Raw genomic sequence first — 115,343 nt, forward strand, 5'->3', positions numbered from 1 at the left:
GCGGGGATGCTGCCCTCTCCTCCACCCGGCACGACATCGTCATCGGCCGCTGGCAGGGTCTTCGCGACCTGCTGCGCGCCACCGGCCCCGACTGGCTCGCCCGTGGTCACCGGGTGCGCCTGCTCGCGCAGGCCTGCGTGGGCAGTTCGACGGTGGAGACCTGGCTGGCCGCCGAGCCGCGCAGCGCCGACGCGCTGGTGCTGCGGGCTGCCACGGAGACGGCCCGGGCGTTCGACATGGCGATCACCGCGGGCCGGGGTGCGCCGATCGACCAGACCCGGGTGGACGGGGCGGTGGTGGCGTGTCTGTCCGCCGCCGAGGCGTACCCGGACGACCCGACACCGTGGACCTCGCTGATCTCGGTGGCGCGTCTCTATCCGGCCGGGGTGCGCCGGCAGGAACTGGCCCGCTGGTGGGACGAGTTGCACCGCCGCGACCCCTACAGCATGGAGGGCCATCTCCAGGTCCTGCACTACTACTCGGCCCGCTGGCACGGCTCGCACGGGCTGATGTACGACTTCGCCCGTGACGCCGCCGGCGTGGCCCCGCCCGGTTGTCCGCTGCCGGTGCTGGTGCAGTACGCGCGGGTGGAGGAGTTCCGCCACTCCCTGGACAGCAAGCAGGACCGCGCCACCGCGGTGGGCCTCGGCCAGCACTGGAACAACGACGGCGCCGTCAGCGACGTCCGCCGCACCTGGGAGCGCTGGATCATGGGCCGGATGGACGACGCCGTCGCCCCGGGCGAGCTGAGGGACTTCCACTACCTGACGCACGCCGCGTGCTCCGCGGGCACCGCGGACGTGGCGGCGCCGCTGCTGCGGATGCTCGGCGACCGGGCGACCCGCACACCCTGGTCGTACACCGGTGATCCGGCCCAGCAGCTGACCCGGCGGCGCAAGGAGTGGGGGGTACGCGACTGACGCCGGGTCTCCTCAGCCGGTGGCGGGCGGGCCGTCCGGTCTGCCGCGGCGCTGCTCGACCATCTCGTGGCTGAGCGCCTCCGTCTCGGGCTCGGGCAGCCGCTCGAAGCCCTCCTCGGTGATCACCGAGACGATGGGGAAGATGCGGCGGCCGAGGTCGGGGCCGCCGGTGGCCGAGTCGTCGTCGGCGGCGTCGTACAGCGCCTGGAGCGCGGCCAGGGCCGCCTCGCGCCGGGTCATGTCCGGGTGGTACAGCTTCTTCAGCGCCCCCCGGGCGTACGGGGAGCCGGAGCCCTCGGCGTGGAAGGGCGCCTTCTCGTACAGGCCGCCCGCCACGTCGAAGCTGAAGATACGGCCCCGGGCGCCCGCGCCGGCGGCCGTGTCGTAGCCCGCGAGGAGCGGGACGACGGCGAGGCCCTGCATGGCCTGGCCGAGGTTCTGCCGGATCATCGTGGCCAGCCTGCGCGCCTTGGCGCCGAGGGTCATGGGCACACCCTCGACCTTCTCGAAGTGCGTGAGCTCGACCTGGTACAGCTTCACCATGTCCAGGGCGAGTCCGACCGTACCGGCGAAGGCGACGGCGGTGTGGTCGTCCGCCGGGTGGACCTTCTCCAGGTCGCGCTGCGCGATGAGGTTGCCCATCGTGGCACGGCGGTCGCCGGCGATCAGCACACCGTCGCGGTAGGCGAGGGCCAGCACGGTGGTCCCGTGCGGGAAGCTGTCCGGGGCGGCCCGGACACCGTCGGCGAACGGGCGCCGGGTCGGCAGCAGATCGGGCCGGTGCGCAGCCAGGAAGTCGCTGAAGGACGAGCCGCCCGCCGTGAAGAACTCGTCCGCGAGCCGTCCGTCGTGTCCGCCGTCCGTCATGCCGCTCCCCCTCGCCGCCCGGAACACCCCCCACTACCTACCAGTGCCCGGCGGCCGGGAAACACACCGCCGGACGCCGGCTCCGGCCTCAGCGGGTGTTCGGCCCCCGGTGCGGAGGCTGGCGCGGCACCGGTCGCGCCGGGGCGGGCGGTACCGGGCGCACGACGGGGCCGTCACCGTTGACCAGTACCTCGTCACCATGGTGACGGATCGTCAGGGGCGAGCCCGACAACAGGGTGTAGGCGGCCTTGTCCGGGCCTATCTCCACGCGCAGCCGACGGCCGAGGAGCTGGACGCTGAAGGCGAGCCTGCTGAACCTCTCGGGCAGCCGGGGCGCGAAGCGCAGGCCCTCGGCGTCGCCGCGCAGTCCGCCGAACCCGGCGACCAGCGCCATCCAGGTGCCCGCCAGGGACGCGATGTGCAGCCCGTCGCGGGTGTTGTGCTCCAGGTCGGCCAGGTCCATCAGCGCGGCCTCGGTCGTGTAGTCGTAGGCCAGCCCCAGATGGCCGGCCTGCGCGGCGATCACCGCCTGGCAGCAGGCGGAGAGGGAGGAGTCGCGCACGGTCAGCGGCTCGTAGTAGGCGAAGTTGCGGGCGATCTGCTCCTCGTCGAAGTGGCCCGCGCAGGTGTACATCGCCAGCACCAGGTCGGCCTGTTTGACGACCTGTTTGCGGTAGAGGTCGAAGTACGGGAAGTTGAGCAGCAGGGGGTACTGGTCGGGGCGGGTGCCGGCGAAGTCCCAGTGCTGGTAGCGGGTGAAGCCCGCGTGCTGTTCGTGCACACCGAGTTCGTGGTTGTAGGGCACGTACACCGCTTCGGCGGCGTCCCGCCAGGCCGCGCTCTCCTCCTCGTCCACGCCGAGCCGGGTGGCCTGGCCCGGATACCGCTCCACGGCGTCGGCGGCGGCGAGGAGGTTCGCCCGGGCCATCAGGTTGGTGTACGTGTTGTCGTCGGCGACCGCGCTGTACTCGTCGGGTCCTGTGACGCCGTCGATGTGGAAGGCGCCGTGCGCGTCGTGGTGCCCGAGCGAGCGCCACAGCCGGGCGGTCTCCACCAGCAGTTCGACGCCGGTGTCCGCTTCGAAGCGGGTGTCCCCGGTGGCCGTGACGTACCGGACCACGGCGTCGGCGATGTCGGCGTTGACGTGGAAGGCGGCGGTACCCGCCGGCCAGTACGCCGAGCCCTCCGACCCCTCGATCGTCCGCCAGGGGAACGCGGCGCCGTCCAGCCCGAGTTGGGCGGCCCTCTCCCGGGCGGCGGGCAGGGTGTTCTGCCGCCAGCGCAGCGCCTCGGCGACGGCCTGGGGCGCGGTGTAGGTGAGCAGGGGCAGCACGAAGGTCTCGGTGTCCCAGAAGGCGTGGCCGTCGTAGCCGGAGCCGGTCAGCCCCTTGGCGGGTATGGCGCGCTGTTCGGCGCGGGCGCCGGCCTGGAGGACGTGGAAGAGGGCGAAGCGGACGGCCTGCTGGATCTCCTCGTCGCCGTCGACCTCGACGTCCGCGCGGGACCAGAAGTCGTCGAGGTAGGCCCGCTGTTCGTCGAGGAGTCCTGCCCAGCCGCTGTGTCCGGCGGCCGCGAGGGCCGCCTCCACCTGGTCGCTCATCGCGGGCCGGGAGCGGGCGCCGGACCAGCCGTGGGCGACGAGCTTCTCCACGCGCAGCCGCTCGCCGGGTTCCAGCACGGAGGTGACGGTGAGCCGGGCGACGTCGACGTTGCTCTCGCTGCTGATGACGGTCCGGTCGGGGCCGGTGACCTCGTGGTCGGCGGCCACGGCCACCCGCAGCCCGCTGCGTTTCGTGCGGTGGACGAGCCGCAGTCGCCGGCCGACGGCCACGTCCTCCTCCGGCTCCAGCGGCGACTTCAGGGCGCGGGCCGCGCGCGGGTCGCCGTTCGGGTCGGGCAGGCTCTCGTTGGTGACCAGCTCGGACTGGATCACCACCCGGGAGCGGCTGCCGACGGCCTCCACCTCGTAGGCGACGGCGGCCACGGCCCGCTGGGTGAGCGAGACCAGCCGGGTCGAGCGCACCCGGACCGTGGACCCGGCGGGCGAGGTCCACTCGCAGGTCCGCTCCAGGACGCCCCGGCGCAGGTCGAGCACCCGCTCATGGGTGACGAGCCGCCCGTAGCGCAGGTCGAACGGCTCGTCGTCGACCAGCAGCCGCAGGATCTTGCCGTTGGTGACGTTGATGACGGTCTGCCCGGACTCCGGATAGCCGTAGCCCGCCTCGGCGTAGGGCAGCGGGTGCAGTTCGTGGACGCCGTTGAGGTAGGCGCCGGGCAGGCCGTGCGGTTCTCCCTCGTCCAGGTTGCCGCGCCAGCCGACGTGCCCGTTGGAGAGCGCGAAGACGGACTCGCTCTGCGCCAGCACGTCGAGGTCGAGTTCCGTCTCACGGACGTACCACGGCTCGACGGCGTAGGACCGGTCCGTGATCACTCGCGTCCTCCCGCTTCGCCGCGACCCGCGGTGTCCGCGAGGTCTGCGAGGTCCTTCACGACGACGTCCGCGCCGTGCGCGTACAGGGCGTCGGTCTGTCCGACCCGGTCAACTCCGACCACATAGCCGAAGTTCCCGGCGCGGCCCGCGTCCATCCCGGCCAGCGCGTCCTCGAAGACGGCCGCTGACGACGGCTCGACGCCGAGATCGCGGGCGGCGGCCAGGAAGGTGTCGGGGCGGGGCTTGCCGGGCAGCTTCCGCTCGGCCGCCACGACGCCGTCGATCCGTACCTCGAAGAGGTGCTCGGCGTCGATCGAGCGCAGTACGTCACGGGTGTTGGCGCTGGAGGAGACGATCGCCGTGCGCAGGCCGTGCGCGCGTGCCGCCTCGATGTAGCGCAGGGTGCCGTCGTAGGCCTCCACGCCCTGGGTGCGGATCTTCTCCAGGAGGAGCTCGTTCTTGCGGTTGCCGAGGCCGTGGACGGTCTGCGCGTCGGGTGGGTCACCGGGTTCGCCCTCGGGCAGTTCGATGTCCCGGGAGGCGAGGAAGGTGCGTACGCCGTCGGCGCGGGGGCGGCCGTCGACGTACTCGTCGTAGTCGTGTCCCTCGTCGAACGGCCGGAAGTCCTCGTCGCCGCGCGCGTACAGGAAGGCGTCGAAGGTCTCCTTCCAGGCGGCCGCGTGCACCACGGCCGTCCGGGTGACCACCCCGTCGAGGTCGAAGAGACAGGCCTGGATCGTTCCGGGGAGACCTAGCGTCGTCGTCATACAGGCTCCGGTTCCCCGGTATCGGCCCCCTCAACTGTGTGGGCCCGGCCACATCTTCGTGCTCTCACTCGTGCGGGAACGAGTGGTGCTCGTGCGCGATCAGCCAGCGGCCTCCCTCCTTGCGCAGACCGAAGGTCAGGCGCAGCCGCAGGGCGGGGTTCTCGGCCAGCTCCCGGGGCGTGCCGCACCGCAGCAGCGCGTGGGCGTAGGCGACGTCCTGGCCGGCGGTGACGTGCAGGGTGTCGATGTCGAAGCGCGCGCCCTGGGCCTGCCAGGCGAAGAAGGGCGGCCACAGCGCGCGGTAGGCCGCGAGGCCCCGGATGCCCTCGTGCGGGGGCGGGACGTAGTACAGCACGAGGTCGTCCGCGTGGTCGGCCAGGACGGTGTCGAGGTCCCCGCGGTGGACGGCGTCGGCCCAGCGGGTGATCAGGGTACGGATCTGCGTCTCGTCGTCGGACAAAGGTCGTCCTCCTCTCGCTGCGGGTCTCCCTTCCAGGAGACTGCGACACTCTGCTGTGTGCTCACTTTCGATGATCTGCTGCTGCGGGCCCGTTCCCTCGCCGGGGACGGCGGGCGCGCCCTCCTCGGCATCGCCGGCAGTCCCGGCGCGGGCAAGACGACCCTCGCACGTCGCCTGGTGCGGGAGCTGAACGGCACGGGCGAGCCGTGGGCGGCGCACGTCCCGATGGACGGCTTCCACCTGGCCGACGCCGAGCTCGACCGGCTCGGCCGCCGGGACCGCAAGGGGGCGCCGGACACCTTCGACGCGGCCGGGTACGCGGCGCTGCTGCGGCGGCTGCGGGAGGAAAGCGACAGCGAGGACATCGTGTACGCGCCCGGTTTCGAGCGGGTGCTCGAGCAGCCGCTCGCGGGGGCCGTGCCGGTCCCGCCGACGGCCAGGCTGGTCGTCACGGAGGGCAACTACCTCCTCCTCGGCACGGGCGCGTGGTCGCGGGTGCGGGCCGCGCTCGACGAGGTGTGGTTCTGCGAGAGCGACGAGGACGAGCGCGTGCGCCGACTGGTCGCCCGGCACGAGGAGTTCGGCAAGGGGCACGCGCAAGCGGTGGCCTGGGTGCACAGGTCCGACGAGCGCAACGCCGCGCTGGTGGCGTCGACGAGGGACCGGGCCGACCTGGTGGTGGCCCTGCCCCTCTGAGGTGGGGGCCGTTGTCGGTGCGCCGCGTTAGCTTCGGGTTATGAGCGACGGAATCGTGTGGCTGGTGGATCTGGACGGCTGGATGTCCAGTGTCGTGTTCGCGCGCGGGATATCGCCCGAGGAGCTGGCCCTGCGCATGGGAGCCGACCCGGGCGGGGCGACCGCGCCGATCACCGACGCCGAGGTGTCCCGGCTGGGGATGGAGGTGTGGCGGCCGGCCGCCGACGGCGACGGCGTGGTGCGCGTGGGCAGCTCCGGGGAGTGGGCCTTCGCCCTGGAGTACGGGGACTCGACCGGCGGGGACCTGCTCGCGCAGATCTCGCGGGACGGCGTGGAGGTCGTGCGCTATGTGCCGCCGCAGGAACATCCGCCCGCCGATTTCCACTACGCCCGCGACGGCGTCTTCGTGTGCGGGTACGGGCTGGACGAGGAGGTGTGGCGCTGGGGCGCGGAGCCGGACCTGCTGCTGCCGGACCTGATCGCCGCGGGCGTCCTCTCCCCCGACGGAAGCACGTATGTGCCGCCGGAGGACGAGGACTGGAGGGCGGGCCGCCGCCGCAGCCTGGGTGTCGTGGAGCGGCGGTTCGGCCTGTCCCTCTCCCCCGCCTTCCTCGACGGGGTCCGGCTGCCCGCCTACGCGGTGCGGGGCACGCCGCGGATGACGCTCAGCGACTGAAGGCGCGCAGCGCCAGCGTCGGCTCGCCCTGCTCGTCGTCCGGTCCGAGGACGGCCGTGAAGGCGTCGGTCCGTACGGTCAGACCGTCCTCGCCCCGCCGGGCGGACGCCGTGAGCGGCTCCGACGAGCCGTAGCGCACCGCGAAGACGTGCAGGTCGTCCGGTGCGTCCGCGATCGGGCCCGCCTCCAGTGCCGTCGAGCCGACCAGGTGGCGCCAGCCCTCGTCGGGGTTGCCGTAGCCGCGCGGGTCGGCGGCGAGCGCGAACGCGGCCTGCTCCTGGGTGAGGCCGGCGCGCGCGTCGAAGTGCTCGGCGCCCTGCGCGTCGGGGTGCGCGAGGCCCAGGACGCCCGCCGAGGAGACGGCTCCGTGAGCCGTGCGCCGGACCCGGTCGCCGTCGTCCTCGGCGTACGGGAGGCCGGCCAGCAGGTAGGGCGCCCCGTCGAGGCGCTCCACGGCGACCGTCGTCCACAGGGTCGTGCCGTCGGTGACGTACAGGGAGCGCACGTACCGCAGGACGTGGTCACGGCCGACGACCGGCTTGGTGACGAGTTTGGCGGTCAGGCCGTCGGCGCGGGTGTCGCGGACCCGGACCGCGCCCATGGGGCGGCTCAGCAGGAAGCCGCCGGTGACGGGTCCGAACCCGTGCTGGCGGTTGACGGCGGCGGCCAGGTAGTAGGTCCCGGCGGCCTCGACGACCGCCGGGGTCATCCGGTCGTCGAAGGCCACCGAGACCGTGCCGGCGCGCAGTTGGTGCCGGGCGGGTCCGGTGGACGGCGCGCGGTGCCAGCGTGAGGTGTCCTGGATCTGCCAGACCAGCATCCACGCGAAGTGCCCGTCGACCCCGCCGTCCTCCTTCGCCGCGTACCGTGCCCAGCGGCTGTCGCCCCGGTAGCGGCCCAGGTCGGCGCCGATGCGGGCGCCGAAGTAGCGCAGCCCGAGGACCGACTCGAAGGCGGAGTGCTGCTCGCTGTAGCGCGGGCCGCCGTTGTCGAAGCCGCCGCCGGTGAGGCGGGCGTCGAGGTAGCGGGCCAGTGCCTCGCCGTCCTCGGCGAACACCTGCTCGCCGCTGATCCGGTGGGCCTGGGCGAGGAAGGAGAGGGAGATCGGGCCGTAGTTGTTGTCGTAGGCGCCGCCGTGCTCGGGTGGCAGCAGGGCGCCCCGGTCGCGGACCCGGTGGGCGCGGATCTCGTCGGCGTACAGCGCGAGTGCCCTGGCCCGGACCCGCTCGCCCTCTTCCCGGGAGAGATGGCGGGCCAGCATCAGACCGCCGACCACGCAGCCGATGGCCTGGTTGCCGGCCTCCTGCGGGTTGAAGAAGGTCGCCTCGGTCAGCCACTTCCAGTAGCCGCGCGCCACCTCCAGGAGTTCGGCCCGCTGGTCGTCCGGCACCGTGCTGTCGGCGGCGTCGAGGACGTTCACGGCCTGGAGCAGCGCCCACACCGTGCTCGGCCAGTCGCCGATGGGGTGCGCGCCGGGCGCGAGGGTGTAGCGGGCGTACGGGAGTCCGGAGCCGCGCACCCTCAGGTTGGGGTAGCCCGGGTTGTCGTCGCGGTAGACCCGCTCGCGCAGATGGAAGGCGAGGCTCTGGCGCACCGCCTCGGGCAGCCGCGGGTCCTTGGTGCGCTGCCAGGCCAGTGCCAGCAGCGAGGTGATGCCGAGCGAGGTGTCGCCGATGTCGTCGACGCAGTCCGGGTGCTCCAGGCTGCCCCGGGGCGTCAGACGGCTCAGGGCCTGCTCGGTGACGTCGGCGAGGACGGCGTCGTACGCCTGCGGGGTGTCGGGCAGGTCGTGGAGGGGGCCGCGCTGGTGGGGAAGGTGCACGGGAGGGGACGCGAGGTGCACGGGGAGTAGCCCTTCATACCTGGGATGGCCATGGCGTGGGTCGTCGGAGTCACACGGGGGGTGCGGGCCGGCGGGCGCGCAGCGCGACGGTCAGTGTGTGCGGGCCGTGACCGCCGATGTAGACGCGGTTCCCGGTCGTCGCGTCGGTGCCGCCGACCACGGTGTGGTCCTGCCCCGGGTCGTACCGCAGTACGTCGCTGCGGTCCGGCCCGGCCGGCGGTTCGCCGGCCTCGACGTCGGCCTCGATCCGGATCTCGTCGGCACCGGCCCGGTAGGTCATCGGCCCGGTCGTCAGGCACCAGCGACCGTCGCCGAGCGGTACGCCGCCTTCCACCGTGCCACCCGGCCGGAAGGTGATTTCGAGGGCCCAGGGCACCGGTGGTCCGCCGATGTCGATCCGCAGGTCCGCCCCGTCCTCCCTCAGGTCCACGTCGACGCGGGTCGTGTGCGAGACCTCGTCCCGAGGCCGGTCCGCGAAGGCCATCGCGGCCGAGAAGCGTCCCTCGTCCGCCGTGCGGTAGGCGCCGTCGCCGCGTCGCCGGTCCGGCGGCAGCGGCTGGTAGTAGGCGGCCGTGAGGGTTTCGGTGAGCCGGTAGCGGTGGCCGGCGAGCCGTTGCATGTCGGCGGCGCGGAACGGGCCCAGGTCGAAGAACCCCCGCGAGAGACGGACCGCGTCGAGGACGGCGTCGCCGGCGAACAGACGCAGGAAGGTGGGATTGCAGGCGAGGCCGGAGCGGATGCGCCGGTGTCCGGGCACGTCGGAGCCGCCGTACACCACGGTGTGCGCGGTGGCCGAGGCGCGTGCGGCGAGGCGCGCGGTGGTGAGGTACCGGTCACGCGGCAGTGTCTCCCCGGCCGGTGCCGGCAGGACGCGGCACAGGTCCGGGGTGAGGAGGGTCTGGGCGAGCAGGTCGGGGTCGTCGATGCCGCCGGCGGCCGCCAGCCGTGCCACCCGGCTGAAGTCGCCCCGGCCGGTGCGGACGGCGAACAGCCGGTAGTGCGGCAGGTAGGACGCCAGCGGGAAGAGGAGGTTCTGGTCCTGCCGTCGCGAGTGGACGGTCTCCACCGTGCCGTCCGGCCTGATGAGGTCCAGGGTGGTGGTCAGGTTGCGTTCGACGGCGTCCAGCAGGTCGGCACGGCCGAGGACGCCGGCCAGCAGCAGGAGCGAAGGATTGGAGACGTGGGCCGCGTAGAGGGCGCTGCGTTCCGAGTACAGGCCGTCCGCGTCGATGTCGACGCCCTCGGAGAGCCACTCCCCGACGCGGTCGAGCAGCCGGTCGTCGGGGAACGACCGGTGCAGCCGGGCGAGCGCCGCGCACAGCTCCCAGCGGTGGTTCGGGGTGTGCACCCCACCGGTCAGGAGGCTGCCGGAGGCGGCGCCGGCGATCTCGGCGAGCGCGTCCGTGACCTCGCGCAGTTCCGGCCCCGCGCCGGCGGCGAGGACGTGCGCGTCGCACACGTCGTTGACGGTGAAGGCGGAGTCCGGCGGCGACTGCACGTTGTCGCCGCCGGCGAAGAGGCCGGTGGGGGTCTGTGCGGCCCGCAGGGCGCGCAGGTGCGTCATCGCGGCGGCGACGGCCCGCCTGCTGCCGTGGAGTGCCGAGTCCGGGGAACGGTAGGCCGCGACGAGGGTCTTCACCCGGCGCGCCAGACCACGGTGCGGCACACCGGCGGGCTCCTCGTCGGGGCCCGCCGCGAGCGGAGTGGCCGTCCGGTCGGCGGCGAGCGCCGCCGACCGGACGAACTCGTGGTCGAGCGGGGTGGGCAAGGTCAGTCCTTCAGTCCGGCGTTGATGTCGGCGCCCATGACGTAGCGCTGGAAGACCAGGAAGACGAGGATCAGCGGGATCATGGAGATGACCGAGGCGCCGAGCAGCACCGACCAGTTGATGTTCTGTGCGCCGACGATGCTCTGGATGCCGATCTGCACGGTGAACTTGTTGGGGTCGTTGAGCATCAGCAGCGGCCAGATGTAGTCGTTCCACCGCCACTGGAAGGACAGGATGGCCAGCGTCAGCATGATGGGCCGGGACAGCGGCACCATGATCCGCGCGAAGATCGCCAGCTCACGCGCGCCGTCGATGCGTGCGGCTTCCACGAGTTCGTCGGGAACCGTCAGGAAGAACTGGCGGAACATGAAGCAGCCGGTCGCGGTGAGCACGGCCGGGAGGATGATGCCGGCGAACGAGTTGTAGAGGCCGAGGTTGCGGACCACCAGGAACTCGGGGGCGAGCATGACCTCGCCCGGCAGCATCGTGGTGGCCAGGATGCAGATGAAGAAGGCCTTGAGCCACTTGTTGTCGTACTTGGCCAGCGCGTAGCCGGTGCAGCAGCTGACGCCCACCGTGAGGATCGTGGTGATCACACACACGAGGGCCGTGTTGATGAAGTACTGGGAGAAGTTGGCGCTGTCCCACGCCGCCTTGAACCCCGACAGGGTGGGGTTGCGCGGTACCAGCGTCAGCGGATACGAGAACAGGTCGCTGGACGGCTTGAAGGAGCTGAGGACGAACCACAGCACCGGAAACCCGTACAGGCACGCCATGATCCACAGCAGTGTCGTCGGGGCGATCGCCCGCCGGAGCCCGCCGGTGGCCGCCCCGCGGGGCCGCTTCTTGGCGGCGGGCCGTTTGGCATCGGCGTCGAGCGGACGTGGCATGTCTGTGGTTGTCATCGGTTCTCCACCCGTCGGTTGACGATCAGCTGGATGATCGCGACGGCCATCAGGATGAGCATGAGCACGAACGACGCGGCGCTCGCGTAGCCGATCTGGCCCCGTTTGAAGCCGGTCTCGTAGATGTACTGGACGAGCAGGTTGTTCGATGTGCCGGGTCCGCCGTTGTTGAGGGCGACGAACACCGGGTATTCCTTCATCGCGTTGATCGTGTTGAGCAGGATGACGATGAACGAGGTGGGCGCGATGCTCGGCAGCGTGATGCTGAAGAACTGGCGCCAGGGGCCGGCGCCGTCGAGCGAGGCCGCCTCGTAGTAGGACACCGGTACGTTCTTGATCGCCGCGATGAACAGCAGCATCGAGAAGCCCGTCCAGGCCCAGGACGCCGCCATCACCACCACCAGCAGCGACAGGTCCGCGTTCGACTGCCACGGAACGGCGCTGCCGCCGAACCTCTCGATGACGTAGTTGACCAGTCCGAAGTTCTCACCGAACATCCACCGCCACAGGACACCCACGACGATGGGCGACAGCAGCCACGGAATGAAGAAGAGGACGCGGGCGACCGACCCGCCCTTGGCGTTCTTGCTCACCAGCAGATTGGCGGCAAGCAGCGAGACCGCGAAGTTCAGCGGCACGAAGAGCACGGCGTACAGCAGCGTCCGGCTCAGCGCGTCGTAGAACGTGGAGTCCCCGAACAGGTTGTGGTAGTTGTCCAGTCCGATGAACTGGAACGCCCCCACGCCCGTGTAGTTCGTGAAGCTGTAGACGAGCCCGATCACCGCCGGCCAGACGAAGAACAACGCGAAGAGCACGACATTGGCCGCGATGAGGACGAGCGGCGCAAGGGTGTACTTGTTGCGTCTCCTGGACGGGCTCGGCGGGCTCGCTGACACGGCCGAGGCGCGTTTTGTCATCTTCCTGACTCCGTGCTGGTGGAATGGATTCCTGAAGGCTCACGCCATGAGCCCGGCCTTGGCTGAGCGGCCGGGCCGGGCGGCGGATTCGAGACCCCGCCGCCCGGCCCGTAGGCCTACGATCAGCCGCCGACCTGCTGGTTGTAGCCGGCCACGATGTTCTCCAGGGCCTTGTCGGCCGACTGCTGGCCGTTGATCGCCTTGCCGAGTTCCGTCTTGGTCGGGTCCTCGGTGAGGCTCTTGCCCTTCAGCACCCAGTTCGTCTGCGCGCCGTTGAAGTAGCCGGAGATCGGGGCGTACAGCGGGATCGACTCGTTGTAGAGCTTGAACGCCGCCTGCGCCGCCTCGGACGTGAAGGGGTACTTCGGGTTCAGACCGCTCTCGACCGGCAGGAAGCCGGACGCCTCGCACAGCGCCTGGTAGTGGGCGGGCTCGTACAGCCAGGACAGGAACTTCTTCGCGGCGGCGGACGCGTCGGCGTTGTTGTTGAAGCCCACAACGTTGCCGCCGCTGTTCACGTCACTGGCCTGCACCGGCTGGGCCGGAGTCGGGACGCTCGCCCACTCGAACTTCTTGATGCTCTCCGCGAAGGCGGGAACCTGCCACACACCGGACCAGTAGGCGACGACGTCACCGCTCTGGAACATGGCGGACGGGTCGGCGCCGCTGGTCCACACCGACTTCGGCATGGTCTTGTCGTCGTTCCATCCGACGAAGGTGTTCACGGCCTTCTTGGTCGCCTCGTCCACCGAGAACTTGCCGGAGGAGTCCGCGTGGACGTACTGGCCGCCCATCTCGTACACCATGGCACGCAGCCGGGACGGCGACTGGTCGAACGTGAGGGAGTACTTGGCCTTGGTCTTCTCGCGGACCTTGTTCGCCGCGGCGATGAAGTCGGTCCACGTCCAGGTCTTGTCGGGCGAGGCCGGGAAGGCGACACCGGCCTTCTCGAACAGGCTCTTGTTGATGTACAGGCCGGACGCGGTGACGTCCGAGGGGATGGCCAGCACCTTCCCGGACGAGTCCTTCGCCAGGAAGTTGGCGTTGATCTTGTTGGCCTTGTTGTTGGCGATGGAGGCGAGGTCGATCAGCTTGCTCGACCAGATCGGGTCCAGCGCCGGGACGGCCGCGACGTCGGGCAGGGAGTTCGCCTGCGCGGCGTTGTGCAGCTTCGTCGTGTAGCCGTCGTAGGGGATGTTGACGAGCTTGACGGAGACGCCGGCGTCCTTCTTGTAGTCCGCCACCACCTTCTTCCAGCCCGCGTCCTGCCCCGGAACCGTGGAGATCCAGAACGTCAGCGACTTGGAGGTCCCGCCCGAGTCGGAACCCGACCCGCAGGCGGAGAGAAGCAGGGCACCTGCCGCGGCCCCGGCAGCGAGGGGAACCAGGCGGCGTATGCCGCCGCGGCCGAGTCGGCGGGAGCGCCGCACACCCACAGTGGTCATCTTCGATCCCTTTTTTTCGTCGTAGGGGACGGAGCACGGCGCCGACCGAGGCGGCACGGGTGCATTTTGCAGGAAGGTTGCTTTCCGGTGGCGTCGGCCTCGCCCGGCCGCGTCGCCTCGACGGGTGGGATCCCCGGCCCTGAGGGCCGTCGTCGCACAAGCGCGCCCTCGTGCGGCTGCCGTACTTCGCGTACCGGCGGGATGCTCCACCCAAGCCGGCGTCCCGACCGACTTAGAAAGCGCTTGTCCGGACATTGGCAGACCGAGTCGCGGGCCGTCAATCCTTGGCCCGCGCCGCCTCGGTCACGGTTTGGACTCCCCGGGCGACCGCGAGCCGCGCGGCACCCGCGACGGTGCCGGTGTCCCCGACCGTGCTGCTCACCACCTCGGTGGGCCAGCTCAGCCGCGCCAGCTCGGCCCGTACACCGGGCAGGAGCTGTGGATCCGCGCCCGTACTGCCCCCCAGCACGATCAGACCCGGGTCCAGCACGGCGGTCACGGCGGCGGCCAGCCGGCCCACGTCGGCGGCATGGCGGCCTACGACCTCGACCGCCGGGGCACGGCCCTCCCCCGCCAGGGCGAAAAGCCGCTCGGTGGTGCGCGGACAGGGGCCGTCGGCGCCCTGCCAGGCCGCCGCGGCGCGGCGCAGCAGGGACCGTGCGCCGATGTACTCCTCCAGGGCCTCCTGGCGCGGCTCACGGCCGTCGTCCCAGGGGTAGGGCAGCCGGGCCAGCTCACCGGCGGCGCCGTTCGAGCCGCGCAGCACCGAGCCGCCGACGACGATGCCGAGACCGATGCCCACGCCGATCCGCAGATAGCCGAAGGTGTGCCGGCCGCGCGCGGCGCCCTCGTGCAGCTCCGCGAGCGCGGCGCAGTTGACGTTGTTCTCGAGGTGGACGGGCACCCCGGGGGGCAGCGCGACGGCCACGGCGTCGAAGACGGGGCCGGCCTTGGCGGTCGCGGGGCGCATGCCGCTGCCCTGCCGGTCGCGGGCCGCGACGTCACCGACGGCGACGACGATGGCGCGCAGCGGGATGCCGCCGGGCAGCGCCGCGAGCGCCTCGCGCACGGCGTCGGCGGCGTCCGTCCGGGAGGCGGTGGCCTCGGCGAGCAGGGAGCCGTCCAGGGCGCAGCCCCGGACCCGGGTGAGGGCGGGGCCGAGGTCGACGGCCAGCACGGCTCCGGCGGCCGGCCCCAGGCAGTAGACGGCGGCCGAGCGGCCGGTGCCGCTCGAGGTGGTGCCGGAGTGCGCGGCCAGCCGGGCGCTCTCCAGTTCCGCCACGGCGGAGGACACGGTCGGCTTGGACAGGCCCGCCAGGCTCGCGAGCTGCGGCCGGGTCGCGCTGCCCGCCCGGGCCAGCACGGCGAACACCGCACTCGCACTGTCGGTCAGGCGGGGGGCTTCCGCCACGTCGAGTTCCACAGTTTCCCCCACACGGGTACAGGGCCGCGCTCCCGCGCCGATCGTCTCGGCGGGCTGCGGCGAAGGGATGCACCGACGTCGCGCGTTTCCGCCCCGCGGCGGCCCTGACGGGCCCCTGGACGGTCGAGTGCGCGATTCCTCTTGACGCACTGTACTTCGTTAGTTAACTTCCTAACGAACTTCACGGTACTCGCCTGCCGTGGCTCGTCAGAGGCCCGTCCCGGGGCTTCCCTAGTTCACCTCCGATCAGCAACCTCTCGGTCACGGTTCGCCCGCCGTCGCAGCTCGCAGCAACGACGAAAGAGGATCCGTGCAGGACTCTCCCCCTTCGCGCCCCCTCGTGGTCGGCGTCGACGTGGGCGGCACCAAGACACATCTGCGCGCCCTCGCGGGCGACGCCGTCGTGGCCGACCACATCAGCGCCAGCACCGGATGGCGGCCGCACGACCCGGCGGACGCCGCGCGGCGGCTGACCGGTCTCGTCCGCGCGGCGCTGCCCGCGGGCGCACGCCCGTCGGCGCTCGCCGTGGGCGCGCACGCCTGTGAGACACCACGCCAGTGCGCGCAGATCCGTGACGCCGTACAGCTCTCCCTCGGTGTGCCCGTGCTCGTCGTGGGCGACGCCGAGCTGCTCGTCCCCGCCGCCGGCCTGGACAAGGGCGTCGGCCTCGTGGCCGGCACCGGGTCCGTGGCGGTGGGCCGGCTGCCGGGCGGCGATCCCGTCCAGGTGGGCGGCTGGGGCGCGGTCCTCGGCGACGAGGGCGGCGCCGCCGGTCTGGTCCGCGAGGCGGCCCGCGCCGTGTGGGCGGCCCACGACCGCGGTGAGGAACCCGGGGCCCTGGCCCTCGGTCTCCTCGCCGCCTTCGGTGTGTCCGAGGTCCCGGCGCTCGGCGCGGCGCTGGAGGGCGCCGCGGACGTGTCCGCCGAGTGGGGTCGCCACGCCCCGGTCGTCTTCGCCGCCGCGGCCGGCGGCTGCGGGCTCGCCCGGTCCGTGATCGCCGACGCCGGTACGGCCCTCGCCACGCTGGTCGCCCGACTCGCCGCACGCGGGGTCGCGGTCGGCGACGTGGTCGTGGCCGGCGGCACGGTGCTCGGCCAGCCGACGCTCTACGACGCCTTCGCCGCCGCGCTCCTCGAAGCGGTGCCCGGTGCCCGGTCGCAGCCGCTCACCGTGCCGCCTGTCGAGGGTGCGGTGGCGTTGGCGCGCTCGCTCCTGTGAGGCGCCGGCCTCGCGTTCACCCGCAGGACACGCCCCGGTCGCCGGGCCATCGCGGAAGCGACACGACCCGCCCGTAGATCTTCGCTCGTAGGCGTCGTCCGGCTCACACGTCGTCAGGAAGCCTGCGCGCCGCGCCCGATCGCACGTACCCCGTCACGTACACCGCACGTATCCCGCACCTCCTCCCCGGCCGCACGGCCGACGAAGTCCAGAGAGGCACACTCATGCCGTCACCCGCCGGGCAGCCCACCCCCTCGGCCGTGAACAGAAGGCACTTCCTGAAGGTCTCCTTCGGTGGCTCGGCGGCCCTGGTGGCCGCTCCCACGCTCGTCTCCTGGCTGGGCGCCGCCGACGCCAAGGCCGCCACGGCCCCGCTGCCGTTCGTCGACGACTACAGGACGAACGTCCCGGCGAACCTGACGCCCGAGACCAACGCCGTGGTGCGGATCCTCGGCGGCTTCGCCCAGATCTGGAAGACCGGGGCCGCCTGGAACACCGGCACAGCGCTGCGCCCCGAGATACTGCGCGCCAACGTGCGCTACTCCATCGCGATCACCGGCGCCCGCACGGAGGCCGAGGGCAAGGAGGCGTTCGTCTACGACCGCCAGCACCAGAGCTACGCGATGATCGCCGGACTCGGTCCGCTGTCGGATCTCTACAGAACGGGCGCCAAGGCAGTCACGTCGATCACCGCCGCGCCGGACACCACCCCCGCCACCAAGATCGACGACGCCGTGCCCGCGGGCGCGCCCGCCGGTTCCGCGCTCGGCGCCGGCTCCTACACCTCCGACCTCGGCCAGGTCGCCCGGCTCGTCGACACCGTGCGCGGCCCGTTCGCCTCCGGCAACCAGGGCAAGTACGCCTACCAGTACCCCCGTCCGTGGCGCATGAACGAGAACAGCGAGGTCGTCGACACCGGCAGGACCGACGCCCTCGGCTATCCCGTGTACGACTCCGAGGTGGTCGTCGTTCCCCAGCTGCTGCGTCAGCGCAGCACCTCCCCGACCGACGACGGCGGCTTCCCCAGCGGGCACACCAACGCCTTCCACCTGGCGTCGCTGGCCTACGCCTACGCCGTCCCCGAGCGGTTCCAGGAGCTGGTGACCCGCGCCCTCGCGCTCAGCCACACCCGGATCGTCTCCGGCATGCACTCCACCGTCGACGTCCTGGGCGGCCGCATCATGGCCACCGCCCTCGCCGCCGCCACGCTCGCCGACCCGGCCAACGCCGAGCTGAAGGCGGCCGCCCGCGCCCAGGCCCTTGCCTACTTCACCGAGAAGACCGGCACCACGGCCGACACCCTGTTCGCCTACGCGCACTCCGACGCCTCGGACGCGTACGCCGACCGCGAGGCCAACGCCCGCGCCAACGGGCCCCGCCTGACCTATGTCCTCGAACGCCAGGGCCCCCGGACGCCCCTCACCGTGCCCAAGGGCGCCGAGGTGCTGCTGGAGACCCGGCTTCCGTACCTCAGCGCCGCCCAGCGCCGCGAGGTGCTGCGCACGACCGCGCTGCCCTCCGGGTACGTCCTGCTGGACGGCTTCGAGCAGTGGGGCCGGCTCGACCTGTTCGCCGCGGCGGACGGTTACGGCTCCTTCGACTCCGACGTCACGGTCACGCTCGACGCGTCGAAGGGCGGCTTCGACGCGGCCGACGCGTGGCGCAACGACATCGGGGGCGACGGCGGCCTGACCAAGCGCGGGTCGGGCACGCTCACCCTGACCGGGCGCAACCGCTACGAGGGCGGCACCGTGCTGGAGGCGGGCGTGCTCGTCGCCGGCAACGAGCGCGCCCTCGGCCGCGGCGACGTCCGGCTGACCGGCGGTACGCTGCGCGCGGGCGAGCCGGTGCGGGTGCGCGGCGCGTGGGCCCAGGAGGGCGGCGCGGTGCTCGACCTGACGCTCGACAGGTATCGCGGCCCCGCCCTGCGGGTGTCCGGGCGGGTCCGGCTCGACCGGGGCTCGGTGCTGTCGCTGCGTCCGGACGCCGAGCGGCCGCCGGTCGCGGGGACCACCGTGCCGGTGATCGAGGCGTCGGCGCTGCGCGGTCAGTTCGACCGCGTCGAACTGAACTCCGACCACCTGCGGGCCGTACCGGTGTACACGGCAGACGGTCTGTCGGTACGACTCCTGAAGCGGTAACACCCTCGCGGCGGGAGCCGGTGGGTGCGGGCCACAGGCCGCACCCACCAGCTCCGGCCACCGCCCGGCAGGGGTCTCACCGCAGGGCGGACGATGGCACCCCGAGCACACCCGGTCCCGGACACCACCCCCGACGCGGCGCCGACGCGGCCCCGGCAGCCGGCCCGCCGGCGCCTGCTCGTCCCGCTCCTGGTGGTCCTCCTGCTCGCCCAGATGGCCGTCGCGATGGTCACCGCGGCCGTGCGGCAGACCCCGACCATCGACGAACCGGTGTACGTCGCCACGGCGGCCTCCTACCTCCACGAGCACCGGGTGCGTCTCAACCCGGAGCACCCGCCGCTCGGCAAGCTCGTCATCGCCGCCGGCGTGGCCCTCGCCCGTCCGCACGTGGACCCCTCGTCCACCGGCACCCAGGAGGAGGCGGGCCGGCATCTGCTGTACGAGTCCGGCAACGACCCCGGGCAGCTGATGCTGTGGGCCCGCCTGCCGGTGATCGCGCTGACACTGCTGTTCGGTCTGGTGGTGTTCGCCTTCACCCGTGATCTCGCGGGCCCCTTCCCCGCGGTGGCGGCGCTCGCCCTGTACGCCCTCTCCCCCGACGTCGTCGCGCACGGTTCGCTGGCGACGCTGGACGTCCCGGCGGCGGGCTTCGTCCTGACGTCGGTGTGGCTGCTGTGGCGGTCCCGGCACGGCAGGGCGCGCCGGTGTCTGCCCCTCGCGGGAGCCGCCCTCGGCGCGGCCCTCGCCACGAAGATGAGCTCGCTGCCCGCGGTCCCCGTGCTGGTGGCCCTGGCGGCGCTGTCGGTGTGCGCCCGGCGGCCCCGCGACGTCCGCAGGGCGCTGCTCGGCTCGGCCGTGGTGACGGTGACCGCCGTCGCCGTCGTCTGGGCCGCGTACCTCGTGGTCGATCCACGGCTGCGCTGGGCTCCGGGGACGACCCATGTGCCCGTCGTGCACGGCCGGCGCGGACTCCTGCTGCGGCTGCTGCCCTTCCCCGAGGCGTACCGGGACGGCATGCGGATCCAGTTCGGTCTGGAGAACCGGTCGTGGACGGGCTTCCTGTTCGGGCACGTGTACACCGGCGCCCGCTGGTACTACCTCCCGGTGGCCCTGGTGGTGAAGACACCGCTCGGGATGCTCGTCCTGTGGGCGGCCGGGGCGGCCGCCCTGCTCCTGGTGCGACGGCTGCGGCCCGCCGCGCCGTACGTGCTGGTCCCGGCCGCCGTGCTGCTGGTCTCGGCCATGACCGGAGCGCGGGATCTCGGCACCCGGTACGCGGTCTTCCTGCCGATGTTCCTCGCGGTGGCCGCCGGGTGTGTCCTCGCGGTGCGCCGGCGGTGGGCTCCGGTGGCGGTGGGGGCGCTGGTGGCGTTCGTCGCCGTCAGCTCGCTGCGGACGTTCCCCTTCTACCTGCCGTACTCCAACGAGGCGTTCGGCGGACCGGCGAAGACGCATCTGCGGCTGCACGACTCCAACGTGGACTGGGGCCAGGACCTGGGGCGGCTGGCGGACCGGCTGCACGGTCGCTACCGGGGCGAGCGGGTGTGGCTCGTGTACAAGGGCAGCGGGGTGCCCGCCTACTACGGCATCGACGCCTCGGACCCCCGGCGGGTGCCGGTGGCGAAGGTGCACGGGCTGCTGGCCGTCTCGGACTCCGCCGTGGCCCTGGCGCGGGGCCGGCTGGCGGTGCTGCTGCGCTCCAGCCGGCCGGTCGACGAGGTGGGCCACTCGATCACGCTGTACCGGCGGTAATCCGCGATCACCCGGTGTGCGAGGGGCTGCTTCGGCCTCCCTGCCCGGCACGGTCCCTGAAGTATGTTGAGCCTCGTGGAAGACAAAGGAGGCGCACCGGTGCCATCGCCGCAACAGGCACGCGCACAGGCATCCGCGATCACCTCGGGCCGAACCGGACCGGAGACGGAGGTGTCCCCGACCTCCCGGCTCAGGGCCCTCTTCGACGGGTCCCATCTGTCCCCGGGGCAACGGCGCATCGCCCAGTATCTGATCGAGCACATCACCGAGGCGGCGTTCCTGTCGATCACCGACCTCGCGGACCGCGTCGGGGTGAGCCAGCCCTCGGTGACCCGGTTCGCCGCGGCGGTCGGCTTCAGCGGGTACCCCGCGCTGCGCGAGCGGCTCCAGTCGATCGCGCTCGGCGCCCTGGCCGGCGGTCCGGCGGCGGCCGAGGTGAACCGGAGCAACGAACTCCAGGCGGCGGTCGAGGCGGAGATCGAGAACCTGGAGAACCTCCGCCGCGACTTCGCCGACCCGGACCGGGTCATCGACGTGGGCCGCAAGCTGTCGCAGTCGACGCCGCTGACCATCCTGGGGCTGCGGATCTCCGTCTCGCTCGCCGAGTACTTCGCCTACGCCGCCCGCCGGGTCCACCCGGACGTGCGGCTGGTGACGCGGGGCGGCAGCGTCGCCTACGACGCTCTCCTTCAGTCCCGGGAGGCGGGCGGGACCTGGGTGCTGGCGTTCTCGATGCCCCGGCACGCGCAGGAGACGCTCACCGCCGTCCGGGTCGCGCGCAGCGCCGGTCTCAAGGTGGCGCTGATCACCGACCTGGCGCTGGGGCCGGTGGCCGACGAGGCGGACGCCACCTTCGCCACCGGCACCGGCTCCCGCCTGGTCTTCGACTCCTACGCCGCCCCCGGCGTGATGGCCGCGGCGCTGCTCCAGGCCATGACCGACGCGGGCCCCGAGCGCACCCAGGCGCGGCTCGAGGAGTACGAGCAGATCGCCGAGCAGCACCAGTTCTTCCTGCGTGAGTGACCGGCCTTCCGAAGGACACCCCCTCCCCCGGAAAGACACAGAGGGATCATTACGGGCATTTCCCGCATGAATGTTTTCATACGTCTTGCAAAGCGGTCGGCATATATAAATACTGCTCACGGCCGCATTCGCCCGCAAGGGCTCATGAGCGGGCACCCGAAGCCGCCGTCCCCTACCCGCGTCGGCGCTCAGGGCGTCCGGGGCATCGCTTGCGCGAGCGCCCGTGGCGGCCCCGGTCTTCCCCTGGGCCGGGGCCGCCCCGAACCGTCGGACCACCGTCACGACGCCACACACCGGGAGCGATGATCATGACCCTGACGACGACACGCATCAGCTCGGACTGGCCATGCCAGGTCAAGACTCCCGGCAGCTACGACTGGGAGCGCTCGGCGGCCAAGTGGCTGCGCGAGCTGGTGCCCGCGCGCTACGCGAGCTACCCGGCGCTGCTGCGCCACCCCGTGCTGCTCGCCCGCCATGCGCAGATCCAGGTCCAGAACGAGGTCCGGGTGGCCCGCACCGCCCTCCAGACCGCCCGCGCCGACCTTCCCCGGCTCGGAATGCCCGAGTCGGTCATCGAGCACACGATCAAGCTGTACGCCGCCGAGGTCATGCAGTTGCAGCACATCGCCCGCAGCGTCCGCGCGGTCACCCAGGCTTTGGTGGAGCAGAACTCCGGACGCTGAACGGGACGCTCCGTTCCGAGGACGCGGGCGGGCGTCTCGGCTGGCGGGAGCCTTGCCGAAAGACCCGGAACGAAATCACCCCGGTGTGCAATGCTCGACACGTGACGAGCGAACCCGCCCCGCCCGCGGAGCCCGGTGGCGTGCCCGACATGGCAGCACTGACCCGGGTCGTGGCTCGTCAGCGCGCGGAGATGGACCGGTTGCAGGAACTGGCGGCCACCTCGGCCGTGCTGGAACGCGCCAAGGGCGCGGTGATGGCGCAACTCGGCTGCTCCCCGGACGCCGCGCAGGAGGAGTTGCAGCGACGGGCCGAGGCCGGACGGCGCACGCTCCTCGAGGAGTGCTGGATCAGCCTGGGCGCCCTCTCACCGCAGCCCCGCGACACCTCGGAGCCGGCTCCGGCCGAGGCGCCCGCACGGGAACCCGCTGCCCGGCCGGCGCCCGACGAGATCGATCCCGCCGCACTCGGCCGGCTGAGCCGGGCCCTCCTGCGCGTCGGCACCCCGCACGATCTCGCCCGGTGCCTGCTGGACCTGCTCGCCCCGGACGTGGGCGCCGACGCCCTGATGATCTTCGCGCGGCTGCCCGGCGGCGGGCTCGAACTGACCGGGCACGCCGGTATCGGGGAGGCGCTGGCCGACCAGTGGACCCGGGTGCCGCCGCTCAGCGGGATCGCCGCCCTGGACGCCCTGGACGCCGGGCAGCCGCGCTGGCTGGAGGACCTCCGGGAGGACGGCAAGCGGTACCAGCTGATCGGCGACCCGCCCGAGCGCTGGCCGTCACGGGCCTGGCTGCCGGTGGTGACCGGTGAGTCGGCCGACGTGGCGCTCGGGATCCTGCGCTGCCGCGAGGGCGCCTTCACGTCCCGGGTACGGGAACACCTGACGGCCGTGGCCCAGTTGTGCGCGGGCCCGCTGCGCACCTTCGGCTCCCGGCCGGGCCCCACCGCCTCCGCTGCCGCGGACGCCGTGCAGACCGTGCTCGACCGGCTGCCCGTCGCCGCGGTGCTCCTCGCCCCGCTGCGCTCCGCGTCGGGGCAGGTCGAGGACTTCCGCGTCGATGCCGCGACCAGCGTGACCTCCGACGCCGTGGGCCGCAGCGGGCGCGAGCTGGTCGGCCTGCGCTTCCTGGAGTGCTGGCCCGAAGTCGCCCACGACCCGCTGTGGGACGGGTGTCTGGCGGTGCTGGCCGGTCAGGCGTCGTACGACAGCGAGCCGTTCGCCCGGCAGCAGATGGTGGCCGGGGTCAGTGAACTGGCCACGTACTCGGCGCGCGTGGTGCGGCTGGACGACGGGCTGGTCCTCAGCTGGGTCCGCCACGACCCCTCCGACCGGCAGGAACAGCGGCTCGCCGATGTGCAGCGGCTCGGCAATCTCGGCTGGGCCACCTGGAACCTGGACACGGGTGAGGGGAACTGGTCCACCCAGGTCTTCACCATCCTGGAGCGCGATCCGGCGCGCGGGGTCGTCCCGTTGCCCGAGCTGCCCCCTCTCGCCCTGCCCGATGACGTGCCGGCGCTGGCCCGGGCCATCGGGGAGCTGGTGCGGCACGGGCGGGCCTGTGACGTGCCGTTCCGGATCGTCACCCGGCAGGGCCTCCGGCATCTGCGGATGGTCTCCGAGGCGGTGACCGACTCCCGGGGCACGCCCGTCGAGGTGCACGGCTTCGTGCAGGACCTCACCGCGCAGCGCAGCGCCGAACTCGCCCTCGTTGCGAGCGAGCGGGCGATGCTCACCCAGCACGGTGTGCTCGAGGCCGAGCGCCTGGTGGCCGCCCGGTTGCAGGAAGCGCTGCTGCCGCTGCCGAAGCAGCCCGTACAGCTGGCCGGGCTGCGCGTCGACATCGCCTACCTGCCCGCGCAGTCGGGCCTCAGCGTCGGCGGCGACTGGTTCAGCGCCATCGAACTGCCCGACGGCGACGCCCTGTTCGTGGTGGGCGACGCGGCCGGGCACGGGATGGGCGCGGTGGCCTCGATGGCCCTGCTCCGGTTCACCGCCAAGGGCATGGTCATCACGGGTTCGTCGCTGACCGGGGCGCTCAGCCGCCTCAACGCCCTGCTGCTGCACTCCCGCGACCCGCACGGCTCGGCGACCATGGTGCTGGCCCGCTACACGGCGCGCGAACGGCGGATGGAGTGGGCGCAGGCCGGTCACCCACCACCGTTGCTGGTGCGTGACGGCGAGGCGCGGTACCTGGAGCGTCCCTTCGGGATGCTGCTCGGCGCGAGGGACTCGCCCAGCTACCAGGCGGCACAGTGCCGCCTGGAACCCGGCGACCGGCTTCTGTTCTACACCGACGGCCTGGTCGAACGGCCCGCGGAGAGCATCGACCGCGGTCTGGAACGGCTCGCCGGGTCGCCGCCCACGAGGCGACCACCGAACCGGCACCGCTCGACCGGCTGCTCAGCACGATGCTCGGCCGCGAGGGACGCGACGACGTGTGTGTGCTCGACATCCAGGTGCCGGTGGACCTCGGGCGGTAGGAACCGGTTCGGTCCCTCGTGGTGCCGCCGGTATCCCGGCGTTCCGCCGACGACGGCCGGCGGGAAGACGGCGGGCTGCACCGGACCCGGGGGGCAGGAGACGTTCACGCGGACGCGTGGACGGCCACGGTCCGGCGGGGCGAGCCGCCCGACGCGCGCCGGCCCGCCGTTCCGTGGTGACGCCCGACGCGCTGCCGGCGCGGCCCGTTTCCGGTGCGTCACCCGGTCGTCAGCCGCCCGTGGCGGTACGGGACTCCAGATCGCGGCGTGTGTCGTCGCCGTAGACGCCGGACTCGTCGCCGCGGATGCCGTACCAGAGCTGGAACCGCGCCACGGCCTCGGTGAGAACGGTGCCGTAACGGCCATCGGTGGGCCCGTGGGCGTACACGTCGGGGATGCGCAGCAGGCGCCGCTGGAGATCGGCCACCTCGGAGCCGCTGTCCCCTTCGCGCAGGGTGCCCGCGCCGTCGGGGTCGGCGGACGCGGACGCCGGGGCGCTCGGGGCGGGGGCGGTCGTCGGCGGGGGTGTCCGTGCGGCGGCCTCGACACCGCGGCCCGGCAGCAGGAGCGCGCAGGCGAAACCGACGAGGGCCGCCGCGCACACGCCGACCGTGATGGCACCGCGCCGCAGGCCCGCACCGGAGTCGGAACGCTCGCGCATCCGCCCGCCGCCCGCCGCCGGAGCGGCCCCCGACCGGCCCCGTACCGGCCCCGTACCTCTGACGCTGCCGCTGCCGCTGCCGATGCGCCTGCCGCTGCCGGGCACGGGCCGGGGGCCGCCGCTCTCACTCGTCCAGTCCCGGCCGCCGCGCGGCGCCGTCTCGGCCGTCGTGTCCGCCGCGGGGAAGCCGAGCGGCGCGAGCTCCTCGGTCTCCGCCTCGCCGGCGGCCGGCCCCGGCGGCAGGGGGATCGACTCGTAACCGTCGGTGACGTCCGGGTCCCGGGTCAGTTCGGTCATCTCGCGGAACAGCTCCGCCAGGGCATCGGTGTTGCGCGGTCGCAGAACCCGGATGGGTTCCAGCACCGGGCGTTCGTGCGGCTGCCCGGGTTCGTCCGGTGTCGGCACGCTCGTCTCCCTCCCGTGGTTCCCCCAGGAGAGATACGGGCGCGCGGGCGGCCGGGTTCAGCCGGACAGGAAGCGGTGCAGGGACCGGGTCGTCGCGGTGACGAAGGCGTCCCGTCCGGCCTCGTCGAGGGCGTCCAGGGACAGGTAGGGGTTGAGGTCCTCCAGCTCGACCAGCAGCAGTTCGCCGTCCGGGGCGCGGCAGGCGTCGACGCGCTGGATGCCGTGCGCGAGGCCGTTCCAGTCCACGAAGCGCCGGGCGAACTCCAGGTCCCGCACGGTGGGCCGGTAGGGCCGCACCTGCCAGCGGCGGTCGGGATCGGGTGCGTACAGCGCGTACTGGAAGTCGTGGTCGACGTAGACGAAGGACACCTCGTAGGAGAAGTCGACGCACGGCTGCACCAGGACCGAGCCGTCGGCCAGGCCGGGGAGCTCGTCGGGCGGCACGATCCGCAGGCCGATGGAGTCGGCCCCGAGCCTGGGCTTGACGACGTACCGGTCGGCCTCGGGCAGCCGGTGCAGATCCCCGGGCCGGTCGACGGTGGGGATCACGGGGAAACCCGCGGCGCTCAGGTCGACGAGGTACTGCTTGCCGGCCATGTCGGCGCGGCCCGTGAGCGGGTTGTAGACGCGTGTGCCGCCCCGGAGCGCGCGTTCCCGGAAGTCCTCGTACTCCTTCGGGTAGCCGAGGACCGGGCCGCTGTTGCGGACGACGACGCCGTCGAAGGAGTCCATCAGGGCGGCCGCGTCCAGCGGGTGGCACAGGGCCAGGTCGAAGTCCGCCCGCAGCCGGGAGGTGAGGAAGACGTCCTCGTCGCCGTAGCGCCGCCCGCGCGCCGGGTAAGCAAGGTCGGTGACATAGAGGAGACGGGGGCGGACGGCGGACATGCGGTCTCCTGGTGGCGGTCGGTCTGCGGTGCGCAAAGGTTACGTCAGGGGGTGCCGGGCGAGCCGCGAGCCCGGGCGGGCCCGAAGCGGAAGGGCGCCGGCCGGCGGGACTCCCGGGGAGCCGCGGAACCCCGGCGCGTCATGGGGCTCCCGGCGGGCCGTGGGACGCCTGGCGGGCGGTGGGGCGGCGGGCCGTACGATTACAGGACCGCCGTTTGTCTCCCGAAGGGCTCGTCGACTCCCGTGACCACCGCAACACTGCTCGACGGCAAGGCCGCCGCGGCCGACATCAAGAACGAACTCGCCCTGCGCGTCCAGGCGTTGAAGGAACGCGGCATCGCCCCCGGGCTGGGCACCATCCTCGTCGGCGACGACGCGGGCAGCCGTTCCTACGTGGGCGGCAAGCACCGCGACTGCGCACAGGTCGGGATCGCCTCGATGCGGGTGGAGCTGCCCGCCGACGCCTCCCAGGCCGACGTGGAGGCGGCCGTGCTGCGGCTGAACGCCGATCCGGCCTGCACCGGCTTCATCGTGCAGCTCCCGCTGCCCGCCCACATCGACACCCATGCCGTGCTGGAGCTGATCGACCCGGTCAAGGACGCCGACGGGCTGCACCCGACCAACCTGGGCCGCCTGGTACTGGGCATCCCCGGCCCGCTGCCCTGCACCCCGCGCGGCATCATCGACCTGCTGCGGCGCAACCACGTGGCGATCACCGGCCAGCAGTTCTGCGTCATCGGCTGCGGTGTCACCGTGGGCAGGCCGCTCGGCATGATGCTGACCCGCAGCACCGAGCACGCCACGGTGACCCTGTGCCACGAGGCCACCCAGGACACCGCCGCGCACGCGCGCGAGGCCGACGTGGTGGTGGCCGCGGCCGGAGTGGCACACCTGGTCAGGCCCGACTGGATCAAGCCGGGCGCCACGGTCCTGTCCGTGGGCCTGACGCGCACGGTCGAGGGCATCCTCGGCGACGTCCACCCCGATGTGAGCGACGTCGCCGGATCCTTCGCGCCGCCCATCGGCGGGGTCGGGCCGATGACCCGGGCCATGCTGCTGACCAACGTGGTCGAGGCGGCCGAGCGCATGTGACCCCGGCGCCCCGCGCCGGGCACTCAGTTCCCTGAGTGGAGGGAACTGAGTGCCATCGCGGTCGCCCTGGTGTTACGTTCGCGTCCATGAACGCCACTCACAAGGCGCAGGCCAAACCGCCCATGCGGGACGCCCTGGTCGCGGCGGCCTTCCGGCTGTTCCTCGAGCGGGGCTACGAACAGACCACCGTCGACGACATCGTGGCTCTCGCGGGCGTGGGCCGGCGGTCCTTCTTCCGCTACTTCCCCTCCAAGGAGGACGTGGTCTTCCCCGACCACGAGCGGTGCCTGGCCGACATGACGGCATTCCTGGCCGCGAGCGGCGAGGAACACGAGCCGGTGGGACGCGTGTGCGACGCCGCCCGGCTCGTCCTGCTGATGTATGCGGAGAACCCGTCCTTCTCCGTCCAGCGCTACCGGCTCACCAAGCAGGTTCCCGGGCTGCGCGCCTACGAGCTGTCCGTCGTCTGGCGCTACGAGCGTGCCCTCGCCGACTACCTCCGGGGCCGTTTCGCCGGCCGGCCCGACGGCAGTCTGCGCGCCGACGTGATCGCCGCGGCGGTGGTCGCCGCCCACAACAACGCCCTGCGCTCCTGGCTGCGTTCGGACGGGCAGGGCGACGCGAGCGCGACCGTGGACCACGCGCTGGGGTACGTGCAGTCGGCCTTCGGCGCGGCCGGGTCCGCGCCGGCACCCGCGGTCCACCCCGCGTTCCCGGCCTTCCCGGCGTTTCCTGCGCCTCCCGCCGACGAGCGGGCGGAGGACGTCGTCGTGGTGGTCTCGCGGCGCGGAGCGCCGCTGTGGCGGGTGGTGCAGGAGATCGAGACGGCCCTCGGGCGGGACGGAACCTCCTGACGGCCTGACAGAAACCCCTCGAGATTGCGGGTACGCAGTGCCTTTACGAGTGGCACTGAGTGCCATACGCTGTGGCCGTGCACGGTGGCACGGCGACCGGGCACATGCGTGCGCGGGTGAGCCGAGCACGTGGATTCCGGCCGAGTGCAGGGAGTTGACCCGCGTGTACCACTTCTCAGGAAACGCCGTTCAGCAGGCCGCCGGCTCCGCGACGGGCGTCCTCGACCGCGCGAAGACCGACGGCGACACGATCCTCTTCCAGCGCTGCACCTGGTGCGGCACCGCGATGTACCACCGGCTCCTGTGCCCGGTGTGTCAGGGCAGCGACCTGCGCACGGAACGCAGCGAGGGCACCGGCACGGTCCGCCACGCGACCGTGGTGAACCGCAACACCCCCGGCGCGCGCAATGTGTCCCTGGTCGAGATGGCCGAGGGATTCGTCGTCCGCGGCCGGGTCATGGGCCCGCTCGTCGGCATCCACAGCGGCGACCGCGTCCGGCTGTCCACGGTCAAGGACCCGGTACGCGGCGAGCCGGTCTTCCAGCTCCTCGACGAACCGTACCGGGCCTGGCACTAGCGCATCCGCCACCCGGCCCCGGGCCGGGCGCGCTCACAGCATGACGCGGATCCCCACGGTCCCGTCCGCGCCCCGGCGCAGTCTGCTGCCGAGCAGTGCGAGACGGCCCAGGACGCCGTACTTGCGGGCGAGGAGAGTGCGGTAGCGGGCCGTGGTCTGCGGGTCGCAGATCTCGGCGACGGCCGGGACCTGCTCGCCCGTCGGCTTGCCGCGCACGTCGCAGGGACCCACGAGCACGTCGCCACGGGCCCTGATCCGCTTCACCTTCCAGGCGTCGGCGGCCGACCAGACCCCGAGCGTGTCCCCGTCGCGCACCACCCACACAGGCGTGGGGACCCCTGTCCCGTTCTTGCGATAGCTGGTGAGCAGCAGGTACTTGCCCGCCGCCAGCCGATCGATCGCCTTCTCGTCCATGTCCGCAGTCTAGGCAGCGGCTCGCGCCCCCACCCGGGCGACGTCGGCACGAACTCCGGCCGGATCCACCGCGCGTACCCGGTGTCGCCGCACGGCCGCACGCCCGGGGCGAGGGAGCGGCGGCACGGCCGCTCGAAGGCCCCGATGTCCGGCCGCCCCCGCCCCGCATCGCCCTCGTCCCGCCATGGACGTCCGAGGGAGCGGCCGCGCGACCGGCCGAAGACCCCGGCGCCCAGCTCCCCGCCCCGCGGCGCCCTCGTCCCGCCACAGAGATCCGAGGCAGCGGCCGCGCGACCGGCCGAAGACCCCGGCGTCCAGCTCCCCGCCCCGCAGCGCCCTCGTCCCGCCACAGAGATCCGAGGCAGCAGCGGCGCGGCCGGCCGAAGACCCCGGCGTCCAGCTCCCCGCCCCGCAGCGCCCTCGTCCCGCCACAGAGATCCGAGGCAGCGGCCGCGCGACCGGCCGAAGACCCCGGCGTCCAGCTCCCCGCCCCGCAGCGCCCTCGTCCCGCCACAGAGATCCGAGGCAGCAGCCGCGCGACCGGCCGAAGACCCCGGCGCCCAGCTCCCCGCCCCGCAGCGCCCTCGTCCCGCCACAGAGATCCGAGGCAGCAGCCGCGCGACCGGCCGAAGACCCCGGCGCCCAGCTCCCCGCCCCGCAGCGCCCTCGTCCCGCCGCGGACGTCCGGCGGGACGATCGCTTGTGGAGGTCCGGCGGGAGCGATCGCTGCGGCCGGGGAGCGGGCCCGGCTGTTCGGTTCAGTGCAGCGCGGCCGCCATGCGTCGCACGCCTTCGGTGAGGATCTCCGCCGAGGTGGCCAGATTCAGCCGGACGTGGCCTGCCCCGCCCGTGCCGAAGTCGAGCCCCGGGGAGAGCGCGACCCGCCCCCGCTCCAGGAAGACCGCGGCCGGATCGTCCCCCAGGCCCAGCGCCCGGCAGTCGAGCCAGGCGAGGTAGGTGGCCTCTCCCGGCCGGTGTCCGACCCCGGGCAGGTGCTCCGCCAGGAGCCCGCAGAGCAGGCGCCGGTTGTCGTCGAGGCCGGCCAGCAGGGCGTCCAGCCACCCGGTGCCCTCGCGCAGGGCGGCGGTGTGCGCGAGCACGCCGACATGGCTGGGCCCGTGGGACACCTCCTCGGGCAGCAGGGCCAGGTCGGCCGCCGCCCCGGGACCCGCGACGGCCAGGGCCGCCTTGAGCCCGGCCAGGTTCCAGCCCTTGGAGGCCGACATCAGCGACAGCCCGTTCTCCGCGCCGGGGACACTGAGGTAGGGCACGAAGGCGGCCCCGGGACCGGTGAGCGGCGCGTGGATCTCGTCGGCGACCACCCGGACCCCGTACCGTCCGGCCAGCGCGGCGACGGCGGCCAGCTCCTCCGCCGTGTGCACGGTGCCGGTGGGGTTGTGCGGACTGCACAGCAGATGGGCGGGGCGACCGCCGCCGTCGGCGGCGCGCCGGTACGCCTCCTCCAGGACCGCGAGGTCGAGCCGGCCGTCCGCGCCGAGGGGCGCCTCGGTGATCCGCCGGTCCATGTGCTCGACGAAGAGGAAGAACGGCGGGTACACGGGCGGGTTGACGATCACCGCGTCGCCGGGCCCCGTCACCAGTTTCAGCATCTCGACGACGCCCAGCATCACATCCGGAACGATCGCCGTCCGCTCGACCGCGAGCCCGTCCCACCCCCACCGCTTCGAGGCGAACAGGGCCAGCGCCTCGGCGTAGGCCGTGCCCGCCGGATAGCCGGTGTCGCCGAGGGCGAGGGCCTGCGTCACCGCGCGGACGACCGGCTCGGCGAGGGACACGTCCATCTCCGCGACCCACAGCGGAAGGACGTCGGCCGGGTAGGTCCGCCACTTCATGCTCGTGCGGCGGCGCAACCGGTCGAGCGTGAGGGCCTGTAAAGGGTTTGCTTCACCGGGCGTCTCGTGCGGGATGCTGGTCATGGGGCACAAGATAGGGGGCTGTGGTGTGACCTGGGATCACCTGAACGGGACAGCTGTGGCGGACGCGGGGGCGATCCCGGAGATCGCCTGCGACGAGTCGGGGTCGGACGGGGAGAACCTCACCGGCGGGAACACGGATGTGTTCGCCCACGCGAGTGTGCTGCTGTCGGCCGATTCCGCCGCCGGTCATGTGCAGGAGATCCGCGACCGGATCCGTTCGCCCGCCGAGGAGTACAAGGCGAACCATCTGCTCCGGGAGAAACACCGCGCGGTCCTGGAATGGCTGCTCTCGGCCTCGGGCCCGCTGTACGGACACGCGCATGTGCACCTCGTCGAGAAGTCCTTCTACGTCGTGGAGCGGGCCGTCGACCTGCTGCTCGGCGACCCGGAGGCGGCCGTCGCACTCTTCCGGCAGGGGCGGCGGACGTTCACCGGGGCGCAGTGGAGGGACTTCCTGGAGGCGGCGAACCAGCTGCTGTGGGTGCGGCACGACGGCGAACCGGACGGTGCCGTCGACCGCTTCTTCCACACGGTCGCCGAACTGCGGCAGACCTGTCCGGAGACGGCGGCGGCACAGACGTTCGCCCGGCTGGCGCGGGAACGGCCCCGCGCCCTGGCCTACCGGGCCGCGATCCAGGAAGGGCCGTTCGTGCTCTCCCCGCTCCTCAATCCGCTGCTGCCCTCGATCCTGCACACGGCCGCCCACTGGAGCGACGGCGGACGACCGGTCCGGCTCGCGCACGACCGGCAGAACATGCTCACCCCGGAGCGGATCGCCTGGATCGAGGACGCGGCCCGGGTGCGGGGCATCCGCCTCGCCGGATTCCGGCTCGTCGTCTCACGGCTCGACGCCCGGGTGCAGCTCGCCGACTTCCTGGCCGGCATCGCCCGCCGGATCGCCTCCGACGAACTCAACGGCCGCGGTGACCCGGCGCTCACCGCGCTGCTGCGCCCCTACACGGGCGCGGCGGCCGTCTGGGGCGACGAGCGGAGCTGGGCGCGGCTCGGGCCCGCGACGGAACCGGACGGACCGTCCGCACGGCTCGACTCGCCTGTCCGGACTGCGGATCGGCGCCGGCGGTCCCCCGGCCTCCCGACAACCGGAGCCCCGTGACCGCGAACGCGCCGGCCCTCGAGCCGACGCCCGAAGGACACCGCGGGCGGGGCCGGACCGGCGGCCGCCGCGATGCCCGGCGGGGTGACGCGCGGACGGCAAGGTGATCATTCCCGCAGTGAACGCCGCGGTGTCCGCGCACGTATGGAGGTGAGGGCACTCGACGACCGGAGCGCCCCGCGGTGTTGAGGCCGTGCGTTCAGGGTTTTCGGGAGCCATGACATGAGGCATGTACGACGACGGACCGTCCGGCGAGTGACACGGCTGGCGGCCGTCGGCGGGCTGCTCCTCGGAGGGGTCATGGTCACGCAGGCCGCCATGGCGAGCGAGCCGCCCGGCACCACGCCGCGTGGTGCGGCGGAGTCCGTCGTGACGAATCCGGGGGCGGTCCTCGTCAAGAAGCTCGGCACCTCGCGCACGGCGGGCACCTGGCTCAATGCCGCCGGGCGTCCGGTCGTCGCCGTCACCGACGAGGAGACGGCCGACACCGTCCGGCAGGCGGGCGCCGAGGCGAAGGTCGTCCCGCACAGCATGAACGAGCTCAAGTCGGCCGCGGCCACGCTGCGTTCGGCGCCCCGGGTGCCCGGCACCGCGTGGGTGATGGACTACCGGTCGAACCAGGTCGTCGTGCAGGCGGACAGCACCGTGTCCGCCGCCGACTGGTCGCAGCTGACCCAGACGGCCACCGGCATCGGCAGCTTCGTGCACATGGAGCGCACCACCGGCAAGTTCACCACCCGGATCAACGGCGCCCAGCCGATCCTGTCGACCGGCGGCCGCTGTTCGGCCGGCTTCAACGTGACCAACGGGTCGAACGACTTCATCCTCACCGCCGGGCACTGCGGGCCCACCGGGTCCACCTGGTTCGCGGACAACCAGGCGAAGCAGCAGGTCGGCCAGACGGTGAACTCCAACTTCCCCGGCAGTGACTTCTCGCTGGTGCAGTACGCGAGCGGAAAGGCCGGTGTCGGTGCCGACGTGGTCGCCATCGGCAACGGCAACGGGGTGCGGATCACGGGCACGGGCGACGCCGCCGTCGGACAGAAGGTGTTCCGCAGCGGCAGCACCAGCGGACTGCGCGACGGCGAGGTCACCGGTCTCGACGCGACGGTGAACTACCCGGAGGGCACCGTCGGCGGGCTGATCGAGACCAGCGTGTGCGCCGAACCCGGCGACAGCGGCGGTCCGATGTTCTCCGACGGCATCGCCCTCGGCATCACCTCGGGCGGCAGCGGCGACTGCACCACGGGCGGTACGACCTTCTTCCAGCCGGTGACCAAGGCCCTGGCCCAGCTCGGCGTGCAGCTGATCGTGGCCGCCCCCTCCGGCAACTCCGGCGCGAACACCTCGTCCGCCGATCCGGCGCCGTCCGCCTCCTCCACCCAGGCGGGGCTCTCCCCGGGCGCGGCCTCGCCGGGCACGACGACTCCCGTGACGGGCAACGGCGTCAGCGAGACCCTCGCCTCCAAGCTCACCGACCCCAGGAACATCGGCCCCGGTCTGCTGGTCATCGCGGGCAGCATGGTCGCCCTCGTCGCGACCCGGTACTTCCGTGCCGAACAGGACCGCAAGGCCTACCAGCGCTACTACTCGGCGACCTGGGGGTGACCTCAGCCGAGCGCCAGCAGCACGGTGGCGACCGCGGCGCCGGTCAGTCCCGGCGCCTGTCCGGCACTGACCCGCTCGTGCAGCAGCGCCAGGCCGAGCATCACCGGCAGGGCGGGGTAGAGCGCGGCGACGACGACCGCCACGGCCAGGAGCTCCCGGTGGGCGGCGAGTTGGAAGAGCGAAAGGCCGAGGGCCGCCCCGGCCCCGATCAGCAGGGCCGCCGTAGCGAGGGCCGGCGTGGATCGGTGGGTGCCCCGGTGGGGACAGCCGATGCGGTGCGGGACGTCAGGGATCGGGTGGCGGTCAGGCCGCTTCGACGGAGTGCGGCGCGGCGGCCCACTCCAGGACGAGCCGCTGGTACTCCTCGCGCTGCTCGACGCTCAGTGTCCCGCCCGACCGGCGCCACAGGGCCCGGATCTCTTCGTTGACCTCTGCGGCCGATCGCTCGGAGAGGGTTTCGACAGTGGTGGACATGGCGTGAAGCTTACGGCGTCGGACGTGAAGACCGCGTGAGTCATCACCCATTAAACGGACATATCGGACGTGTTGCTGATCACGTCCATCTGTCAACCCCCACAGCACAGTTCAGCTCTCGGCCGATCCCAGGACCAGTACCTGGATGGCCAGCACCGCGGCGCCGCGCGCCCAGTCGTGGAAGTCCGAGACCTTGGTCTCCAGCGCCACGGGGACGGCCAGCGGGTGCCGGTGGGCACGGACGGTCGCCTCGACCGTCGCCCCGCCGACGTCCATCAGACCGACCCCCTCACCGGCGAGCAGCACCTTCTGCGGCATGACCGAGTTGGCGATCTGGGCGACCAGCACACCCAGGGCGCGGGCCGCCTCGCCGATGACGCGGGCCGGCATGGGCTCCCCGGCGGCCGCGAGGGCGAGGATCTCCTCGTACGTGTGCTCCCGGCCGGTGGCGGCCTGGACCTGGTAGCGGATGCTGGGGATGGTCAGCAGCGAGACGGCGCTGCCGCGCTCCCCCTCGGGGGTGAGCGGCCCGCTGGGGTCGATGATCCAGTGCCGGCCGAAGCCGCCGTCCTCCTCGACGCAGGGCACCCGCCGGCCGGAGAGGACCAGGCCGTAGCCGAAGCCCGCACCGATGGTGAGGACGACGAAGCGGTCCAGGCCGCGTCCCGCGCCGAACCAGGTCTCGGCCTCCACCAGGGCGGCCACGTCGTTCTCGAGGACGACGGGCAGGCCCGTGCGCTCCGCGACCAGCGCGGCCAGTGGGACGTCCCGCCACCCGAGGAAGGGTGACTCCCCGACCGTCGTCCGGTCCTCGACGCGCCCACCCACCCCGATGCCGATCCCGGCGAGACCGGGGTGGGCACGGGCCAGTTCCTCGGTCATCTCGCCCAGCACGCGGACGGCGTCCTCGGGGTCGTGCGAGGGGAGCGGCCGGTCGTGACGGGCGACGATGTCACTGCGGAGTGTGGTGACGACGCCGTACACCGTGTCGGCGGTGATCTTGAAACCGATGAAATAGCGGGACTGGGCGACCACGTCGAGGGGCTGCGAGGGGCGCCCCTGGCGGGTCTCCACCGCGATGCCCCCGTCGGACACCTCGACCAGCAGGCCCGACTCGATCAGGGGTTTGGTCAGCCGGGTGAGGCTGCCCGCGGAGAGGCTGAGCCGCCGGGCGAGGTCGGTGCGCGAGAGCGGGCCGTGGACGAGCACCTCGATCGCGACCGAACGCTCCCCCGGGCTCAGCGGCAGCCAGCTGGCGGTACCTGTGGTCATGAGGGTCAGACTCCCACACGATTTCTTTTTGCCTTGAAAGTATCAAGGTCACTATATGAGCCACCCGGCCCGCGCGAAAAGATGTTCACCAACCCCTTGACGCTGAATTCTTTCGGCTCAAAAGTAAGTGGCCGAGAGCGAGCCGCCGCAGACGAGGGAGTCTCCCGATGACCATCGCCTCCAGCAGTCCTCCGTCACCGCTGCCGCTGGGCAGCGCGGAGGGGACTGTGACCAAGCCGCGCACCGACCGGCCGGCGGCGGGTGAGAGCCGGGGTGACGGGCGGCTCGCCGCGGTGTTCATCGCGCCGGCCCTGCTGGGATTCGTGGTCTTCCTGCTCTGGCCCACGCTGCGCGGCATCTACCTGAGCTTCACCCGCTTCAACCTGCTCACGCCGGCGGAGTGGGTGGGCCTCGACAACTACGTGCGCATGGTGCACGACCCGATCTTCTGGAACTCCCTCGAGGTCACGGTCGCCTACGTGGTCATCAACATCGGGGTGCAGACCGTCTCGGCGCTGGCGATCGCCGTGCTCCTCCAGCGGCTGACCCAGTCGGCGGTGCTGCGCGGGATCGTGCTCACGCCGTACCTCATGTCGAACGTGGTCGCGGGCATCGTCTGGCTCTGGATCCTGGACACCCAGCTCGGCATCGGCAACGAGATCATCTCGGCGCTGGGCTTCGACCGCATCCCGTTCCTGGCCGACGAGACCTGGGCGATCCCCACGATCGCCCTGATCAACGTGTGGCGGCACGTCGGCTACACGGCGCTGCTGCTGTTCGCCGGCCTCCAGGCCATCCCGAACGACATGTACGAGGCCGCGAAGGTGGACGGCGCGAGCGAGTGGCGGATGTTCTGGCGGATCACGATGCCGCTGCTGCGTCCGGTCCTGGCGGTCGTGCTGATCATGACGGTGATCGGTTCGTTCCAGGTGTTCGACACGGTCGCGGTCACGACCAGGGGCGGTCCGGCGGACGCCACCAACGTCCTCCAGTACTACATCTACGGCGCCGCCTTCGCCCGCTTCCAGTTCGGCTACGCCTCCGCGATGTCCGTGGCCCTGCTGGTCGTGCTGAGCGCGATCACCTTCGTCCAGTACCGGCTGACCCGGGCCGGCCACACCGACCTCGGCTGAAAGGGAGGAGTCGACATGGCTGCCGTGACCACCCCCGCGACCGGGACGACCCCGGCGACGCACGTACGTCCCCTCAGGCGCCGGCCCACCCCCGGGCGGATCGTGGCCTGGGCGGTGCTGGGTGTGATGATGCTCATCACCCTGCTGCCGTTCTACTGGATCCTGCGCACCGCGCTGTCCACCAACTCCGGACTCGCCGCGAGTCCGGGCGACCCGCTGCCGGTCGATCTGACCTCGGGCGGCTTCGAGCGGGCGCTCGGCCTCCAGTCGACCACGGAGGCGGTCGCGCAGGGCGGCGCGGGCGGCGGGCTGAAGTTCTGGCGCTATCTGCTCAACTCGGTGATCGTCTCGACCATCGTCACCGTCTGTCAGATCTTCTTCTCCGCCATGGCCGCGTACGCTTTCGCGCGGCTGCGCTGGCGGGGCCGGGACAGGGTGTTCGCCCTGTTCCTCGCCGGCCTGATGGTGCCGACCATCTTCACCCTGCTGCCGAACTTCGTCCTCATCAAGGAACTCGGCCTGGTGGACTCCCTGCTGGGGATCGCCCTGCCCACGATGTTCATGACGCCGTTCGCGGTCTTCTTCCTGCGCCAGTTCTTCATGAACGTCCCGAGGGAGGTCGAGGAAGCGGCGCTGCTCGACGGCGCCGGGAAGGTGCGGATCTTCTTCCGGGTGCTGCTGCCGATGGCGTCCACGCCGGTCCTCACCCTGGCCGTACTGACGTACATCACGTCGTGGAACGACTACTTCTGGCCGCTGATGGTCTCCTACGGCGACAGCTCGCGCGTCCTCACCGTGGCGCTGGCCATCTTCCGGGCACAGACCCCGCAGACCGGCACCGACTGGTCGGGCCTGATGGCGGCCACCCTCATCGCGGCCCTGCCCATGCTCGTGCTCTTCGGGTTCTTCGCGCGCCGCATCGTCAGTTCCATCAGCTTCACCGGCATCAAGTAAGGGGACGGACATGCGGATACGGATGCGTACGGTCACCGCGCTGGCCGGGGTGCTCGGGCTGTCCCTGGTGAGCGGTTGCGCCCAGGGCGGCGCCGGATCGTCGGCGCACACGGTGACGTACTGGCTGTGGGACGCCAACCAGCAGCCCGCCTACGAGGCGTGCGCGAAGGACTTCCAGGAGCAGAACCCCGGACTGAGGGTGAAGATCACCCAGTTGGGCTGGGACGACTACTGGACCAAACTCACCGCGAGCTTCATCGCGGGCACCGAGCCGGACGTGTTCACCGACCACATCCAGAAGTTCGGCCAGTTCGCCGACCTGAAGGTGCTGGAACCGCTCGACGACCTGGGCATCGACGACGCCCGCTACCAGCCGGGGCTGGGGGCCAACTGGATGGGCCAGGACGGCCACCGCTACGGCGCGCCGAAGGACTGGGACACCGTCGCCCTCTTCTACAACCGCGCGATGGCCAAGGACGCGGGCCTGACCCGCGAGCAGTTGAACGGCCTGTCCTGGAACCCCGAGGACGGCGGCACCTTCGAGAAGGCCATCGCGCACCTGACCGTCGACAGCAAGGGCAGGCGGGGCGACGAGCCGGGCTTCGACAAGAACCACGTCAAGGTGTACGGCCTCGCGACCAACGGCGGGGGCGACGGCGACGGCCAGACCCAGTGGAGCACCTTCACCGCCTCCGCCGGCTGGACCTACACCGACCGGAAGCGGTGGGGCACGAAGTACCGGTACGACAGCTCGACCTTCCAGTCGGTCGTCAAGTGGTACTTCGGTCTGGCGAAGAAGGGCTACATGGTGCCCTTCACCGACTACAACTCCCAGTCCAACCAGGCCAACACCCAGGTGTCCGCGGGCAAGGCGGCCGCCTCCTTCGACGGCGCCTGGATGATCTCGTCGTACGACGGTTTCAAGGGCATGGACATCGACACCGCGGTCACGCCGGCCGGCCCGACCGGCGAACGGGCCACGATGATGAACGGACTCGCCGACTCGGTGACCAGGAACGCCCGGAACAAGGCGGGTGCGAAGAAGTGGGTCGCGTACCTGGCGTCGGACGAGTGCCAGAAGACGGTGGGGGGCTACGGGATCGTCTTCCCGGCGACGCCCGACGGCACCGAGGCCGCGGTGGCGGCGTACCGGAAGAAAGGCATCGACGTCAGCGCGTTCACCGAACCGGTCTCGGACAAGAAGCACTTCGCGACCTTCTCCTATCCGATCACCAACTACGCCGCCGACGTGTACGCGCTGATGCACCCGGCCATGCAGGACATCTTCGGCAACGGCAAGCCCGTGAGCAGCCTGGACCGGACCACCAGCCAGATCAACCTGATTCTCGACCAGTGAAGGGCATGCCACACATGACGTTCTCCCTCGGCATCGTCGGTGCCGGACAGTTCTCGGGCCAGTTCGCCAAGCTGTTCCTCGCTCACCCCGGCGTCGGTGACGTGTACGTCACCGACCTGCTGCCCGAACGTGCCGAGCGGCTCGCCGCCGAGGTGGGTCTGACGGGCACGTTCCCCTCGTACGAGGCGATGCTGGAGTCGGCGGCGGTCGACGCGGTCGCCGTCTTCACCCAGCGCTGGACGCACGGCCCCCTGGTCCTCCAGGGTCTCGCGGCCGGCAAGCACGTGTACTCCGCCGTCCCCATGGCGATCACCGCGGAGGAGATAGCGGCGATCATCGACGCCGTCAAGGCGACCGGACTGACGTACATGATGGGCGAGACAAGTCAGTACAACCCGGCGACCGTGCACGCCCGCAACCAGATCGCGGACGGCGCCTTCGGGCGCCTCTTCTACGCCGAGGGCGACTACGTCCACGACATGGACCTGGGCTTCTACGAGGCCTATCAGTACAGCGGCGGCGAGAACTGGAAGGCGACCGCCAGCTATCCCCCGTTGCTGTACCCCACCCACTCGGTGGGCGGCGTCCTGGGCGCCTGGCGGACGCACGCGGTGAGCGTGTCGGCGATCGGCGTCGTCGACGGGCGGGGGGACGGCGTCTTCGACAAGGAGGTCAGCCAGTTCGGCAACGACTTCTCCAACGCCACCGCGCTGTTCGAGGTGGCGGGCGGCGGTTCCTTCCGGACGAACGAGTTCCGGCGGGTGGGATACCCCTCCCATATCCGGGAGTCCCGTTTCCGCTTCTTCGGCACCGAGGCGAGCATGGAACAGCTGGCGACGGTGGCGCTGTGGCAGGACAAGAACGGTGTGAAGGACATCAGCGAGCTGCTCGAACCCAAGCCCACCCTGTCCCCCGACGACCCGTCGCTCCAGCACATCGCGCCCGATCTGCGGGCCGCCTTCACCTCCGGGTCGGCGCCCGTACACGACCGTGCGCGGCTGCCGCGGGAGTTCGACGAACTGCACAACGGGCACGAGGGCAGTCACCACTTCCTGGTGGACGACTTCGTGACCGCCGTGAACAGCCGTAGGCTGCCGCCGGTGAACGCCTGGGTCGCGGCCCGTTACACCCTGCCGGGCGTCATCGCGCACGAGTCCGCGCGGCAGGGCGGGACCAGGCTGGAGATCCCGGACTTCGGGGACGCGCCCGAGGCGTGACGCCCGGGAACGCCGGGCGCCCTCGCCGCCTCAGCGACCTGAGCGGCTCAGGTGCCCGGCTTACGGCCGTACACGAAGACGTCGTCGCCGTTCTTCAGCAGCGACCAGTACTTCTTGGCGGTCGTCGTGGTCATGTTGACGCAGCCGTGCGAACCCGGCGGGTTCCACATGCTGAGACCGACGGAGTGGAAGGCCTGACCGCCGTCGAAGAACTGGCTGTAGGGCATGGGCACGTTGTAGATGCTCGACACGTGGTCGATGTGGCGCCAGTAGATCTTCTTCAGACCGGTGCGGGTCTCGTACCCGTCGCGGCCCGTGCGGACCGGGACGGGCCCGTAGACCAGTTTGCTGCCGTCCTGGATCCAGCTGAGCTGGAGGGTGAGGTTGACGCAGGCGATGCGGCCCTTGTTGGTCGGGCACTTGCCGGCCTTGTTGGGCTTGTTGCCCACGGCCTTCTGCTTGTTCATCAGGTCCATCACGCCCCAGGTGACGGGCCCGGCGTAGCCGATGTTCGGGCTGATGCCGTGCTTGTTCTGGAAGGCCTGGATGGCCTTGCAGTCGGTGCTCGACTGCTTGCCGTCGACGGGCCGGCCGAGGAACTTCTCCACCTGCTTCTGGTAGGGCCCGGCCTGCGTCGTACAGCTCGCGGCCTGGGCCGGCGCCGCGCCCAGCGCCAGCGTCAACGGCGCGACCAGGCCGGTGAGCCCGAGCACGACGGCCCCTCGTCTGCGTATGTCCCCCATGGCTGCCCTCTCCCTGGCACAAGTGTGGCGATCTCTCCCTCCTAGACATCTGTCCCCCGGCATCGGTTGTAGGCCGGGCCGACCTGTGACGAAACAGTGAACTTCCCCACCGCCGCGACCGATTCAGCCACCTCTTATGCCTGATTCGGACCGTTTCATCCTGGAGGGTCTGCCCGGCGTCCGGTCCAGTTTCCTTCGATTGGATCGCGCGCCGGCCGGTGCTCCCGTCCTAGGTTCCCCCCATGCACCGCGATCTCGCCGACGATCTCTCCAGGCTTCCCGAGCTCCTCCGGTCCGCCCGTGACTTCGCCGTCCGTGAAATGACCGGCCTGGCCGAGCGCCCGGTCGTGCGCCTGGACGCGCCGCCCGGCCGGACGGCCCTGCCCGACGACGGGGCGGGGTCCGAGGGCGCTCTCGCTCGGTTCGCCGAGCACTGGGCCCCCGGGTTCTCCGGTTCGGCCGGCCCGCGCTACCTCGGCTTCGTCACCGGTGGCGCGACGCCCGCGTCGGTCGCCGGAGACTGGCTGACCGCCGCCTACGACCAGAACGTCTCCGGGTCCGGGGGCTCCTGGGCGGCGGCGCTCGAGCGGGAGACCGTGGCCTGGCTGCGAGAGCTGTTCGGGCTGGGCGAGGAGCACAGCGGGGCGTTCGTGACCGGCGCCACCGTCTCCACCACCGTCGGCCTCGCCGTCGCCCGTGAGTGGCTCGGCGAACGGCTGGGGGTGGACGTGTCCCGGGAGGGCGCGGCCGCACTGGGAGCCGTGGACGTCCTCTCGGGCAGCCCGCACTCCAGTGTCGCCAAGGCGCTGTCGGTACTGGGCATCGGCCGGGACCGGCTGCGCCAGGTGCCCGTGCTGCCGGGCGGCCGGGAGGCAGTGGACGTCGTCGCCCTCGAATCGGCGCTGGCCGCGCTGGACGGCAGGGCGGCGATCGTGGTGGCCAACGCGGGTACCGTCAACACCGTCGACTTCGACGATCTGCGGGCGATCGCGGCCCTGAAGGAGCGGTACGGCTTCTGGCTGCACGTGGACGCGGCGTTCGGCGGTTTCGCCGCCCTCTCCCCCGCCTACGCGCACCTCGTCGACGGGCTCGACGCGGCCGACTCGGTCTGCGTGGACCTGCACAAGTGGCTCAACGTGCCCTATGACGCGGCCGTGCAGTTCACCCGCCGCCGCGACCTCCAGGTGCGGGTCTTCCACAACGCCTCGCCGTACCTCGGACTGCCCACCGGCGAGCCCGACTTCGTCCACCTCACCCCGGAGAACTCCCGGCGGCTGCGCGCGCTGCCGGCCTGGTTCTCGCTGGTGGCCTACGGGCGGGCCGGGCACCGCGAGATCGTGGAGCGGAGCGTGGACCTCGCGATCCGGCTCGGTGAGGGTGTCGCCGCGCTGGACGGGCTGCGGCTGCTGGCCCCGGTGCGGCTGAACGTCGTCTGCTTCACTCTCGCCGACGACCCGACGCCGGCGCGGCTCGGCGCGCTGGCGGACGCCGTGGCGGCGTCCGGGGAGGCGTTCCTGACGCCGACGGTGTACGGCGGGGTCCCGGCGCTGCGGGCCGCGTTCAGCAACTGGCGCACCTCGCGGGCGGACGTGGAGCGGGTGCTCGGGGCGCTCACTTCGGCACTCCCGGGCTGAGCGGCAGCGCCCCCCGCTGCCGCGGGAGTTGACGGAGGTCGGCGCCGCGGTCCCCGACCTCAAGGCCGGCGACCGGGTCGTCGTGCCCGCGAGGACATGCCGTACGCCCTCCGCGATCTGGGCGCCCAGCCGGGCCCCGGGTGCCGGGCGGGGCGCGTCGTCGCCCCGCCCGAGTGCCAGGAGCCGGAGCGCGGAGACGAGATAGGCGCCCGCCGCGCAGAGCACGGCCACGGGCGCGGTGAGCAGTTGGACGAGTCCGCCGCCCGCCCCGCGTCCCGCGATGCCGCCCACGGCCTGGAGGCTCACCACGGCCGTGTTGGCGCGCACCAGGGCGGCGCGGCCGACCACCTGGGGCAGCGCGCTCTGCGAGCCGACGTCGAAGAAGACGGTCGCGCATCCGTTGAGCAGGACCACCGCGTACAGGTGGACGAGGGTGAGCGCGTCGGCCTGCCAGGCGAGGGGTACGGACGAGAACAGCACGGCCCGCGACACGTCCGCGAGAATCAGGATGCGGCCGTGCCGCATCCGGTCCACCCAGACCCCGGCCGGCAGGCCGATGAACAGGAACGCGACCGTGCTCAGCGTGGCCAGCGCACCGACCTGTCCGGGGCTCGCGTCGAGCGCGGTCACGGCGACGAGGGGCACGGCGACGTAGCTGACGTTCGTGCCGAGCTGGCTCAGTGCGGTGGCCGAGAACAGGACGCGGAAGTCGCGGACGCGCCAGGGTGAGGCGGCCGGCTGTGAGGGGGTGTGCACGGTTGCACGCTGCCCGACGTCCTCCCGGCAGGACAAGTGAAAAGATCTACAGGGGCTGTTAAGCGCCTCTACCACGTCAACAGGACGGAGACCGTGCGGGTATGACCGCGTTCCTTCAGCAACTCCCCGCCCTTCTGGGTGTCGTCGTCGGCGCCCTCGGCTCCTATGCCGCGGTCGTACGCAGTGACCGGGTCCGGTTCCGGCGCGAGCGTGCGGCCCGCTGGGAGGAGCGGCGTCTGTCGGTGTACAGCGACTACGCGCGGACGTTGAAGGCGTCCGTGAATCTGGCGTACCGGGTCGCCGCGCATTTCGGCAACGACCCGCATCCGCATCCGATGTCGCCGCAGGAGGCCGAGCCGCTGCTGGCGCAGGCGACCGACAGACGGGACCCCTCCGGCGAGGCGCTGATCATGCTGGGCAGCCGGGACGCGGTGGAGCGGGCCCGGGTGTGGGTGCGCGTGGTGATGGACATGGAGCGGTTCCTGCGCGACGGGACGCACGACCCGCAGGCCTGGCAGGCGCTGTTGGAGCGGCAGCGCGCCGGCCGTGAGGGCTACTACACGGCCGTGCGCGAGGACCTCGACCTGCCACCGGGGCACTCGGCGCGCTGGCCCACACTGCCGGTGCCGCCGTCGTGAGCGGTCAGCGGTATCCCGTGGTGTCGGCCGTCTTCCCCGGGTCCTGCACCTCGACCATGTAGCGCCAGGCGTCGGGGCGGCTGCCGTCGAGGTCGGTGAAGCCGTACACCGGCGCCAGACCTCCGCTGGACAGGGACCGCCCGTTGAAGCGGGCCACGTCGGGGTCGGCGGCCAGGGCGGCGACCGCCCGGCCGACGTAGCGGGGTGTCTCCGAGATGGCGAAGTGGGGCACGCGGTCGAGGGCGTCGCGCCAGTTGTCCTCGCGGACGCCGAACTGTTCGAGCATCAGCTCCGACCGCATCCAGCCGGGGGTGAGCGCGAGGGCGGTGGCGCCGCGCGGCCCGATCTCGTGAGCGAGGGCGAAGGCCATGCGCAGGACGGAGGTCTTGGCGAGGTCGTAGAAGAAGTTCACGCGGTAGGTGTCGCGGTTGTACTCGGTGGTGCCGTCGGTCATCTCGACGACCAGTCCGCCGGGCCGGCGCAGCAGCAACGGCAGTGCGTGGTGGCTGGTGATCGCGTGGGTCTCGACGGCGAGCCGGAGGAGGCGCAGCCCGTTGTCCAGGTCGTGCTCCCAGACGGGGGTGTCCCACGCGAAGAGGTGCTCGGCGCCCCAGATGTCGTTGACCAGGACGTCGAGGCGGTCCTGCTCCCGCGCGACACGCTCGACGAGGGCGCGGACCTGGCCGGCGTCGAGATGGTCGGTGGGCACGGCGATCCCCTGGCCGCCCGCCTCGCTGACCAGGTCGGCGGTGTCCTCGATCGTCTCGGGACGGTCGTACTCGGAGCGCCGGGCGCGGGTGGTGCGTCCCGTCACGTAGACGGTGGCGCCGGCCGCCCCCAGTTCCACGGCGATCCCGCGTCCCGCACCCCGTGTCGCCCCGGCGACCAGGGCGACCCTGCCTTCCAGCGGACCGGACATGTCCGACCTCCTGCGTGTGTCTCGACGGCGTCGTCATCGAGGATCGATGGCGTCGGAACGAGGATCGCGCGGAAGCCGGACACCTCCTGTCGTCTTTCACCCGCCCGGTCACCCGGTCGGGTGACCGCTTCAGTGCCCCCGGGCGATCCACTCGTCCAGGTGGGGCGCCTCGGCGCCGATGGTCGTGCTGTCGCCGTGACCGGTCAGCACCTTCGTCTCGGGCGGCAGCGCGAGCAGCCGGTCCCGGATGGAGGTGATGATCGTCGGGAAGTGGGAGTACGAGCGGCCGGTGGCGCCCGGTCCTCCCTGGAAGAGGGTGTCGCCGGTGAAGAGCACGCCGAGCCCGGGGTCGTGCAGGCAGACCGCGCCGGGTGCGTGCCCGGGCGTGTGCAGCACGGTCAGGTCGGTGCCGGCCGCCTCGATGACCTGTCCGTCGGCCAGGTGGGCGTCGGGATCGCGGTCCGGGTGGGTGAGCTTCCACAGTGGCAGGTCGTCGGGGTGCAGCCAGATCGTGGCGCCGGTCGCGTCGGCCAGGGCGGGCGCGGCGGACACGTGGTCGTTGTGGGCGTGGGTGCACACGATGGCCGTCAGCCGGCGTCCGCCCACGGCGGCCAGGATGGCATCGGCGTCGTGCGCGGCGTCGATGACGATCGCCTCGTGGTCGTCGCCGATGATCCAGACGTTGTTGTCGACGTCCCAGGTGCCGCCGTCGAGACTGAACTGGCCCGAGGTGACGAGGCGTTCGATGCGCGCGGTCATCACAGCACCACCACCGAGCGCAGCACGTCGCCGCCGTGCATCCGCTCGAACGCCTTCTCCACCTCGTCGAGTCCGATGGTCTCGCTCACGAACGCCCCCAGGTCCAGGCGGCCCTGCAAATGCAGGTCGATCAGCATGGGGAAGTCGCGGGAGGGAAGGCAGTCGCCGTACCAGGAGGACTTCAGCGAGCCGCCGCGCCCGAAGACGTCGAGCAGCGGCAGTTCGAGCTTCATCTCCGGGGTGGGGACGCCGACGAGGACGACCGTGCCGGCGAGGTCGCGGGCGTAGAAGGCCTGCTTGTAGGTCTCGGGGCGGCCGACCGCCTCGATGACGACGTCGGCGCCGAAGCCGCCGGTCAGCTCACGGATCGCCTCGACCGGGTCGGTCTCCTTGGAGTTGACCGTGTGGGTGGCCCCCATGGTGCGGGCCTTCGCCAGCTTCCGGTCGTCGATGTCGACCGCGATGATCTTCGCCGCGCCCGCCAGGTTCGCCCCGGCCACCGCCGCGTCCCCCACTCCGCCGCAGCCGATGACGGCGACGGTGTCACCACGGCCGACGTTGCCCGTGTTGATCGCCGCCCCGATCCCGGCCATCACACCGCAGCCCAGCAGCCCGGCCACCGCGGCCGACACCGACGCGTCGACCTTCGTGCACTGCCCGGCCGCCACCAGCGTCTTCTCCGCGAACGCGCCGATGCCCAGCGCCGGGGACAGCTCGGTGCCGTCGAGCAGGGTCATCCGCTGCTTCGCGTTGTGCGTGTCGAAGCAGTACCACGGCCGGCCCCGCAGACAGGCCCGGCACTGACCGCACACAGCGCGCCAGTTCAGGATCACGAAGTCGCCGGGTGCGACGTCCGTGACGCCCTCGCCGACCGCCTCCACGACACCCGCCGCCTCATGACCGAGCAGGAAGGGGAACTCGTCGTTGATCCCGCCCTGCTTGTAGTGCAGGTCGGTGTGGCAGACCCCGCAGGCCTGCACCTGGACCACGGCCTCACCGGGGCCGGGGTCGGGGATCACGATGGTCTCCACCCGCACCGGCTCGTTCTTCCCCGGCGCGATCACTCCACGCACTTCCTGCGGCATGCTGCTGCCCCTTTCTTCGGCGGTCGTCCGTCCCTGCGCCGACCCTACGCGTGACTGATCGGTAAGGGCACGTGAGGCGGGGCCGGCACCCGTCCTGAACACGCCCTTCCCGGCCGCACCGCGCGCCGCCCGACGTAGCCTGAGGCCTCTCGACCCGACCCTCCGAGGAGCCCCGTGACCATCGCAGAGACAGCCGGCGACCGGCCCCCTTGGCGGCTGTTGCTCGATTACGTACGGCCACACCGCCGGTCCCTGCTGGCGGGTGCGGCGCTGTCGCTCGTCACAGGCGCCACCGGACTGCTGCTACCGCTGGTGGCACGGAAGTTGATCGACGACCTGGGTCACGACCGTTCGATATCGGGGGCGTTGTTCGCCCTGACCGCCCTGGTGGTCGCCAACTCCGCGGTGGGCGCGCTGGGTTCGTATGTGCTGCGGCGCACCGCCGAGTCGGTGGTGCTCGGTGCGCGGCGGGCGCTGTCCTCGTATCTGCTGCGGCTGCGGATCACCGCCGTCGACCGGAGCGAGCCCGGCGATCTGATGGCCCGCATGACCTCCGACACGACCCTGCTGCGCGAGGTCACCATCGACTCGCTGGTGGGCCTCGGCACCGGCGGGCTCACCCTGGCCGCCACGGTCGTGATGATGGGCCTGGTCGACCCGGTGCTGCTGGGCGTCACACTGGCCGTGATCCTCTGCGCGGGGACCGTCCTCGGCGTGATCGTGCCGCGGATCAACCGGGCGAGCCGCCGGGCGCAGGACGCGGTGGGGGTGATGGGCGCCTCGCTGGAGCGGGTACTCGGGGCGCTGCGCACGGTGAAGGCGTCGGGCGCCGAGCACCGTGAGGAGGCGACGCTGCACGCGGCGGCCGAGGAGTCCTGGCGGCAGAGCGTGCGCGCCGCCAAGTGGTCGGCTGCCGCGGGGAACACGGCCGGTCTGGCGATGCAGACGGCCTTCATCACCGTCCTCGCGGTGGGCGGGGCCCGGGTCGCGACGGGCGCGATCCAGATAGGCACGCTGGTGGCGTTCCTGCTGTACGTCTTCTATCTGATGTCGCCGATCCAGCAGGTGGTCGGCGCGATCACCCAGTACCAGACGGGTTCGGCGGCCCTCAGCCGTATCCAGGAGGCGCTGCGGCTGCCCGCCGAGCCGGCGTCCCGGCCGGAACGGCTGCCCCCGCCCGCCGCCGAACCGGCCGCGCTGGACTTCGCCGACGTCCGCTTCCGGTACGCCGACGATCTGCCGTACGTCCACCACGGGGTGACGTTCTCCGTGCCGGCCCGGGGCATGACGGCGTTCGTCGGACCCTCGGGTGCGGGCAAGACGACTGTGTTCTCGCTCATCGAGCGGTTCTACGACCCCGAGTCCGGCACCATCGCGCTCGACGGCCGCGATGTGGCGGACTGGGAGCTGTCCCGGCTGCGCTCCGCCATCGGCTACGTCGAGCAGGACGCCCCCGTGCTGTCGGGCTCGCTGCGCGACAACCTGCTGCTGGGCAACGCGTCGGCGGACGACGACGCGGTACGGGGCGTGCTGAAGACGACCCGGCTGGAGGACCTGGTCGAAAGGCTGCCGCAGGGGCTGGACACCCTCGTCGGACATCGCGGGACCAAGCTGTCCGGCGGCGAGCGGCAGCGGGTGGCCATCGCCCGTGCGCTGCTGCGCCGGCCGAGGCTTCTCCTGCTCGACGAGGCGACCTCCCAGCTGGACGCGGTGAACGAGGCGGCGCTGCGGGACACGGTCACCGACGTGGCCCGGACCACGACGGTCCTCGTCGTCGCGCACCGGTTGTCGACGGTGACGACGGCCGACCGGATCGTCGTCATGGACGCGGGCCGGGTCCGCGCGGTGGGTACGCACCGTGAACTCGTGGCGGGCGACCCGCTCTACGCCGAACTGGCGGCCACCCAGTTCCTCGCGACGGTCGAGTGACGGTGCCGGCCGACGGGGGCGGGACACGGGTGGGGGCCGCCCGGTCGTCCGGACGGCCCCCGTGGGGAGAGGTGGGTCGCTCGACCCCGGAACGGTCGCTCAGCCCTGGATGCCGGGCAGCAGACCGGTGACGGGGGCGACGAGGTCGGTGACCTGGTGCAGCTCGCTCAACTGGTCGAGCCCGCTGACCTTGTTGAGCTCGCCCAGCTGCCTGGAGACCGGCGGCAGGTCGGCCCGGTGCTCCGCGGGGATCTGAGCGGCGACGAGCGAGTCCAGCGCGGTCATCGGGTTGAGCCGGCCGGCGGTCGGGGCGTCGGCCGCGTTCGCCATGGGCGCCGCGAGGCCCGTGACCCCGGCGGCGAGAGCGGCGAGAGCGGCGATGCGTCGAGTGGAGATCATGCCCTCAGCAACGCCTCGGGTGCCCTGGCGGACACGGGTGGACGGCGGCGCTCACCCGAGAGGCGGAGACGACCGGCTGCGCTTGCCGAGCCCGGCCTGCCGGAGGAGCCTCGAAGGTGAGGGTCGGGCGGCCCGGCCTCCCGTCGGCCGCGGCCCTCGGAGGAGGTCACCATGGGCACCGCCGCAGGCTCCGCCTTCGACACCGAGACCCTGCGCAGAGGCATAGAGGGACAGGCCGCGTCGACGTTGCTGTCGCTCTACGCCGATGACGCGGAGATACACGTCATCGACCACAACACCCAGCCGAGCCGGCCCAAGGTGCTGCACGGCCGGGACGAGATCGGCCGGATGCTCGACGACGTCTACAGCCGGGACATGACGCACAAGCTGGAGGAGTGCATCGTCCAGGGCGACCGCGCCGCCTTCAGCGAGTCCTGCCGGTACGCGGACGGCGTGCGCGTTCTCGCCGAGTCGATGATCACGCTGCGGGACGGCAAGATCGTCGAGCAGACGATGATCCAGGCATGGGACGAGTAGGGAGGAAGACCTCAGGGGTCCAGGTCACCTCCCGGCTGACCTGGACCTCTTCGGTGCGTGCGGGGCGGCGGCGGTCGCGTCCGGCCCGTCCTGCCGGTCCGGGTTTCCGCGGCGGTCCGAGGGGTGCCCGTCGCTCTGCTCGGACGGCTCTGGGGCCTCGCGGTCCCGTCCGCCGTCTCCGGCGCCGCGTGCCGTCCGGGCGGGACGCGGCCGACGCCGGTGAATTCCCGTGCCCGCGCGTGCGGCGAGTGGGGCGGGGCGGGGCGGGTGAGAGTGTTCCGGGGCGGAGCGGATCCCGGCGGGGCCGCCGCGGGGAGCCGCGCTCAGGATCGCTCCGGCGTGCCTCCCGTGTCGGCCGGAGCGCCCTCGGCGGCGATACGCCCGAGGCGCCGGATCACCCCGCTCAGCCTCACCAGCGCCACCGCCGTACCGACGCAGACGGGTACGGCGGGCCAGTACGCGAGGACGTGTCCGAAGATCGCGTAGACGTGGAGCGCGAGCAACGCCGCCATGGCGACGGCCCAGCCGAGCGCGCAGGGCCCGAAGCGGTCGTCGCGGCCCGGCCGGACCCGGCCCGTCCGGGCCGCCAGGAGGCCGGCGGCGGACACGGCGAGGGCGATCAGATAGCCGGTCGTCAGCGGGGACAGCACGATCAGCGTCACGTCCAGCCCTCCCAGGTGCCAGCCCGGCCACACGTCCCGGCCGTCGATCTCCACGACCCGGCCGTGCCACAGGCCGACCGTGACCTGCTTGCCCTTCCAGAGGTCGTGCCCGATCCGGTCGTCGACCTCGTCGACCTCCTTGCGTTCCGCGCCCAGGGCCAGTCGGACGGTGTACTCGGTGTGGCTGACGTACGCGCCGCTGCCGCCGGCCTGTCCGCCGCCCGCGTGCCCGGACTGCGTGTGCGAGGTCAGCTCCGTCACGCCGGCGACGGCGGTGCGCAGGGAGCCGTTCGACCGGGCGAGCGCCACGGCCGTCTCCTGGTAGGTGCGTCCGGCGAGCAGCAGGATCAGGGCGACCATGGCGAAGCGGAACGCCGCGCGCCGGACGCGCCCGCCCCTGGTCCTGACCTGTTCGCTTCCGCTGGTGTCCGGCATGGTCCCCCCTGGTCCGGCACGTCGACAGATCCGGCACGTCGACAGACACGGGAAACGCCCGGGATCCGGTTCCCCTCACCGGATGCCGGGCGTTCGCGCCGGGGAGGGCGGTGGTCCGGCACGTCGGCCGGACCACCGCCCGGCCGTCAGGTCAGGGTCCACTTCTGGTTGTCGGCGGTGCCGCAGGACCAGAGCACGATCGGGGTGCGGTTGGCCGTCCCCGCCCCGTTGGCGTCGAGACACAGCCCCGCGTTGACGTTGGTGATCGTGCCGTCGGCGTTCACGTTCCACTTCTGGTTGTTCTGGCCGTTGCAGTCCCAGATGACGACCTTGGTGCCGTTCGTGGTCCCGAGGTTGTAGGCGTCCAGGCACTTGTTCCCGTACACCACGAGTTCCTTGCGGGAGGTGTACGTCCAGGCCTGGTTGGAGCCGCCGTTGCAGTCCCACAGCTCGGCCTGGGTGCCGTTGGTGATCGTGCTGTTGAACAGGTCCAGGCAGCGGCCGGACTGCTTGCCGACGACGAGGGCGCCGTTCGCTCCGGCGAGGGGCTTGACCGTGATGTCGGCGAGGGCCGGGGCTCCTGTGAAGGCGAGCGTGTTGGCCGAGCCCTTGGACAGGGCCACCTGGAGGGTGATCGTGCCCTGCGCCGAACCCGTCGGCGGGAAGGAGACCGTGGTCGCGGTCTGGCCGTTGACCTTCAGGGTCGCGGTACGGGCGGTGGACGCCGTGTTGGTGTAGGCGACGTCGACGACCTTCAGGCCGGTGTTCCCGGCGGCCACGCCGGAGAAGCTCGACGTGCCGGTGTAGGTGCTGCCCGATGCCTCGGTGCCGCCGGTGACGGTCAGCATGACCGAACCGCCCGCCGGGACGCTCGCGGTGTAGCCCGTGGCGTACGAGCCGACGTCGGCACGGGCCCAGAGGTCGCGCACAGTGGCGGAGGCGCCGGTCAGGCCCAGGTCGGACCAGCGGACGGTGATGTTCTGGGCGGAGGCTGTGCGGTTGAGCAGGACCACGGCGCGCTTGCCGCTGCCGGCGAGGACCTTGCCGTAGACCTGCGCTCCGCTGGTGTCCTCGGCGACCTTGACGCCCTGGAGGCCGCGCGCGTCCTGGTCGACGGCGACGACCTCGGGGTTCTTGAGGATGTTCGCCGTCTCCGTGGTCATCGTGGTGAGGTCGTTGCCGGCGAGCAGCGGGGCGCCCGAGACCGCCCACAGGTTCATGTGGGTGCGGTTCTGCGCGGCGGTGAAGCCGTCCATGCCGACCATCAGCATGTCCGGGTCGTTGTAGTAGCCGGTGTGCTGGGCGGTGGCGTGCAGTCCCTGGTCGAAGTTGGACAGCAGGTTCGTCATCGACGGCTTGTTGCCGTAGTAGACGATGTCGGTGCTGGTGCGGAACATCGGGGCGAGGCCGGGGGCCCAGTTCCAGGTGTTCTGGTAGCCCCAGTTGCAGATGGACAGGGTGAGCGGGCGGCCGGTGGCGGCCGTCGCCTTGCCGACGGCGCCGCTGATCGCGGTGTACGCGGTCGCCGCGTCGAGGCCCTCGGCGTCACCGCCGCACCAGTCGACCTTCACGAAGTCGAAGCCCCACTGCGAGAACTGGAGCATGTCCTGGTCGTAGTGGCCCTCGCTGCCGCTGCCCGGTGCGGCGGGGCGGCCGGTCGGGAAGTAGTAGCCGCAGCCGTCCTTGCCGGCGTCCGTGTAGATGCCTGCCTTGAGACCCTTGCTGTGGATGTAGTCGGCGATGGCGCTCATGCCGCCGGGCCACTCGGACTCGTCGACGGTGATGTTGCCCGCGCTGTCGCGGGTGCCCTGCCACCAGCCCTCGTCGATGTTGATGTGGTCGTACCCGGCCGCCGGCAGGCCCGCCGCGACGAGGGCGTCGACCTGCCGCTTGATGACGCCGTAGTCGATCTTCGCAGCGAAGCTGTTCCAGGAGGCCCAGCCCATCGGGGCGGTGGGCACGGCGATCTGGCGCGAGGTCGCGGCCTGGGCCGTGCCGGGCTGGGCGAACAGCAGGGCGGCGGTCACCGTCAGCAGCAGGGCGAGCAGCCGTGCGGCGACGGATCTGCGGCCCCGCACCGTGCGGGCGGAGTGTGGGGGAAACATACGGCGGCTCCAGCTTCGGGCGATCGCGATGCGAGATGCTTCGATATGCCGAACAGAGGTCGGTGAACCGAACATGTTGCGCGCCGAAAGTAGAGCTGCCGGAGGGTGAAGTCAACGCCTGTGACAGAAGTGATGTGACCGGTCTCAAGAGTGAACTGGCTGCCTTCACAGGGTCGTTCGCCCGCGACCGGGTTCCGTGCGGCCATACTGTCCGTCGTGCGAGTGGCGATCATGACAGTGGGATCCCGGGGTGACGTGGCCCCCTTCACCGGCCTCGGCCACGCACTCGTGCGCGCGGGACACGAGGTCACCCTGGTGACACACGCCCGGTTCGCGCCGCTGGCCGCCGGTGCGGGGGTGGGCTTCCACGCACTGCCGGTGGATCCCCGGGCGGAGCTGGAGTCCGAACGGGGCCGGGCGCTGCACCGCAGCGCCAGCGGCCCGGGCAAGCTGCTGCGGGTGGCCCGGATGGCGCGGTCGCTGGTGGGACTGATGACCGACGACCTCATGGCCGCCGCCCGCGTCAGCGACGTCCTGCTGCTGTCGGCCTCGGTGGCGCCACTGGGGCACACCATCGCCGAGGGACTCTCCCTGCCGAGCCTCGACCTCCACCTGCAACCCATCGCCCCCACACGGGAGTTCGCACCGCCGCTGCTGGGCGGCGGCTCATGGGGAGCGGTCGGCAACCGGCTCGCCGGACACGGTCTCGGGGTGGCCGTCGAGCAGATCTTCACACCCGCCCTGCCGGCGGTGCGGGCCCGGCTGGGGATGCCCGCCGTACGCCGCCCCGGCGCCGGTCCACGGGGCAGGCGACGGCCCGGCCGGCCGGTCCTGCACGGGTTCAGCCCGCTGGTGGTGCCACGCCCCCGGGACTGGCGGGCGGAGCTGGACATCACCGGGTACTGGTGGCCGTACGACCGCGAGACGCAACTCCCCGCCGCTCTGCGGGAGTTCCTCGACGCGGGGCCGCCGCCGGTCTTCGTCGGGCTGGGCAGCGCGACCGTGCCCGACCCGCGGCGGCTGAGCGCGGAGATCGTCCGGGCCCTGCGCCGGGCGGGGTTGCGCGGGGTCGTCCAGCGCGGCTGGGCGGGTCTCGCGGCCGACGGCGACGACATGCTGACCGTCGACGACGTCCCGCACGCGCTGCTGTTCCCGCGGACGGCCGCCGTGGTTCACCACTGCGGGGCGGGCACGACGGCGGCGGGCGTACGGGCCGGGGTCCCGGCCGTCCCGGTACCGGTCCAGTTCGACGAGGCCTTCTGGGCGGACCGGCTGGTCGGCCTCGGCGTGGCGCCGCGATCGCTGCCGCTGCGCCGGCTCACCGCCGGCACCCTGACCGAGGCGCTGCTGCGGGCCACCCGGGACCCCGGGCTCCGTGAGCGGGCACGGACGCTGGGCACGCGGGTGCGCGAGGAGGACGGTACGAGCCGGGTGGTGGAAGCCGTTCGCCGGCTGTCGTCCGAGGGCCCCGGAAGCAGCGGCTGAGCCCCGGCCGACCGGTCGCGGGAGGCGCCGGCGCCCGAAGAACGACCGGCGGGCGGGCGGGCTCCGAGGCACGCGCTCACGCACAGTCGAGCGGGGGCGGCCGCCGCCTACGCGGCCGGCGGGCGCCCCCGCCGCGAGCGCGTGCCGCGCCCCTGTCACCGTGCGGGTGACCGGACCGGTCCTGCGGGGGGCTCGGGTGCCCAGCCGGCCGGTCGGAGGATTCCCAGCAGTTGTCGCACCAGTTCGTCGACCACCTCGTCCAGCGTGGCGTCCACCCATCCCGAGCTCCAGTCGTGGAGGAGGCCGTTGACGCTGCCGATGAAGGCCGTCGCCGCGAGACGGTAGTCCCGGGGAGCCGCCTCGCCGCGGGCGGCGGCCGCCGTCGCCTCGGCGCAGATGAGGTCGACCCAGCGGGCACGGCGGGCCAGCCGCTGTTCCTCCAGCCGGGGGCTGACCCCGACGATCTCCACGAAGGTGATCCGGATGCGGCGCGGGTCGGCGGTCACGTTGGCCGCGTAGGCCCGGAAGATCGCGGTGACCCGCTCGACGAGCGGCGCGTCCCCCGCGGCGGCGAAGGCGGCCAGGACCGCCTCCTCGGCCCAGTCGTTGACCTGGAGGTGCAGCGCCGCCAGGACGTCCTCGAGGGTGCGGAACTCCTCGTAGAACTGGCGGGTCGACAGACCGGCCGCCACGCTGAGCGACGCGACGGTGGTGCCGCGGTAGCCGGGGACGTCCCCGAACGACTGCAACGCCGCCGCCAGGAATCTCCCGCGCCGCTCGGCCTGCCGCTGCTCGGCGGTCTTGCCACCGTACCGGCCGGTCGGCGCCCTGAGCCTGCCCGCCACTGACCCTCCCTCGTCGTTCCGTGCTCCCCCGCCGTCAAGTTTGTCGCGTACAGGGGCTTGTGGCGAAGGGCACCCCTTCCTTACTTTCCAGTAAGTCAACTCTGAATGCACCCGTGTTCAGATTCGGGCGGGCACAACCGCCCTGTCCCCACCCCTTCCGCCCAGAGGAGAGAGCAGCCATGCCTGCCTTCCGAACCAGGCACCTTTGCTCCGTAGCCGCCGCCCTCGTCCTGACCGTCACCGCTCCCGCGACCGCCGCCACCGCGGTCTCCGACGCCTCCGACGCCGCCGCGCTGCGCGAGGTGCTCTTCGTCGGCAACAACTGGGAGGGCACCGCGGACGTCATCAAGTCCAGCGGTGACTTCGCCAAGATCGGCCGGATCAACGTGATCCCCGACAAGGACGCCCGGATGGCGGCGATCAACGCCGACCCGATCAAGTGGATCTACTTCCAGGCCATCCGCAACGGGGTCGGCGAGGGTCACGACCAGTTCGTCGACGACATGTACACCACGCCGGACGGCGCGTCGGTGGTCGTCTCCCGGCCCAGTTTCGCCGATGTCGTCTCCATCAACCTGGCCACCGGGAACATCAACTGGCGCTTCCCGGTGTCCGGCTACCGCTCGGACCACATGGCCGTCTCGCCCGACGGCACCCGGGTCGCGGTCTCCGCCTCGATCTCGAACACCGTGCACGTCCTGAACATCAACACCGGCAAGCAGCTGGGCTCGTTCAAGACCGGCGACAAGCCGCACGAGAACATCTTCACCAAGGACGGCAAGTACATCTACAACATGGCGATCGGCGACGTGAACACCTCGCAGGACGCGCCGTGGCAGGACTTCACCAAGGGCGACCGGCGCATCACCGTCGTCGACGCGAACACGTACCAGCAGGTCAAGATCATCGACATGCGGCAGCGACTGGACGCGATCGGTCTCACGGACTACTCGGACGCGGTGCGCCCGGCGGTCTTCTCACCGGACGAGTCCAAGCTGTACTTCCAGGTCTCGTTCTTCAACGGCTTCTTCGAGTACGACCTCGCCACGGACCGCATCACCCGGACGAAGACCCTCCCGAAGAACCCCGCGACCAGCGACGACCGCACCACCTACGTCAACGACTCGCGCCACCACGGCCTCTCCATGAGCCCCGACGGAACCAAGCTGTGCGTCGCCGGCACGATGGACGACTACGCCACGGTCGTCGACCGCGCCACCCTCCAGGAGGGCCCGCTGGTCACCGCCTCCAAGCCCTACTGGGCCACGGTCAGCGGTGACGGCAAGAGCTGCGTGATCTCCGAGAGCGGCGCCGACCAGGTCACGGCGATCGACTTCGCCACCGGACAGAAGCTGGTGTCGGTCCCCGTGGGCGACCACCCGCAGCGGGTCCGGCTCGGCCATGTGGCGGCGAACTGGACCGGAACCGGCAGCTGACGGCTCCCGGGACGCGACAGGGGTGGGTGGCGGTGACCGCCACCCACCCCTTCGTCGTCGTCCGGCGCGGCTAACCCACCTTCTGGGTCACCCACGTCGAGAGCTCCGTGCGGGCCGCCGCCAGCAGGGTCCCGGACGGCGCGGTCGCCCCGTTGGTGACCAGGGCGTAGTGCAAGGTTCCCGAGTCGGGTGCGCTGAGCAGCAGACGCCGGCTGCCCGTGCCGCCCGGCTCGGCGGCCGCGGCGATCTTCGTGGTGGTGGTGTACGCGGGCGGGCCGTACACCGTGCCGAGGTCGGAGACGACCGTCGTCGTGGCGGTCGGGAAGGAGGCGGGCAGGTGCAGTTCGGTGGGCGCCGTGCCGCCGCTCGAACGCCACACCAGCAGCCCGTACTGGCCGGAGCCGACGAGCTGCCTGGTGCTGGGCAGGGAGCTGGGGACCGGGTTCCAGGTGAGCGTGGTGGAGCCGTCGCGCGAGCGGTCCTCGTAGGTGAAGGCGACGGTCGTGCCGGAGGTGGCGCTCGGGTAGATCCGGTCGAGCAGCCGGGCGTCCTGGCGCAGGGCCGCCGCGCCGCCGTCGTCCAGGCGTACGGCGGAGAGGTCCTCGTCGTTCCAGGCGTCGCCGGTGGTGAGCAATTTGTCGGCGTTGCCGTTCATCAGCTCGTGGTGGCGGCCGTTGTAGATGTCCCACTGCCACTGCGACCCGGACAGGACCGGACCCGATGTGGCCGGAGCGGTCCACCAGTTGGCGCCCTTCACCCGGGAGTCGAGGGCCTGGTACATCGCCTTCAGGACGGTCGGCGCCTTGCCCGCGGTGTTTCCGTTCAGGGGGTGGCCGAACTCGCTGACGATCGCCGTCGTCCCCGCCGCCGAGGCACGGTCGCGGACCGTGCCGAAGTCGGTCACGTACTGGCCGTCCTCGGCGTTGCCCCACATCAGGATCCCGGAGATGGCCTTCTGGTCGTAGAAGTGAGTGTTGAAGACATAGCGGGAGCCGAGCGTCCCCGCGTCCAGGAGTCCGCCCTCCTCCTTGCTGACGTTGCCGTTCCAGAAGAGGTTGGGCTCGACGAGGGCGGGCTTGTCGGTCCAGCCGGCCGCGTCCATCCGGGCCCGGAACCTGAGGTAGAAGGGCCACAGCAGGTCGCGTTCCCAGGTGCGGCTGTTCTGGCCGGACTCGTAGGTGCCGGCGTAGGGCTCGTTGTAGGGGTCGAAGCCGAGGACGCCCGCGAACTCCTCGGCGGTGATGTTCGTCCTGATGTAGGCCATGGTCTTCTGGGCGGTGGCCAGGAAGGAGTCCTGGAGGCCGTGGTTGTTGTGCCAGAAGTCGTACTGGGCGGCCTTCACGGCGCCGTTCTGGGTGATGTTCTGCCCCCAGAGGAAGCAGATGCCGCAGGACTCGACGGGATAACCGCCCAGGTCCACCGCCCACTTGGGAGCGCCGTCGCCGGTGTACCAGCTGCCCGCGTTGAACAGGTGGCGGGAGTAGAGGTCCTGGTGGAAGTCGGGGTAGACGCGGATGCCGGCGTCGAGGAAGGCGCGCAGCTGTTCGGTGGCGGCGGCCAGGTAGGTGGTGTCGACCTGGCCGCGCACCGGTTCGGCGTAGGCCCAGGAGAGCAGGAAGCGCACGGAGTTGCCGCCGCCGAGGGCGCGCAGCGCCGTCGCCGACTTCTTGGCGTCGGCGACGGAGGCGAAGGGCAGGCCCTTGTTCTCCGCGAGCTTGGTCTCGCCGGAGACGTTGTAGCCGCGCAGTACGACCTCGCGGCCGTTCGCGTCGAGGAAGCGGCCGCCCGACACGGTGAGCGCCGTGCCGTCGAAGGAGAGGGAGTCGGGGAACGTGGCGGCGGTGGCGGCCGGGGAGCCCGCCATCGTCATGAAGCCGCAGAGTCCGCTGAGGACCACCAGAACAGCGAGCAGACGAGCCCGGAGATTGCCCATGCGCACTACGGTCCGGTGATTCCCGGACACCGTCAATACTTCTGACTCACGAGTAAGTTCTGCTCCCTTCAACCCAGTTGACCGCACACAGTCGCTCCGGTTCACCGGATCGCCCCGCCGGACCCGGCGGATCACCGCACGGCGCTCCGCACCGTCCGGGCCGCCGGAAGGCGTGCGGGAGGGCGGCGACCGGCGGGCGGGGACGCAGCGGACTAACGTGCGAGGGGACGGCCGATCCGTCCGTCGCGGCCGGAAGGGAAGCGATCGTGCGTGAGATTCTCCCCGCGCTGAACGGGTGGTACGCCGCCGGTGTGCCGTTCGGGCTCGCCACCGTGGTCGCCGTCAGCCGCAGCGCGCCGCGGGATCCGGGCGCCGCGATGGCGGTGGGGCCGCACGACGAGGTCGTGGGCAGTGTGTCCGGGGGCTGTGTCGAGGGCGCGGTGTTCGAGCTGGCCCGGGAGGTCGCGGCCGACGGCACGGCCCGACTCGAGACCTTCGGCTACAGCGACGAGGACGCGTTCGCCGTCGGGCTGACCTGCGGCGGCGAGATCACCCTGCTGATCCGCGCCGTGACGCCCCGTCTGGACCCTTCGTTCGGCGCGGTCGCGGAGTCGGTCGCCGCGGGCGAGCCGGTGACCGTGGCGGTGGTCACCGACGGCCCCGCGCCCCGCGGGGCCACGCTGGCCGTCTGGCCGGACCGTACCTCGGGGACCCTGGGCACGGAGGGCCTGGACGCGGCGGTCACCGCCGACGCGCGCGGCGGTCTCGCCCTCGGCGTCACCGGCGTGCGGCACTACGGCCCGCGCGGCCAGCGGCGAGAGGACGCGGTCCCGGTGTTCCTGCACTCCTTCGCCCCGCCGCCGCGGATGCTGGTGTTCGGCGCGATCGACTACGCGGCCGCCGTGGCCCGGGTCGGCGACTTCCTGGGCTACCGGGTCACGGTGTGCGACGCACGGCCGGTCTTCGCCACCGCGAGACGTTTTCCGCCGGGTGTCGAGGTGGTCGTGGAGTGGCCGCACCGGTACCTGCGCGACACGGACACCGACGCGCGCACCGCGATCTGCGTGCTGACCCACGACCCGAAGTTCGACGTGCCGCTCCTGGAGGCGGCGCTGCGCCGGCCCGCCGCGTACATCGGGGCGATGGGCAGCCGCCGCACCCACGACGAACGCCGTGCGCGCCTGGTCGAGGCGGGACTCACGGACGGTGAGCTGGCCCGGTTGCGCTCACCGGTCGGGCTGGACCTCGGCGCCCGGACGCCTGAGGAGGTGGCCGTGTCGGTGGCCGCCGAGATCGTCGCGCTGCGCTGGGGCGGCAGCGGCGCTCCGCTGACCGCCACGGCCGGGGCCATCCACTGCCCGGGCGCGCGGTGAGGCCGGCCGCCGACAACCCGACGGCGACCATAACAAAATATGTCAAGTGTGTTAAACGAGTGCGAAAGGGGTAGACGACCGGTACGGACAGACATGCATGTCCTCTGTCCTTCGTCTCGCGAAGGAAGGAGGTCCGTTGAAGCAACGCACACTCGCAAGTTCCGGGCCGCCTCCGACCGTCATGGCCGGGAGCGGCCCGGTTCTCCGTCCGCCCGGGTCCTCCTCGGCCCGGGCGTGCCCGCGCCCGCCGTCGCCCGTACCCGGCTCCTGACCGCTCAGCGCGGTGGCAGCCGGTGCAGGACCACGTCCGTGAGCCGGCCGTCGGCCGCCGTGGCGGTCAGACAGGTGCGGTGCGGCTGCCTGCGCCGGTCGGTCGGGGAGCCCGGATTGAGCAGGCGCAGGCCGCCGGGGGCCGTGCTGTCCCACGGGATGTGGCTGTGCCCGAAGACCAGGACGTCCAGGTCGGGGAAGCGGGCCGCGCAGCGGGCCTCCCGGCCCCGGGCCGCGCCCGTCTCGTGCACGACGCCGAACCGCAGTCCGCCCAGTTCGGCGAACGCGACCTCGGGCAGCCGGGCGCGCAGCTCGGGCCCGTCGTTGTTGCCGTACACGCCGACGACCCGGCGGCTGCGGGCCTCCAGCAGGTCGAGGGTGTCCGTGTCGACCCAGTCCCCCGCATGGATCACCACGTCCGCGAGCGCGAGCGCGTCGAGCAGAGGAGCGGGCAGCGCCTTGGCGCGCTTGGGGAGGTGGGTGTCGGACATCATCAGCAGACGCACGGCGCCAGACTACAAAATCCCCGGGTCGGACGAATCCGGACAGGTGGGGCGTCGCAGGCGGGGTTAGCATCGGGCCACGCGCACCCGCCGCCCCGCGCACCGCAAGCGATCCAGCAAGGGGGCCAGGAGCCCGATGCCGGTCAAGGTCAGCGTCATCGTCCCCGTCTACAACCCCGGTCCCTACATCGAGGACTGTCTCGCCTCGCTGCTGAGGCAGTCGCTCCCGCCGGACGAGTACGAGGTGATCTTCGTCGACGACGGCTCCACCGACGCCACCCCCGCCCGCCTCGACGCGGCCGCCGCCGAGGACCCCCGGATCCGTGTCCTGCACCAGGAGAACTCGGGCTGGGCGGGCAGGCCCCGCAACGTCGGCGTCGACGCCTCCCGGGGCGAGTACGTCATGTTCGTCGACAACGACGACTACCTCGGCGACGAGGCCCTGGCGCGGATGTACGCCTACGGGGTCGCGAACGACGCCGACGTCGTGGTGGGCAAGATGGCCGGCAGGGGCCGCTCGGTGCCGGTGGAGCTGTTCCGCGTGAACCGCCCGCACGCCACCGTCGAGAACGCGCCCCTCATCGACAGCCTCACCCCGCACAAGATGGTCCGCAGGGCGTTCCTCGACCGCACCGGTCTGCGCTTCCCCGAGGGGCGGCGGCGCCTGGAGGACCATGTCTTCGTCACCGAGGCGTACCTGCGCGCCGGGAACGTCTCCGTGCTCAGCGACTACGTCTGCTACTACCACGTCGGACGGGACGACGCCGCGAACGCGGGCTTCCAGCGGTTCGACCCGGCGGGGTACTTCAAGAACCTCCGGGAGGCCCTCGACGTCGTCGAGCGGTACACCGAGCCGGGGCCCCTGCGCGACAGGCTGTTCCGGCGGTGGCTGCGCGTGGAGATGGTCGAGCGGCTGCGCGGCCGGCGTTTCCTCGGGCTTCCCGAGGACTATCGCAGGGAACTGTTCGAGGAGATCCACGGGGTCGTCGTCGAGCGGTTCGGGCCGGGAGTGGCGGCGCCGCTCCAACCCGCCCAGCGGGTCGTCGCCGCGCTGGCCGCCGACGGACGCTACGACGACGTCGTCGCGTTCGCCGAGTGGGAGGCGGGCGTCGCGCTCGCCGTCGACCCGGAGGACGTCCGGTGGCAGGGCGGCGCGCTGCGGATCGCCTTCGCCGCCGAGCTGACGCACGACGGAGGGCCGATGACGTTCCCGTCCGCCGGGGGCTCACCGCCGTGGCCGCCGGGGGACGTCGCCGAGGCGGTGCGGTGGCTGGGCACGGACATCGTGGACCGGTTCGACCGGACCGTGCCCGACCTGCTGCTGCGGGAGCGGGCGAGCTCGGCCCAGTACTTCCAGCCCGTGGACGTCGTCCGGGAGACGGTTCCGGCCGGTGACGGCAGCCAGGTGCGGCTCGTGCTGCGGGCGACCGCCACCGTCGATCCCGCCACCGCGCTGAGCGGCGGGCCCACGGGCGAAGGGCTGTGGGACGTGTTCGTGCGCGTCGGCCTGGGCGGCTGGACGAAGGAACTCCGGCTGGGCCCGGCACCCCGTCACGGCCGCCCCGTCCCGCCCGCCGGGGTGGTCGCCGGGCGCGTGGTGCTGCCGTACTGGACCGACCGGCACGCGAGCCTCGCGCTGGACGTCGGCCACGCGGGCGGACGGCTGGGTCTGGGCCGGGTGGCGGCGGGGGACGTCGCCGTCGCCGGAGACCGCCTCCATGTGGCCCTGCCGCTGCACGTGCCCGAAACCGTCGATGTGCTGGTGCGGCTGACGGAGGCGAGGTCCGGCGGCTCGCGGGAGGTCTTCGGGACACTGTCGCCCGGTGGCCGGCTGACGGCCGCGCTGCCGGTCGATGACCTGACGGGCCGCACCTGGCTGACCACGGTGTGCCTCACCCCGGACGAGGACGGCGCGCGCTTCCATCCGCTGCCGTTCGCCCTGCACGTCGACGCGGACGGCGTCCTCGTGGTGCCGGCACCCCAGCCCGGCGGCGCGCGACGGCTGGCCCGCAGGATGCGGCGGGCCGCGTACCGGGCGCTCGGCAGGTTCACGGCACGGAGGAGGTGACCCGATGCGGCCACTGGACATCGACGGGGCCTGGGTGCTGGAGCCCGAGTTCCTCCCCGACGGACGGGGCAGTGACGTACAGGCCGGTGCGGTGGAGGCCGGTCACGTCCTCGCCGCGCCGGACGAGTTCTGCCACGAGGTCGTGGCCCAGCATCCCGCCCGCGCCCGTGACCAGCCATCTCATGGCGTCCGCGCTCGTCGCTTCAGGGGTTCCCACCAGTCGCGGTGGTCCCGGTACCAGGCGACCGTCCCGGCGAGACCGGGCGTGAAGTCGCGGCAGGGCCGGTAGCCGAGCTCGGTGCGGGCCTTCGTCCAGTCGACGCAGTAGCGCAGGTCGTGGCCCTTGCGGTCCTCGACGTGCCGGACCCGGCCCCAGTCCGCGTCGCAGGCGTCGAGGAGCAGACCGGTCAGCTCGCGGTTGCTCAGCTGGGTGCCGCCGCCGAGGTTGTACACCTCGCCGGGCCGGCCCCCCGTGCGGACCAGGTCGACGCCCTCGCAGTGGTCCTCGACGTGCAGCCAGTCGCGGACGTTGCGTCCGTCGCCGTAGAGCGGGACCTGTTCGCCGTCCAGCAGGTTCGTGACGAAGAGCGGGATCACCTTCTCCGGGAACTGGTACGGGCCGTAGTTGTTGGAGCTGCGGGTGACGCGGACGTCGAGACCGTGGGTGCGGTGGTAGGAGAGGGCGATCAGGTCGGAGGACGCCTTCGAGGCGGCGTACGGGGAGCTGGGGCGCGGCGGGTGGTCCTCGGTTGAGGCGCCGGTCTCGATGGAGCCGTAGACCTCGTCGGTGGAGACGTGCACGAACGGGCCGACGCCGTGCCGCAGGGCGGCGTCCAGCAGCGTCTGGGTGCCGAGGACGTTGGTGCGGACGAAGGCGCCCGCGCCGTCGATGGACCGGTCGACGTGGGACTCGGCGGCGAAGTGGACGACCTGGTCGGCGCCGGCCGTCAGCTTGTCCACGAGGACGGCGTCGCAGATGTCGCCGTGCACGAACTCCAGGCGGGGGTGGGCGGTCGGCAGGTTGGCGGGGTTGCCGGCGTAGGTGAGCTGGTCCAGGACGGTGACGCGCACCTCCGGGTCGTGGACCAGCAGACCGCGCACATACGCCGAGCCGACGAATCCGGCGGCCCCGGTGACGAGGAGGTTCATGGGTGGATCCGTACCTTGCTGGGGTCGCCGAGGACCAGCCGGTGGGCGCCGGACACTCCGGCAGGCGGGGGCACCTCGACGTGCCGGCCGACCAGGGAGTTCTCTATGCGGCCCACTCCGGCGCTCGAGGAGTCCCGCAGCAAGGTGTGGGTGATGGGCCGCAGACGTGTCCCGGCGCCGCTGCCGGACAGCACGAGAGCCTTCATCAGCATCGCTCCAGCCCCGGTCGCCCGGCCGCAACCGATTCGTCCGCTCACGCGTCCTGTGTGCCGGTCAGTCCTCACCCCTGACAATGTTCCATTCCGGGCCGGTCTGCATCCCGGCCCGTGCGCCGGGCACGGTGACGGCGGGCAGACAGGTGCGCGGCGCGGCCGTCTGGCGGCGCAGGCGGCGGGCCCTGGCCCAGCCGGTCTCGGCCCGGCGGACGGCCGTGTTCTCCTCGGGGTACGCGGTCACTGCGGTTCCTCACCTTTCTCGGTCACAGGGCTTGCGCCTCAGGTCAGCCGGCACCCGGGCCGCCGCTGCCGAACGAGCCGCCGGAGCCCTCGTCCCAGCGGGGGCGGCTCTGGTCGGCGCTGTCCCGGCTGCCGGTGGGCCGCAGCTCGTGCGGGGTGAGGCGCTCGCCGTCCGTGGTCTGCGGCATCTCGTTGGGTTCGCGTGAGCGGCTGGTCTCGTGGGCCGGGGCGGAACCGGGCCGGCGGGGCTGCTCGTGCGGCGCCGGGGGCGCGGCCTCGCGACTGCGGACCTTGATGCCGAGGCGGAAGGCCCAGATCAGACCGCCGACGAGAACGATGCCGACGGCGATGAAGGCGACGCTGGCCAGCGCGGACCTTCCGGATGCGGCGACGAAGACGGAGGCGAAGGTGTCCATGGGCGCCGGGTACCCCGTCCGTGTTCCCGGACACGTGGGCCCGGCGGCTCAGTGCTCGAGCAGCAGCTCGCTCCACACCTGCTTGCCGCCGCTGACCGGCACCGTCCCCCAGACGTCGGACACGGCCTCCACGAGGAGGATGCCGCGGCCGCCGGTGGCCTCCCAGCCGAGGCTGGTCGGCTTGACGGGGCTGCGCGGAGAGGCGTCGGTCACGGCCACGCGCAGCCGGCGGTCGATCAGGGTGAGGTCGAGGCGGACCCGGCCGTCGGTGTGCACCAGCGCGTTGGTCACCAGTTCGGAGACGACGAGCAGGGCGGCGTCCATGGCCTGCGGGGGCACGCCCCAGGTGCGCAGGGTGCGCCGGGTGAAGCGGCGGGCCTGCCGGGCCGCCTCGGGCACCCGCCACACCGTCCAGCCCTCGCGCAGGGGTTTGACGGCCATGCCGTCGTAGCGCATCAGGAGCAGGGCGACGTCGTCGCCGCGGTGGGCGTTGCTGAGGAGGGCGTCGGCGACCAGGCCGAGGTGGACGGGGTCGGAGACGGCGAGTTCGGCGGCGAGGCGGTCCAGGCCGGTGTCGATGTCCAGCTCGGCGGACTCCACGAGTCCGTCCGTGGTCAGGGCGATGACGGTGCCGGGCGGCAGGCTCAGCGGGGTCATCGGGAACTCGGCCTGGGTGACGACGCCGAGGGGCGGGCCGCCGTCCGTCTCGGCGATGTCGGTCGCTCCGTCCGGGTACCGCAGGACGGGCGGCGGGTGCCCGGCCCGTACGCACCAGGCGGTGCCCTCCTCCATGTCGACGTCGACGTAGCAGCAGGTGGCGAAGAGGTCGGTCTCCAGCTCCATCAGGAGCCGGTTGGAGTGGGAGACCACCACGTCCGGCGGGTGGCCCTCGGCCGCGTAGGCGCGCAGTGCGGTACGCATCTGGCCCATGAGCGTGGCGGCGGCCGCGCTGTGTCCCTGGACGTCGCCGATGACGAGGGCGACATGGTGCTCGGACAGCGGGATCACGTCGTACCAGTCGCCGCCGACCTCGAGGCCCGCGGTGGCCGGCAGGTAGCGGGCGACGGCGACGGCACCGGGGAGTTCCGGCAGCCGGCGCGGGAGCAGCTGGCGCTGGAGCATGCCGACGAGTTCGTGCTCCGCGTCGAAGGCGCGGGCGCGGGTCAGGGCCTGCCCGGCGAGGCCGGCGGAGGCGGTGAGCAGGGCCCGTTCGTCGGGGCCGAAGTCGTGCGGCTCGTCCCAGCCGATGAGACAGGCGCCGGCCGCCCGGCCGCCGGCGGACAGCGGGAGGACGGCGAGGCCGCCGGGGCCGACCTCGGCGAGGGCCGGTTCCAGGGGGGTGCCGGCGGGCCAGATCCGGGTCCGGCCCTCGCGCAGGGCGGCGGCGAGGGTGGGCATGGCGCGCACGGGCGCGTCGGGCCATTCGGCGCGCCACTCCAGCTGCCACAGCTCGGGCCAGGCCTCGGGTCCTGGCGGGTCGAGGACGGTGACCACGAGCCGGTCGTTCTCCAGTTCGGCGAGGGCGATCCGGTCGGCCCGCAGTGGTTTGCGCAGCGCGGCGACGACGGCCCGGCCGACGTCTTCGACGGTACCGGCGGTGGCGAGCGCGGCGGCCAGCCGCTGGACACGGGAGACGTCGGTGATCTCGTCACGCAGGCTGGAGGCCTCGGCGACGGTGCCGACGAGGCGCGCCGCGCGGCCGTCGCCGGGCAGCAGCCGTCCGCGGAGCCTGAGCCACCGCGGCGGCCCGGTGGGCTGGAGCACCCGGAACTCCAGCTCGCGCTCGCCGATCGACATGTGGCCGGCCTCGACGACGGACATCAGCGAGGGCAGGTCCTCGGGGACGGTGAGCCCGAGCAGTGTCTCCACCCGGCCGTCGAAGTCGTCCCGGCTCATCCCGAAGAGTTGCAGGATCTCGTCGCCGACCTCGACGCGGCCCGTGTCCATGGCCAGGCTGAAGGCGTTGGGGCGCAGTTCCTCGTCCTCGGCGGGGCCCGCCGGGGCGGGAAAAGCGACGGCCTCGGCGACGAGCTCCAGGCAGGCGCGGTCGTCGGCGCCGAACCCGCCGGGGCGCTCGGTCACGGCGAGCAGACAGCCGCCCGTGCCGTCGCGCACGGGCAGGGCGGCCAGGTGGACGTCCCCGGCGGGCATGCGCCGCGCATCAGCGCAGTCGGCGAGCTCCGCCGGGCCCTGCCACACCGGCCGCCCCGTGCGGTGGGCGCCGGCGACCGGCGAACGGCCGTCGAGCGGGTAGCTCTCGCGCAGCCCGTACAGGTTTCCCGGGACGCCGGCCGACTCGACCAGGCGGAGCAGGTCGCCGTCCCGGCCCGGCCCGAGGAGCGTGCCGGCGGGTGTGTAGAGCGCGGCGAAGGCCGCGCCGGCGAAGACCAGCGCCTGTTCCAGGGTGCGCCGCACCCGTTCGGGTGAGGCGGGATCGGCTGTGATCGTCTTGAGCGCGGTTTCGGCGCGCAGAGGTCCCGTTCTGCGCTCCGCGGCACCCTCACTGACCACGTCCGCCATTACAGCGCCAAAGGTCCCCGGGCGCAGCCCCTGCGGCGTTCGGAGCAGGCCGCGAGGGGAATCGACGACGGATCGTGCTCGAAAGGAACCGAACATGTCTTTACGCGTGCGTTTCGCACAGGGATCTCATGACAGGCGTGACTGTCCGCGTCCCCCGTCCGCTTGCGAGTCTCTTGGCCGGGCCACGGAAGCCGGGACACGGAAGGGGACGCATGGACAAGCGGTACGAGGTGTACGCGCTGGCGGACGCGCACTTCTACGAGACGCCCGACCGGCTGACCGGCGAGGGGCCCGCTCCGCTGTTCGACACGGCGCGCCGCCCGGTCCCCGGGGGCTGGACGTCGGCGCGGACCGGCGACTGGCTGACCATGACGCCGCTCGACGCGGACGGCTCCCCGGCGGCAGGACCGGCCCAGGGGTGGAAGATCCACGCCTCGGCCACCCGGGCGAACGCCGACCGGATCGCGGCGATCGTGTGGGACTACTGCGTCCCGCGCCGTGTCCCGTTCAAGTTCGTGCCGGGCCCGCACCTGCTGCATCTGCGCAACACCAAGTACGCCGGCCGCGACACCAGCGGCAAGTTCGTCACGGTCTACCCGTCCGACGAGGAGCAGCTCCACTCGGTGCTGCGCGAGCTGGGCACGCTTCTGGAGGGCTTCGAGGGGCCGTACGTCCTGACCGACCTGCGCTGGCACGAAGGCCCGCTCTACGTCCGCTACGGGGCGTTCGCGCGCAGGTACGTGGTCGACGACCGGGGCTCGCTGGTCCTGGCGGTGCTCGACGGCGAGGGGAACCTGGTCCCGGACCGGCGCGCGCCCTCCTTCCAGGTCCCGGAGTGGGTGACCCTGCCCCCGTTCCTGGAGTCCCACCTGGCGGCCCGCAACACGACGACGGTGGGAGAGCTGCCCTACCGCATCGAGAAGGCGCTGCACTTCTCCAACGGCGGCGGGGTCTACGCGGGCACCGACACCCGGGACGGGCGCAAGGTGGTCCTCAAGGAGGGCCGGCCGCACGCCGGGCTGGCCGCGGACGGGGCGGACGCGATCACCCGGCTGGAGCGGGAGAAGCGGGCGCTGGAGGCGGTGGCGGGCACCGGGGTGGTGCCCGAGGTGCGGGATTGGTTCACCCTCGGCGACCACCGGTTCCTGGTCATGGACCGCGTCGAGGGCCGTCCGCTCAACTCCTTCTTCGCCGAGCGCCATCCGCTGCTGTGTCCCGACCCCGATCCGCAGGCCGTCGCCGCGTACACGCGGTGGGCGGTGCGGGTCCACCGCTCGGTGGAGCGGGCGGTGGCGAAGGTGCACGCGCGCGGGATCGTCTTCAACGACCTGCACGTCTTCAACATCATGGTCGCGCCGGACGGGGAGTCGGTGAGTCTGATCGACTTCGAGGCGGCTGCCCCCGCCGGGGAGAACGGCCGCCAGATCGTGGCGCACCCCGGCTTCTTCGCACCGCCCGACCGCCGGGGCGCCGACGTCGACCGGTACGCGCTGGCCTGCTTACGGCTCGCCCTGTTCCTGCCCGTCACCACCCTGTTCGTGGTCGACCGGGGCAAGGCGGCGCATCTGGCCGAGGTGATCGCCGAGGAGTTTCCCGACGTGCCGAAGGACTTCCTGGACGAAGCGGTCGCGGAGATCACCCGGGACGTCTCGGACGGGGGCATCGGTCCGGACGGGGGCGGGTCCGGAGCGCCGCCGCGGGTCGCCGCCCGTGTGCCGTCGGCGCCGGCCTCCCGCGTGGAGCCCGGCGACTGGCCGCACAGCCGTGACTCGATGGTCAAGGCGATCCTCGCGTCGGCGACTCCGGAGCGCGACGACCGGCTCTTCCCTGGGGACGTCGCCCAGTTCTCCGACGGCGGCGGTCTCGGGCTGGCGCACGGCGCGGCCGGTGTGCTGTACGCACTGAGGGCGACCGGCGCCGAACGGTACGACGAAGGCGAGCGCTGGCTCCTCGACCACACCGCCCCGGCCCCGACGGGCACCCCGCTCGGCCTGTACGACGGCCTCGCCGGCGTCGCCCATGTGCTGGACCTGTTGGGTCACCGGCAGCGAGCGCTGGACCTGGTCGACGGCATCCTGCGCGAACGGTGGCAGAACCTCTCCTCCGACCTGCACGGCGGGCTGGCCGGACTCGGGCTCGTCCTCGCGGGTCTGGCGCGCTCGACGGGTGAGCCGGAGCTGAGCGAGCGGGCCGCCGAGGCCGCGGACATCGTCGTACGACGGCTCGCCGAACCGGTGCCGGAGGGGGCCCGGCGGCGCCGGGCCGGGCTGCTGCGGGGCGCGAGCGGGCCCGCGCTGTTCCTGCTCAGGCAGTACGAGGAGACCGGCGAGCGCCGGCTGCTGGAGGCGGCGGGCCTCGCACTGCGCCGGGACCTGGCTGCCTGTGTGGAACGCGAGGGAGGTGCGGTGGAGGTCGACGAGGGGTGGCGGACCCTGCCGTATCTCGGGGACGGAAGCGTGGGAGTGGGGGCGGTGCTCGACGACCACGCGGCCCATGTCCCCGACGCGGGCGGTGAGTTCGAGCGGGCGCGGGCCGGCATCCTCACCGCGGCCATCTCCCGCTTCTACGCGCAGCCCGGTCTCTTCCAGGGCCGCGCCGGGATGATCCTGCACCTCGCCCGCACCACCGCGCCCGGCGCGAGCCGTGCACGCCTCGACGGGCAGATCGCCGCGCTGGGCTGGTTCGCGATGCCCTACCAGGGCCAACTGGCTTTCCCCGGACACCAGATGATGCGGCTGTCCATGGACCTCGGCACCGGCACGTCGGGGTGTCTGCTCGCCCTCGCCGCCGCCCTCGATCCGGACGGCACGGGCGCCACCGCGCACCTGCCGTTCCTCCCGCCGCCGCACCGCGGCCCTCATGACGCGGCTCCGCGGCAACCGACGGAGTCGTGACGCAACCCGTCCCCACGGGACGTGACATCCAACCGATGAAAGGACACACCATGGCCCTGCTCGACCTTCAGACGATGGAATCCGACGAGCACACCGGTGGCGGCGGCAACAGCACCGTGAGCCTGCTGTCCTGCGTCAGCGCCACGAGCGTCCTGCTCTGTCTCTGACCTACGGCACAGGCGCCACAAGCACCACACGCACCACCAGAACGACCAGCACGACGCGCTCGTCGTGCTGAATGCTCCGGGCGGTCCGCTCCCCAGGGAGGGGGCCGCCCGGGGCCCGGCCGCTCCAGGAACCTGCGAGGAGGTGCGGGAGCAGAATGCAGACGGACCGGACGACCGGCGAGCTGCTCGGCGCGGCGACCCGGCACAGCGGATCGCGCTGCGTGGCTCTCGGGCTGGTGAGCGTCGCGGCGACGGGCGCGGGACTACTGGTGCCCATGGCGCTCGGCCGGACCCTGGACCTGCTGCTCGCCCGCTCCCCCGCGACCGGCTGGGTGCTGTGCTGCGCGGGCCTCGTCCTCCTGCTGACCCTGCTCGACGCGTGCGAGACCGTGCTCGCCGGCACCCTCGACGCCCGGACCACCGCCTTTCTGCGCCGCCGGGTCGTCGGCCACGTCCTGGCCGTGGGCCCGCGCGCCTCCGCCCGGTTCGGCGCCGGGGACCTCGTCGCGCGGGTCGTCGGCAGCGCCGCCCAGGCCGGTACGGCGCCCGGCGCCCGGGCCGCGCTGCTGGCCTCGCTCGCGGGGCCCGTCGGCGCCGTGGGGGCGCTGGTCCTCATCGACCCGTGGCTGGCGGCCGTCTTCCTGACCGGCGCGCCGGCCCTTACCCTCCTGCTGCGCTCCCTCGCCCGGGACACCTCGGCATGTGTGGCGGACTACCAGCGGGCGCAGGGACGGATCGCGGCCGCGCTCACCGAGGCGGTCGGCGGCGCCCGCACGATCCGCGCGGCGGGCACGGCGGCCCGGGACGCCGCACGCGTCCTGCGGCCGCTGCCCGAACTCTCCCGGGCGGGCCGGAGCATGTGGCGGGTCCAGGGCCGGGCGGCGGCGCGGGCGACCGCGGTGGCGCCGCTGCTGCACCTCGGGGTGGTCGCCGTCGCCGGCCTGCTGCTCACCCGGCACCGGCTGTCGCCCGGCGACGTCCTCGCCGCCTCGCGCTACGCGGTTCTCGCCACCGGCGTCGGTGTGCTGGTCGGGCAGCTCTCCGCGCTGGTCCGGGCCCGGACGGCGGCCGCCCGCCTGGGCGAGGTCCTGACGGAACCGACTCCCGCCTACGGCGGACACCGGCTGCCGCGAGGCGGCCCCGGCCGGCTGGAGCTGCGCGGCGTGACCGCCCGGCACGGTGACCGTACGGTGCTGGACGGCGTCGACCTGGTGGTGCCCGGCGGGACGACCCTGGCCGTGGTGGGCCGTTCCGGCGCCGGGAAGTCGCTCCTGGCCGCGCTGGCGGGCAGGCTCACCGACCCGGACCGCGGAGAGGTGCTGCTGGACGGCGTCCCGCTGCCCGCCCTCCCCCGGGCCGAGCTACGGGCGGCGATCGCGCAGGCCTTCGACCGGCCGGCCCTGCTGGGCGTCACGATCGAGGACACCGTCTCCCTGGGACGCGCCTCCCCCGCCCGGGTCCGGGAGGCCGCCCGCACGGCACGCGCCGACGACTTCGTCCGCCGGCTGCCCGACGGCTACGCCACACCCTGCGCGGACGCCCCGCACTCCGGCGGCGAGGCCCAGCGTCTCGGCCTGGCCCGCGCGTTCGCCCACGACGGCCGCCTCCTCATCCTCGACGACGCCCTCTCCAGCCTCGACACGGTCACCGAACGCCAGGTCACTGAGGCCGTGTTCGGCGCCATGACCGCCACCCGTCTCGTGGTCGCCCACCGCGCCGCCACGGCCGCCCGTGCCGACACGGTGGCCTGGCTGGACGGGGGGCGGGTGCGAGCCGTCGGGACGCATGCGCAGCTGTGGCGGACGGCGGGATACCGGGCGGTGTTCGCAGCGGGCGAGGGGCCCGGGGCCGGTGCGGAGGCGGACGCAGGAGTGACGGCCGAGGCCGGCCCGGAAGGACGGCGGTGAGCCGGGCGGCCGGGCCGGACGGTCTGCGGTCCCGGGGGCTCCGCTTTCTGCTGGGCCGTCGGCGGGCCCTGTGGGGGCTCGTGGGCTGGTCGGTGCTGGAGACCGGCCAGACCTTCCTGCTCGGATACGCCCTGGCACGGGCGCTGGACGACGGGTTCCTGGCCGGGCGGGCCGGGCCGGGACTGTGCTGGCTCGCGGTGGCCGGGCTCGGGGTGCTGGCGGGCGCCTACGGCACCGGACGGGTCTACGGGGCGGTCGCCTCGCTGGTGGAACCGCTGCGGGACCGGCTCGTGACCCGGGTGGTGGAGCGGGGGGTGCGCGAGGGGGACGGCGGAGCGCTGTCCGGGCTCACCCAGCAGGTGGAGATCGCCCGGGACAGCTTCGCGGGCCTGGTGATGGTGTCGCGCTCGTTCGTGTTCACCTCCGCGGGCGCGCTGGCCGGTCTGTGCTCGCTCGCGCCCCGGCTGCTCCTGGTCGTGGGGCCGCCGCTCGCCGCGGGCGTGGTTCTGTTCGCGGTGACCCTGCGGCCGCTGGCACGACGGCAGGAGGCGTTCCTCGCCGCCGACGAGGCTCTGGCGCAGAACCTGGGCGTCGTCTGCCCGGGGCTCCGGGACGTCACCGCGGCCGGCGCTGAGGACCGGATCGCCGCCGACGCCGCAGCCCTCGTCGAGGCCGAGCGGCGAGCGGCCCGCGCCCTGGCCCGGTGGGGCGTGGCCCGCGTGGCCTGCCTCGCGCTCGGCGGTCAGCTGCCCCTGGTCCTGCTGCTGGCCGGCGCTCCCTGGCTCCTGGACCAGGGCGTCACCCCCGGCGCCCTCGTCGGCGCCCTCGCCTATGTCACCCAGTCCCTGCTCCCGGCCCTCGACGGCCTCGTACACGGCCTGGGCACCAGCGGTTCCCGCCTGACGGTCGTACTGAAGCGCCTCACCCCGCCCGCCGGGACCCCTGATTCCCCGGCCGACGACAGCACGCCGCGGCCCCCGCGCCAGCACGCGACCGAGCCCCCGGCCGACGAGGAGCCGCTGCCGTGCCCGTCGTCGTACGCCGCGACGGCCGGACCCGCGGCGACTGGGGCGCCGCCCGCGCAGCGCGTCCGGTCCACCACCGCGGTTGCCCCGTCGTACGCCGTGCCGGCCGGCCCCGAACCGCCCGCGCTGTCCCTGACCTCCCTCACCTTCGCCTACGGTCCCGCCTCCGCGCCCGTCGTCGACGACCTCACCCTCGCCCTGCCCACGGGGGCCCACCTGGCCGTCGTGGGGCCGAGCGGGATCGGGAAGTCGACGCTGACCGGGCTGGTCGCGGGGTTGCTCCAGCCGGTGCGCGGGAGGGTGCGGATCTGCGGCCGGCCGGTGCCGGGCGGCGAAGCCGCCGCTCGGCGTGTGCTCATCCCGCAGGAGGCGTACGTGTTCAGCGGCACCCTCGGCGAGAACCTCACCCATCTGCGGCCGTACCCCGTGCCCGAGGAGGAGTTGCTCGCCGCGGCCGAGGCCGTCGGGCTGACCCCGCTGCTCGACTCGCTGGGCGGACCGGCCGCGCGGGTGGATCCGGCGGCGCTGTCGGCCGGCGAACGCCAGCTGATCGCCCTCACGCGCGCGTACCTCTCGCCCGCGCCGCTCGCCCTGCTCGACGAGGCGACCAGCCATCTGGACCTGGACGCGGAGGCCCGCGCCGAGCGGGCCTTCGCCGCCCGGCCGGGCGGCACCCTGGTCGTCGTCGCCCACCGCATCGGCTCGGCCCGGCGCGCGGAGCGGGTGCTGGTCATGGACGGACCGCGTACCACGCACGGGACGCACGAGGAGGTGGCGCGGTGCTCTCCCCTGTACCGCGATCTCTTCGGTGGCCGGGAAACGGCCGGGAACCCCGGGAGAGCCGGGAGAACCCGGAGAACAGGCAGAGCGGGGGAACCCGACACCCTCGGAGAGACCGGAGAGACCGGAGAGACCGGGGAGACCGGGGAGACCGGGGAGACCGGAGGCTCCTCACAGCCAGCCCTGCCCCTGGGAGATGCGGATGGCGTCGACACGGTTGCGCGCGCCGGTCTTGCGGGTGATCGCCGCCATGTAGTTGCGCACGGTCCCGTGGGAGAGATGCAGGTTCCCGGCGATCTCCGCGACGGAGGCTCCCTCGGCGGCGAGGGTTAGGACGCTCAGTTCCCGACGGGTCAATGGCATCTCGGCGGCCTTGAGGAAGCCGAAGCCGAGCGAGTCATTGATGAAACGTTCCCCCTGAGCGACCTTACGGATGCCGTGCAGCAGTTGCTCCGGCGGGCCCGCCTTGTCGACATAGCCGAGCGCCCCCGCCTCCAGGGCCCGTTTCAGCAGGCCCGGCCTGTTCGCACTGGCGAGCACGAGCAGCCTCGGCGGCGTCAGGCCACCGCCTCGCGGGCATAACTCGCCCAGCGGGGGGAGGCCGTACGCCTCGGAGCAGTCGAGATCCGCCGCGCACACGTCCGGGCGCACCGCCCCGACGCGGCGGGCCGCGCTGCCCCACGGGACGTCGTCCACCCGCAGATCCGGGTCCCTGGACAGCCACTGCGCGAGAACCGATCTGACCAGACATGCGTCGTGCACCAGAAGTACCCGGATCACTGCCACCCCTTCAGCTCGCGTACGCCGGTTCCGTGCTGTTGTCCGTGGTGCTGAACGCCTGCCCATTCTTCGGCCCTCGGACCGTTTCTCAGCGCGAAGATCAAGCCATCGGGTTGCGCGGGGGCGCACGCGGGGCGCCCGTACACCCTCCCGCGCTTCGGCCGGGGAGGCGTGGGGACGGCCCGACGGGGTACGGGGTGCCCCTCGGCGGGCGCGCCGCTCGCCGTGCGGGCCGGGCCGCCAGGGGGCAGATTTGGACCCTGGGACTCGCGCGGCGCCGGGCGAGGAGGTGGTCGCCGTGTCGGACGGGCAGACGTCGTCCGGTCGGACGCCCGCTGCCGCCGTGCGAGCGCCGGTCGGACGACCGCTTCTCTCCCTGGCGCTGACGTCGATGATGGACGCCGTCGGGGCGCACTCGGGCGCCGTGTATCTGCGTCCCGGTGACGAGTCGGTGTTGGAGATGGCGGTGATGGCGGGGCTGCCCCGGTCCTTCGCGGCGCCCTGGGAGCGGGTGGGCCTGAGCGCGCCCATCCCGGTCGCCGAGGCGGTGCGCGAACGGCGACTGGTGTGGGTGGGCGGGGCCGAGGAGATGGCCCGCCGGTATCCGCGGATCGCCGTCGTCCTGCCCTATCCCTTCGCACTGGCCGCGCTGCCCGTGCGGACCGCGTCCCGGGTGTACGGCGCGGTCTTCGTGACCTGGCCCGGCTCGCACCCGCCGGAGCTGTCCGAGCGGGAGCGCCAGGAACTGACGACGGCCTGCGACCGGCTCGCGGTGCAGCTGGAGCGCGCCGCCTCGAAGAACCGTCCCGTGCGGGCCGAGACCGATCTGCTGGACACGAGCCCGCTGGGCGACGCCGCCGGCACGCTGGGCACGGCCGAGGCGGCCCGGATGGTGGCGCGGTTGCCGTACGGGATGTGCTCGCTGGACCTCAGCGGGCGGGTGGCCTTCGCGAACCCCGCGGCCGCCGAGCTGCTAGGCGTCCCGGTGAGCGGGCTGCTGGGCTCACAGCTGTGGATGGCCGTGCCGTGGCTCAACGATCCGCTGTACGAGGAGCGCTACCGGGCCGCGCTGATCAGTCAGGAGGCCACCTCGTTCGTCGCGCTGCGCCCGCCCTCGCAGTGGCTGTCGCTCCGGCTGTATCCGAGTACCACCGGGATCAGCGTACGGATCAGCCGGGCCCGGGCCGTGTCGGTGACGGGACCGTCCGGCCCCCGCTCGGAGGACGCGCCGTACCGGCTGGTGTCGATGTCGCAGGCGCTCAGCATGGCCGGGGCGCTCACGGAGACGGTGAGCGTGCAGGACGTGGTGGGACTGGTGGCGGAGGAGATCGCGCCGGCGGTGGGCTGCCAGGCCCTGGCGCTGCTCGGCGCGCGGGCCGGCCGGCTGCACGTGCTCGGGCATCACGGGTATCCCGACCCGCGTGTCGTGGAGCGGTTCGACCGGACGCCGCTGACCTCCCCGACGCCGGGCGCGCACGCCGTCGCGCACGGCGTCCCGGCGTTCTTCGAGTCCCGGCAGCACCTGGAGCGCCTGTACCCGGCCCGGCAGGCTTCGCACGACGGCTTCGCCGCCTGGGCCTTCCTGCCGCTGATCGCCTCCGGCCGGCCGGTGGGAGCCTGTGTGCTGGCCTACGCGGAACCGCACGCGTTCTCCACCCACGAACGGGCGGTGCTGACCAGCCTCGCCGGGCTGATCGCTCAGGCCCTGGACCGCGCGCTGCTCTACGACGTCAAGCACCAGCTGGCGCACGGGTTGCAGGCGGCGCTGCTGCCGCCCTCACTGCCGTCGCTGGCGGGCATCGAGGCGACCGCCCGCTATCTGCCGGCCACCCGGGGCATGGAGATCGGCGGGGACTTCTACGACCTGGTGCCCTCGCCCCCGCTCGCGGCGGCCGTGATCGGAGACGTCCAGGGGCACAACGTGACCGCGGCCGGGCTGATGGGGCAGATCCGTACCGCTGTCCGCGCCTACACGACGGTGGGCCAGGAGCCCGCGGAGGTCATGCGCAGCACCAACCGGCTGCTGATCGACCTCGGCTCGGAGCTGTTCGCGAGCTGTCTGTACCTGCGGCTGGATCCGGCCAGGGGCCGGGCGGTCATGGCCCGGGCCGGTCATCCTCCACCGTTGCTGCGCCGCGCGGACGGCCGGGTCCGCGTCCTGGACCTCGCGGGCGGTCCGCTGCTGGGCATCGACGGCTCTGCGGCCTATCCGACGACGGAGGTCGAGCTGACCCGCGACTGTGTCCTCGCCCTCTACACGGACGGGCTGATCGAGACGCCCGGGGTGGACATCGAGGACGCGGTCGCCGACCTGGGACGGCGGCTCGGCGAGGCCGGGGACCGTCCGCTGGAGGAGCTGGCCGACGAACTGGTGGGCCACTACGCGGCGGCGGAGCAACGGGTGGACGACGTGGCGCTGCTGTTGCTGCGGGCCCGGGGAGACGACTGAGGGGCCGTCTCCGGGTGCGAACACGAACGGTCCGGCCCCCGCCGGAGGGCCGGACCGTTCGGATGACGCCGTTTCAGTGCGACTCGTTCACACCCGAGCCGTCGCCCTTGCCGTTGTCGCCGGCCTGGTCCTGGTTGCCGCCGGCCTGGTCGTGGCCGTTGCCCTTCTGGTTCTGGCCGCCCGCGTTGTCGTCGGCGCCGCCCTGGATGGCCTCACCGGTGTTGTCGTCGATACCGTCGCCGTTCGCGTCGACCGCACCGGCACCGGCGTCGCCGCCGCCCTGGATGGCCTCACCCGTGTTGTCGTCGATACCGTCGCCGTTCGCGTCGACCGCACCGGCACCGGCGTCGCCGCCGCCCTGGATGGCCTCACCCGTGTTGTCGTCGATACCGTCGCCGTTCGCGTCGACCGCACCGGCACCCGCTTCGCCGCCGCCCGCGCCCGCGCCGGCACCGCCGTCGCCGAGCGTCGCGCCGACCGCCGCCAGGGCGGTGGTCACCGGCTGGAAGAACGTCTCGCCACCGGCGGTGCAGTCACCGCTGCCGCCCGAGGTCAGACCGATGGCCTGGCCGTCCTGGGTGAAGAGGGAGCCGCCGCTGTCGCCGGGCTCTGCGCAGACGTCCGTCTGGATGAGGCCGGTGACGGTGCCCTCGGGGTAGTTCACGGTGGCGTCGAGGCCGAGGACCTGACCGTCCTTCAGGCCGGTGGTGCTGCCCATCCGGAAGACCTGCGTGCCGACCGTCGCCTCGGCGGCCTGGCTGATCGCGACGGTCTGCTGGCCGGTGTTGACCTCGCTGGGCGCCTGCGTGTTGGCGTCGTCGTACTTCACGAGCGCGAAGTCGCCGTCACCGGGGAAGGTGGCCTGGTCGACGGTGGCGATCGGCTGGCCGTTCTCGGAGTCGGACCACTGCTTGGCCGCGACACCGCAGTGACCGGCCGTCAGGAAGGCCGGGGAGCCGTCGCCCGCCGTCACGTTGAAGCCGAGGGAGCAGCGCGCCCCGCCGCCGAATATCGCGTCGCCGCCGGAGACGAGGGGCTTGAGCTTGCCGGCCGACTTCTTGATCGTCGCCATGCTCGAGCCGAGGGTCTTGACGGTCGAGTCGATCCGGTCCCACTTGCTGCCGGTGACCGTGGAGTCGGCGGTGACGAGGATCTTGTTCGTCTTGGGGTCGACGGCCCAGGAGGTGCCCGGGATGGTCGCCTTGGCCTTCAGCGTCTTCGCGGCCGCCTCGAGCTCGGCCGTGCTGTTCTCGACCTCGCGGACCTTGGCGCCCGCCTTCTTCGCCTGCGTGATGACGTTGTTCTCGTCGCCGGAGACGTTCACGACGTTGACGACCAGCTGCTTGCCGGCGTCGTCGTAGTAGGAACCGGCGAAGGCGTCACCGAGCAGCTTCTCGAGCTGGGACGCGAGGTCCGAGGCGTCGCCCGACTTGAGCGTCTTCACCGAGGCGGCGTTGCCGGAACCGCCGTCCTGGGAGGCGTTGGCCTGGGGAAGGAGGATGGCCGCCGCTCCGAGCGCCGCCACACCGCCTGCCGCGATGATGGCCTTGCGCTTCGTAACTCGCTTGTGACTCAAAAAACTCGACCTCCTGGGGGACGGGGTCTGGCTGCCGGGATTCGGCAGCTCCGTACAGCGGCGCCTGGTTGGCCATGAGTACGCAGGGGTCACAGGGTGCGTTCAATCGCGTTTGCCAACTTCCTTTGCTGAACCGTGAATCGGCCATGACCCGGATCCGGCCTGCCGGCTGCGGGAACAATCGCCCATATGGCGATGACGGCCACCGAAGGCGACAAGATCCTTACGGCCGGCTTCGCGCCCTGGTCCGTCACCGCCGGGCTCTCTCCCCGGGCGGCGGGCGAGGGCCGCCAGGTCCCGCGTCCTGCCTGGTCACGGGTGCCGGACCGGGGAATCTGGAGGGACGCGCCGACGGCGGTCGCGGACGGCGCCGCCGTGAGGGCCGCCCCGGCCGTCCGCCAGGCCCCGAACTTATGAAGACGATGGCGTGGGAAACCTCGTTCCGGTGCGCGACGACCGGTTCGGTTGGCTGGATCCGATCGGTTCCCGTGAATGCCGCCCTCCGGATAGCGATCGCAGACAAGTGCACCGGCGGTACGCCGCCGGCCCGGACATCGACATTCCCGCACGGTGTGTAGCCTGCGGATAACGCTCCGTGGAGATCCCGGAGCGGAATCCCCGCTTCAGGGAATCTGCACAGCGAATGCCCAAGCAGGTCACCGCGAGCAGGGGTTCTGCACAACTCCCCGGCCTCCGGCGCGCCTTTGGTGCGGGAGTGTCGGATTCGCCGCGACAGCGCCGTTCGCTCATCCGAGCGGATCCCGCCCTTGGTGTGAAGGAGTCGCCGACAAGTGGTGGGCGCGCCTGCACCGTTTGACGCTCCCGTGACACAAGTCCCCAGGTGAAGGCGTTGTTTGACTGGCTGCGCCGACCACGGACCTGCTTTGATCCATCGCACCGCAGGGCCACCGCGGTCTCCCGGAAACGGGATGTCCGGTGCCTGCGGTCGCGGCCGTCATCTGTCCCCAGAGGGGGCCGCTCCCCCTGATGAGATATCCATGTGAAGGGAAGTTCCACCATGAACTCCACCCCCCAGGTTCAGACCGTCGAGATCTCCGACGCCGAGCTGGACAACGTCTCCGGCGGTCTGTCCCTGAACGCGGTCGGCTCCGTCACCGGCCTGGTGGACGGCATTGCCCCGGTCTCCGGCCTGGTCAACACGGTCGTCGGCACCGTCGAGGGTGTCACCGGCCTGAACACGGCCCCGGTCACCAACCTGGTCGCCGGTCTCTGATCGCGCCCTTTGTGACTCCTTCGAGTCCCGGAGCCGTCACCCGGCTCCGGGACTCTTCGGTGTCCTGAACCTCCGAGGTAAGCCCCCGTGCAGTTCCGCCAACAGGCTCTCGCCAAGCTCCAGTCGCCGGAGGAGCTAGACCTGCCGGTGCGCTTCGCGCGCCCACAGGGCTGGCTGGCCCTGTCCGTCACCGTGGTCGTCATGGCGGCCGCCTCCGTGTGGGCGGTCACCGGTTCGGTCGCTTCCACCGTGAGCGCGCCCGCCGTCCTCACCCACGGCGAGGGAAGCTACATCTTGCAGAGCCCCGCAGCGGGCCAGGTCACCGCGGTCCTCGCGAAGGAGGGCGAGCGGCTGCCCGCCGGCTCACCCGTGCTGAAGGTGCGCACCGCCGAGGGCGACGCCGTGGTACGGACGGTCGCCGCGGGCCGGATCACCGCACTGGCCGCCACCATCGGGCAGATCATCTCCACCGGCGCGAACGTGGCAGCCGTGGAGAAGGTCGCCGGCGCCGACGATCCGCTGTACGCGACGGTGTACGTCCCGGCGGAGAACGCCGCCTCCGTCCCGTCCGGCGCGGCCGTCGACCTGACCGTGCAGACCGTGCCGTCGCAGCAGTACGGCGTGCTGCGCGGCCATGTGAAGTCGGTGGACCGCGCGGCCCAGTCCGCGCAGGCGATCGCCGCGTTCCTCGGCGACAGCCAGCTGGGCGAGCAGTTCACCGCACAGGGCCGCCCGGTGGCGGTCCTGGTCCGACTGGACAAGGATGCGGCGACCAGGAGCGGCTACCGGTGGTCGTCCGCGGACGGGCCGCCGTTCCGCCTCGCCTCCATGACCATGGCCACGGGTTCGATCCGCCTGGCCGACCAGCGTCCCGTCGATTGGCTGCTGCCGTGACCGCCACCGAGCAGCCGCGGACCCGGCGGCGTGCCGCGCCGCCCCGGCGGACCGTCCCCAAGAGCCGGGGAAAGACCGTCCGCACGCCCACCGTTCTCCAGATGGAAGCCGTGGAGTGCGGTGCCGCCTCCCTCGCCATGGTCCTCGGGCACCACGGCCGGCACGTCCCGCTGGAGGAGCTGCGCATCGCCTGCGGTGTCTCCCGGGACGGTTCGCGGGCGAGCAACCTGCTGAAGGCGGCCCGTGGTTACGGCCTCACGGCCAAAGGCATGCAGATGGACCTGGCGGCCCTCGCCGGGGTGAAGTCACCGGCGATCCTCTTCTGGGAGTTCAACCACTACGTCGTCTACGAGGGCATGGGCCGTCGCCTCGGGCGACGGGGCGTGTTCGTCAACGACCCCGGCAAGGGCCGCCGGTTCGTGTCGATGGAGGACTTCGACGGCAGCTTCACCGGTGTCGTGCTGGTGCTGGAGCCGGGCGAGGACTTCGAGCGGGGCGGGCGCAGACCTGGCGTGCTGGGCGCGATGCCGGCCCGGCTGCGGGGCACCGCGGGCACCCTGCCGGCGGCCGTGCTGGCGAGCCTGCTGCTGGTTCTGGTGGGCTCGGCCGTGCCGGCACTCAGCCGGACCTACATCGACATGTTCCTGATCGGCAGACAGACCTCGCTGCTGGGCGTGCTGTTCGCCTCGATGGCCACCTGTGTGGCCCTCACGGTGGTCCTGACCTGGCTCCAGCAGGCCAACCTGCACCACGGCCGGATCATCTCCTCGACCCTCTCCAGCGCCCGTTTCCTGCGGCATCTGCTGCGGCTGCCGGTGACCTTCTTCTCCCAGCGAAGCCCGGCCGACCTGGTCCAGCGGCTCCAGTCGAACGACGCGGTCGCCGAGACACTGGCCCGCGATCTGGCGTCCGCGGGCGTGGACGCGGTGGTCGTGCTGCTCTACGCGGTCCTCCTCTACACCTACGACCCGCAGCTGACGTATGTGGGCGTCGGTGTGGCGCTGCTCAACATCGTCGCCATGCGGATCGTCATCCGGCTGCGCGCGACCCGGACGGCGAAGCTGCGCGCGGACAACGCCCGGCTCACCAACACGGCGTACACGGGGCTTCAGTTGATCGAGACGATGAAGGCGACCGGCGGCGAAGAGGGCTACTTCCGCAAGTGGGCCGGTCAGCACGCCACCACCCTGGAGGAGCAGCAGCGGCTCGGCGTGCCGAGCGCCTGGCTCGGCGTGGTCGCCCCGACCCTCGCCACCCTCAACAGCGCGCTGATCCTGTGGATCGGCGGCATGCGGGCGATCGAGGGCCACATCTCGGTCGGCCTGCTGGTCGCCTTCCAGGCTCTGGTCACCCGCTTCACCGCCCCGCTGACCCGCCTCAACGGGGTCGCGGGCCGGATCCAGGACTTCGCCGCGGACGTGGCCCGGCTCAAGGACGTGGAGAACTTCCGCGCCGACCCGCTCTACGACCGCCGCTCCGGCGCCGACTCGACGCGCCGGCTGCACGGACACGTCGAGCTGGAGAACGTCACCTTCGGCTACAGCCCGCTGGACAAGCCGCTGCTGACCGGCTTCGACCTGACCGTGGGACCGGGGCAGCAGGTGGCGCTGGTCGGCGGCTCGGGCAGCGGAAAGTCGACGGTGTCCCGGCTGATCTCGGGCCTGTACGCGCCCTGGGAGGGTGTCATCCGCGTCGACGGGCAGCGCCTGGAGGACATCCCGCGCGGGGCGCTCGCCTCCTCCGTGTCCTTCGTCGACCAGGAGGTGTTCCTCTTCGAGGGCTCGGTGCGCGACAACGTGGCGCTGTGGGACCCGTCGATCCCGGACGACGCCGTCGTCGACGCGCTGCGGGACGCGGCGCTCCACGACACGGTCCTGCGGCGGCCCGGCGGCATCCACAGCAGGGTCGAGCAGGACGGCCGCAACTTCTCCGGCGGCCAGCGCCAGCGTCTGGAGATCGCACGGGCGTTGGTGCGCCGCCCCAGCATCCTCGTGCTGGACGAGGTGACCAGCGCGCTGGACGCCGAGACCGAGCAGGTGGTGATGGACAACCTGCGCCGGCGCGGCTGCGCGTGCGTGGTGATCGCGCACCGGCTCAGCACGGTCCGCGACAGCGACGAGATCGTCGTCCTCCAGCACGGCACGGTCGTGGAGCGCGGGCGGCACGAGGAACTGGTGGCACGCGGCGGCTCGTACGCGGCGCTGGTCAGGGAGCGTTGAGATGACTGCCGTACCCGAAGGCGACGTCGTTCTCGCCGCGCTGGGACAGCTGGGCGCACGGATCGACTGCGCCGGACTGAGCCGCCTCGATCTCGAGGGCCCACAGGTGCTGTGGCTGGTCGCGTCGGGCGCGCTGGACCTGTTCGCGGTGGACGCCGGACAGCAGGGCCACTGGCACCACCTGGGACGGCTGGAGACGGGCTCCCTGCTGCTCGGTCCGGTCACCGGGCCCCATCACACGCTCGTCGCCCGCCCGTTGCGCGAGTGCGTCGTGCACCGCATCGGTCTGCGTGAGCTGTACCAGCCCGCGAACACCCAGACCTGGTCCTACGACGGGTACGGCAACCCCCAGTACGTGCCGCCGACCTCGAGCCCTCTGGAGTACGCGCTCGCCCTCGGTGTCGGCCGCGGTCTGTCGATCCTCTTCCAGGCGCCGCTGGCCGGCGAGGGTGCGGCGGAGATCAAGGACGACGACGTGTTCTGGATGCAGGTGCCGCCGGGCAGCGTGCAGTACGGCGCGCTGTACGGCGCGGAGGCGGCCGCCGACCTGCTGATGGACCCGGCGGTGTGGCAGAGCATGGTCGACCAGCAGTTCCGGCTGCTGACCACGCTGGACCGCTGGATCGAGCAGCTGGAGCACACCCACGAGACCCGTACGGCTGCCGGGATCAAGGCCGGTGAGGCGGTCCGCGACCAGGCCGACCGGACCCTGCTCGCGTCGATCGGCGGAAGCGGCCGAAGCGAGCGGAGCGGCGGCCGGGGTGCGGACCGGCGCGCCACGGCCGCCGACGCCGACGCCACCTACGCGGCCTGCCGACTCGTCGCCGGGGCCGCCGGGATCACCCTCGCCGAACCCGCGCAGATGGGCGCGGACAGCGACCGTCTCGACCCGGTCGAGCGGGTCGCCCTGGCCTCCCGGGTGCGCGCCCGGGCCGTGCGTCTGGAGGGCCGCTGGTGGCGGGACGACGTGGGGCCGCTGGTAGGGCACCGGGCCCTGTCCGGGGCGCCGGTCGCGCTGCTCTGGCGGCGCGGCGGCTATGTCGCCGTGCATCCCGCGACCGGGCGGGAGACCCCGGTCGAGAAGGCCAACGCGGAGGAGTTCGAGCCACGGGCGGTCATGTTCTACCGCCCGCTGCCGGAACGGAGCCTCGGCCCCCTCGGGCTGCTGCGGTTCAGCATGCGGGGCACGGCAGGGGACCTGACGAACCTGCTGCTCAGCGGGCTGGTGACGGTGGCGATCGGGGCGCTGGTGCCGATCGCCACCGGCAAGGTGCTCGGCGAGTACGTGCCGAAGGCCCAGCAGGGGCTGATCGTGCAGGTGTGCCTGGCGGTGATGGTCAGCAGCGTGGTGGCGGCGGCGTTCATGCTGCTCCAGAACCTGACGATCCTGCGCATGGAGGGCCGGATCGAGGCGACGCTCCAGCCCGCGGTGTGGGACCGGCTGCTCCGGCTGCCGACCAAGTTCTTCGCCGAGCGTTCCACGGGCGAGCTGGCGAGTGCCGCCATGGGCATCAGCGCGATCCGCCGGCTGCTGGCGGGCCTCGGCCCTTCGGTCGCGCAGTCCGTCACCGTCGGTGCGATGAACCTGGGGCTGCTGCTCTGGTACAGCGTGCCGATGGCGCTGGCCGCGAGCGGCATGCTGGTGGTCGTCGCGTCGGTGTTCCTGGCGCTCGGGCTGTGGCAGGTGCGCTGGCAGCGGCGGCTCGTGGTGCTCTCCAACAAGCTCAACAACCAGGCGTTCCAGACCCTGCGGGGGCTGCCGAAGCTGCGGGTGGCGGCCGCCGAGAACTACGCGTACGCGGCCTGGGCGGCGCAGTTCGCGCGCAGCCGTGAGCTCCAGCAGCGCCTCGGCCGGATCAAGAACCTCAACACGGTGCTGGGTTCGGTGTACCTGCCGCTGTGTTCGCTGCTGGTGTTCATGCTGCTGGCGGGTCCGGCGCGGGGCACGCTGTCGGCGGCGGACTTCCTCACCTTCAACACGTCCATGACGATGCTGCTCACCTCGGTGACCTCGTTGACCGGCGCCTTCGTCTCGGCGGTGGCCGCGCTGCCGCTGTTCGAGGAGATTCGGCCGGTGCTGGAGGCGACGCCGGAGGTCCGTGCCGCGAGCACCCGTCCCGGCCCGCTGACGGGTGCGCTCGAGGCGCGCCGTCTCTCCTTCCGTTACTCCGACGACGGTCCGCTCGTCCTGGACGACGTCTCCTTCGAGGTGCGGCCGGGCGAGTTCGTGGCGATCGTCGGACCGAGCGGCTGCGGGAAGTCGACCCTCCTGCGGCTGCTCATCGGCTTCGACAAGCCGGTCTCGGGCAGTGTGCTGTACGACGGGCAGGACCTGGCGGCCCTCGACCGGTCGGCCGTGCGACGGCAGTGCGGGGTGGTGCTCCAGCACGCCCAGCCGTTCACCGGTTCCCTGCTGGACGTCATCTGCGGAACGGAGGCCCATACGCCGGAGGAGGCGATGGCGGCCGCCGAACTGGCCGGTCTCGCCGAGGACATCCGGCGCATGCCGATGGGACTGCACACGATCGTCTCGGGCAGCGGGTCGGTCTCGGGCGGACAGCGTCAGCGCCTGATGATCGCCCAGGCGCTGATCCGCCGGCCGCGCATCCTGTTCTTCGACGAGGCGACCAGCGCTCTCGACAACGAGACCCAGCGCACGGTCATCGAGAGCACCCGCAAGCTCAACGCCACGCGGGTCGTCATCGCGCACCGCCTCTCGACGGTGCTGGACGCCGACCGGGTGGTCGTGATGGAGAACGGCAAGATCGCCCAGCAGGGCACGCCCGCCGAGCTCCTCGCGGACACCGGCGGACGGCTGCACGAGCTGGTGCGCCGGCAGCTGGCGTAGGTCGTGTGCGGCCGGTTCCGGTGACGTCCGGGCACCCTCACTAACGAAACTTTGCCGTTTCGCTGAAACTGGTCTAGCCTCCATGTGTACGAAACGGTTTCGTTTATGTGTTCTTTGCCCTCACGTACGTCCCTGGAGTGGTTCCCCATGCCCTCGAAAACCCTGACGGACGGCGCCCGCACGGGCGCCGGACAGGAACCGTCCGCGGAATCCGCCAAGAAGTGGTGGATCCTCGCGGTCGTCGCCCTGGCCCAGCTGATGGTGGTGCTGGACGCCACCATCGTGAACATCGCCCTGCCCTCGGCCCAGGCCGACCTCGGCTTCTCCGACGGCAACCGGCAGTGGATCGTCACCGCGTACGCGCTGGCGTTCGCCTCCCTGCTGCTGCTCGGCGGCCGGATAGCCGACCTCTTCGGACGCAAGACGGCCTTCCTGATCGGTGTCGTCGGCTTCGCCGCCGTGTCCGCCCTCGGCGGCGCCGCGACCAACTTCGAGATGCTGGTCACCGCCCGCGCCCTCCAGGGCGCCTTCGGCGCGCTCCTCGCACCGGCCGCGCTCTCCCTGCTGAACACCACCTTCACCGACGCCAAGGAACGCGCCAAGGCGTTCAGCGTCTACGGCGCCATCGCCGGTGCGGGCGGCGCGGTGGGCCTGCTGCTCGGCGGTGTCCTGACCGACGCACTCGACTGGCGCTGGACGCTCTACGTCAACGTGGCCATCGCCGTCGTCGCCTTCGCGGGCGGCTGGCTGCTGCTGACCAACCACCGCGACGCCGGGAACTCCAAGCTCGACGTGCCCGGCACGGTCCTGGTCGCCGCCGGTCTGTTCGCCCTGGTGTACGGCTTCTCCAACGCGGAGACCCACGACTGGGACTCGGCGCTGACCTGGGGCTTCCTGATCGTCGGCGGAGTCCTGCTCGCGGCCTTCGCCTGGTGGCAGACGCGCGCCGCACACCCCCTGCTGCCGCTGCGCATCCTCCTCGACCGCAACCGCGCGGCCTCCTTCCTGGCCGTGCTGATCTCCGGCGCCGGCATGTTCGGCGTGTTCCTCTTCCTCACCTACTACCTCCAGCTCAACCTGGGCTTCAGCCCGACGAAGACGGGTGTGGCGTTCCTGCCGATGGTCGGCGCGCTCATGGTGGCGGCGCAGATCGGCACGACATCCCTGGTGCCTCGCCTGGGCCCGAAGGCGGTCATCCCGCTGGGCTTCGCGATCGCCGCGGTCGGCATGGCCTGGCTGACCGGGATCGGCGTCGGCTCGCACTACCTGAGCGCCGTACTGCCGCAGCTGGTCATCACCGGTCTCGGCCTCGGTCTGGTCATGCCGCCCGCCATGCAGCTGGCCACCGGCGGGGTCGCCGCCGAGGACGCAGGCGTCGCCTCCGCCACGGTCAACGCCATGCAGCAGGTGGGCGGTTCGATCGGCACCGCCCTGCTGAACACCCTGGCCTCGAGCGCCGCCGCCGACTACCTGGTGGGGAAGAACCCCGCGGACAAGCTCGTCCGGGCGCAGGCGACCATCGAGAGCTACACCACCGCCTTCTGGTGGTCGGCCGGATTCTTCGCCGCGGGTGCGGTGATCGCGTTCGCCCTCTTCCGCCGCGGGGTGCCGGAGCAGGACGCGGACGCGGCTCCGGTGATCCACATGTGACGGACTCGCGTCGGGAGCCGCACCGGGGAGAGGGGCCGCCGTCCACGAGGGACGGCGGCCCCTCCGTGCGCCGTCCGCGAACCGCGCGCGCATGGAGGTTTAGGCCTGGGTACTCGCGGGCCATGAGAATCAGCGTTCTGGATGTGGGATCGAACACCGTGCGGCTGGTGGTGTCGGACGCCGCGGGCGGGGTTCCGCTGCCGGTGCACACGGCCAAGTGGCGGCTGAGGCTGTCGGAGCAGGTGGCGCCGGGGGACCCCATCCCGGACGAGGCCGTGGAGCGGCTCGTGGCGGCGGTCGCCTCGGCGGCCCGGACCGCCGACCGGTGGGGGGCGGCGGGCCCCCTGGCCTTCGCCACCGCCGTGGTGCGCTCCGCCCCCAACCGGCGCGAGGTGCTGCGGGCGGTCCGCGCGCGGACCGGCGTCGCGCTGTGCACCCTGCCGGGTGAGGTGGAGGCCGAACTGACCTTCCTCGGGGCACGCCGCTGGATGGGCTGGCGCTGCGGACCGCTCGCGCTGCTGGACATCGGCGGCGGCTCCTTCGAAGTGGCTTTCGGGCGGGGCCGGCTGCCGGACTTCGTGGCCTCACTGCCCCTCGGGGCGGCCCGGCTCACCCACGACTTCTTCGCCGACCACGACCCGCCTCCCCCGGAACTCCTGCGCGCGGCGCGGCGCAGGATCCGCCATCAGCTCAGGGACGTGGCGGCCCGGATCCGCTGGGAGGGCCCGCGTACGGCGGTGGCCACCTCCCGGACCTTCCAGCAGCTCGGCCGGCTGTGCGGGGCCGCCCCCGGACGGCACGGCCCCTTCATGGACCGCAAGCTGCACCGCGACGACCTGCGCGAGGCCATCACCACCCTGGCCGCCCTGCCCGCCGCCGAACGCGCCCGGCTGCCCGGCATCTCCGCACCCCGCGCCGCACAGAGCCTCGCCGGTGCGGTGATCGGGCACACGGCGATGAAACTGACCGGGCTGACCTCGGTCACCGTCTGTCCGTGGGCGATCCGTGAGGGCGTCATGCTGCGGCACATGGAGGACGGCCCGGCCTGGTGGGCGGAGGTCACCCGGCTCGCCGACGACGAGGAGGCGGCGGTCCCGGAGCCGGTCCCGCTGCGCCTCGCGCAACACGGGCCCTGACCGCGGCAGCACGACACGCGGAGCGGGCCCTGCCCGACGCGACCGGCACGACTCCGCCCCCCGGCTGCCTCACCAGGGGGGCGGGCGGCCACGCAGGGAGCACGCGAACGCCCCCTGCACACGGACCGCCACCCGACCCCGCCCAGACCACCGACCACCGACCACCGACCACCGACCGAGCGGAACCCAGCGGAAGGAACCCACCGTGCCCGACGACGACAAGCACCCCGAGGCCGGTCAGGACCGCCCCCGTACCGCACTGGAAGAGGTCCTGCGGGAGATCGAGGACGAGGAGACCCGCGCCGACGACCCGGAGGGCGAGCGGAACCGACACGAGGGGGAGGCCGCCGACGCCCTCACCACCAGCCGGCACGCCCAGGAGCAGTCCCAGGACGACTGAACCCGTCCCGGCGGTGCCGGTCGTGACGGTGGCCGCCGACCCCCGTCCGGCACCGCCGGGACGGTGTCCGGTTCCACCCGGAGCATCCCTGGTGCGCCGGGTCACCCGCCTGCGCGGGTGACCCGGCGGCCTCGGGGTACTCGGCACGCATGGCGCATGACTCCCAAGGGCCCCGGCTGCCGGACACCCGGGGCCCGGTCTCCGCGGCCGTCCGCGGGTACCTCTGCGGCACGGGCCGGCTCCCGGCGGACGAGACGGTGGCGTCCGCGTCCCCCTACGGCGACGATCTCCAGCTGGCCCTGTACCTCTGCTACGAACTGCACTACCGCGGTTTCGCGGGCGTGGCCCCGGACCGCGAGTGGGATCCGGGTCTGCTGCGGGTGAGGGCCGCGCTGGAGCACCGCTTCCTGACCGCCCTGCGCGAGGACACCCCGGCCCACGACAGCGTCGAGGACGCACTCGCGGAGCTCCTCGTCGAACCCGTCGAGGGGACGGGCGTCAGCCACTTCCTGGCGGCCGAGGGCGAGTTGTGGCAGGTGCGCGAGTACGCCGCCCAACGCTCCCTGTACCACCTCAAGGAGGCGGACCCGCACGCGTGGGTGCTGCCCAGGCTGTGGGGCCGGGCCAAGGCGGCGATGGCGGCGGTGGAGTTCGACGAGTGGGGCGGCGGCCGCCCCGACCGCGTCCACGCGCAGCTGTTCGCGGACCTGATGACGGACCTCGGCCTGGACACCGCCTACGGCCGCTATCTGGACGCCGCGTGCGCGGAGACGCTGGCCACGGTCAACATGATGTCCCTCTTCGGCCTGCACCGCTCGCTCAGGGGCGCCCTGGTGGGCCACTTCGCGGCGGTCGAGATCACCTCCTCACCCGGTTCCCGGCGGCTGGCCCGGGCGATGCGCCGCGTGCACGCCGGGCCCGCCGCCGCCTACTTCTACGACGAGCACGTGGAGGCCGACGCGGTGCACGAGCAGGTCGTCCGTCATGACGTCATCGCCGGCCTGCTGGCCGAGGAACCGCACCTGGCCTCCGACATCGCGTTCGGTCTCGACGCCACCGGGTACCTGGAGGACCGCCTCGGCGCCCGCCTGCTCAACGCCTGGCGCGCGGGTGAATCCTCCCTGCGCACACCGATCACCGATCGGTCAGAAGTCCATATTTCCTGAAAGGCGGGGTATTTGGTGACCGTGAATCCCCTGGTCCTCCCGGGCGTCTACGCCCCTCAGGAAGACACCGCCCTGCTGGCCGGGGCGTTGTCCGAAGAACCCTTGCTGCCGGGTGCCGACGTCCTCGACGTGGGGACCGGAACCGGCGCGCTGGCGCTGGCCGCGGCGCGTCGTGGGACGCGGGTCACCGCGATCGACGTGTCATGGCGGGCGGTGTACTCCGCCCGGCTCAACGCCTGGCGGGAACGGCTGCCGGTGCGCGTCCACCGCGGCAACCTCTTCGGGCCGGTGCACGGGCGGTCGTTCGACCTGATCCTGACCAACCCGCCGTACGTACCCGCGCCGTCCGGCGGCAGCGCGGCCCGCGGGCCGGCCCGGGCCTGGGACGGGGGCGGCGACGGACGGCTGCTGCTCGACCGGATCTGCCTCGAGGCACCCCGGCTGATGCGGCCCGGCGCAGTGCTGCTGATGGTGCACTCCGCGCTCAACGACCCCGCGAACACGCTGGCCGTGCTGCGCGCCTCCGGCCTGAAGGCCTCGGTGACGCGACGTCATCGCATCCCCTTCGGCCCGGTGCTGCGTGAGCGGAAGGACTGGCTGCGGGAGAGGGGTCTGCTGTCCGCCGACGAGGAGAACGAGGAACTGGTGGTCGTCCGTGCCGAACTCCCCTGCTGACAAACCCTGCCGGATCAGCGTCCAGCGCCGGGGGCCCCTGCTGGTCGAGGGACCGGTCGAGGTGGAGTTGGAGGACGGCACCACGGTCTCGTCCGACCGCTTCATGGTCGCCCTGTGCACCTGCCGTCGCAGCCGCCGCTACCCCTGGTGCGACACCAGCCACCGGGAGCGGTCCTAGGAGCCGCGTCCACGGAGTCCCGCCCCTGCGTGCGCGTGCGGGGAATGGATTTGGAGGCCGGACAGGAAGCCCCACACCACCTGTCCGGCCTCCGTACGAGATCACGGTGCTCCCGCGTCAAGTGCTCGCACTCCCCACTTCACGAGCCACTCTCGGTGTCCACGGGGACCACGCGATCCCGGTCTCAGAACGCGAAGAGGCTGCTTCCGGCAGCGTTCTTCACGCACTCGTTGGAGAAGGCGCGCTCGAAGGAGACGCGCTTGCCCTGCCATACGCCGTCGACGGTGACGACCACCGGGTCGTACTGCCTCGTACAGACGGCGTCACCCGGGCCCGCCAGGGCGCCCGGATCGCCGCCGACGGCGCGCAGTTCGGCGCAGGCGCGAGCGGCGGCGGGGTGGGTGCCGGAGGGCGTCGGGGCGCAGTTCAGGGTGACGGCCCGGGCCGCGTCGACGGTGGCGGCGGCCTCTCCGTGGCCCACGGTCAGCACGAGGGCCGACGGGGCGTAGAGGGAGGTCGGCGCTGCGGCCGGGGCGGCGAGCGCGGATCCGGTGAGGGATCCGCAGACGGTGGCGGCCGTGAGGCCGAGGGTCGCTGCCCAGCGCGCGGTGTTCCGCATTGTGTGCATCCTTCCGCTCGATTCGGGATGTGCCGGCCGGCTCGATCGGTGCCGAACGCGACGAGCGCGAGTCTGCCGAGTCCGCTGCCGAATCTCACATCGACCCCATGGGTTTCAGTAACCTTGCGTATTGAATCAGTGGCGAGAAGTGACGGAATTCGAACGGTTCAACGCCGAAAGCAAGCGCTTCATGATCCCTTCGGTTGGCTGGATGACCGGTTTCCATAGCTTCGTTAATCGGCCTGAAACATTCCGCTCCCGCCCCGATCCCGCGCCGATCGGCGCCGCGATCACGCTCGGAGCCCGACGCACCCCTTCCCCCACAGACCCCTGCACGGCCCTCCGCGTTCCGCCCTGGGCGGACTTCTCCGCGACCCCTTGCGTTCACGCACCAGCGGAGTAATCGTAATTACATGATTACGACAGAGCAGAAGGAGCAGCTGAGGGGCTGGTTCGCGGGGCGCCTGCCCGACGACCTCTTCGACGAGCCGGCCGAGGTGACAGTTGACCGCGAGGAGATCACCGTGGTGGGGCGCATCCCCGCGCCCCGCCTGGCGGAGGACGCACCGGCCGCCGAGCGCGCGGCGGCCGTCACCGCACGGATCCAGGACTTCCGGGAGCGGACCCGGGAGACCCGGATGTCCGTGGCCCGCGACGCCGAGCACCGCTTCCGGCGGAAGGTGTCCTGGGGTGTGGTGTGCGACGGGGAGCGCGCGCTGTTCACCCACGTGGCCGCGCCTGTCATGACCCGGCTGCGGCAGCCGGAACGCCAGGTCCTCGACACCCTGATCGCCGCGGGCGTGGCCCGCAGCCGCAGCGACGCACTCGCCTGGTGCGTCCGGCTGGTCCAGCGCCACACCGACGACTGGCTCGGCGAACTGCGCGACTCCCTGGAACACGTCCAGCGGGTGCGGGCCCAGGGTCCGGACGCGGACCCCGGCCGGCAGGAGGCGGCGGATTCGTCCCCACCCGGCGCGGAAGAGGGATGAGGCGTCCGCCTTCGACTCCGGGAGCGGACCGCCGGCCCTCGGCCGCCCGACGGCGAACTGCCGCACCGCCGCCCTCCCGCTACCGACCCGCCGGTATGGTCGCCGTGCGACGGCGGCGGACGCCCGACCGCGGGACGGCGAAAGGCGGGACGTACGGATGGCGAAGCACTGGGCGGACTTCCAGTACGAGATCTATCTCAACGGCATGACGGGCGCGGTCCCCCGCCTGCCCACCGACCTGACCCGCCTCGAGGAGCTCACCGAGCAGCGCCTCGGGCCGGGGCCGGTCGGCTATGTGGCGGGCAGCGCGGGGGACGGTGGCACGGCCCGGGCGAACCGTGCGGCCCTGGAGCGCCGCCGGATCGTGCCGCGCATGCTGCGGGACGTGCACGAGCGGGACCTGTCGGTCGAGGTGCTGGGCCGCGTCCTGCCCGCACCGCTCGCCCTCGCGCCCGTCGGCGTGCTGTCGATCATGCATCCGGAGGCCGAGTCCGCGGCGGCCGGGGCGGCGGCCGCGCAGGGCGTCCCGTTCATCCTGTCGTCGGCGTCGAGCACGCCGATCGAGCAGGTGGCCGAGGCGATGGGGGAAGACGAGCGCTGGTTCCAGCTGTACTGGTCCAAGGACCGCGAGGTGACCCGCAGCTTCCTGCGGCGGGCGCGGTCGAGCGGGTTCACGGTACTCGTCGTCACTCTGGACACCCCGCTGCTCGCCTGGCGGCCGCGCGACCTCGACCAGGCCTATCTGCCCTTCCTGCACGGCGTCGGAACCGCCAACTACTTCACCGACCCGGCTTTCCTGGCGGGCCTGGCCAAGCCGGTGCACGAGGACCCGAACGCGGCCGTCCTGCACTTCGTCAGCCTGTTCGCCGACCCCGGCAAGACGTGGCCGGACCTGGCGTTCCTGCGGGAGAACTGGGACGGGCCCATCGTCCTCAAGGGCGTGCTGCACCCCGACGACGCCCGGCTGGCCGCCGACGCCGGGATGGACGGCGTGGTGGTCTCCAACCACGGGGGCCGGCAGGTCGCCGGTTCGGTCGCGGCCGCCGACGCGCTGCCCCGGGTGGCGCAGGCGGTCGGCGACCGGCTGACGGTGCTGTTCGACAGCGGGGTACGCACCGGCGCCGACGTCTTCAAGGCGCTCGCCCTCGGCGCCCGGGCGGTGCTGCTGGGGCGCCCCTATGTCTACGGTCTCGGCCTGGACGGGCAGCCGGGTGTCGAGCACGTGATCCGTTGTCTGCTCGCCGAGTTCGACCTCACCCTGGCGCTGTCCGGCCACGCGCGCCCGGCGAGCGTGGGACCGGCGGACCTCGTCGAGGACGCCGTCTGACCCTCGGAGGCCGTCCGACCCGCCGGCGCACGCACTGCGGGCCGGGGCCTGCTCCGCACCCGCCCGCCGGTGACGCACGCGCGCGTGTGCGTCAGGCCGTGCCGTCCGCCAGGTCGACCGGCTGGGCCGATGGAGGTGCGTCCGTGCCGGTGACCGCGAGCGAGCCGGGGGTGGCGGAGGTGGCGTCGGTGAGCCAGCGCTGGCCGACGGTGTGGTCGCGGACCTTGAGGACCACGTCGTCGCCCGGTTCCTCGCCGGCCGAGGCGAGGGCGAGCGCGTCGTCCCAGCGGGGCAGCAACTCACCCTGAACCGTGAGGTCGTAGCGGACGTCGTCCGCGCGGGCGTCGGTGGTGTCCACGCACGCGCCCAGGATGACCACCCCGGCGTCCGCGTGGGAGTCCACGCACAGGCCCGGCCCGGCGACGCTGCGCAACTGCCCGTCGTCGTCGTACGACCACTCCTGTGTCGCGTCGGAGGAGCAGTCGGCCAGTTCGACGGCGGCGCCCGCCCTCGCCTCACCCCGGATGTCCAGGCAGAGATCGGCGGCGGCGTTGCGCAGCCTGGTCTGTCGGGGCGCGGTGGGCAGGTGGGCGGTGTCGGGGGCCGTCGGCGAGGCGGTGGCGGCCTGCGAGTCGATGCCGGGGACGCTGCCGCTGGTGGAGGCGGCAGGATCGGCACCGCCGTCGTCCGACCACATGCCGGCGGCGAGCAGGGTCGTCAGCAGACCCGCCGAGGCCAGGCCGACGCCGGCGAACAGCGCGCGCGGCGAGCGGGTCTCCCCCGACGCCCGCCGACGGGGCGAGGGGATCCGCGAGAGCAGGTTGCCGCCCCTGCCGCGCGAGCCGCCGCCGCGGTGCCGCGCGGAGCCCTTGAGACGGACGGTCTGCGGCTTGGCGCGGCCCGGGCGGGTGTCGTGGTAGCGGCGGGCGCCCCAGCCGAGCACCGCCTCGGCGAGCAGTACGCCGAGGCCGCTCTCGAAGTGGCCGAGCTGTTCGGCGGCCGCCCGGCAGTAGCGGCACTCGTCCAGGTGCTGCCGCACGTCGGGCAGGAGGTCGCCGCCACGGCGGATGGGGACGTCGAGGAGCCGGTTGTAGAAGCGGCAGTCCTTGCTCGGAGCGAGGTCCCGGTGGGCGCGCACGACGCCCTCGCGGAGCTTGTCCCGGGCCTGCTCCAGGGCGGCGGACACGGTCTCCGTGTCCATGCCGAGCAGACCGGCGGCGACGGTGACGTCCTCGGCCTCGACCTCGATGTGCCACAGGACGCAGCGGGCGACCGGCGGAAGGCCCTGGAACGAGCGTTCCGCCAGCACCCGGTTCTCCGGTATCAGCGACTTCGCGGCGCGCATCCCGCGGGCGCCGGCCGGTTTGCGCAGTACCGGCAGGACACCGGCCAGGCCCTCGTCGGCGGACCACAGCCGGGCGGTGTCCCGCACGGTCACCAGCAGCCGGGGGCGCAGCGCGGTTCCGGGCTCGCCCAGCTTGAGCCGGTCCAGGACCTGGTGGAAGGCGGCCGCCGTCACCATGGACGCGACGCTCCCGGAGGACGCGAGGCAGATGACCGCGTACTCGTGCACCGGGCGCCAGTGCCGGGCGATCAGCAGCGCGGTGGACTGGGCGACCTCACTGTCCGCACCGCCGCGTATCCCGGCGGCGAGCGACTCGTCGGATTCTCCGGGGCCTCCGCCCGGCGGAGGATAGGGCGGACGAGGAGGCTGGGGGGTGGGCACTGAGCGAGTTCCTTTGGTACGTACCTGTTCGGTGCGGCAGGGAGCGCGAATTCGCCTCCGCCGACGAACGCCGGGGGCCCGGCCATGACCCCCCGCACGGGTGGTTCACCTTTGCACAACTAAGTCGCGCACAACAAGGCGGAGACTGAAGAGGCGCTTTGTTGAAAGAATGTCGATAGGCGACGCCGACTCGCGCCGGGCTTCATGCCTTTGCGCATTCTCCGGCAGTACGGCGATGACGCCCATGCGCCCCGTGTGAAACACGCGCACACGGCGGTGCGCCGCACACGCTCCCGGCGCACCTGCCCGCGCAGTTGGCTGGAAGCGGCCACTTCCTCGGAGGCCCCGCGCAGGACGGCGGCTCTCCTGCGCGAAACGGCCGCCGGCCTTGTTCCTCCCGCCCTCGGCCGGCGGCCCGGAAGCTTTCGCGCCATCCGTCTCTATATCTGCCAGGACCGCAGCCGGTCCGCGGCACCGTAGACGTCCGTCTTGCCGTCGAGCAGGTCCCTGGCGAGGTCGACGAGCGCGCCGTACGGCGGATCGATGCCGACCCCGCTGGTGAACATGTAGGCCACCGCCGTCGCGCAGGCGAAGCGGGCGTTGGCCGCGGGCAGGGGCCTGAGCAGCGTGAGCGTGTGCAGCAGCGCGGCGGCCCGCCAGGCCGGGTCGGAGTCCACACCGAGCTTGGGCGGATCGACCCGGTGCCGGGCGACGGCGGCGACCAGCGCCGAGAAGTCGTTGACGGTGGGCTGTTCCGGCAGAACCTCTTCGTGGCGCTGGAGCAGCCAGGGCACGTCGATATGGATGACGGATGCCATCGGTCAGGCGACCCGCCCCTCGCCCTGCACGGAGAGTTCGTCGTCGGGGAAGGCCGCCGCGAACTCGTCCGCATGGGAGGCGAAGAACCTGCGGAAGGCCTCCGCGCCCTCCTGGAGCGCCCGGTGCCGCGCGATGTCGGCAGCGGCGGCCTCCCGCACGAGTGCCTTCATCGACGTACCGCGTTCCTTGGCGATCTGCCGCAGGTCCTCCAGCTCGCGATCGCTGAATTCCACATTGAGGGCTGGCATACCCTTCACGGTACCGCGCGGGTACTTACTCGTAAATACGAGCAGGTCAAACTGATGACCACGCGGTACCGCAAGGTGTCCGAGCCTGCACGTTCCCGATCGCGGAGCAACAATTCCTGATGCGCTGCCCCTGATCGACTGTCGGGGTCCGCGGTCGGTTATCCCTGGTCCGCGACGAAAGAGGCCAGGCGGGCCAGCGCCGCGTTCCAGTTGACGGCCGTCTCGTTCGTCGACCAGGACTGGATGTCGTCGATGTAGCAGAACTGGCCCACGCAGCCCTGGAGCTTGCTCTGCGCGTAGGGGTCCTGGATGCTCGAGTTCGGCCCGCCCGCGAGGGTCCCGCGGGGCGGGTCCGGCAGGTTCGGGTCCAGTTCGTGCGCGTACCAGCGGCTGTGCTGCCGGTGGGAGTTCACCTCGCCGTAGCCGGTGACATAGGAGATGTTGAGCGCGTTGCGCCCGAGGACGTAGTCCATGCTCTGGACGGCCCCGGCCCGGTACTTCGAGGCGCCCGTGAGGTCGTAGGCCGTGGCGATGACCACGGCGTTGTTGAGGACCTGGTGGGTGGAGCCCCAGTCGTAGCGGTTGCCGTCGGGGGCGTAGGGCATGCCGTACGGCTGTGCGGTCAGGGTGGCGAGGTAGGTGTCGGCGCCCCGCAGGACCGACCCGCGGACCTTGTCGCGGCCGGGCAGCCGGTTCGGCACGGTCGCGAGGTCGAGGCGGCCGGCGGCGGCCGTGCGGGACCAGTCGAAGCCGGTGGGGGTGAAGACGTCGGCGGTGTGCACCGGCGAGTTCACCACCCGGTCGGCGAACTGCTTCTCCCCCGTCGTGAGGTACAGCTCCGCGGCCGCCCAGTAGAACTCGTCGCTCGCGTCGTCGTCGTTGTAGGCGCCGCCGCCGTCGCCGTCGTTCGGGTCGGCGTACACCTGCGGATGTGCGAGGGCCGCCGCGAAGGCCTTGCGCGCGGCCGTCAGCGCCTTCGCCGCGAAGGTCTTGTCGTAGGGCCGGTAGAGGCGGGCCGCCTGGGCTGCCGTCGCGGCCAGATTGAGGGTCGCGGTGGTGGTCGGCGCGTGCAGTTCCCGCTTCTGCGGGTCGGCGCTCGGCAGCAGCGGCAGGCCGGTCCACTGCTCGTCGTGGACCTTGTGGTGGGCCATGCCCGCGAGCGGCTGTCCGTCCGGCACCTGCATCCTCAGCAGGAAGTCGAGCTCCCAACGGGCCTCGTCGAGGACGTCCGGCACGTTGTTTCCGCTCTCGGGGAGCGCGAGCGTGCCGTCGCCGAGCCCGGCCGGGTCGCCGGTGCGGGCGAGGAGGGAGCGCTCGTAGGTGCTCAGCAGCTCCCAGGTGGCGATGCCGCCGTTGACGACGTACTTGCCGTGGTCCCCGGCGTCGTACCAGCCGCCGGTGACGTCGAGCGTGTAGTCGCACACCCCGGGCCGGCAGGGGACCGCGGAGTCGCCCCGGTTGGGGGCCACGTCCAGATGGCCGGCCGCCCTGCCGTAGCCGGGCCGCAGATCGTCCCGTACCGCGATGCCGCTGCGCTGCGTGTAGTAGTACTTCACGGCGTCCAGGCGCAGCTGATCGTAGGCGGCGGTGCCGATGTCGAAGGGACGGCTGGTCTCGCCGTCGGCGACGAGCGTGAAGCCGGTGCCGCGCGTGCGGTAGCCGCCGAAGTCGATGGAGTGGACGTGCTGTCCCGAGGAGACGTCGAGGCCCCGCGGCACGCTCCAGCCGTGCGCCACGATCCTGCCCGAGCCGTTCTTCAGCTGCCAGGGCAGCTTCGCGCCGGCGTCGGTGACCAGGGTGGCGTTCTTCGGCCCGGCGGGCAGATAGGCGACCTGGTTGACGCGCACGCGTGGCCCGGTGTCGGGCCGGTACACCTCCGGCGGCACCCCGCCCAGCAGGGACACGTCGTCCAGGCAGAACCGCCAGGGATCGGCACTCCCGCCGACCTGGAAGGCGACCTGCCCCTGGGCGCTGTCGACCGGCGAGGTGAAGGTGTACGTGTACGCGTCCCCCGCGGCGTCCAGCACCGGCGTCGCCTCGTACCAGGTGTCGTACGGGGCGACGCCGAGGCCCACGACCGCCCGCACGCCGTGCCCCTCGGGCACCCCTGAGGCGCTGAAGGAGAACCGGTACGACTCCCCCTTCACCAGGGTGATGGCGTCCTGGCCGACGGCGGAGTCCCAGCGGTTGACGGTGCCGCCGGGCACGTCCGCGCACAACCGGCCGTCGGCGATACCGGCGGTGACGTTGCTGGTCCACCAGGGGTCGGCGGTCGTGCCGAACCCGCCGTTCCTGACCTGCTCGGCCTCCTCGGCGCCGGCCTGCTGCGCGGGCAGCGCGGTGAGCGCCGCGCCCAGCAGGGCCGCGAGGGACAGCAGGGTGGTGCTGCGTCGTTTCACGTCCAGGCTCCTCGGGAAGTGCGGGACGCTCCGGGCGGGACAGAGGTGCCATCTCATGGGAGCGCTCCCAGAGCGGGGTCGCTGGACATGTTTGTTGGAGTCATGACACCCCGTCAACGGTCCGGACGAGATGGCTTCTTCGCAGCCGTTGTCAGTGGTGCGTCCTACTGTGGACCGTTCGAGCACCTGCTCCATGGACTACGAGGAACCGGAGGTCTCCATGACCACCCTGCCCGACCGGCCGAACACCGCACTGCTCGTGATCGACGTCCAGAAGGGCGTGGTGGCGGGCGCCCCCCGGCGTGACGAGGTGATCGCCAACATCGACACCCTGGTCGACGCGGCCCGCGTCCAGGACGTGCCGGTCATCTGGGTGCAGCACTCCGACGACGGCCTCGAACGGGGCAGTGCGGACTGGGAGTACGTCGAGGAGCTGGTCCGTCTCGACACCGAGCCCCTCGTCCACAAGAACTACGGGGACTCCTTCGAGGACACCGAGCTGGAGTCGCTGCTCGCCGAGCGCGGGGTGGGACGCGTCGTCGTCACGGGTGCGCAGACGGACGCGTGCATCCGCTCGACCCTGCACGGCGCCTTCGTCCGGGGCTACGACGTGACACTGGTCGGCGACGCGCACACCACGGAGGACCTGAGCGAGTACGGCGCCCCGGCCCCGGAGCAGGTGATGGCCCACACCAACCTGTACTGGTCGTTCCAGAGCGCGCCCGGGCGCAGCGCGGGCACGGTGGACACGGCGAAGGTGACCTTCGAGGCGGCCGACGCGGGCTGAGCCGGACGGCGGCGCACGTCCCGGACAGCGGCGCAGTTCCCGGGCCGCGGGGCACGCGCAGCGGTGGCGCCCCGGCCCGGGTCGGCGGACGCCGGCGGGGGCGATCACGTTCTCGGTGGCGCCGTCGGTGTGCAGCAGATCGGTGAGGTCGAAGGCGAAGCCGGTGTAGCCGTAGGGGTGGCGGCCGGCCCCGGTGCCGTTGCAGTAGACATGGGAGTCCATGCAGACGCCGTCGAACTCGACCGAGATCCGCCGTCCCGCGCGGCCGGGCGGCAGGGTGAGGGAGAGGCGGTACCGGCCCAGGCCACCGGGGAAGAACCCGGTGCCGCCGGTCGTGCCGTTCCGCGTGGTGGGCGTCTGTTCGATGCTCCGGTCGTGCGGGACGGCGACCACCCGCCAGGCCGCGTCGTCGTACCCGGGGGCGGCCGCGTCCCCGGGTACCCGTCGGTCGGGTCGGCGATCCCGCCGGGGTCGGCCGGCGCGAAGCGCCAGCCGTCACGCAGCGCGACCGTACGGCGTCCGGAGGCGCTGACGGCGGCCGCGGCGGCCCGGGCCACCGGTGTGCCGAGGAGTGCTGCGGCGGCGGGGCGGCCGTGGAGGCGAGAAGTACCGATCTACGAGTGACCGTCCTGGCCGGCTCTCCCTCACCAGGAACCAGAAGTACTCACAACTGATCGTTAACAAACAGAATTTGACGACGGGCCACTCCAGTCCGTCAAGGGTGCGCAGCCGCTTCGCCGTCTCTGCGCGTGCCGGATCACTCACGCACGAGATTCGGCCGGATTTCCGCCTTGACCTCGGCGGGAACCCGCTCTCCTGCCGAGCCACAGGGGTTCCCGTCCACATGGGACCGGGACACACTAGGCTGGAACGGAAGTGGCGTGCCTGTTCACTGTGAGTGTCCGCGATGGAGTGCCGAGATGAGCCCGGAGTATCCGTTCGACGAGGCCTCGACGGCCCGGGCGGTCGTCGACGACTCCGGCGCGCTCGTCGGGTGGAGCGAGGGCGCCCGGGCCCTGCTGGGCTGGACCCCGGCCGACGTGGTGGGCCGGCCCGCCGTGGAGCTGGTGGCCGACGGAACCCCCGTCCTCAGCGGACCGCGCTGGGACGGAACGGTCACTTTGCGCCATCGCGACGGCCGTCCGGTCCGGGTGTGGCTGCTCGCGCACCACTCTCCCGCCCGGGACGCCGATCCGGGGCACTGGCTGCTCGTCACGCCGTTGGACGGGAGCGGTCCGGCCTCCTCGGACGACCTCCTCGCCGCGGCCGGGCTGAACCAGTCGCCCTGCGCCATCGCCGTCTACGACGAACGCCTGCGCCTGCGCCGGATCAACGACGCGATGCGCGCGGTCATCGGACTGCCCGAGGAGCGCATCCGGGGACTGCGCATCACCGAGATCGGCGCCGGACCGCACAGCGCGGAACTCGAACAGCGGATGCTGGAGGTGCTCACCAGCGGCCGTCCGGTCGACGTGCAGACGTACGCGCGCTCCGGCGGTGAGAGCCGGGCGCACGCCTGGCTGGCCCGGATGGCCCCGGTCACCGACGTCGGCGGCCGGGTGCGGGGAGTGTCCGTGTCCGCCCACGACTTCACCCAGAACCACCTCGCCCGCGAACGGCTCCAGCTGGTCAACGAGGCGAGCGTGCGCATCGGCAGCACCCTCGACGTCACGCGTACGGCGCAGGAGCTGGCGGAGGTCTGCGTCCCCGCGCTCGCCGACTTCGTCAGCATCGACCTGCTCGACCCGCAGGACGGCGGCGAGCCGCCGAGCCGGTTCGCCCCGCCGCTCAGCCTGCGGCGCGCCGCGCACCACTCGGTCAGCGCCGGCAGCCCCGAGGCGGTGGCGAAACCCGGGGAACCGCAGCAGTACCCGGCCGGATCGCCACAGGCCGACTCGCTGGTCGCGGGGCACACCGTCATCGCCACCCTGGCGGGCGGCGGTCTGGACGCGTGGCTCGCCTGGGACCCGGCACGCGCCGCCCGGGTGCAGGAGCTCGGCGTCCACTCCACGATGTCCGTCCCGATCCAGGCCCGCGGGATCACGCTGGGCGTCGCCGTCCTCACCCGGTTCCGCCGACCCGACCCGTTCACCCCGGACGACGTGCTGCTGGCCGAGGAGGTCACGGCCCGGGCCGCCGTGTGCATCGACAACGCCCGCCGCTACTCCCGCGAGCGGGACACCGCGCTCGCCCTCCAGCGCAGCCTGCTGCCCCGCACCCTGCCGAGCACCGCCGCCGTCGACGCCGCCTCCCGCTATCTGCCCGCCGCCCGCGCCGGGGTCGGCGGCGACTGGTTCGACGTGATCCCGCTGTCCGGGATGCGGGTCGCCATGGTCGTCGGGGACGTCGTCGGACACGGCATCCAGGCCTCGGCCACGATGGGCAGACTGCGCACCGCCGTGCGCACCCTCGCCGACATCGACCTGGCCCCCGAGGAACTGCTCACCCACCTGGACGACCTGGTCGTCCGGCTGTCGGAGGAGGCCGGTGGCGAAGGCAGCCCCGGCGAGGTCGGCGCCTCCTGTCTGTACGCGGTGTACGACCCCGTGTCGCGACGGTGCACCATGGCGAGGGCCGGGCATCCCGCCCCCGTGGTGCTGCGGCCGGACCGCACGACCCGGCGGGTCGAGCTGCCCGCCGGTCCCGCGCTGGGCCTGGGCGGACTGCCGTTCGAGTCGGCGGAGCTGGAGCTGGGCGAGGGCAGTGTGCTCGCCTTCTACACAGACGGTCTGATGGACTCCCGCGAGCGGGACGTGGACGCCGGTCACCGGCTGCTGAGCGAGACGCTGGCGGCGCACTCGGACTCCCTGGACGAGACCTGCGACCGGGTCCTGCACGCCCTGCTCCCGCCTGGCGGCGCCCCCGACGACGTGGCCCTGCTGCTCGCGCGCACCCGGGGCCTGCCCTCCGCCCAGGTCGCCACCTGGGACATCCCCGCCGACCCCTCGCTCGTCGCGCCGATCCGCAGGCAGGCGGTCGAGCAGCTCTCGCGATGGCAGCTGAGCGAGGCGTCCTTCACCACCGAACTGGTGGTGAGCGAACTGGTCACCAACGCCATCCGGTACGGCTCCCACCCCATCCGGCTGCGGCTGATCCACGACGCGACGACGCTGATCTGCGAGGTGTCGGACACCAGCCACACCGCTCCGCACCTGCGCCGGGCGAAGACGTGGGACGAGGGCGGCCGCGGCCTTCTGCTGGTCGCCCAGCTGACCCAGCGCTGGGGCAGCAGGCACACTCCCGAGGGCAAGACGATCTGGGCGGAGCTGAGCCTGTTCGACGAGGAGTGAAACGGCGGCTCGAGCACTTGCTCGAGCACTTGACAGACGTTTTACCCGCGCGTGTTTTCATGGACGACGCCCGGACCAGCTCGAGGGACGGGGAACGACCGCCGTACCCCGCTCCCGGAGATCCACATCAACGCCCCGCTCGCCGAAACGCTGTCCGTCGTCCTGCTCGTCGCCGCACTCGGATGGGCCGTGCTGCGCCCGGCAGGCCGGTCCGAGGCCCTCGTCGCCGTCCCCGCCGCCGCCGTGGTGATCGCGCTCGGGGCACTCTCGCCGGAGCACGCGCTGACGGAGACGGAGCAGCTCGGTCCGGTCGTCGGTTTTCTCGCGGCGGTGCTGGTGCTGGCGCATCTGTGCGACGTCGAGGGCCTGTTCACGGCGTGCGGGGCGTGGATGGCCCGACGGTCGGCGGGCAGCCCCGGGCGGCTGCTGGTCGCCGTGTTCGTGCTGGCTTCGGTGATCACGGCCGTGCTCAGTCTGGACGCCACCGTGGTGCTGCTGACGCCGGTGGTGTTCGCCACCGCCGCCCGGATGGGAGTGCGCTCCAGGCCGCACGTCTACGCGTGTGCGCACCTGTCGAACACGGCCTCGCTGCTGCTGCCGGTCTCCAACCTCACCAACCTGCTGGCGTTCGAGGCGAGCGGGCTGAGCTTCACCCGGTTCGCCGCGCTGATGGCGTTGCCCTGGGTGGTCGCGGTCGGCGCCGAGTACCTGGTCTTCCGGCGCTTCTTCGCCGACGACCTGCCCGCCGCCGAGCCCGTCGACGACGCCGGCCCGGCGCCCGAGCTGCCGTTGTTCGCGCTGGTCACCGTCGCCTGCACGCTCGTCGGGTTCGTGGTGGCGTCGGCGGTCGGGATCGAACCGGCGTGGGCCGCGTTCGCCGGGGCACTGGTCATGGCCGGGCGGGCGCTGGTGCGCCGTCGGGTGACCCCGGTCGCCGTGGTGCGGGCCGCCGCGCCCGGGTTCCTGGCGTTCGTGCTGGCGCTCGGGATCGTCGTGCGCGCGGTCGTCGACAACGGGCTCGCCGACGCGCTGCGGCATGTGCTGCCCGACGGCGCGGGGCTCCTCGCCCTGCTCGCCGTCGCCGCGCTGGCCGCCGTCCTCGCCAACCTGATCAACAACCTGCCCGCAGTGCTGGTCCTGGTGCCGCTCGCCGCCCCGGCCGGGACCGGGGCGGTGCTCGCGGTGCTGCTCGGGGTGAACATCGGCCCGAACCTGACGTACGCCGGATCGCTGGCGACGCTGCTGTGGCGGCGCGTGGTGCAGGCCCGCGAGGAGCATGTCGGGCTCGGGGAGTTCACCCGGCTGGGCCTGCTCACCGTGCCGGCCGCGCTGGTGCCGGCCGTCGTGGCGCTGTGGGCCTCGCTCCAGGTGGTCGGCGTCTGACCGGCCGCCCCGGTCGGTGACGCCCTAGCGGGGGCCGCCGCCGAATCCGGAGCCGTAGCCGCCGTACCCGTAACCGCCGTAACCGCCGTACCCGTAGCCAGGGCCGTATCCGGGGCCGCCGGACGACCCCGGCTGGGTGCCCCACGAGCAGGAGGAGGAGGGCGAGCACGAGGTGGGGTTCGAGCCGGAAGAGCTCGTCGGGCCGGTGCTCGGGGCGGAGGACCGGGTCGGTGCGGGCGCCGGGGGCTTCGCGGCCTTGGGCGTGGCGGCCGGGGCCGGGGTGCCCGAGGGGGTGCTGTCCACGCCCCAGTTGACGAACTCCATCTGCGGATCGGGCTGCGAGGTGTCGATCACCCAGCGCTGGGCGGCGCTGTCCACCCGGTTCTTCAGGACGAGGGCGCCCGATCCGTCGGTGGCGGCGGGCGCCAGCGCCAGGTTCTGGCCCGAACGCGGGACGAGCGTGCCCTGGAGCGTGAAGTCGTACCGGACGTTCCTGGGGTCGGGCTGGGAGGCGCCCGCGCAGGGAGCCAGCCGTACCGAGAAGCCGAGGTGGGAGTCGAGGCACAGGTCGGTGTCGGCGGCGCTGCGCACCAGCCCGTCCGGTTCGTAGGACCACTGCTGGCCGACCGCCGAGGAACAGGTGGCCAGTTCCGTCTCGGCGCCGCTGACGGGCTTGGTGCCGACGACGCCGATGCACAGCCCGGAGGCCACGTTGTGCAGCCGGCCGCGCAGGATGCCCTGGGCGCCGTCCTCGGCGCCGACCCACGAGGGGTCGGCGGTGGCCGTGTCCGTCCCGGGGGCCTCGGTCCCGGCCGTCCCGTCGCCCGCGGTCGTGGCGGTGCCGTCCCCGGAGTCGACGGCCACCCACACGGCGAGCGGCAGGACGATCAGCCCGCTCACGGTCAGGACGGCGGCGGCGAGGTTGCGGCGGCGGGCGCGGCGGGCCGCCTTCTGGGCCGAGCGGCTCGAGCCGGGGCGGGCGTCGCCGCCGGGCACGGACCCGGGCGCCGAACCGGTGCGGAAGGCCGCTTGGCCCCGCGATCCGAGGCGGGAGAGCGCCCCTGCCCGCAGACCGGCGCGGGAGAGCGCGCCGGCCGCCGGTCCGGTGCCGGGCGTCGTGGGTCCGGGAGCCGCGGGTGCGGGGGTGACGTCGGTGAACGCCTCGCCCGAGTAGCTCCGGCGCTGTTCCGCGGGGGCTTCGACGGGTTCGCCGTCGCCCGCCATCCTGAGCTCCACGTAGGCCCCGGCGGCCCAGCCCAGGACGCCCTCGGCCAGAGCCGCGCCGAGCAGGCCCTCGAACTGCCGCAACTGGTCGGCGGTGTGGAAGCAGTGCCGGCACTGCTCCAGGTGGGCGCGCAGGTCCGGGTCGAGGTCGGCGCCGCCGCGGCGGCAGGTGACGTCCAGCAGCCGGTCGTAGCGGTGGCAGTCGTCGTCGGTGGCGAGTTCGCGGTGTACCTGAAGGGTCTCTTCGCGCAGCCGCTCACGGGCCCGGGGCAGTTCGGCCCGGGCGCCCTCCTCCTCAAGGCCCAGCAGTCCCGCCGGGACAGCCAGGGGCTCGGCCTCGACCTCGGTGTGCCAGAGCAGGCAGCGGGCCGACTGCGGCAGCCTCTGGAACGCCCGGGACAGGATGCGCCGGTTCAGCGGGGGCAGCAGCCGGGCGGCCGCGTCGCGCTCCTGGCCCTCGGAGCGCAGCGCCGGGTGCAGCAGGTCACGGCGGCCGTCGGTGTCCCATTCGCCGGCGATGCGGCGCACGGTGACCAGCAGATGGGGGCGCCACGCGGCCGTCGGGCCGTTCTGCCGCAGGCTCTCGCCGAACAGCCGGGTGAAGGCGGCCGTGGTCAGCATGCCCGCCGCGCGCTCGCCGTCGGTGCACAGCCGTGCGTAGGCGAAGGCGGCCGCCCAATGGCGGTCCAGCAGCTCACCGACGGGATGCAGTGCGGGAGACGCCCCCGTCCACTTCTTCAGCTCGGTGCTCAGCTGTTCGTCCGTCGCGTCGAAGCGGCGCGCCGAAGGGGAATTCGACAGGCCTGCGTCATTCACGGTCTGCATTCCTTCCGGGGCATGCGGCATAAAGTCCATACCGTCGGGTATGCGATCCCGCCCACGAAGCGGGATCGACTCGCACGGGGTTCGGCACCTCTGACGTCCGCGGGGGGACCGCTCTTTTGAAGCGTGGGGGGTGTGAACGGGAGGCGTCTCGTGCGCACAGGGGGAAAGCGTTGTCCGTGCGCCGACAAGGCACACCTTCGCACAGCCGGACCAGGAGGAACAAGAGATCTCGCGGTTTCGTGCATTGCGGCCGACACAGATAATTTTGACGAAACGTCAACCACCGAACACCCTGTGGGGTGGTCACTGTATCGGTGTCCCCTTTGGTGCCCCTTTCGAGGCGGCTTTCGTGCCGGTAATTGCCGCGCACATTCCGTCGCCGTACCACGAGCCCCTGCCGAAGTGACCGACCGCCACCCGGTCCGGGCGGCCGGCGAGGGTGCGGGGCCCTGCGGTACCGGGTGCGGGCCTAGGGCTGTCCAGCTCCGCCAACTCCTTTTCGGTCAGCGCCAGTTCGGTGGAGGTTACGTGGGCGCGGCCGGGCGGGCGGGACCGTGCCGGCGGCTGCCCCGGGGCGACGCGGCGGCGTCATCGTACGGCCGGCCTGATCCCGCTCATCCGATCAGGTCCAGCGCCCGCTCCCACCCGAACTCCTCCCCCTGATCCCGGTCGTACGGATACCCGAACCGGACTCCCATGGCGCGCAGGCGTATCAGACTGTCCCGGTAGGCGGGGTGGCCCGCGAGGGTCTCGTTGACACAGGGCAGCACCCCGAGGGGGATGCCGAGTCCGGAGACCTCGCACAGGGTGCCCAGGGCCAGGGTGTCGGCGATGCCCGCGGCCCACTTGTTGACGGTGTTGAAGGTGGCCGGGGCGACGACGACCGCGTCCGGTTCCGGGAACGGCCGCGGCTCGCCGGGGCGCCGCCAGGCGGACCGGATCGGGCGCCCGGTCTGCGCCTCGACCGCGGCGGTGTCGAAGAAACCGTTCATGGCGTGCGGGGTCGCGATGACTCCCACCTGCCACTCCCGCTCCTGGGCGGCGGTGATCAGCCTGCCGACGTCCGCGGCGATACCGGCGGCGCAGACGACGACGTAGAGGAAGGGCGGCTGTTCGTCCTGTTCGGTCACCCGGGCACCCTACTCAAGCGGGCCGGACACCTTGATCGCGCCGACCGGACAGGCCCGCGCGGCTTCCCGGACCATCGGGTCGCCGCCGCCGTCCTCCCGGCCGGGCAGAAGCGCGCTGAAGCCGTCGTCGTCCTGGGTGAAGACGCCCGGGGCGGCCAGGGCGCACTGACCGGAGCCGATGCAGACGTCCGTTTTGATGTCGATGTGCACCCCGGCCGCCCTCACCAGGTCACCGGGAGTTCCAGCATCCCCTGGATCGTGTCGCCCGGTTTCCAGCGGACCTCTTCGGCCGGCACCGCCAGCCGCAGACCGGGAAGGCGCGCGAGGAGGGTGCCCAGGGCGATATCCAGCTCCGCGCGCGCCAGGTTCTGGCCGAGGCACTGGTGGACGCCGAAGCCGAACGCCACGTGGTGGCGGGCGGAGCGGTGCCAGTCGAGGGTGTCCGGTGCGGGGTAGGCGCTCTCGTCGCGGTTGATGACCGAGGTCGCGAAGACCACGCCCTCCCCCGCCCGGATCGTCGTCCCGGCCACCTCGATGTCCTCGGTGGCCTGCCGCAGCAGCCCGTCCGCGATGGACAGCATCCGCATCAGTTCCTCGACGGCGGCCGGCAACTGCGAGGGGTCGGCGCGCAGCTCGGCCAGCCGTTCGGGGTGCTGGAGCAGGGTGTAGGTGCCCAGCGAGATCATGTTGGCGGTCGTCTCGTGGCCCGCGACCAGCAGGATGGTGGCCAGCGCGACCGCCTCCTCCCGGTCCATCGAGCCCTCGCGCACCTGTTCGTGGACCAGGGTGTCGAGAACAGTGTCGCGGGACGGCGCCGCCGGCTTCCGGTCGATCAGCGCGCCGAGATAGGCGTCGAGCCGGTCGCGCGCGTCGCTCGCCTCCTCGGGCACCCGGCTGCGCAGCAGCCGCCGCGACTGCTCCTCGAAGAACTCGTGGTCGGCGTACGGGACGCCGAGCAGTTCACAGATCACCGTGGACGGTACGGGCAGCGCGAAGGCGTTCACCAACTCCGCGGGCGGCCCCTGGGCGAGCATCGCGTCGATCCGCTCGTCCACGATCCGCTGGATGGCGGGGCGCAGGGCGGTGGCGCGCTTGAGGGTGAAGTCGGCGACCAGCAGCCGGCGCTGGGCGTGGTGTTGCGGGTCGTCGACGTTGAGCAGGGCGGCCCGGCGGTCGCGCAGCGCCGTGAAGCGGGGGGAGGTGGCCGGATACCCCGGGCGGGTGCGATCGGCCGACAGGCGGGGGTCGGCGAGCAGGTCGCGGGCCGCCTCGTGTCCGGTGACCAGCCAGGCGGTGCGGCCGTCGTAGAGGGTGACGCGGGCCAGCGGACGGGAGGCGCGCAGGGGGTCGTAGGCGGCGGGCGGCCGGTAGGGACAGGTGCGGTCCTGCGGGAAGGCGACAGGACCCGGAACCGGCCCGCGCGCCGCCTCCCTGGTCTCCGGAGTCGTGTCCGTCGTGTCTGTCATGAGTGACCTCGCAGACGAAGAGTGCGTCGTACCGCTCGCCATTAGATGCCCCGGGCACCTATGAGGCGACGCGGAGTTCGGCCAGATCGACGCATGGAGCGATACGGCCGGAACCGTCAGCTCCGAATCGCGCGTCGAGACGTCCCCGCCGAGGTGGGGCGGGAAAACAGGTTGCGGCCGCCCTGTCCTCACCAGCAGGATCCGGCCATGTCCACATGCGATGCCCTCCTGCCGCTGCCGTCCGCCGCCGCTCTTCCGGCGCGGGTGCAGCAGCAGCCCGGCGGCCCCCGGAGGCCCGACACCGCGCGACCGTGACGGCCGCGCTCGTCGCGGGCCTGGTCGCGGGCTACGGCATCGCCGTACCCGTCGGCGCGGTCGCGACCTACCTCGTCTCCCTCACCGCCCGCACGTCCCTGCGCACCGGCGTGTGCGCCGCACTCGGCGTCGCCCTCGCGGACGGCCTCTACGCCCTGGTCGCCACGGTCGGGGGCTCCGCCGTCGCCGCCGTGCTGCGGCCGGTGCTGACACCGCTGCGCTGGGCCTCGGCAGTGGTCCTGCTGGTGCTGGCGGCCCGGGGCGCGGTGACGGCCGTACGCCAGTACCGCGCCCACCGGCTCAGCACCCGCTCCGTGCCGACCCCGCCGGGCCCCGGCCGGGCCTTCGTCAGCCTCCTCGGCATCACCCTGCTCAATCCGACGACCGTGATCTACTTCGCCGCGCTGGTGCTCGGCACCGGCACCACCGACTCCGCACGGCCCCTGGAGCAGGGCGTGTTCGTGGTGGCCGCCTTCCTCGCGTCCGCGAGCTGGCAGGTGACGCTCGCCGGGGGCGGGGCGCTGCTGGGGCGCGCGCTGACCGGTCACCGGGGACGGCTGGTGACGGCGCTGGTGTCCAGCACGGTGATGACGGTGCTGGCCGTACGCATGATGGCGTAGACATGTCGTGCCACGCCGGGCCGCGGATGAATCTCGCGGCGGCCGGTGTTGATGGAGTGTCCGAGTCGGACGTATGTGACGCGACGGCACCACGACATGACCGTATGACGAAGGGGACGGATGCCATGCCTCTCGAAGGCGAGTACGAAGCCAGCCCGACGCAGTGGGTGCGCGAACAGGTCGAGAAGTACGAGCGCTCCGGCGGCACCGAAGGGACGACACTGCTGGACACGGGAATGCCCGTCATCCTGCTGACGACCCGGGGTGCGAAGAGCGGGAAGCTCCGCAAGACGCCTCTGATGCGGGTGGAGCACGAAGGCCGGTACGCGCTGGTGGCCTCACTGGGCGGGGCGCCGAAACACCCGGTCTGGTATTTCAACGTCAAGGCCGACGCGCAGGTGGAGCTCCAGGACGGACCGCGCAAGCAGGACATGACGGCCCGTGAGGTCACCGGCGCGGAGAAGGCCGAGTGGTGGGAGCGCGCCGTCGCCGCCTATCCGCCGTACGCCGACTACCAGAAGAAGACGGACCGGGAGATCCCGGTGTTCGTCGTGGAGCCCGCAGACCTGGGCTGAGACGCCGGTGTCCGGCCGGACGCCGAACGCGGTCCCTGGGCGGGGCTCCCGCCCGGGAGAGGGGCTGGTTCCCCGGGGAGAAAGCGGTTCGCCGGGGAAGGGCTCGTTCCGCCGAGGTGGAACGGGCCCCTCCGGGGAGTCCGTAGAAAAATCTGTTCCGGGGTGCGCATGACCGTGCCCGCACCGGGCAACCGACAGTCAGGCCCCGCCGCGTTCCCCCGTCGCGGCGGGGCTTCCCCCTGCCTCGCGCGCGCGGCGGTCGGTCACGTCCAGGAAGATCTGCTCCGCCTCGGGGATCATTTCGGCGATCGAGCGCTTGATGCGCACCGCGACGTCCTCGACCCGCTCGCTGTCCAGACCGGGCATGAGGTCGACGCTGGCCGCCACCAGGGTCGAGTCGAGGCCCATCTTCATCGTGAAGAGCGCCTCCACACTGTCGATCTCGGGCTGGGCCTCGAGCAGCGCGCGGATCCGCGCCGCCGTCTCCGGATCGGCGGCCTCGCCGATGAGCTGGTCGCGGGCCTCGCGGCCGAGCCGGTAGGCGACGTAGACGAGCAGCACGCCGATCGCCAGGGAGGCGGACGCCTCCCACACGACCTGTCCGGTCACCATGTGCAGGGCCATGCCGATCGCGGCGAGGGTGACGCCGAGCACCGCGGTGCCGTCCTCGGCGACGACGGTGCGCAGTGCGGGGTCGCGCAGGCCCACGGCGCCGCCGCCCTGCCCGCGCACCTGGTGCAGGGCCCGCAGCAGCGACGCGGCCTCGGCGAGGAAGGAGATGCCGAGAACGACCAGGCCCGCGACGTAGCCGCTCAGTTCCTCTTCGGCGCCGTTGCGCAGGGCCTCGACGCCCTGGAAGAAGGAGAAGCAGCCGCCCATCACGAAGATCCCGACGGCGGCCAGCAGCGACCAGAAGAAGCGCTCCTTGCCGTACCCGAAGGGGTGCCGTGCGTCGGCCGGGCGTCGGCTGCGGCGCAGTGCGGCGAGGAGGAACACCTCGTTGAGGCTGTCGGCCACGGAGTGCGCAGCCTCGGACAGCAGCGCGGGCGAGCCCGCGAACAGACCGCCCAGGGCCTTGGCCACGGCGATGACGAGATTGGCGGCGAGCGCCACCAGGACGGTGACGCGTGTCCTGCGGTCGGCGCTCGATTCGGTCGATCCGGCTGAGCGACCGCCTGCCCGGCGGGGTGTCTCCTCCACTGTCCGTTCGGTCCCTTCGGTCCGCTCGGCGTCCCGTTCGGTGTCCCGCTCGGCGGTCCGTTCGGCTGTCTGTTCGGCGTTCCGCCCTGAAGGTGTCCCGGTCACCTACGCCGACTGCCCCGGCCTTTCGAGCTCATTCCGTGCCGTCGGCCGAAATCGGGGAACGCGTTGAGCAGGAAAGGCACGAGAACGCGCGAAGGCCGACGGGAGGAACCATGAGCGACGACGGGGGCGGCGGCGAGGGCAACAGCGCCTACGGGCATCGGGCGTTCGAGCGGTCCAGGAGCCACTTCACCGACCGGATCACCGCGGACGGCCGCGACGGCTGGCCCGTGACGGCCGGCCGCTACCGTCTGGTGGTCAGCCGGGCCTGTCCGTGGGCGAGCCGGGCGGTGATCTCCCGGCGGCTGCTCGGCCTGGAGGACGCGCTGCCGATGGCGATCGCCGATCCGGTCCAGGACGACCGCAGCTGGCGCTTCACCCTCGATCCGGACGGCCGGGATCCGGTCCTCGGCATCCGGTATCTCGCGGAGGCGTACGAGCGCCGGGAACCCGGCCACCCGGGCGGCGTCAGCGTGCCGGCCGTCGTGGACGTACCCGGCGGCGCGCTGGTGACCAACGACTACCAGCGGCTCACCCTGGACCTCGCCACCGAGTGGACGGCTCTGCACCGCCCCGGCGCCCCCGATCTCTACCCCGGTCCGCTGCGCGACGAGATCGACGCGGTCATGGCCGACGTGTACGAGGACGTCAACAACGGGGTGTACCGGGCGGGGTTCGCCACTGAGCAGGGCGAGTACGAGGAGGCCTGTGCGGGTGTGTTCCGGCGGCTGGACCTGCTGACGTCCCGACTGGCCCGGCAGCGCTATCTGGTGGGCGACACGATCACCGAGGCGGACATCCGGCTGTTCACCACCCTGGTGCGTTTCGACGCCGTCTATCACGGCCACTTCAAGTGCAACCGCTGGAAGCTGACCGAGAACCCGGTCCTCTGGGCGTACGCCCGTGATCTCTTCCAGACGCCCGGCTTCGGCGACACCGTCGACTTCGACCACATCAAGCGGCACTACTACCAGGTGCACAGCGGTATCAACCCGACCGGGATCGTCCCCCTCGGCCCGGACCTCGCCGGCTGGTGCACACCTCATCAGCGCGGGGAACTCGGCGGCCGTCCGTTCGGCGCCGGGACTCCGCCCGGTCCGGTCCGCGCCGACGAGGAGGTTCCGGCGCCGGGCCGCCCCGGCAACCCTGTTCACGCAACACCGAAGGAGTGAGACACACGTGGCCAAGAAGAAGAGGAAGCTCCCGCTCGTCTACAAGCCCGTCGGCTTCCTGCTGGGCTGGTCGAGCGGCGCCCTGGCGGGGATCGCGTTCCGTAAGGCATGGAAGGCGATCCGGCACGAGGACAACGCGCCGGACGCGCTGGACAGGGACCGCGGCTGGGGCGAGATCCTGCTGGCCGCGGCGGTGCAGGGTGCGATCTTCGCGGCTGCCCGCAGCGTCGCCGACCGCACCGGCGCGAAGGCGATCGAACGCTCCACGGGCGTGTGGCCCGCCGAGGACAAGCGCGGCCGCGACTGAGCGACCCACGACGGACCGCCGACGGCCGGCCCCCTGATCGGCCGGCCGCGACGGGGTGGCCCGCCGACCGCGACGACAGTGCTCGGCCCGGCACGGGCGGCGGCCCGGCACGGGCGGCGGCCGGCACGGGCGGCGGCCCGGCACGGGCGGCGGCCGGCACGGGCGGCGGCCCGGCACGGGCGGCGGCCCGGCACGGGCGGCGGCCCGGCACGGGCGGCGGCCCGGCACGGGCGGCGGCCCGGCACGGGCGGCGGCCCGGCGGCGCCTCTCGGCGCTTCGCCGGGCCATAGCATGGCTCCTCCGGCCCTCCCGCGTGACAGGTCCGGCCCTGCCGCGTGGCAGGGCCGGCTTCAGCCCTGCTTCGGCGCCCTGGAAGGCTCGAGGCGCAGGGTGAAGGAGTGGCCGGACGGGTCGGAGTAGCCGCGCTCCTCGTGGGGGCCGGGGGCGCCCTTGGTCTCCAGGGGGCGGCCACCCAGGCCCACCACCCTGCGTTCCACCTCGTCGAGGTCGTCGACGAGGAAGTCCAGGTGGGCCTGAAAGGAGTTCTCGGGGCGGGGCCAGCTCGGCGGCGTGGCGTTCACATCGCGCCGGAAGGCCAGCCGGGTGCCGTCGGCGCCCAGGATCTCCACGCGGTTGGCGGACGCGACGATCTCCTCCGCGTCCAGCAGCCCCTTGTAGAACTCGGCGAGCTTCTCGGGCTCGGCACAGTCGAGCACCACGACGCCCGCTTTCACCAATGTCATGTTGTCGTCTCCTCCGCGAGGTCCGGACCGGGACGGGCGGGTCCCGCCCCCGAACCTTGCGGATACCCCCGTTTCACGCGGCCAGCAGCCGCGTCCCCGCCGCCTCGACGCCCCTCCCCGCTCCTCGTGACGACCCCTGCCTCTCCCCTCCCCGAACGGAGCGGACGACGCAGGGTGACGGTGTCACCTCGTACCTGCCGAGCGCCCTACTTCTTGGACAGGTGTCCTGTTACGATGGACACCTGTCCAAGAAGTTGAGGGAGACCATGGAAATCCTGGCGAACGTGCTGGTCGGTCTGGTGGCCGTGCTGCATCTCTACATCCTGGTGATGGAGATGTTCCTGTGGCAGAAGAAGCCGGGGATGTCGTTCCACGGCCTGGACCCGGAGATGGCGAAGCGGACCGCCGCGATGGCCGCCAACCAGGGGCTCTACAACGGCTTTCTCGCGGCGGGCCTGGTGTGGGGACTGATCGCGGCCGACCCGACCGGGTTCCGGGCGCAGGTGTTCTTCCTGTGCTGCGTGATCGTGGCCGGCGTGTACGGCGCGGCCACGGCGAATCGCCGGATCCTGGTCGCGCAGGCCCTGCCCGGCGCGCTCGCCCTGGCCGCCGTCCTGATCGCGCAGTGACCCGCGGCGAACCCGAGGACCCGCGGGCGGCCCGCACCCGGGCC

General features: G+C 72.6%; 95 protein-coding genes and 5 pseudogenes (2 of these 100 running past the window's edge). 52 read left to right on the forward strand and 48 right to left on the reverse strand.

Features of this window, described 5'->3' with window-relative positions; genetic code table 11:
- Positions 1-920, forward strand: partial view of a hypothetical protein gene (locus OHS71_RS04390; protein WP_328476983.1) — the 3' portion only. Its footprint begins 40 nt before the window's first position; the window shows 920 of its 960 coding nt (coding positions 41-960); its start codon lies beyond the left edge, outside the window; its stop codon occupies positions 918-920.
- A gap of 12 nt (positions 921-932) precedes the next feature.
- Here the strand turns inward: OHS71_RS04390 and prcB are convergent, their stop codons facing one another.
- From prcB to OHS71_RS04410, 4 genes are all read right to left on the reverse strand, one after another.
- Entirely contained in the window at positions 933-1,787 is an 855-nt protein-coding gene (gene prcB, locus OHS71_RS04395; RefSeq protein WP_328476985.1) for a proteasome subunit beta, read from the reverse strand.
- A gap of 88 nt (positions 1,788-1,875) precedes the next feature.
- A complete protein-coding gene (locus tag OHS71_RS04400) occupies positions 1,876-4,218 on the reverse strand; it encodes a glycoside hydrolase family 65 protein (RefSeq protein WP_328476987.1) in 2,343 nt (780 codons plus the stop codon).
- A complete protein-coding gene (locus OHS71_RS04405; RefSeq protein ID WP_328476989.1) occupies positions 4,215-4,985 on the reverse strand; it encodes a beta-phosphoglucomutase family hydrolase in 771 nt (256 codons plus the stop codon). The genes OHS71_RS04400 and OHS71_RS04405 overlap by 4 nt, the downstream gene beginning before the upstream one ends.
- 64 nt (positions 4,986-5,049) lie before the next feature.
- Entirely contained in the window at positions 5,050-5,445 is a 396-nt protein-coding gene (locus OHS71_RS04410) for a YybH family protein (RefSeq protein WP_328476991.1), read from the reverse strand.
- A gap of 57 nt (positions 5,446-5,502) precedes the next feature.
- Here OHS71_RS04410 and OHS71_RS04415 point away from each other — a divergent pair, with 57 nt between their 5' ends.
- On the forward strand, positions 5,503-6,141 hold the full coding sequence (locus tag OHS71_RS04415) for a nucleoside/nucleotide kinase family protein (protein ID WP_328476993.1): 639 nt from the start codon (positions 5,503-5,505) through the stop codon (positions 6,139-6,141).
- Positions 6,142-6,181: 40 nt separating this feature from the next.
- Positions 6,182-6,817, forward strand: a complete 636-nt coding sequence (locus OHS71_RS04420) for a DUF6461 domain-containing protein (RefSeq protein WP_328476995.1) — start codon at positions 6,182-6,184, stop codon at positions 6,815-6,817.
- Here OHS71_RS04420 and OHS71_RS04425 read toward each other — a convergent pair.
- The 6 genes from OHS71_RS04425 to OHS71_RS04450 all read right to left on the reverse strand — a co-directional run bounded on the left by OHS71_RS04425 (position 6,807) and on the right by OHS71_RS04450 (position 15,106).
- Positions 6,807-8,639, reverse strand: coding sequence for a hypothetical protein (locus OHS71_RS04425; protein WP_328484387.1), 1,833 nt, complete (start codon positions 8,637-8,639; stop codon positions 6,807-6,809). The genes OHS71_RS04420 and OHS71_RS04425 overlap by 11 nt on opposite strands.
- A gap of 70 nt (positions 8,640-8,709) precedes the next feature.
- Positions 8,710-10,428: a hypothetical protein gene (locus OHS71_RS04430; protein WP_328476997.1), complete on the reverse strand. Its 1,719-nt coding sequence runs from the start codon at positions 10,426-10,428 to the stop codon at positions 8,710-8,712.
- A gap of 2 nt (positions 10,429-10,430) precedes the next feature.
- Positions 10,431-11,333 carry a carbohydrate ABC transporter permease gene (locus OHS71_RS04435; RefSeq protein WP_328476999.1) on the reverse strand — a complete coding sequence of 301 codons (903 nt, stop codon included), beginning with the start codon at positions 11,331-11,333 and terminating at the stop codon, positions 10,431-10,433.
- Positions 11,330-12,250 (reverse strand): carbohydrate ABC transporter permease, encoded by a 921-nt coding sequence (locus OHS71_RS04440; RefSeq protein ID WP_328477001.1) that lies wholly within the window; start codon positions 12,248-12,250, stop codon positions 11,330-11,332. Before OHS71_RS04440 ends, OHS71_RS04435 begins: the two co-directional genes overlap by 4 nt.
- 122 nt (positions 12,251-12,372) lie before the next feature.
- Positions 12,373-13,695: an extracellular solute-binding protein gene (locus OHS71_RS04445; RefSeq protein WP_328477003.1), complete on the reverse strand. Its 1,323-nt coding sequence runs from the start codon at positions 13,693-13,695 to the stop codon at positions 12,373-12,375.
- A 277-nt stretch (positions 13,696-13,972) separates the two neighbouring features.
- On the reverse strand, positions 13,973-15,106 hold the full coding sequence (locus OHS71_RS04450; protein WP_328477005.1) for an ROK family transcriptional regulator: 1,134 nt from the start codon (positions 15,104-15,106) through the stop codon (positions 13,973-13,975).
- Positions 15,107-15,428: 322 nt separating this feature from the next.
- On the opposite strand from OHS71_RS04450, the gene OHS71_RS04455 reads away from it, so the two are divergent.
- The 6 genes and pseudogenes from OHS71_RS04455 (at position 15,429) to OHS71_RS41270 (ending at position 24,418) form a co-directional block, all read left to right on the forward strand.
- Positions 15,429-16,337 (forward strand): N-acetylglucosamine kinase, encoded by a 909-nt coding sequence (locus OHS71_RS04455; protein WP_328477007.1) that lies wholly within the window; start codon positions 15,429-15,431, stop codon positions 16,335-16,337.
- A gap of 224 nt (positions 16,338-16,561) precedes the next feature.
- Positions 16,562-18,478 carry a phosphatase PAP2 family protein gene (locus OHS71_RS04460; RefSeq protein ID WP_328477009.1) on the forward strand — a complete coding sequence of 639 codons (1,917 nt, stop codon included), beginning with the start codon at positions 16,562-16,564 and terminating at the stop codon, positions 18,476-18,478.
- A gap of 93 nt (positions 18,479-18,571) precedes the next feature.
- Positions 18,572-20,230 (forward strand): phospholipid carrier-dependent glycosyltransferase, encoded by a 1,659-nt coding sequence (locus tag OHS71_RS04465; protein WP_443046850.1) that lies wholly within the window; start codon positions 18,572-18,574, stop codon positions 20,228-20,230.
- A gap of 99 nt (positions 20,231-20,329) precedes the next feature.
- Complete coding sequence (locus OHS71_RS04470) at positions 20,330-21,253, forward strand: MurR/RpiR family transcriptional regulator (protein ID WP_328477011.1); 924 nt, start codon at positions 20,330-20,332, stop codon at positions 21,251-21,253.
- 302 nt (positions 21,254-21,555) lie between these two features.
- Entirely contained in the window at positions 21,556-21,936 is a 381-nt protein-coding gene (locus tag OHS71_RS04475) for a hypothetical protein (RefSeq protein WP_328477013.1), read from the forward strand.
- A gap of 149 nt (positions 21,937-22,085) precedes the next feature.
- Positions 22,086-24,418, forward strand: a pseudogene (locus OHS71_RS41270) (SpoIIE family protein phosphatase).
- 229 nt (positions 24,419-24,647) lie between these two features.
- Here the strand turns inward: OHS71_RS41270 and OHS71_RS04495 are convergent.
- Together OHS71_RS04495 and OHS71_RS04500 are read right to left on the reverse strand one after the other, a co-directional pair.
- Positions 24,648-25,484, reverse strand: a complete 837-nt coding sequence (locus tag OHS71_RS04495) for a peptidoglycan-binding domain-containing protein (RefSeq protein ID WP_328484389.1) — start codon at positions 25,482-25,484, stop codon at positions 24,648-24,650.
- A 57-nt stretch (positions 25,485-25,541) separates the two neighbouring features.
- Positions 25,542-26,369 (reverse strand): hypothetical protein, encoded by an 828-nt coding sequence (locus tag OHS71_RS04500; RefSeq protein ID WP_328484390.1) that lies wholly within the window; start codon positions 26,367-26,369, stop codon positions 25,542-25,544.
- Between the two features lie 243 nt (positions 26,370-26,612).
- On the opposite strand from OHS71_RS04500, the gene OHS71_RS04505 reads away from it, so the two are divergent.
- From OHS71_RS04505 to OHS71_RS04515, 3 genes are all read left to right on the forward strand, one after another.
- Positions 26,613-27,461, forward strand: a complete 849-nt coding sequence (locus OHS71_RS04505) for a bifunctional methylenetetrahydrofolate dehydrogenase/methenyltetrahydrofolate cyclohydrolase (protein WP_328484391.1) — start codon at positions 26,613-26,615, stop codon at positions 27,459-27,461.
- 122 nt (positions 27,462-27,583) lie between these two features.
- On the forward strand, positions 27,584-28,315 hold the full coding sequence (locus OHS71_RS04510) for a TetR family transcriptional regulator (protein ID WP_328484392.1): 732 nt from the start codon (positions 27,584-27,586) through the stop codon (positions 28,313-28,315).
- A 163-nt stretch (positions 28,316-28,478) separates the two neighbouring features.
- On the forward strand, positions 28,479-28,892 hold the full coding sequence (locus OHS71_RS04515; protein ID WP_328477015.1) for a Zn-ribbon domain-containing OB-fold protein: 414 nt from the start codon (positions 28,479-28,481) through the stop codon (positions 28,890-28,892).
- A gap of 33 nt (positions 28,893-28,925) precedes the next feature.
- On the opposite strand, the gene OHS71_RS04520 is transcribed toward OHS71_RS04515, so the two are convergent.
- Together OHS71_RS04520 and OHS71_RS04525 are read right to left on the reverse strand one after the other, a co-directional pair.
- On the reverse strand, positions 28,926-29,306 hold the full coding sequence (locus OHS71_RS04520; RefSeq protein ID WP_328477017.1) for a PPOX class F420-dependent oxidoreductase: 381 nt from the start codon (positions 29,304-29,306) through the stop codon (positions 28,926-28,928).
- Positions 29,307-30,064: 758 nt separating this feature from the next.
- Positions 30,065-31,243 (reverse strand): MalY/PatB family protein, encoded by a 1,179-nt coding sequence (locus OHS71_RS04525; RefSeq protein ID WP_328477019.1) that lies wholly within the window; start codon positions 31,241-31,243, stop codon positions 30,065-30,067.
- A gap of 25 nt (positions 31,244-31,268) precedes the next feature.
- Between OHS71_RS04525 and OHS71_RS04530 the strand changes: the two genes are divergently transcribed.
- Together OHS71_RS04530 and OHS71_RS04535 are read left to right on the forward strand one after the other, a co-directional pair.
- Positions 31,269-32,357, forward strand: coding sequence for a hypothetical protein (locus OHS71_RS04530; protein WP_328477021.1), 1,089 nt, complete (start codon positions 31,269-31,271; stop codon positions 32,355-32,357).
- Positions 32,358-32,579: 222 nt separating this feature from the next.
- Complete coding sequence (locus OHS71_RS04535; protein ID WP_328477023.1) at positions 32,580-33,965, forward strand: S1 family peptidase; 1,386 nt, start codon at positions 32,580-32,582, stop codon at positions 33,963-33,965.
- Between the two features lie 2 nt (positions 33,966-33,967).
- Here OHS71_RS04535 and OHS71_RS04540 read toward each other — a convergent pair whose 3' ends face one another.
- The 3 genes from OHS71_RS04540 to OHS71_RS04550 form a co-directional block, all read right to left on the reverse strand.
- A complete protein-coding gene (locus OHS71_RS04540) occupies positions 33,968-34,108 on the reverse strand; it encodes a hypothetical protein (protein ID WP_328477025.1) in 141 nt (46 codons plus the stop codon).
- A gap of 160 nt (positions 34,109-34,268) precedes the next feature.
- Positions 34,269-34,439 (reverse strand): hypothetical protein, encoded by a 171-nt coding sequence (locus OHS71_RS04545; RefSeq protein ID WP_328477027.1) that lies wholly within the window; start codon positions 34,437-34,439, stop codon positions 34,269-34,271.
- A 111-nt stretch (positions 34,440-34,550) separates the two neighbouring features.
- The gene (locus tag OHS71_RS04550; protein ID WP_328477029.1) at positions 34,551-35,711 is read right to left on the reverse strand and encodes an ROK family transcriptional regulator; all 1,161 of its coding nucleotides are present in this window, start codon (positions 35,709-35,711) and stop codon (positions 34,551-34,553) included.
- A 167-nt stretch (positions 35,712-35,878) separates the two neighbouring features.
- Between OHS71_RS04550 and OHS71_RS04555 the strand changes: the two genes are divergently transcribed.
- From OHS71_RS04555 to OHS71_RS04570, 4 genes are read left to right on the forward strand one after another with little or no spacing between them, the layout of a single operon-like run.
- A complete protein-coding gene (locus tag OHS71_RS04555) occupies positions 35,879-36,844 on the forward strand; it encodes a carbohydrate ABC transporter permease (RefSeq protein ID WP_328477031.1) in 966 nt (321 codons plus the stop codon).
- Between the two features lie 15 nt (positions 36,845-36,859).
- The gene (locus OHS71_RS04560) at positions 36,860-37,798 is read left to right on the forward strand and encodes a carbohydrate ABC transporter permease (RefSeq protein ID WP_328477033.1); all 939 of its coding nucleotides are present in this window, start codon (positions 36,860-36,862) and stop codon (positions 37,796-37,798) included.
- Positions 37,799-37,808: 10 nt separating this feature from the next.
- Positions 37,809-39,155: an ABC transporter substrate-binding protein gene (locus OHS71_RS04565; protein WP_328477035.1), complete on the forward strand. Its 1,347-nt coding sequence runs from the start codon at positions 37,809-37,811 to the stop codon at positions 39,153-39,155.
- A gap of 14 nt (positions 39,156-39,169) precedes the next feature.
- On the forward strand, positions 39,170-40,372 hold the full coding sequence (locus OHS71_RS04570) for a Gfo/Idh/MocA family protein (RefSeq protein ID WP_328484393.1): 1,203 nt from the start codon (positions 39,170-39,172) through the stop codon (positions 40,370-40,372).
- A gap of 47 nt (positions 40,373-40,419) precedes the next feature.
- Here OHS71_RS04570 and OHS71_RS04575 read toward each other — a convergent pair whose 3' ends face one another.
- Positions 40,420-41,115 carry a L,D-transpeptidase gene (locus OHS71_RS04575; protein WP_328477037.1) on the reverse strand — a complete coding sequence of 232 codons (696 nt, stop codon included), beginning with the start codon at positions 41,113-41,115 and terminating at the stop codon, positions 40,420-40,422.
- A 242-nt stretch (positions 41,116-41,357) separates the two neighbouring features.
- On the opposite strand from OHS71_RS04575, the gene OHS71_RS04580 reads away from it, so the two are divergent.
- Positions 41,358-42,749 carry a pyridoxal phosphate-dependent decarboxylase family protein gene (locus tag OHS71_RS04580; RefSeq protein WP_328477039.1) on the forward strand — a complete coding sequence of 464 codons (1,392 nt, stop codon included), beginning with the start codon at positions 41,358-41,360 and terminating at the stop codon, positions 42,747-42,749.
- Positions 42,750-42,863: 114 nt separating this feature from the next.
- On the opposite strand, the pseudogene OHS71_RS04585 reads toward OHS71_RS04580, so the two are convergent.
- Positions 42,864-43,580: pseudogene (locus OHS71_RS04585) on the reverse strand (MFS transporter); the annotation flags it as partial.
- A gap of 26 nt (positions 43,581-43,606) precedes the next feature.
- Between OHS71_RS04585 and OHS71_RS04590 the strand changes: the two are divergent.
- Positions 43,607-44,143, forward strand: a complete 537-nt coding sequence (locus OHS71_RS04590; protein ID WP_328477041.1) for a hypothetical protein — start codon at positions 43,607-43,609, stop codon at positions 44,141-44,143.
- Positions 44,144-44,147: 4 nt separating this feature from the next.
- Here OHS71_RS04590 and OHS71_RS04595 read toward each other — a convergent pair whose 3' ends face one another.
- The 3 genes from OHS71_RS04595 to OHS71_RS04605 all read right to left on the reverse strand — a co-directional run bounded on the left by OHS71_RS04595 (position 44,148) and on the right by OHS71_RS04605 (position 46,906).
- On the reverse strand, positions 44,148-45,062 hold the full coding sequence (locus OHS71_RS04595) for an SDR family oxidoreductase (protein ID WP_328477042.1): 915 nt from the start codon (positions 45,060-45,062) through the stop codon (positions 44,148-44,150).
- Between the two features lie 129 nt (positions 45,063-45,191).
- Complete coding sequence (locus OHS71_RS04600) at positions 45,192-45,821, reverse strand: MBL fold metallo-hydrolase (protein WP_328477044.1); 630 nt, start codon at positions 45,819-45,821, stop codon at positions 45,192-45,194.
- Positions 45,821-46,906 (reverse strand): S-(hydroxymethyl)mycothiol dehydrogenase, encoded by a 1,086-nt coding sequence (locus tag OHS71_RS04605; RefSeq protein WP_328477046.1) that lies wholly within the window; start codon positions 46,904-46,906, stop codon positions 45,821-45,823. The genes OHS71_RS04600 and OHS71_RS04605 overlap by 1 nt, the downstream gene beginning before the upstream one ends.
- A 174-nt stretch (positions 46,907-47,080) precedes the next feature.
- Between OHS71_RS04605 and OHS71_RS04610 the strand changes: the two genes are divergently transcribed.
- Positions 47,081-48,835, forward strand: a complete 1,755-nt coding sequence (locus tag OHS71_RS04610) for an ABC transporter ATP-binding protein (protein ID WP_328477048.1) — start codon at positions 47,081-47,083, stop codon at positions 48,833-48,835.
- A 99-nt stretch (positions 48,836-48,934) separates the two neighbouring features.
- Here the strand turns inward: OHS71_RS04610 and OHS71_RS04615 are convergent, their stop codons facing one another.
- Entirely contained in the window at positions 48,935-49,234 is a 300-nt protein-coding gene (locus tag OHS71_RS04615; protein WP_328477050.1) for a hypothetical protein, read from the reverse strand.
- A 171-nt stretch (positions 49,235-49,405) separates the two neighbouring features.
- Between OHS71_RS04615 and OHS71_RS04620 the strand changes: the two genes are divergently transcribed.
- Positions 49,406-49,771 (forward strand): nuclear transport factor 2 family protein, encoded by a 366-nt coding sequence (locus OHS71_RS04620; protein ID WP_328477052.1) that lies wholly within the window; start codon positions 49,406-49,408, stop codon positions 49,769-49,771.
- 323 nt (positions 49,772-50,094) lie between these two features.
- Here the strand turns inward: OHS71_RS04620 and OHS71_RS04625 are convergent, their stop codons facing one another.
- Complete coding sequence (locus OHS71_RS04625) at positions 50,095-50,868, reverse strand: hypothetical protein (protein WP_328477054.1); 774 nt, start codon at positions 50,866-50,868, stop codon at positions 50,095-50,097.
- Between the two features lie 146 nt (positions 50,869-51,014).
- The gene (locus OHS71_RS04630; RefSeq protein WP_328477056.1) at positions 51,015-52,973 is read right to left on the reverse strand and encodes an RICIN domain-containing protein; all 1,959 of its coding nucleotides are present in this window, start codon (positions 52,971-52,973) and stop codon (positions 51,015-51,017) included.
- 231 nt (positions 52,974-53,204) lie between these two features.
- Here OHS71_RS04630 and OHS71_RS04635 point away from each other — a divergent pair, with 231 nt between their 5' ends.
- Entirely contained in the window at positions 53,205-54,458 is a 1,254-nt protein-coding gene (locus OHS71_RS04635) for a glycosyltransferase (protein ID WP_328477058.1), read from the forward strand.
- 155 nt (positions 54,459-54,613) lie between these two features.
- Here OHS71_RS04635 and OHS71_RS04640 read toward each other — a convergent pair whose 3' ends face one another.
- Complete coding sequence (locus OHS71_RS04640; RefSeq protein ID WP_328477060.1) at positions 54,614-55,303, reverse strand: TetR/AcrR family transcriptional regulator; 690 nt, start codon at positions 55,301-55,303, stop codon at positions 54,614-54,616.
- A 179-nt stretch (positions 55,304-55,482) separates the two neighbouring features.
- Here OHS71_RS04640 and OHS71_RS04645 point away from each other — a divergent pair, with 179 nt between their 5' ends.
- Positions 55,483-56,739, forward strand: a complete 1,257-nt coding sequence (locus OHS71_RS04645; protein WP_328477063.1) for a YncE family protein — start codon at positions 55,483-55,485, stop codon at positions 56,737-56,739.
- A gap of 70 nt (positions 56,740-56,809) precedes the next feature.
- Here OHS71_RS04645 and OHS71_RS04650 read toward each other — a convergent pair whose 3' ends face one another.
- The gene (locus OHS71_RS04650) at positions 56,810-58,672 is read right to left on the reverse strand and encodes a cellulase family glycosylhydrolase (protein ID WP_328477065.1); all 1,863 of its coding nucleotides are present in this window, start codon (positions 58,670-58,672) and stop codon (positions 56,810-56,812) included.
- 266 nt (positions 58,673-58,938) lie between these two features.
- Here OHS71_RS04650 and OHS71_RS04655 point away from each other — a divergent pair, with 266 nt between their 5' ends.
- Entirely contained in the window at positions 58,939-60,045 is a 1,107-nt protein-coding gene (locus OHS71_RS04655) for an XdhC/CoxI family protein (RefSeq protein WP_328477067.1), read from the forward strand.
- Positions 60,046-60,320: 275 nt separating this feature from the next.
- Here the strand turns inward: OHS71_RS04655 and OHS71_RS04660 are convergent, their stop codons facing one another.
- Positions 60,321-60,821, reverse strand: a complete 501-nt coding sequence (locus OHS71_RS04660) for a metallophosphoesterase family protein (RefSeq protein ID WP_328477069.1) — start codon at positions 60,819-60,821, stop codon at positions 60,321-60,323.
- A 133-nt stretch (positions 60,822-60,954) separates the two neighbouring features.
- On the opposite strand from OHS71_RS04660, the gene OHS71_RS04665 reads away from it, so the two are divergent.
- Complete coding sequence (locus OHS71_RS04665) at positions 60,955-62,886, forward strand: glycosyltransferase family 2 protein (RefSeq protein WP_328477071.1); 1,932 nt, start codon at positions 60,955-60,957, stop codon at positions 62,884-62,886.
- Here the strand turns inward: OHS71_RS04665 and OHS71_RS41275 are convergent.
- The 6 genes and pseudogenes from OHS71_RS41275 to OHS71_RS04695 all read right to left on the reverse strand — a co-directional run bounded on the left by OHS71_RS41275 (position 62,867) and on the right by OHS71_RS04695 (position 67,426).
- Positions 62,867-63,070 (reverse strand): NAD-dependent epimerase/dehydratase family protein, encoded by a 204-nt coding sequence (locus tag OHS71_RS41275; RefSeq protein ID WP_443046853.1) that lies wholly within the window; start codon positions 63,068-63,070, stop codon positions 62,867-62,869. The genes OHS71_RS04665 and OHS71_RS41275 overlap by 20 nt on opposite strands.
- Positions 63,067-64,035: a dTDP-glucose 4,6-dehydratase gene (rfbB, locus tag OHS71_RS04675; protein ID WP_328477073.1), complete on the reverse strand. Its 969-nt coding sequence runs from the start codon at positions 64,033-64,035 to the stop codon at positions 63,067-63,069. Before rfbB ends, OHS71_RS41275 begins: the two co-directional genes overlap by 4 nt.
- Positions 64,032-64,178 (reverse strand): annotated as a pseudogene (locus OHS71_RS04680) (glucose-1-phosphate thymidylyltransferase); the annotation flags it as partial. The pseudogene OHS71_RS04680 and the gene rfbB, both read right to left, overlap by 4 nt.
- 130 nt (positions 64,179-64,308) lie before the next feature.
- Complete coding sequence (locus tag OHS71_RS04685; protein ID WP_328477075.1) at positions 64,309-64,491, reverse strand: hypothetical protein; 183 nt, start codon at positions 64,489-64,491, stop codon at positions 64,309-64,311.
- 43 nt (positions 64,492-64,534) lie between these two features.
- On the reverse strand, positions 64,535-64,906 hold the full coding sequence (locus OHS71_RS04690) for a DUF6479 family protein (protein WP_328477077.1): 372 nt from the start codon (positions 64,904-64,906) through the stop codon (positions 64,535-64,537).
- Between the two features lie 48 nt (positions 64,907-64,954).
- Positions 64,955-67,426 carry a SpoIIE family protein phosphatase gene (locus OHS71_RS04695; RefSeq protein WP_328477079.1) on the reverse strand — a complete coding sequence of 824 codons (2,472 nt, stop codon included), beginning with the start codon at positions 67,424-67,426 and terminating at the stop codon, positions 64,955-64,957.
- Positions 67,427-67,638: 212 nt separating this feature from the next.
- On the opposite strand from OHS71_RS04695, the gene lanKC reads away from it, so the two are divergent.
- The 4 genes from lanKC (at position 67,639) to OHS71_RS04715 (ending at position 74,532) form a co-directional block, all read left to right on the forward strand.
- Positions 67,639-70,320: a class III lanthionine synthetase LanKC gene (lanKC, locus tag OHS71_RS04700; protein WP_328477081.1), complete on the forward strand. Its 2,682-nt coding sequence runs from the start codon at positions 67,639-67,641 to the stop codon at positions 70,318-70,320.
- A gap of 50 nt (positions 70,321-70,370) precedes the next feature.
- The gene (locus OHS71_RS04705) at positions 70,371-70,487 is read left to right on the forward strand and encodes a SapB/AmfS family lanthipeptide (RefSeq protein WP_189924634.1); all 117 of its coding nucleotides are present in this window, start codon (positions 70,371-70,373) and stop codon (positions 70,485-70,487) included.
- A gap of 155 nt (positions 70,488-70,642) precedes the next feature.
- Positions 70,643-72,394 carry an ABC transporter ATP-binding protein gene (locus OHS71_RS04710; protein WP_328477083.1) on the forward strand — a complete coding sequence of 584 codons (1,752 nt, stop codon included), beginning with the start codon at positions 70,643-70,645 and terminating at the stop codon, positions 72,392-72,394.
- A complete protein-coding gene (locus tag OHS71_RS04715; protein WP_328477085.1) occupies positions 72,391-74,532 on the forward strand; it encodes an ABC transporter ATP-binding protein in 2,142 nt (713 codons plus the stop codon). Before OHS71_RS04710 ends, OHS71_RS04715 begins: the two co-directional genes overlap by 4 nt.
- Here OHS71_RS04715 and OHS71_RS04720 read toward each other — a convergent pair.
- Positions 74,455-75,045: pseudogene (locus OHS71_RS04720) on the reverse strand (LuxR C-terminal-related transcriptional regulator); the annotation flags it as partial. The gene OHS71_RS04715 and the pseudogene OHS71_RS04720 overlap by 78 nt on opposite strands.
- A 223-nt stretch (positions 75,046-75,268) precedes the next feature.
- On the opposite strand from OHS71_RS04720, the gene OHS71_RS04725 reads away from it, so the two are divergent.
- On the forward strand, positions 75,269-77,428 hold the full coding sequence (locus tag OHS71_RS04725) for a SpoIIE family protein phosphatase (protein WP_328484394.1): 2,160 nt from the start codon (positions 75,269-75,271) through the stop codon (positions 77,426-77,428).
- Positions 77,429-77,501: 73 nt separating this feature from the next.
- Here OHS71_RS04725 and OHS71_RS04730 read toward each other — a convergent pair whose 3' ends face one another.
- Positions 77,502-79,004, reverse strand: coding sequence for a S1 family peptidase (locus OHS71_RS04730; protein ID WP_328477087.1), 1,503 nt, complete (start codon positions 79,002-79,004; stop codon positions 77,502-77,504).
- 1,018 nt (positions 79,005-80,022) lie between these two features.
- Between OHS71_RS04730 and OHS71_RS04735 the strand changes: the two genes are divergently transcribed.
- The 10 genes from OHS71_RS04735 to OHS71_RS04780 all read left to right on the forward strand — a co-directional run bounded on the left by OHS71_RS04735 (position 80,023) and on the right by OHS71_RS04780 (position 91,404).
- Complete coding sequence (locus OHS71_RS04735; RefSeq protein WP_328477089.1) at positions 80,023-80,238, forward strand: type A2 lantipeptide; 216 nt, start codon at positions 80,023-80,025, stop codon at positions 80,236-80,238.
- Between the two features lie 87 nt (positions 80,239-80,325).
- On the forward strand, positions 80,326-81,132 hold the full coding sequence (locus OHS71_RS04740) for an HlyD family efflux transporter periplasmic adaptor subunit (RefSeq protein WP_328477091.1): 807 nt from the start codon (positions 80,326-80,328) through the stop codon (positions 81,130-81,132).
- On the forward strand, positions 81,129-83,351 hold the full coding sequence (locus OHS71_RS04745) for an NHLP family bacteriocin export ABC transporter peptidase/permease/ATPase subunit (protein WP_328477093.1): 2,223 nt from the start codon (positions 81,129-81,131) through the stop codon (positions 83,349-83,351). The genes OHS71_RS04740 and OHS71_RS04745 overlap by 4 nt, the downstream gene beginning before the upstream one ends.
- Before the next feature lies 1 nt (position 83,352).
- Entirely contained in the window at positions 83,353-86,199 is a 2,847-nt protein-coding gene (locus tag OHS71_RS04750) for an NHLP bacteriocin export ABC transporter permease/ATPase subunit (RefSeq protein WP_328477095.1), read from the forward strand.
- A 147-nt stretch (positions 86,200-86,346) separates the two neighbouring features.
- Complete coding sequence (locus OHS71_RS04755) at positions 86,347-87,849, forward strand: MFS transporter (protein WP_328477097.1); 1,503 nt, start codon at positions 86,347-86,349, stop codon at positions 87,847-87,849.
- A gap of 122 nt (positions 87,850-87,971) precedes the next feature.
- Entirely contained in the window at positions 87,972-88,985 is a 1,014-nt protein-coding gene (locus tag OHS71_RS04760) for a Ppx/GppA phosphatase family protein (RefSeq protein ID WP_328477099.1), read from the forward strand.
- Positions 88,986-89,190: 205 nt separating this feature from the next.
- Positions 89,191-89,385, forward strand: a complete 195-nt coding sequence (locus tag OHS71_RS04765; RefSeq protein WP_328477101.1) for a hypothetical protein — start codon at positions 89,191-89,193, stop codon at positions 89,383-89,385.
- Positions 89,386-89,534: 149 nt separating this feature from the next.
- Positions 89,535-90,551: an iron-containing redox enzyme family protein gene (locus OHS71_RS04770; protein ID WP_328477103.1), complete on the forward strand. Its 1,017-nt coding sequence runs from the start codon at positions 89,535-89,537 to the stop codon at positions 90,549-90,551.
- Between the two features lie 12 nt (positions 90,552-90,563).
- Positions 90,564-91,226, forward strand: coding sequence for a HemK2/MTQ2 family protein methyltransferase (locus tag OHS71_RS04775; protein ID WP_328477105.1), 663 nt, complete (start codon positions 90,564-90,566; stop codon positions 91,224-91,226).
- On the forward strand, positions 91,207-91,404 hold the full coding sequence (locus tag OHS71_RS04780) for a CDGSH iron-sulfur domain-containing protein (RefSeq protein ID WP_328477107.1): 198 nt from the start codon (positions 91,207-91,209) through the stop codon (positions 91,402-91,404). The genes OHS71_RS04775 and OHS71_RS04780 overlap by 20 nt, the downstream gene beginning before the upstream one ends.
- A gap of 184 nt (positions 91,405-91,588) precedes the next feature.
- Here OHS71_RS04780 and OHS71_RS04785 read toward each other — a convergent pair whose 3' ends face one another.
- Positions 91,589-92,023 (reverse strand): protease inhibitor, encoded by a 435-nt coding sequence (locus OHS71_RS04785; RefSeq protein ID WP_328477109.1) that lies wholly within the window; start codon positions 92,021-92,023, stop codon positions 91,589-91,591.
- Between the two features lie 413 nt (positions 92,024-92,436).
- On the opposite strand from OHS71_RS04785, the gene OHS71_RS04790 reads away from it, so the two are divergent.
- Both OHS71_RS04790 and OHS71_RS04795 read left to right on the forward strand, forming a co-directional pair.
- The gene (locus OHS71_RS04790) at positions 92,437-93,012 is read left to right on the forward strand and encodes a hypothetical protein (RefSeq protein ID WP_328477111.1); all 576 of its coding nucleotides are present in this window, start codon (positions 92,437-92,439) and stop codon (positions 93,010-93,012) included.
- Between the two features lie 157 nt (positions 93,013-93,169).
- The gene (locus OHS71_RS04795) at positions 93,170-94,339 is read left to right on the forward strand and encodes a lactate 2-monooxygenase (protein ID WP_328477113.1); all 1,170 of its coding nucleotides are present in this window, start codon (positions 93,170-93,172) and stop codon (positions 94,337-94,339) included.
- A 91-nt stretch (positions 94,340-94,430) separates the two neighbouring features.
- On the opposite strand, the gene OHS71_RS04800 is transcribed toward OHS71_RS04795, so the two are convergent.
- From OHS71_RS04800 to OHS71_RS04815, 4 genes are all read right to left on the reverse strand, one after another.
- On the reverse strand, positions 94,431-96,065 hold the full coding sequence (locus tag OHS71_RS04800; RefSeq protein ID WP_328477115.1) for an RICIN domain-containing protein: 1,635 nt from the start codon (positions 96,063-96,065) through the stop codon (positions 94,431-94,433).
- Positions 96,066-96,505: 440 nt separating this feature from the next.
- The gene (locus OHS71_RS04805; protein WP_328477117.1) at positions 96,506-96,883 is read right to left on the reverse strand and encodes a toxin Doc; all 378 of its coding nucleotides are present in this window, start codon (positions 96,881-96,883) and stop codon (positions 96,506-96,508) included.
- A gap of 3 nt (positions 96,884-96,886) precedes the next feature.
- Positions 96,887-97,132: a hypothetical protein gene (locus OHS71_RS04810; RefSeq protein WP_328477119.1), complete on the reverse strand. Its 246-nt coding sequence runs from the start codon at positions 97,130-97,132 to the stop codon at positions 96,887-96,889.
- A 158-nt stretch (positions 97,133-97,290) separates the two neighbouring features.
- A complete protein-coding gene (locus tag OHS71_RS04815) occupies positions 97,291-99,531 on the reverse strand; it encodes a glycoside hydrolase family 9 protein (RefSeq protein WP_328477121.1) in 2,241 nt (746 codons plus the stop codon).
- A gap of 220 nt (positions 99,532-99,751) precedes the next feature.
- Between OHS71_RS04815 and OHS71_RS04820 the strand changes: the two genes are divergently transcribed.
- Positions 99,752-100,318, forward strand: coding sequence for an isochorismatase family protein (locus OHS71_RS04820; RefSeq protein ID WP_328484395.1), 567 nt, complete (start codon positions 99,752-99,754; stop codon positions 100,316-100,318).
- A gap of 99 nt (positions 100,319-100,417) precedes the next feature.
- Here the strand turns inward: OHS71_RS04820 and OHS71_RS04825 are convergent.
- Positions 100,418-100,976: pseudogene (locus tag OHS71_RS04825) on the reverse strand (sugar-binding domain-containing protein); the annotation flags it as partial.
- A gap of 262 nt (positions 100,977-101,238) precedes the next feature.
- On the opposite strand from OHS71_RS04825, the gene OHS71_RS04830 reads away from it, so the two are divergent.
- Together OHS71_RS04830 and OHS71_RS04835 are read left to right on the forward strand one after the other, a co-directional pair.
- Positions 101,239-103,608 carry a SpoIIE family protein phosphatase gene (locus tag OHS71_RS04830; RefSeq protein WP_328477123.1) on the forward strand — a complete coding sequence of 790 codons (2,370 nt, stop codon included), beginning with the start codon at positions 101,239-101,241 and terminating at the stop codon, positions 103,606-103,608.
- Positions 103,609-103,734: 126 nt separating this feature from the next.
- On the forward strand, positions 103,735-104,991 hold the full coding sequence (locus OHS71_RS04835) for an arsenic transporter (protein WP_328484396.1): 1,257 nt from the start codon (positions 103,735-103,737) through the stop codon (positions 104,989-104,991).
- A gap of 24 nt (positions 104,992-105,015) precedes the next feature.
- Here OHS71_RS04835 and OHS71_RS04840 read toward each other — a convergent pair whose 3' ends face one another.
- The 4 genes from OHS71_RS04840 to OHS71_RS04855 form a co-directional block, all read right to left on the reverse strand.
- Positions 105,016-107,040: a ricin-type beta-trefoil lectin domain protein gene (locus tag OHS71_RS04840; RefSeq protein ID WP_328477124.1), complete on the reverse strand. Its 2,025-nt coding sequence runs from the start codon at positions 107,038-107,040 to the stop codon at positions 105,016-105,018.
- A gap of 614 nt (positions 107,041-107,654) precedes the next feature.
- Positions 107,655-108,170 carry a flavoprotein gene (locus OHS71_RS04845; protein WP_328477126.1) on the reverse strand — a complete coding sequence of 172 codons (516 nt, stop codon included), beginning with the start codon at positions 108,168-108,170 and terminating at the stop codon, positions 107,655-107,657.
- Positions 108,171-108,179: 9 nt separating this feature from the next.
- Positions 108,180-108,380 carry a ferredoxin gene (locus OHS71_RS04850; RefSeq protein WP_328477128.1) on the reverse strand — a complete coding sequence of 67 codons (201 nt, stop codon included), beginning with the start codon at positions 108,378-108,380 and terminating at the stop codon, positions 108,180-108,182.
- A gap of 11 nt (positions 108,381-108,391) precedes the next feature.
- The gene (locus OHS71_RS04855) at positions 108,392-109,636 is read right to left on the reverse strand and encodes a cytochrome P450 (RefSeq protein ID WP_328477130.1); all 1,245 of its coding nucleotides are present in this window, start codon (positions 109,634-109,636) and stop codon (positions 108,392-108,394) included.
- 311 nt (positions 109,637-109,947) lie between these two features.
- On the opposite strand from OHS71_RS04855, the gene OHS71_RS04860 reads away from it, so the two are divergent.
- A complete protein-coding gene (locus OHS71_RS04860; protein ID WP_328477132.1) occupies positions 109,948-110,571 on the forward strand; it encodes a LysE/ArgO family amino acid transporter in 624 nt (207 codons plus the stop codon).
- Positions 110,572-110,696: 125 nt separating this feature from the next.
- Positions 110,697-111,146 (forward strand): nitroreductase family deazaflavin-dependent oxidoreductase, encoded by a 450-nt coding sequence (locus OHS71_RS04865; protein WP_328477134.1) that lies wholly within the window; start codon positions 110,697-110,699, stop codon positions 111,144-111,146.
- A gap of 198 nt (positions 111,147-111,344) precedes the next feature.
- Here the strand turns inward: OHS71_RS04865 and OHS71_RS04870 are convergent, their stop codons facing one another.
- On the reverse strand, positions 111,345-112,346 hold the full coding sequence (locus OHS71_RS04870; RefSeq protein WP_328477136.1) for a cation diffusion facilitator family transporter: 1,002 nt from the start codon (positions 112,344-112,346) through the stop codon (positions 111,345-111,347).
- A 215-nt stretch (positions 112,347-112,561) separates the two neighbouring features.
- Here OHS71_RS04870 and OHS71_RS04875 point away from each other — a divergent pair, with 215 nt between their 5' ends.
- Positions 112,562-113,620, forward strand: a complete 1,059-nt coding sequence (locus OHS71_RS04875; RefSeq protein WP_328477138.1) for a glutathione S-transferase family protein — start codon at positions 112,562-112,564, stop codon at positions 113,618-113,620.
- A 7-nt stretch (positions 113,621-113,627) separates the two neighbouring features.
- The gene (locus tag OHS71_RS04880) at positions 113,628-113,927 is read left to right on the forward strand and encodes a DUF4235 domain-containing protein (RefSeq protein ID WP_328477140.1); all 300 of its coding nucleotides are present in this window, start codon (positions 113,628-113,630) and stop codon (positions 113,925-113,927) included.
- A 350-nt stretch (positions 113,928-114,277) separates the two neighbouring features.
- Here OHS71_RS04880 and OHS71_RS04885 read toward each other — a convergent pair whose 3' ends face one another.
- A complete protein-coding gene (locus tag OHS71_RS04885) occupies positions 114,278-114,670 on the reverse strand; it encodes a VOC family protein (RefSeq protein WP_328477142.1) in 393 nt (130 codons plus the stop codon).
- A gap of 266 nt (positions 114,671-114,936) precedes the next feature.
- Between OHS71_RS04885 and OHS71_RS04890 the strand changes: the two genes are divergently transcribed.
- Positions 114,937-115,299: a DUF1304 domain-containing protein gene (locus OHS71_RS04890; protein WP_328477144.1), complete on the forward strand. Its 363-nt coding sequence runs from the start codon at positions 114,937-114,939 to the stop codon at positions 115,297-115,299.
- On the forward strand, positions 115,296-115,343 hold the 5' portion of the coding sequence (locus OHS71_RS04895; protein ID WP_328477146.1) for a TetR/AcrR family transcriptional regulator. 516 nt of this gene lie beyond the right edge of the window; 48 of the gene's 564 nt are visible here — the first part of the coding sequence; it begins with the start codon at positions 115,296-115,298; its stop codon lies beyond the right edge, outside the window. The genes OHS71_RS04890 and OHS71_RS04895 overlap by 4 nt, the downstream gene beginning before the upstream one ends.

This window comes from Streptomyces sp. NBC_00377 (assembly GCF_036075115.1).
Classification (GTDB): Bacteria; Actinomycetota; Actinomycetes; order Streptomycetales; family Streptomycetaceae; genus Streptomyces.

Bases quoted from the DNA above. Each gene is read 5' to 3' on its own strand.
- OHS71_RS04535 (WP_328477023.1), top strand. From the start codon at position 32,580: ATGAGGCATGTACGACGACGGACCGTCCGGCGAGTGACACGGCTGGCG.
- OHS71_RS04710 (WP_328477083.1), top strand. From the start codon at position 70,643: ATGCAGACGGACCGGACGACCGGCGAGCTGCTCGGCGCGGCGACCCGG.
- OHS71_RS04605 (WP_328477046.1), bottom strand. From the start codon at position 46,906: ATGCCGCAGGAAGTGCGTGGAGTGATCGCGCCGGGGAAGAACGAGCCG.
- OHS71_RS04840 (WP_328477124.1), bottom strand. From the start codon at position 107,040: ATGCAGACCGTGAATGACGCAGGCCTGTCGAATTCCCCTTCGGCGCGC.
- OHS71_RS04760 (WP_328477099.1), top strand. From the start codon at position 87,972: ATGAGAATCAGCGTTCTGGATGTGGGATCGAACACCGTGCGGCTGGTG.
- OHS71_RS04500 (WP_328484390.1), bottom strand. From the start codon at position 26,369: ATGTCCGCCGTCCGCCCCCGTCTCCTCTATGTCACCGACCTTGCTTAC.
- rfbB (WP_328477073.1), bottom strand. From the start codon at position 64,035: ATGAACCTCCTCGTCACCGGGGCCGCCGGATTCGTCGGCTCGGCGTAT.
- lanKC (WP_328477081.1), top strand. From the start codon at position 67,639: ATGGACAAGCGGTACGAGGTGTACGCGCTGGCGGACGCGCACTTCTAC.
- OHS71_RS04665 (WP_328477071.1), top strand. From the start codon at position 60,955: ATGCCGGTCAAGGTCAGCGTCATCGTCCCCGTCTACAACCCCGGTCCC.
- OHS71_RS04695 (WP_328477079.1), bottom strand. From the start codon at position 67,426: ATGGCGGACGTGGTCAGTGAGGGTGCCGCGGAGCGCAGAACGGGACCT.
- OHS71_RS04590 (WP_328477041.1), top strand. From the start codon at position 43,607: ATGACCGCGTTCCTTCAGCAACTCCCCGCCCTTCTGGGTGTCGTCGTC.
- OHS71_RS04615 (WP_328477050.1), bottom strand. From the start codon at position 49,234: ATGATCTCCACTCGACGCATCGCCGCTCTCGCCGCTCTCGCCGCCGGG.
- OHS71_RS41275 (WP_443046853.1), bottom strand. From the start codon at position 63,070: ATGAGATGGCTGGTCACGGGCGCGGGCGGGATGCTGGGCCACGACCTC.
- OHS71_RS04440 (WP_328477001.1), bottom strand. From the start codon at position 12,250: ATGACAAAACGCGCCTCGGCCGTGTCAGCGAGCCCGCCGAGCCCGTCC.
- OHS71_RS04830 (WP_328477123.1), top strand. From the start codon at position 101,239: ATGAGCCCGGAGTATCCGTTCGACGAGGCCTCGACGGCCCGGGCGGTC.
- OHS71_RS04565 (WP_328477035.1), top strand. From the start codon at position 37,809: ATGCGGATACGGATGCGTACGGTCACCGCGCTGGCCGGGGTGCTCGGG.
- OHS71_RS04735 (WP_328477089.1), top strand. From the start codon at position 80,023: ATGAACTCCACCCCCCAGGTTCAGACCGTCGAGATCTCCGACGCCGAG.
- OHS71_RS04595 (WP_328477042.1), bottom strand. From the start codon at position 45,062: ATGTCCGGTCCGCTGGAAGGCAGGGTCGCCCTGGTCGCCGGGGCGACA.
- OHS71_RS04435 (WP_328476999.1), bottom strand. From the start codon at position 11,333: ATGACAACCACAGACATGCCACGTCCGCTCGACGCCGATGCCAAACGG.
- OHS71_RS04650 (WP_328477065.1), bottom strand. From the start codon at position 58,672: ATGGGCAATCTCCGGGCTCGTCTGCTCGCTGTTCTGGTGGTCCTCAGC.
- OHS71_RS04600 (WP_328477044.1), bottom strand. From the start codon at position 45,821: ATGACCGCGCGCATCGAACGCCTCGTCACCTCGGGCCAGTTCAGTCTC.
- OHS71_RS04820 (WP_328484395.1), top strand. From the start codon at position 99,752: ATGACCACCCTGCCCGACCGGCCGAACACCGCACTGCTCGTGATCGAC.
- OHS71_RS04545 (WP_328477027.1), bottom strand. From the start codon at position 34,439: ATGTCCACCACTGTCGAAACCCTCTCCGAGCGATCGGCCGCAGAGGTC.
- OHS71_RS04750 (WP_328477095.1), top strand. From the start codon at position 83,353: ATGACTGCCGTACCCGAAGGCGACGTCGTTCTCGCCGCGCTGGGACAG.
- OHS71_RS04625 (WP_328477054.1), bottom strand. From the start codon at position 50,868: ATGCCGGACACCAGCGGAAGCGAACAGGTCAGGACCAGGGGCGGGCGC.
- OHS71_RS04790 (WP_328477111.1), top strand. From the start codon at position 92,437: ATGATTACGACAGAGCAGAAGGAGCAGCTGAGGGGCTGGTTCGCGGGG.
- OHS71_RS04770 (WP_328477103.1), top strand. From the start codon at position 89,535: ATGGCGCATGACTCCCAAGGGCCCCGGCTGCCGGACACCCGGGGCCCG.
- OHS71_RS04560 (WP_328477033.1), top strand. From the start codon at position 36,860: ATGGCTGCCGTGACCACCCCCGCGACCGGGACGACCCCGGCGACGCAC.
- OHS71_RS04405 (WP_328476989.1), bottom strand. From the start codon at position 4,985: ATGACGACGACGCTAGGTCTCCCCGGAACGATCCAGGCCTGTCTCTTC.
- OHS71_RS04420 (WP_328476995.1), top strand. From the start codon at position 6,182: ATGAGCGACGGAATCGTGTGGCTGGTGGATCTGGACGGCTGGATGTCC.
- OHS71_RS04445 (WP_328477003.1), bottom strand. From the start codon at position 13,695: ATGACCACTGTGGGTGTGCGGCGCTCCCGCCGACTCGGCCGCGGCGGC.
- prcB (WP_328476985.1), bottom strand. From the start codon at position 1,787: ATGACGGACGGCGGACACGACGGACGGCTCGCGGACGAGTTCTTCACG.
- OHS71_RS04865 (WP_328477134.1), top strand. From the start codon at position 110,697: ATGCCTCTCGAAGGCGAGTACGAAGCCAGCCCGACGCAGTGGGTGCGC.
- OHS71_RS04525 (WP_328477019.1), bottom strand. From the start codon at position 31,243: ATGACCAGCATCCCGCACGAGACGCCCGGTGAAGCAAACCCTTTACAG.
- OHS71_RS04475 (WP_328477013.1), top strand. From the start codon at position 21,556: ATGATCATGACCCTGACGACGACACGCATCAGCTCGGACTGGCCATGC.
- OHS71_RS04630 (WP_328477056.1), bottom strand. From the start codon at position 52,973: ATGTTTCCCCCACACTCCGCCCGCACGGTGCGGGGCCGCAGATCCGTC.
- OHS71_RS04635 (WP_328477058.1), top strand. From the start codon at position 53,205: ATGACAGTGGGATCCCGGGGTGACGTGGCCCCCTTCACCGGCCTCGGC.
- OHS71_RS04705 (WP_189924634.1), top strand. From the start codon at position 70,371: ATGGCCCTGCTCGACCTTCAGACGATGGAATCCGACGAGCACACCGGT.
- OHS71_RS04520 (WP_328477017.1), bottom strand. From the start codon at position 29,306: ATGGACGAGAAGGCGATCGATCGGCTGGCGGCGGGCAAGTACCTGCTG.
- OHS71_RS04890 (WP_328477144.1), top strand. From the start codon at position 114,937: ATGGAAATCCTGGCGAACGTGCTGGTCGGTCTGGTGGCCGTGCTGCAT.
- OHS71_RS04855 (WP_328477130.1), bottom strand. From the start codon at position 109,636: ATGACAGACACGACGGACACGACTCCGGAGACCAGGGAGGCGGCGCGC.
- OHS71_RS04460 (WP_328477009.1), top strand. From the start codon at position 16,562: ATGCCGTCACCCGCCGGGCAGCCCACCCCCTCGGCCGTGAACAGAAGG.
- OHS71_RS04465 (WP_443046850.1), top strand. From the start codon at position 18,572: ATGGCACCCCGAGCACACCCGGTCCCGGACACCACCCCCGACGCGGCG.
- OHS71_RS04885 (WP_328477142.1), bottom strand. From the start codon at position 114,670: ATGACATTGGTGAAAGCGGGCGTCGTGGTGCTCGACTGTGCCGAGCCC.
- OHS71_RS04580 (WP_328477039.1), top strand. From the start codon at position 41,358: ATGCACCGCGATCTCGCCGACGATCTCTCCAGGCTTCCCGAGCTCCTC.
- OHS71_RS04620 (WP_328477052.1), top strand. From the start codon at position 49,406: ATGGGCACCGCCGCAGGCTCCGCCTTCGACACCGAGACCCTGCGCAGA.
- OHS71_RS04810 (WP_328477119.1), bottom strand. From the start codon at position 97,132: ATGCCAGCCCTCAATGTGGAATTCAGCGATCGCGAGCTGGAGGACCTG.
- OHS71_RS04550 (WP_328477029.1), bottom strand. From the start codon at position 35,711: ATGACCACAGGTACCGCCAGCTGGCTGCCGCTGAGCCCGGGGGAGCGT.
- OHS71_RS04805 (WP_328477117.1), bottom strand. From the start codon at position 96,883: ATGGCATCCGTCATCCATATCGACGTGCCCTGGCTGCTCCAGCGCCAC.
- OHS71_RS04555 (WP_328477031.1), top strand. From the start codon at position 35,879: ATGACCATCGCCTCCAGCAGTCCTCCGTCACCGCTGCCGCTGGGCAGC.
- OHS71_RS04570 (WP_328484393.1), top strand. From the start codon at position 39,170: ATGACGTTCTCCCTCGGCATCGTCGGTGCCGGACAGTTCTCGGGCCAG.
- OHS71_RS04755 (WP_328477097.1), top strand. From the start codon at position 86,347: ATGCCCTCGAAAACCCTGACGGACGGCGCCCGCACGGGCGCCGGACAG.
- OHS71_RS04795 (WP_328477113.1), top strand. From the start codon at position 93,170: ATGGCGAAGCACTGGGCGGACTTCCAGTACGAGATCTATCTCAACGGC.
- OHS71_RS04575 (WP_328477037.1), bottom strand. From the start codon at position 41,115: ATGGGGGACATACGCAGACGAGGGGCCGTCGTGCTCGGGCTCACCGGC.
- OHS71_RS04510 (WP_328484392.1), top strand. From the start codon at position 27,584: ATGCGGGACGCCCTGGTCGCGGCGGCCTTCCGGCTGTTCCTCGAGCGG.
- OHS71_RS04785 (WP_328477109.1), bottom strand. From the start codon at position 92,023: ATGCGGAACACCGCGCGCTGGGCAGCGACCCTCGGCCTCACGGCCGCC.
- OHS71_RS04690 (WP_328477077.1), bottom strand. From the start codon at position 64,906: ATGGACACCTTCGCCTCCGTCTTCGTCGCCGCATCCGGAAGGTCCGCG.
- OHS71_RS04875 (WP_328477138.1), top strand. From the start codon at position 112,562: ATGAGCGACGACGGGGGCGGCGGCGAGGGCAACAGCGCCTACGGGCAT.
- OHS71_RS04645 (WP_328477063.1), top strand. From the start codon at position 55,483: ATGCCTGCCTTCCGAACCAGGCACCTTTGCTCCGTAGCCGCCGCCCTC.